A 115,343-nucleotide genomic window follows, 5' to 3' on the forward strand; every position below is an offset into this window, starting at 1 on the left:
AGGTCAGCTGTGGAAACAGCGACAGGGCCCATAAGGCCTCATTGCCTTGCTGGCCATGGGCGTGCAGCCTTGCGACCGAGGCGCCGACTGAGAGCCATTGACGGTTCGAACGGGCGTAGTGGTAGGGTACCCAATCGAGGCCAATGGCGCTGTTACTCTGGTGGCGGTCTCCAGGCTGGGGGCCATAGCCGCCGCTGAGCCACAGAGCGGGCACCGCAGTGGCCGACAACGGCAGCCAGAATATCAGTAGTAACAGTGTCAACGAACGTGCAGGGGCCATCTCGAATTGGTATCGGCAGTGACTGTGGTGAACATCGTACATTAAGCCGTTAAGGCTGTCGAAATTATTGATTTGGAACATTATGTTTCGGTATTCCCATGCAACTCGGGCTGGCTTTGGTTTACCCTGTGCGCAGTAGATGCAATCAAATCGGAGATAAGCATGAACAGATTGGGGAAATGGCTGGGGTTGATGGTGCTGCTGCTGAGCCCACTGCTGGCGGCCGAGGAGTTTGACCTGGCCTACTACCAGGCGCAGTTTGATTCCGGCAATCGCCAGCAGCAGATCCAGGCGGCGGGCAGCCTGGAGTGGGCCGGGCTCGGTGACGAGGTGTTGTTCGACAGCGTCGCTGAGCAACTGGAGCGAGTAACGTCCGAGTCAAACTCAAAGGCTAATCAAGAACATGGTGCCTGGCTACTCAAGGCGCTGGGCTTTTCCGGTAACGACAAATACCGGCCGCTGCTGGAGAAGTACAGTCAGAAGCCGTATCCGAAGAAGTTGCGTAAATACGCCAAGCAGGGGCTGACCTTGCTGACTCAGCATCAGAAGTGGAATCCCATTATCAATGATGTTTCCGGTTTTGATCCGACGCAACCGCTGAAGGTAAACCGGCTGGCTAACATGATGAAGAGTGATGAGCTGGAGTTGCAGCGCATCGCCGCCAAGCGGGTGCATTTTGAACACCTGTATCCGGATTACCTGCTGCAGACTCTGGCGCAGCAGTTGCAGCGTCGGGTACCGGAGATGGACGATGGTAAGCTGACCATCGACACTTACGCCTGGATGGCCAAGGCTCTGGCAGGTTCGGCAGAGAGTGCCTATCGGCCGGTGGTTGAAGAGATTGCGGCTTCGGCACCGAACAAGAAGTTGCGCAAGTACGCTAAGAAGTACCTCAACTACTATTGAGGTCAAACAGAGCCGCCCATTGGGCGGCTCTTTGTTGACGGGATCGTCGTGGCGATCCCCAGGCTCAATAGCCTTTCTTTTGTTGTCGGCTCGCCGATTGAACGCGCTGGTAGTACTTTCCTAACGCTTTGTCCTTAGCCCGCTTTTGCGCCAACGTCGCGCCATTGAGAGCCTGTTCGCGCATCAGTTTCTGATAGCTTTTCAGTCGCCGCAGCGGCAGTTCTCCGCCGGCAATGGCGGCCTGAACCGCGCATCCGGGTTCTTGCTGATGTTGGCAGTCGCTAAAGCGGCAGTCTCGAGCCAGAGAGTGCAGATCGGCAAAGGTGTCGTTAACCCCTTGCTCGCAATCGCTGATCTGCAGCTCTCGCATGCCCGGGGTATCCATCAGCAGGCCACCCTGGCTCATCAAGTGCAGCGAGCGACGGGTGGTGGTGTGCCGCCCCTTGCTGTCCTGTTCGCGAATGCTGCCAGTCTGTTGCCCCTGATGTTGCAACAAGCCATTGATGATGGTGGACTTACCAACCCCGGATGAACCCAGCAGTGCCACGCTTTGACCTTGACCGCACCAACTGCTCAATCGAGCCAGGTGGTCGGGTGCCAGCGCATTGATCGCCTCGACCATCAGCAGTGGATCCAGTTGCTGTACCTGAGCCAGGTGCAACTGAACCTCTGAACAGAGATCCGCCTTGGTGAGCACCACCACAGGTTGGACATTGGCGTCATTCGCCAGGGCCAGAAACCGTTCGATGCGATTCAGGTTAAAGTCGTGATTGAGCGAACACACCACAAACACCGTGTCGATGTTGGCGGCGATCAATTGCGTCTCAAGTTTGCTGCCGGGCGCTCGGCGCTGAAACCGGGATTGCCGGTTCAGCCGTCGCTGTATGCGGTGCTGGGGATCAATCAGCACCCAGTCGCCGACGGTGAGGGGGTCTCCCTGCGCCGATAGTGGTAAGGTCAGCTCACCCTGCTCTCCCAGTGCCGTAACCTGGCTGCGGTGGTGGCTGCTGATGCGCACCGGTGTCAGCCATTCCAGCTCTTCGAGAGTCAGTTGTTGTTGGAAATAGGGTCGCCATCCCAGTTGGGACAAAGACAGTGTTTGGTTCATGATAATGGTACCCCTGACGCCATGGCGTCATGATTTTAGAGAAATCGGGGGCGTGTGCCCCGGAACGTGTCCGGGCAAGGGAGTCTGTGGTTAGGAAACCGCTGCCCGGTTGGGGGTGATTACAATCATTAAAAGTTCCTCCGTTATGGGGTCGACCGTGACCCTGTGCGGCCCAGAATAGCAGAGGTGCCTGAACCTGGGCAAAACCCCGATGCACAATTGCGACGTTCAGCCACAAAAAAACCGGCCACATGGGCCGGTTTGTTAGGGGGTGACCGCTTACTTAGCCAGAGAGATGCCGCGGCGCTGCAGCAGAGCTTCTGTGCTGGGTTTCTCACCCTTAAAGCCGACGTAGGTTTTCATCAGGTCCTGGCTGTTGCCTTTGGACAGGATGGTGTCGCGGAAGTGCTGACCCTGCTCACGGGTCAGGCCACCGTGGTCGCGGATGTAGGCAAAGGCATCCGCTGCCAGGATTTCACTCCACATGTAGGCGTAGTAGCCTGCGGAATAGCCACCGGCAAAGATGTGGGCGAAATAGGTGGATTTGTAACGAGGTGGAATGGCCGCCACATCGACGCCGTGTTTTTTCAGCGCGGCGGCTTCAAACGCTTCCACATCGGCCACTTCGGCGTGCTCCACATCCAGCGCATGCCACTCCATGTCGACCAGGGCGGCAGACAAGTACTCCAGGGTGTCGTACCCCTGGTTGAACTTACCGGCGGCCAGCACTTTTTTCAGCAGCGGTGCAGGAATGGCTTCACCGGTCTGGTAGTGCTTGGCGTAGTTGGCAATCACTTCCGGATTGGCGGCCCAGTCTTCCTGGAAGGTGGACGGGAATTCAACGAAGTCGCGGGAGACGTTGGTGCCTGCCAGGCTCGGGTAGTAGACGTCGGAGAACAGGCCGTGAACGCCATGACCGAACTCATGGAACATGGTGGTGACTTCGTCCCAGTTCACCAGTTGTGGCTGACCTTCCGGTGCCTTGTTGATGTTCATGACGTTGATGATGGTGGGCTTGGTGCCGTTCATGTGCGACTGGCCGGTGAACACATTCATCCAGGCGCCACCACGCTTGCCTTCGCGTGCGAAGTAATCCGCATAGAACAGGCCGATACTGCTGCCGTCCTTATCGAAGATCTCGTACACCTTAACGTCCGGGTGATAAACCGGCAGATCCGGGCGCGGCTTCAGGCTGATGCCGAACAGGCGATCCATGGTGAAGAACACGCCGTCTTCCAGTACCCGGTTGAACTCGAAGTACTGAGACACTTCGGCCGGATCCAGGTTGAATTTTTGCTGGCGAACTTTCTCGGCGTAGTAGAGCCAGTCCCAGGGCTTCACTTCAAAGCCCGGGTGATCTTTACTGGCCATGGCTTGAATGTCGGCGGCTTCCTTGCTGGCGTTGGCTACCACTTTCGGTGCCATGGAGCCCAGCAGGTCCATCACTTCGGTGGGGGATTTGGCCATGTTGGTTTGCAACTGGTACTCGGCCCAGTTGTCGTAGCCAAACAGTTTGGCTTTCTCGGCCCGCAGTTTCACCATCTCCAGCAGCACTGGGCGGTTGTCGGTCTTGCCGCTGGTGGCACGGTACGCAGACGCACGCCACAACTGTTCACGCAGGTCGCGGTCGTTCAGTGTTGCCAACGCACTCTGACGGGTGGTGTTGGTCAGGGTCAACAGGTAACCGGATTTGCCGGCTTTGTCGGCGGCCAGCTTGGCGGCTTGAATGTCAGACTGAGCCATGCCGTCGAGACGGTTAACATCATCAACCAGAATGGCGGCGTCCTGGCTGGCGTTCAGCAGGTTCTGGCCGAAGGTGTTGGTCAGTTCCGACAGGCGTTTGTTGAGTGCTCGAACCTGAGTCTTCTGCTCATCGCTGAGCTTGGCGCCGGCCAGCACAAAGCCGTCGTAGCTGATCTCAACCAGGCGCATCTGCTCTGGGTTCAGATTCAGTTCATTTCGCTGGTTATAGACCGCTTCCACTCGCTTAAACAGCTTGCTGTTGAGGTAGACGTTGTCCTGGTGCTCGGACAGCTTGGGGCTCATTTCGGTCTGCAGTGCCTGGCGGGCATCGTTACCGGTGGAGCCGACCAGGTTGTAAAATACACTGGCGGTGCGATTCAGCAGATCGCCGCTGCGCTCCATGGCAACAATGGTGTTGTCGAACGTTGGCGCTTCCGGGTTATTGGCGATGGCATTAATTTCGGCCATGTGGCTGGCCATGCCGGCTTCAAAGGCGGGTTTGAAGTGGCTGTCGTCGATAACACTGAAATCCGGAGCCTGGTATTGCAGGGTGCTTTTGTGCTTCAGTGGGTTACTGTCGGCCAACTGGGCCACTGCCTGAGTCTGGGAAGTCACGTCTTGGTTGGTTTCCATGGAGGAGCAGGCGGCTAAAGAAAACAGGATCGCCGAAGCCACCAGAGTTTGTCGAAGCATGATTTCGTCCTTTTGAAATTTGCTGGTTGCAGCACCCGCCGGAAGAACCGCGGAGGCGGGTGGTTGATTCGTTATTATTGTGTTGGTTTTCTGTGTTACCCACAGAGGGTCAGCGGATACCATACCGGAAAGGGTTGCGAAACGGAAAGGCCATTGTTAGCGGATCTGTAATCAAGTGTAACTGGACGGGGCCGCGGTGTGGGTGATACCGCAACACTTACAGTCGCTGTCGATGTGGTAGGCTGACTTCAATCAGGAACTGCAGCGGAGGCTGGGAAGGATGAGGTGGTTATGGGTAAAGCTGCTTGCAACGGCATTGCTGTTTGCGGCGTTGTTTGCATGGGTTTACCTCAAGGTGGCCAGTGGCACTCAGTAGCACCGGGTGTCGAACAAAAAAAACCAGCCAATCGGCTGGTTTTTTCATCTTTGGCCGCGTGGCAACTTAGAAGTTGGCACTGCGAGGGGCGCGAGGGAAAGGAATCACGTCGCGAATGTTGGCCACGCCGGAGACGTAGCTCACCAGTCGTTCGAAGCCCAGGCCAAAGCCGGCGTGAGGCACGGTGCCGTAACGACGCAGGTCGCGGTACCAGTACATCTCGTCTTTAGGCAGGCCCATCTCTTCCATACGCTTGTCCAGAACGTCCAGGCGCTCTTCACGCTGAGAGCCACCGATGATCTCGCCAATTCCCGGAGCCAGAACGTCCATGGCGGCCACGGTTTTGCCGTCGTCGTTCATGCGCATGTAGAAGGCTTTGATGTCTTTCGGGTAGTTCTTCACAACCACTGGGGCCTTGAAGTGCTCTTCCGCCAGGTAGCGTTCGTGTTCGGAGGACATGTCGATGCCCCACTCCACGTCGAACTCGAACTTCTTACCACAGTCCTTGAGGATCTGAATGGCGTCGGTGTAATCCACCTGGGCGAAATCGGCCTTGACGAAGTCCTGCAGGCGGGTGATCACCTCTTTGTTTACCCGTTGCTCAAAGAACTTCAGATCGTCCATACGCTCTTCCAGTACCGCATTGAAGCAGTACTTCAGCATATCTTCGGCCAGCTTGGCGGCGTCTTCCAGGTCGGCGAAAGCCACTTCAGGCTCCACCATCCAGAACTCGGCCAGGTGACGACTGGTGTTGGAGTTTTCGGCACGGAAAGTCGGTCCGAAGGTGTACACCTTTGACAGGGCGCAGGCGTAGGTTTCGGCATTCAACTGGCCAGATACGGTCAGGAAGGTCTCTTTGCCGAAGAAATCCTTGTCGTAGTCCACGTCACCCTTGTCGGTGCGAGGCAGGTTGTTCATGTCCAGCGTCGACACCCGGAACATCTCACCGGCACCTTCACAGTCGGAGGCGGTCAGAATCGGGGTCGAGGCCCACAGGAATCCCTGCTCGTGGTAGAAGCGGTGAATGGCCTGAGACAGGCAGTTACGCACTCGCATTACCGCGCCAATCAGGTTGGTACGGGGGCGCAGGTGAGCCACTTCACGCAGGTACTCGATGGAGTGGCGTTTGGCCGCCATTGGGTAGGTGTCTGGATCTTCCACCAGGCCGATGACTTCAACGCCGGTAACCGCAATCTCAAACTGCTGGCCTTTTCCTGGGGACTCAACCACTTCACCGGTCATTTTTACGGAACAACCCGCAGTCAGGCGCAGCACATCTTCCTGGTAATTATTCAGGGTATTGGGCACCACGCCCTGAATGGGATCAAAACAGGAACCGTCGTAAACGGCCAGGAAGGAAATACCGGCTTTGGAATCACGGCGGGTGCGGATCCACCCCTGTACCGTGACTTCGCTACCGACGGCGTGAACGCCCTTTAAGACGTCAGCGATAGTTGCCACACTCATTCTCGGTTGTCTCTCCAGCGAGATAAAAAACTAGTCTAGGGTCGGCGCTCTGGCCGACGGACTTCGAACCGTTAATCTTACCTTGCTGACTTCGATTCTCAAGGGCTTAAGGGAGAATTCCCACTGCGGTTGCAAGAAAAGTGGTGCATTGGCCTCAGTTTGGCGCCCTGGGGTAGCCGAGGTGGCGGATAAGCTGCTCGATCACCGCGGCGGTGGCGCCCCAGATTCGATGATGCTGGTAGAACATAAAGTACACAGGATGGCTGCCATTATGGCGCTCAATGGTGACGGTGCGGCGGTTGTCCGGTTCAATCAGGTGGGCCAGGGGCACAAAGAAGCACTCACTGACTTCGTCCTGGCTCAGGCGGGGAATGAAATCCTGCTCGATAAAGGCGATCTGGGGCTGCATTCGAAACCGGGAGATGGTGTGAAACTCTGGCAGGGCGCCGACCTGGGTCAGGGCGTTGGGGCTCAGGCCGACCTCTTCCCAGGCTTCCCGAGTGGCGGTATGCCAGGGCGATCGATCCTCGGCGTCCATTTTGCCACCGGGAAAGCTGATTTGATTGGCGTGGTGACGCAGGTGGCTGGCGCGTTTGGTCAGCAGCAGTTGCAGGCCATCGTCGCTGTCGCACAGGGCCAGCAGAACCGAGGCGTCTTTGAAGCTGGGTGCCAGCGGATGACGGCGAAGCGGGTTCTCGCCTGCGACCATGGGCTGCAGGGCAAATTGGGACAGAAACTGCTGACGGTTCACGGGCAGGCTGCTCCTTGTGGCTGCTCAGTCTTCAACATAACAAAGGCGGACCCGCTTGGGAATCCGCCTTTGGTCGGTGGCCGCCGCTGGCATCAGTCCCCTTCGGGCTCAAGCACGGGCAGGATGCGGGCCAGTTTGTCGAAGCACTCCTGGTACTCGGCGTCGGCGCGGGAGTCGGCAACGATGCCGCCCCCGGCCCAGCAATACAGGCGTTGACCGGTGGCCACCAACGAGCGGATGGTGATGCTGGTGTCCATCTTGGCATGACAACTGAGGTAGCCGATGCTGCCGCAGTACAGGCTGCGGCGCCAGGGCTCCAGCTCCTCGATGATCTGCATGGCGCGAATCTTGGGGGCGCCGGTGATGGAGCCGCCGGGGAATGCCCCCCGCAGCAGGTCGCAGTGGCTGATGCCGTCTGCCAGCGTTGAGGTCACCGTACTGACCAGGTGGTGCACCGCCGGAAAACTCTCGATGGCAAACAGAGAGGGCACCTGCACCGACCCCGGTGCGCTGACCCGGCCCAGATCGTTGCGCAGCAGGTCGACAATCATCAGGTTTTCGGCCCGGTCTTTTTCGGAGTGGGCCAACGTCAGGGCGTTGTGATTGTCGATGAGCGGGTCATGGCTTCGAGGCTGAGTGCCTTTAATGGGCTTGGTCTGTACCTGATCCCCCTGAACCTGCAGAAACCGCTCCGGTGATACCGACAGCAGGGTTGCCTCCGGTAGACGGATAAAGGCGGAAAACGGTGCCTGGTTATGTTGTCTCAGGGTCAGATAGGCCTGCCATTCGCTGCCACTGTAGGGCGCCTGAAACCGCTGGGTCAGGTTGATTTGATAGCAGTCGCCACTGCTTAAATACGCTTGAACTCGCTCAAAGGCGGCCAGGTACTGCTGGCGACTGCTGTCATGGTGCCAGCGTTGCTGCAGCCGGAACGGGGCCGAAGGCTGCTGCTGGCACTGTTGCAGCCACAGGTAGCGTCGCTGCCAGTGCAATTCGTCGCCGATGACGATCAGTTCGACTCGCTGCAGCTGCTGATCCAACACCAGGGCCCAGTCGTACAGGCCGACGGCCATCTCCGGCAGGTTGATGTCGTCGTCGGCGGCCACCGGCAGGTGCTCAAACCGGCGGCCGAGGTCGTAACTGAAGTGGCCCAGTGCGCCGCCAATAAAGGGCAGGTCCTGGGCGTCGGTCAGTGAGGGCAGGTGTCGGCTCAGTGCGCGTTGGAGCAGTCGCAGCGGATCGTCATTACTGCGTTGGTGGCCGTCCGGGCTGTCGATGTCGGTGTGGGCGCCACGGGTGACCAGGGTGGCCAGCGGGTCGGCCACCAGAATGTCATAACGGGCATCGGGGTGGTGGCCCTCGCCATCGGAGCAGCAGGAGTCCAGTAACATAGCCCAGGGGCGATGTTGCAGGGGGGCGAACAGGGTCGGGGCGTCGCAGGCCCAATCCAGGGTGCGGCGGACAAACTGAGGCATGGTTATCGGCGGTGCAGGGTTAGTGTTTGACCGATGATACCAGTTCAGCCAGCGGGAGGCGACGATCGCGGGCGCCGAGGCTCAGCGTCGTTGCACCCAGTGGCGGACTTGCTGGGCGTCGAGAAAGGCTTCTGCATGCTCGCCCTGCAGCATTGCCAGGGTGGCCAACAAGCCGGCGTCGATGCAGCGTTCGGCCTGTACCGTCACGCTGGCCGCCGCGTCGCTGATTGGCCAGCCGGTGTTGGGATCGAGGATGTGGCTCAAGCGCTGGCCCTTATGGATCAGGAAGCGTTCGCTGTCGCCACTGGTGGCGATCGCACCCTGACTCAGGGACAGGCGGGTAAACGGCGCGCCAGCATGGGCCTGATGGCTGACCCCCACCTCCCAGGGCATGGCCGGATTGACGGTCGTGGCGAGATCGCCACCGAAATTGACCAGCACCTCAATGCCAGCGTAGGCCTGTTGAATAAGGGCAACGCAGCGATCGACGGCATACTCTTTGCCCAGGCCGCCAAAATCCAGTTGCATGCCAGAAGGCAGGGTAATGGAGTCGGTGTCAAACTGAACCTGGTGCCAGCCAATCAAAGGCAGCAGGCGGGCAATCTGCTGCGGCGAGGGGATGGTCTGGTCAGGGTTAAATCGCCACAGGCGTCCGAGGATACCGCTGCTAATATCAAACCGCCCCTGGCTGAGGTGATAGGCGGTGTCGGCCAGCGTCAACAGCGCGTGGGTTTCGGCGTCGATGGCGACGGCCTGGCCTTGACTGTGATTGATGCGGTGACACACGCCTTGTTGATTGTAGCGACTGAATTTGTGCTGTATCCGCAGGGCTTCCGACGCTGCCATTGCCAGCACCGCCCGGGCCCGTGAGGGGGCGGTGGTGCGAATCAGCAGTTCACAGCGACACGCCATGGCTTCGAAATGGCCTCTGAAGTGGCCAGCCTGAGGTTGCCAGTTCAGGCCCAGAGGGATCTTTTCGGCCGCCGACATCAGAAGTGGTAACTCGATTGCAGCATCAAGGTGTCCAGGCTTGGATACAGATCCTGCTGTTGCAGTTGGCCGGGTTTCGAGGTGCCGCCATCCACCGGGGCTTGATGGTACCAGGACAATCGCAGTGCCATTCGGTGGCCGTCGTCCAGCCGGTAGCCGTATTTTATCCCCAGGGTATAGGTATCCAGTTCACCGATGCGGTAGTCCGCACTGGCGTAGTGTGGCAACGCGGTAGCGGTGGTCAGGAACGGTTGGTAGAACTCGGCGGCGGTCTGGGTGTAATAACGCAGGTGGGGCTCCAGGCTGTGGCGGCCAAACTCAAACCGCAGTCGTCCGTCCAGCGTGTGGGAGTCGATGTCCCAGTCGTCGCTCATGTAGCGGTAGCTGATATCGGCAATGGGGCCGAAGTGGTACTTACTTTGCCAGAAAAACGCCACCTTACTGCGGCTGTCCGGGCGCCGTTCATACAGGTAGTGCTGAGCGGTGCCGTTGGCATCCACCACGCTCAGCAGTTTTAAGAAGTCATTCTGATAACCGTGGACCTCGGCGTAGCTGACGTTGGCCTGCATGACCCATCGCCGGCTGATCACCTGGGTGACGCCCACACGCAGATCCCAGGTGGTTTTGCGGTCGTCGCTGCCACTGCGGGTGGCATTGAAGGCGGCCTGGAACGCCTCTTCACTGGGGAAGTCTTTGCGAATCGCCATGGTCGATAAGCCGATTGGGGTCCCCCCCTCGGGCTCAATGGTGTCGAAAAAGGCGGATCCGGACAGGGATAGGGTGGTGTTTTTCTGATTGAAGTCGCGGCTAAGACCGCCGTTGAGGCCCAGCGACAGGTAGTCATACTCCTTGGAGATGTGCAGGCCACTGGTGTAGCCCATGGCCCGGTTCAGCGGGCTGGTCCATTGCAGGTTCAGTTGGGCCCGAGTGTCTTTGAAGCTGTCATCCAGCGGCAGTATGCCGGGCTGAATCTGATACTCTCCTTTGCCCGACGGCCGGGTGAAGGTCTGCAGCTGATTTTGCGGAACCGCGCCATTGGGGGAGGCGCCGGTCAGCACGTCCAGGGTGCCGGTGAGCCCCAGTACCTGATCCTCGGCATTGGTACGGGTGGCTTGCAATACCCCTTCGTAGGCATCGACCCGGTTGGCGCCTTCACTGTAGTAGAGGAAGGCGGCATCAAAGTTCCACTCCGGTTCCAGTCCGGCAACGCGGCCGTCGGCCTGCACCAGCGGCACGGTGGCGACGGCCAGGGCGGCGGTGATGTTGCTGAACGGCGTCAATTGCATCCGCAGCCCCCTCCGGCGCTGCTGCGACCCCCGCTGCTGGCTTCTTTGCTGAAATAGACGTGATCGTCAAAGGCCTTGTCCATGGCATCGGCCTCCAGCGCCATGGCTGGGTGAGCCAGCAGATCCCGCTCGTAGGGCTTCACCCCCAGGTTGGTGCATCCGCCCAGTAGCACTGGCAGCAGTAACATGAACAGGGTTGTGGTGGTCTTCATGACGGCCCCTTTTCCCGGTGTCTATGGCAGCAATCGCGTCAGCGTCTTGCGGGTCTGTTCGGCATCCTTGGGTCTGAACCCCACATGAGTCTCAATGATCTCACCCCGGTGGATCAGGTAACTGCTGGGCATGCCCCCCACCTGATAGGCTTCGGCCAGGGCGAAGTCCGGATCGTAGACGATGGCAAAATTGGCGGGAAACTCGGTCAGGAATCGATTGGCATCCTGTTTGTCGACATCCAGGTTGATGGCAACCACGGTCAGCCCTTTGTCGCCAAAATCCTGTACCAGTTGATTCATAAAGGGAAACGACCGTCGGCATGGGCCACACCAGCTGGCCCAGAAGTCCACATACACCGGGCCGCTTTGGCTCAGTGCCAGCATCGATCGAGTCTGGTCTCCGACCGGAATGTCAAAATCCTGTGCCGGTGCCGCCCAGGCTCCGACGCTGAACAGGCAGACACACACAAACAGCAACAAACTGCGCATACTCTTTCCTTGAAGGCAGATGAGTTCTTATTGATAGAGTCACACAGAAGGCCACCACGTGAAAGCAAAAGGTGAACAAACTGTGTGGCGCCGGCGGGCATGATTGTGGCGTGACACCCTGGCGAACTTTTGGCTACTATACTCAAGATTCAGGATGAAATCTGTTGAAGATCAGCCACAAGGAGATTGGCATGGGGAGAGTGCTGACGGTCGCATTGCTGCTGTTGCTGGCGGGGCCTGTGCGGGCCGCCGAATCCCTGTCTCTGGCCGAGTGGCAGCGTTGGCAGCAACAGCGACTGCCGGTGTTGCTGTATGACGCCCGCGAACCTCAGGCCTATGGTTCGGGACATCGACCGGGTGCCATCAGCTTTCCGGTCAGCAGCACCTATCGTGAGGTCGACGGGGTGTTGTTGGCGCAAACCATTTCGGTCATGACCGAACGGCTGCGCCAGGCCGGAGCGCGGGCGGATGTGGCCATCGTGGTTTATGATGACGGTCAACTGCTGGATGCGGCGCGTCTGGCCTGGGTACTGGAGCTCTATGGCCTGCCGCAGCTTTACCTACTGAATGCGCCGCTGCCCAAGACGGCGTTGTCCACCGAGGCGACTCAAGTGTCGCCGTCTCGCTATCTGCCCTCATTGAATCCCGACGTGCTGGCCAACGCCAGGATGACGCAACTGGCTGGCTTCAACCCGGACTTTACCGTCATCGACAACCGGCCGGAGCCAGACTATCTGGGACAACGCTCCGAAACCGACAAATTTGGTCACATTCCGGGGGCGGTGAACATCCCCATGACCGCCTTCTATGAGCCGGGCGATGACGGTCAGCCGAGGATAAAAAGTGCCGAGCAGTTGGCGCTGCTGTTTTCAAAGCTGAATAAAAACCAACGTTACATTACCTATTGCTACTCCGGCAAAGCCTCAACACTGGGGTATTTCCTGATGCGCCAGGCCGGGTTGGATGTGATGCACTATGATGGCTCCTGGCTGGACTGGTCGGCGCGCGACCTGCCGGTAGAGCGATGAGGCCTTATGTTTAACTCTCTGACGGTCAGGCTCAACGCGGCGATCTTCCTGAGTTTCGTGCTGCTGGCGCTGGCCAGCAGTGCCTGGACCTACCGGGTGGATCGGCAGACATTGGAAACTCAGTTTGTCGGCGTGGCCAGCAGTGTGGCGCCGACCATGATCGAAGTGGTCATGCTGGATCAGGCCGAGGCTGGCATTGAGTTTAATCGACGCTTGCGAAATTTCCCGCACCTGAACGGGGTGACCCTGTTCAGCCTGGATGGCGAGCGTCGCTACGAATACCGCCGTCAGCCGATGGCGGTGGCCTGTCCGCAGCAGCAGAATTGGTTGTCACCCTTGCTCAACGGGTGCATGTACATCAGTCAGCAACTGGAGTACGAGTCCTCGCCCTGGCTGAGTTACACCATGGAGGTGGATACCGAGGATCTGCAATGGCAGGTTGCCCGCCAGGTATCGATGACCTTGCTGTTCTCCTTGCTGGCGTTCGCGGCCATCTACCGAATTCTTAACCGCTGGCTCAGTCGGCCCATGGCGGAGCTGGTGAGTCAGTTGCCGGCCATGGGCAGTGGTGCGGTGCGTTTTCCTCGCACAGGCATGCAGAAAAGTGAACTGGCGGAGTTGGCTCGAGTGCTGGAACGGTCGGATCAGGCCCTGCACGACAAGCAGATTCAGGCGGAAGATCTGAATACCCGCCTCAGCCATTCACTGCAGGCGAAGAGTGACTTTCTGGCCAATGCCAGCCATGAGATTCGGACCCCGCTCAATGCGGTTATCGGTTTTGTCGAGTGTCTGGGGGCTCAGCGCAGTCGCTTAAATACTGAGGGGCAACAGCAACTGTTGCTGTTGCAGGGCGCGTCACAGAGCCTGTTGCACATCGTCAATGATGTGCTGGATTTCTCCCGCCTGGAGTCGGGAAAGTTGAGTCTGGACCCTCAGCCAACGGCGTTGGTGGATTTTCTGCAGCGGGTACATGCGCATTGCCAGGGTACGGCGCGATTGCACAAGGTGTTGCTGGGGCTGGATCTGGCCGACGACCTGCCGCCGTGCGTGGCTCTGGATGAAGGCCGAATGGAACAGATTCTTGGCAACTTGCTCAGTAATGCCATCAAGTTTTCCCCCTCTGGCCAGGTGCAGTTGTCGGCCGAGGTTATCAGCCAAAAGGATGCTTTGTGCACCCTGGCACTGGCGGTGACCGACACCGGCATCGGCATAGACAGTGATAAACTGCCGTACATCTTCGATGCCTATACCCAGGCGGACGGTTCGGTAACCCGGCGTTTCGGAGGCACCGGGCTGGGACTGGCCATCTGTAAGCGGCTTAGCCTGCTGATGGACGGCGAGTTGCAGGTGCAGTCTGAGGTGGGTAAAGGCAGCCGCTTTACCCTGACCCTGACGCTACCTCTGGTGCAGTCGGTACCTGGTGGTGGTGTTGAAACCGAAGATGCCGCCAACCCCCAGCCATTGAAGGGGCTGTCGATTTTGCTGGCGGAAGACAACCTGAGTAATCAGAAGCTGATGCAGATTATGTTGAAAAAACTGGGCTGTGAGCAGTTGCAGATTGCGGCTAATGGTCAACAGGCGGTGGATGCCAGCCAGCAGCACTCGTTCGACCTGATTCTGATGGACTGTCAGATGCCGGTGATGGACGGCTATCGCGCCACCCGACAGATTCGTCTGGGCCGGGGAGGCGACACCCTGATAGTGGCGCTGACGGCCAACGCCACCACCGAGGACAAGCAGCGCTGTCTGGACTGCGGCATGGATGGGTTTCTCACCAAGCCGGTCACTCTGGCGACACTGGCCAGCGGCATCGCCGAGGCACGGGCGGCCGCGGTATAACGGCAAGCCATCAGGTCATTGCCGTTGTCGGATGGCTTTTTGCCGTTTTGCTGTCGGACTGAGCACAGCACTGGCGCGTTACCGCTGCCTCGGGGTATGATTAATCGGATTTGATAACCACAATAAAAACACAGGCATAGTGAAATGGGGCTGGATGCCTCAGTGGAGTAGATTAATGGCCGTGATCAGCAAGCAGGATTTCATCAGCTCCGTGGCTGATGCTCTTCAGTACATCTCATACTACCATCCGAAAGATTTCGTCGACGCAATGAACGCTGCCTACGAGCGGGAAGCCAACCCGGCAGCCAAGGACGCCATTGCCCAGATTCTGATTAACTCCCGCATGTCCGCCCAGGGCCATCGGCCACTGTGTCAGGACACCGGCATCGTCACCTGCTTTGTCAAAATTGGCATGCAGGTGCAGTGGGACAGCGACCTGACCGTTCAACAAATGGTGGACCAAGGCGTGCGTCAGGCCTATACCAATGCCGACAACCCTCTGCGGGCCTCCATCGTCGCCGATCCGGCAGGCGCGCGCAAAAACACCCGCGATAACACCCCCTCTGTGGTGCACGTAGAGATGGTCGCCGGTGACACCGTCGAGGTGTTTGTGGCTGCCAAAGGCGGTGGCTCTGAGAACAAATCCAAGATGGTGATGTTGAATCCTTCCGATGACATTGCCGCCTGGGTCGAGAAGACTCTGCCCACCATGGGCGCGGGCTGGTGCCCTCCCGGGGTTCTGGGCATCGGCATCGGTGGTACCGCCGAGAAAGCCGGAGTGATGGCCAAAGAGTCGTTGATGGAGCACATCGACATTCACGAGCTGAAAGCTCGCGGTGCCGAGACCACCGAAGAGAAGTTGCGCCTGGAGATCTTCGAGCGAGCCAACAAGCTGGGTATTGGTGCCCAGGGGCTTGGGGGGCTGACCACGGTGTTGGATGTGAAGATCATGTCGGCACCGACCCATGCCGCCTCAAAACCTGTGGTGATGATTCCCAACTGCGCCGCCACCCGCCATGTCCACTTTACTCTGGATGGCAGCGGCCCGGCGGAATTGCCGGTACCGGATCTGGCCGACTGGCCGGAAGTGACCTGGGAGGTGGGTGAGAGTGTTAAACGGGTGAACCTGGACAGCATTACCCAGGAGGAGATGCTGCAATGGAAAGCGGGTGACACCCTGTTGCTGAATGGCAAAATCCTCACCGGCCGGGACGCGGCCCACAAACGGATCAAGGATCTGCTGGATTCCGGCCAGGGGCTGCCGGACGGGGTCGACTTCAAAGGCCGCTTTATCTACTACGTAGGCCCGGTGGATGCCGTGGGCGACGAAGTGGTGGGCCCGGCGGGTCCGACCACGGCCACCAGAATGGACAAGTTCACCGATCTGATGCTGGAACAGACCGGCCTGATGGGCATGATCGGCAAAGCCGAGCGTGGACCGGCCACCGTCGACAGCATCGCCAAGCACAAGGCAACTTACCTGATGGCCGTTGGCGGTGCCGCGTACCTGGTGGCGAAGGCCATTAAACAGTCGCGGGTAGTCGCCTTTGAAGAGCTGGGTATGGAGGCGATCTACGAGTTTGACGTGAAAGACATGCCGGTCACCGTCGCCGTGGATTCCAGTGGCAATAACGTCCATCAGACCGGGCCGGCCATCTGGCATGCCAAGATTGAAGAGATGGACACCAAATTGAGTCAATAATCCTGCCAGGCAGGGATAACAACAATGACGCCCACCCCAGTGGGCGTCTTTTTAGTCCGGCAATAGACCGGACTTCGCATCGAAGGGAAAAGCAAAAATGAAACACGGTATTGTGCTGAGCAGCGCGCTGGCGCTGTCGGCCTCTGTGGTGGCGGCGCCGACAACGGCCCCATTTGATATCCACCAACTCAACGGGCTGAGTAAGTTGCACTCCACCGTGGTGCTGCCGGATGGCAACACCGTGGTGTATGGCGTCAAGAAGAAGACCGCCGAGGGTGCCCGTTCCGATCTGTATTTGCAGACTCTGGATGGCGAACCGCGTCGCCTGACCAACAACAAATCCACCGAACACAACCTGGTGGTGTCCAAAGATGGAAAACGGCTGTTTTTCCTCAGTGGTCGCAGCGGCAGCAGCCAAATCTGGTCCATCGCTCTGGACGGCGGTGAAGCGGTGCAGCTGTCCAACCTGCCTCTGGACGTGGACGGCTTTAAGCTGTCTAACGACAACAGCCAGGTGGTGATGCAGATTCGGGTCAATGTGGAGTGCGACACCCTGGCCTGCAGTAAGGACAAACAGGATGCCCAAAAGAAGAACAAACAGAAGGGCCGCCACTACGATCAGCTGATGGTACGCCACTGGGATACCTGGGGCGACGGACTGCGCAATCATCTGTTTGTGGCCAAGATCGAGGGCGAGAGCCTGTCTACCCCGGTGGACGTGACCTCGGGCCTGGATACCGAAATGCCGCCTAAGCCTTTCTCCGGTATGGAGGAGGTCAGCTTTACTCCGGACGGGAAGCATGTGGTGTTCAGTGCCAAGGCCCCCAGCCGCGATCAGGCCTGGCAGACCAACTATGACCTGTGGCAGGTGCCGGTCACCGGCGGCGAGCCCGTCAATCTGACCGAGTCTAACCTGGCCTGGGACGCCAACCCGGTGTTTTCCGATGATGGCCGTTATCTGGCCTACCTGGCCATGAGCAAACCGGGCTTTGAAGCCGATCGATTCCGGGTGATGCTGAAAGATCTGCGCAGTGGCGAAACTCGAGAGGTGTCGCCGCTGTGGGATCGCAGCGCCTCCGGTATCGCGTTTGCCGAGGAGAGCCACACCCTGTACGTGACCGCCCAGAACCTGGGCCAGGTGGCCATCTATGCCATGGACGTGCGCTTTGGCGATAAGCGGCCACTGGTGGAGGAGGGCAGCAACGCCCTGGTGAAAGTGGTGGGGGGCAAACTGTTCTATACCCACAACAGCCTCAAGTCACCTAACGATCTGTATGTGGTGGGTCTCAATGGCAGTGAGCCGACGCGACTGACTCACTTGAATCAGGACCTGTTGAACCAGCAGGGACTGGGTGAATTCCAACAGTTTAACTTCAAAGGCTGGAACAACGAGACCGTCTACGGTTACTGGATCAAACCGGCGAACTTCGAAAAGGGTGGCAAATACCCGGTGGCCTTCCTGGTTCATGGCGGCCCCCAGGGTTCGTTTGGTAACCGCTGGCACAGCCGCTGGAATGCGCAGCTGTGGGCTGCCGCCGGTTTTGGTGTGGTGATGGTGGATTTCCACGGGTCGACCGGTTACGGCCAGGCGTTCACCGACTCCATCTCTCTGGATTGGGGCGGTAAGCCACTGGAAGATCTTCAGAAAGGCCTGGCTGCCGTAGGGCAGCAGCAACCCTGGCTGGACACCCAGAACGCCTGCGCCGCCGGCGGCTCTTACGGCGGTTACATGATGAACTGGATTGCCGGAAACTGGCCCGATGGCTTCAAATGCCTGGTGAACCATGCCGGCCTGTTCGACATGCGCAGCTTCTCGATGGTGACCGAAGAACTGTGGTTCCCCGAGCATGAGTTTGGCGGTAGCTATTGGGACGCCACCGACAACTACGAAAAGTTCAATCCGGTCAACCACATCAACAACTGGCGTACGCCGATGTTGGTGGTCCATGGTGCCAAAGACTACCGCGTACCCCTGGAGCAGGGACTGGCGGCCTTTACCGTATTGCAGCGTAAGAATATTCCGTCGGAGCTGCTGGTGTTTGAAAAGGAAAACCACTGGATTCTGAATCAGGACAACCTGGTGCAGTGGTACGACAATGTCCTCGGCTGGATGAAGCGCTTTACCATGGCGCCTCAGGACGGCAGCGCCAACTAGGCTCTGAAACCAAAGACTGTAAACAGCCCCTGCTCGTCAGGGGCTTTTTTGTGCCTGAAAGGCGGACGACGGTGGCTGAGTTGCGGCCTGAGGTTGGGGTTGAAACGGCAATTGTCATCAGGGCGTAGTTTAACTTTCAGGAAAATGTTGTCGAATCATCTTCGACCTTTGGCTAATTTTCAACCGTTTATCTATGGATGATAGTGGGTTGGACTACAAAAAAATCATGGAGATGATGATGAAACTGCTTAATCGCACGGCCCTGGCGGTCGCGGCATTGCTGACCCCCGTTGCGGCCACTCAGGCGGCCATATCCCTGCAATCCCTCAGTGACACCGAGTTTGCTTTTGGTGGCTATGTTAAGGCGGATCTGATGGTGAGCAACTACAGCGAGGGGGCGCCGGATGACAACAACATTTCGCGCCAGTTCTATGTACCCGGTGCCATTTATGGTGACAGTGCTCGGGGCACCAGTGTCACCGACTTCCATGCCAGGGAGACCCGTTTTAACTTTGCCGCCACTAACGACCTCGATGGTCATAAGCTGAAATTCTTCGTAGAGATGGACTTTCTGACCCATGCGGATGGCAATGAGCGGGTGTCCAATAGTTACTCACCCCGGCTCAGGCACGCGTTTGTCAGTGTCGACAACTGGTTAGTGGGACAGACCTGGACCACGTTCCAAGATGTGGGGGCTTTGCCCGAGGCGCTGGATTTTGTTGGGGCCGCTGAAGGCACCACCTTCGCCCGCCAGGGGCAGATTCGTTACACCAACGGCGGTTGGCAGTTTGCTCTGGAAAACCCCAGTAGCACCTTTAGCGATTACACCACCGGCGTTCGAAAGACCAGCAGCTCGGATCTGATCCCGGACCTGATTGCCCGCTACAACTTCAAAACCGGAAACAGCAAGTTCATGCTGGCGGCGCTGCTGAGGGAGTTGGAGTACGAAGAGGACAACATGGATGAAAGCACCTTTGGTTGGGCGCTGAGCGGCTCCGGGGTGATTCCGGTGGGTTCCGGCAAGGATACCATTAAATTCATGGCTAACTACGGCGAAGGGGCGGGCCGATACATGGCACTGAACTTCGTCAATGGCGCGGTACTGGGAAATGGCGAAGTAGAAGCGATCACCACCTATTCCGGTTTTGCCTCCTACCAGCATTGGTGGGATGAGAAGTGGCGTTCCAACATTACCGCCTCGGCATTGGAAGCGGATTACGATACCTCGCCCATGGTGGCGGTCAATGAAACCTCCTACAGCGGCAACATCAACCTGCTGTATTCGCCGGTGAAGCCGATCACGGTCGGCGTAGAGTACCTGTACGCGCTGAACGAACGCACCGACGGCAGCGACGCCGATCTGAGTCGGTTTATGTTCTCCCTGAAGTACGTGTTGTAACCCTTAGCGGTTCGGGTTTGGCCCTGCCATTGGCGGGGCTTTTTTTAGGTTCATCGCGCATTACCGGGAAAAGCGGCTCGTATCTTCAAGAAGAAGTAGTCGCTGTCCCGGTATCCGTAGGCCATGCGTTTGATGACCTTTATCTTGTTGTTCATCCCCTCCAGCTTGCAGGTATGCAGACGATAAGTGGCTGAGGCGACGATGCCCTTGAGGTAAGGTTTGAGCTTCCTGGCGAAGCGGATTAGCGGCTCTATACCGCTCTCGGTGACCTGCTGCCACCACAACTGCCACTGGTTCAGAGCAACATCGGGACTGTCGGCATACCACAACTCCTTCAGTTGCTCTCGCATCAGGTACACCACCATCAGCGACCGGTTCTCGGCTAGCAACTCCTCCAGATAGGCATGTTGCTTGCCGGTCATGTTCTCCCGATTCTTCAGCAACACCCAACGACCTCGCTTCACCCTTCTTCTGGCCGGTTTGTCCTGCTTCAGCTCGTTGGCTCGGTCTACCCGAACCCGGTCCACCACTTCCCGGCCATACTTGGCCACCACATGGAACAGGTCATAGACCACTTCGGCGTTTGGGCAGTGCATCGCTACCTCCAGGTCGAAGGCGGTATTCATATCCATGGCCACCGCCTCGATGTACTGGCAGTGCTCCCCCAACTGTAGGAAGAACGGCCGTATCGCTTCTCGACTACGGCCCTCGCCGACCCACAGCACCTGATGGGTATCGGCATCAGCGATGACCGTGGCGTAGCGGTGGCCCTTGAACAGGGCAAACTCGTCCATGACCAACCGCCGCACCTGGCTCCAGTCAGGCTCTATCACCTCTCGGGTCAGGCGACGCATATCCAGGCGCTTGAGGGTGTGCCAGTGCAAACCAGTCAGCTCGTTAACGTGCTTGATGGGCATCAGCTTAAGCAAGTGCTCGATGTAATGAATCAGCAGATTGGTCTGCCGCGCATGGGGTTCAAGCCAGGAGAGGCTCTCGGTAGTTACTCCACAACCAGAGCAGCGAAGTCGGCGTAGCGGCAGCGATAGCAGGGTGCGGTAGCCAAGAATGTCTCGCTCCTGGACAGTGCGCGAGGAAACATCATGGACCTGAGTGACTGTCTGGCCACAGTGACATCGACCGGGGTTCGTAGGGGTCAAATGGATGGTAAGAGTGTCGTGGTGGAGCTCAGTATGAGTGGGGGAAAACCCTTCCCACAATGAGACAGGCAAGGTAAGCTTCGGCATCGAGAACGGCTGGTTGGTTATTGGGTTTGTTTGGCGACTACACAATAACCTTTCCAGCCGTTCTCGTATCTAGTTCCCGCTAATCTGCGAAGAACCTTTTTTTATTCTCTGGCCATGGCAGTGAGTTTTTTTATCAGGAAGCGGAAAAAAATTTTAAAGATCCCTGAAATACAGGCGCTTTTGATTATTGAACTTAGAAAACACATCTCACGGAGATAACCCAATGCTTTCAGTACAAACTAACTTCCCATCCCTGGTTGCTCAAAACTCTGTGGGTCAGAGCAACAATGGCCTTAACACTGCCATGGAGCGTCTGTCCACCGGTTTCCGCATCAACTCTGCTGCCGACGATGCGGCTGGCCTGCAGATTGCTAACCGTCTGAACGCCAACGTGACCGGCATGAACACTGCCCAGCGTAACATCGGCGATGCCACCTCCATGCTGCAGACTGCCGACGGTGCCCTGGACGAAGTGAACGACATCGCCATGCGTATGAAAGAGCTGGCTACTCAGGCGTCCAACGGCGTGAACTCTGCCGACGACCTGAAAGCTCTGAACGCTGAATTCGGTGAGCTGAAAACTGAAATTGCTCGTATTCAGGATGACACTACTTACGCAGGTAACAAGCTGTTTGACACGCTGAAGACCGGTGTGAAATTCCAGATTGGCGCTGGTGCTGGTGAAGAGCTGGAAACCAAGCTGGACACTGGTACCGTTAAGGTTAAGGATGCAGTGACCAAAGATCTGGATACCCAGGCCAATGCGAAACTGGCAATGGCAGAAATCGATACTCTGATCAAGAACGTGGGTACTCACCGTTCCGACCTGGGTGCCGACATCAACCGTTTGGAGCATACCTCCAACAACCTGGCCAACGTTAGCCAGAACACTACTGCTGCTGCTGGTCGTATCATGGACGCAGACTTCGCTGCGGAAAGTGCGGCAATGACTAAGAACCAGCTGTTGGTTCAGTCTGGTACCAATATCCTGTCCCGCGCTAACCAGAACACTAACCTGGTGATGGGCCTGCTGGGTTAATTACCCTTGCATTAACAATCCCAACCAGAGCCGGGCTTATGCCCGGCTTTTTTGATCTGGAAACTAGGCTGGTGATTGGCAAAGAAATTGCATTCGTTTTGGATATACGTTTTTTTCTAATGAGTCGACGATGTCCACAGAACACGCGCCCCAGATTTTTGAACCCACCTTTGTTCGTAATTTCCGCTGCACCGGCGATCAGTGCCCCTCAAACTGTTGCCACTCCTGGACCATCACTCTGGATAAGAAGACCTTTAAAGGTACCCGAAAAGCCTCTGACAGTGTGATTAAAGTGCTTTCAAAAGAGAACTTTAAGCGTATGCCTTCGGAGAAGAGCAACGACATCAATTACGGCTATATCCAGCTGGATAATCGCGGTCTCTGTCCGATGCTGGATGACCAGGGCTGGTGCGAAGTGCATAAGCGACTGGGTGAGAGGGCTTTGTCGATCACCTGCCAGCAATACCCCCGAATGCCGCAGTATTTCGGCGATCGACTGGAACTGAGTCTGACGCTGTCCTGCCCCGCAGCGGCTGAAGAGATTTTGTTTAACCCCGAGGCCATGGTGCTGAGCCTGGTTGAAGGCAGTGAATCTCTGAAGTCCCATTATAAAAAGGGTGGCACTCCAGCGAGAATATTGCCTCATTGGGCCAATATGTTGAGGGATTTCAGCTTTCAGGTGTTGCTCAATCAACAATTGAGTCTGCCCGAGCGATTGTTTGTTCTGGGGATCACGTATCATCAGATTGATGCTCATCTTGAGAATCCGCTGAAGGTCGAGGCCATCTTACAGAGAAACCTAGGGCTTACGGAGAATGGCTCGATGAGGAAGTCGTTTTCCACACTGCCGGAACTGAAGGGGCATAAATGGAACATCTTTTCCTCTCAAATGATGAATTTCACTTCAGGGATTCGACGAGAGAAAGAGAACCTCAAGGGATTAACACCCTCAGAAAAACGTTTTATGCAGTTTCAGCTGCCGTTGATGCGCCAGATGGAAAAGGCGCTGGAGTTGGAGTCGGGGGCGTTGTTTGATTCCGAGCAGTCCTTGAAAGGGGATTCGGACGCTTTACGGGTTTCCGAAGCGTTCGATAATCTGCTTGAACAATCAAAGTCGGTAGTCGGCCCATTTTTAACCGAGCATCCACAGGTATTGCTCAATTTCCTGCTGTATCAGCTGTACCATTATCAGTTCCTTCTCGGAATTGAACGTTCACCGATTCAGTTCTTCCAGGTGATTATGGTGGACCTGCTGGTGATAGAGGCGTATCTGGCGGGCATCGCCGTTGAGTGTGGTGAGATTGATCAAGAGATCGTGGTGGGCTTGTTTTCCGCCTACGCCAAGAAACGGCAGCATAACGCCTCTTTTGTCGATAATCTGGATCAATGCCTGGAGCAGTCAGCGTCCGATAAACTGGCGGCGGTGTTTGGACTGCTGACTTGAGGCCTTAGGGTGTCCATTGCCCTGGTTGAAGGGGGAGTTGCCTGGGCCCAATTGAGTTGTGATACTCTTAGCGGGTATGGATAACCGGGGCAGGGAGATGACCCAGAGCAGACACGCTGCATACCCCAGGGAGGGGATGATCGACAGCGCCTTTATCATTGGTGCGCTCACCGCCGCCAGGCGCCAAGGCCTGGATGTCGACCGTTTACTTGCGGATTACGCACTGGATTGGCAGGCGCTTCAGCAGGGCCGAGGGTTGAACGCCCGTGACTATGCGGCGCTGCTGAGGCAGTTATGGCAGCGGCTGGATGATGAGTCCTCCGGCTATGCACGTAAGCCGATGCGCCTGGGCAGTTTTCGAATGATGTGTCATGCCAGCATTGGCTGTCGCAACCTGCGCCGGGCGCTGCTGCGGGTGATCGAGTACTTTCGGCTGATGTCCGATGAATACCAGTGGCAGTTACTGGAGCAGGGAGAAGAGGCTCGGTTTCAGTTACGAATGGTCAACGGGCAGGATGACAGTAACATCAGTTTTTTGCTGTTGAGCCTGTGCATTATCCTGCACCGTTGGTCTGCTTGGATGATTGACTCGCCACTGCTGCTCAGCCGGGTTCAGTTCTCTTTTTCCCGCCATAGCTTTGATACCGACTTGTCAGCCCTGTTACAGGCGCCGGTTCGTTTTGATGCACCGGTCACCGAACTGGTGATGCCGGTGCGTTACCTGCAGGCGCCGATTCAGCAAAGCCCAGACACCTTGTCACCGTTTTTGGCCAACAGCCCGGAACAACTGCTGACACATTACCGCAAAGACGACTCGCTCAGTGCCCGGGTACGCGACTTCATTGATGGCCAGCAGGAGTTGGAAGCTCTGAGCCAGGAGATGGTGGCCAGTCACTTTAATATCAGCGTAGCCACCCTTGGCCGGCGACTGAAGCGAGAAGGGCACCAGTTTCTGGAGTTGAAAGATAAGGTACGTCGGGGAAGGGCGGTCAAGTTACTGCTTGGATCCGAATTACCCATCAGCGACATCGCCGAGCAGTTGGGTTACTCCGAGCCCTCGGTCTTCTATCGAAATTTTAAAAAGTGGGTCGGTAAGACTCCGGCAGAGTTTCGAGATAATCGGGGATAGCGGGGCGATTTAATTTTGCGCAAAGCAGAGCGTTGTCAATAGGCAGACTCGTTTTGTCCTCGAAGAGCTTTAAGCCATTCATACCCTAAAGGCGGTCGATTTCGTTTCGCCGTTTGCATCCTCATCGACGGCTTTGTAGACTGACTTAAATTAGCAATGCATGTTTTAGCGGGTTGCTCGGCGATCAGTTTCAGGGATGAAGATGACAGCCGGCGGCAGTGGTCGCGGTGGCATGAACAACAAGGAATTGGCTTGAAACTACATCATGTGCTGGCCGTAGTGGCGGTGATGGCGCTGGGCATCTCGGCGATGCGGGCAACGACGGTGGTCAAACAAGGCAGCGTTGGCGGCTCTGCACAGGCGATGGAAGCCCTGGTCATGGCGGGGCGCGACCCCATCGATGTCAGCCTGGATAAACCCGAGTACAGCGGTGAACGGAAATGGCTGTATGCCATGTATCAGACGGCCCTGGCTCATAAACTGGTCGACCGGCAGGCCCAGGCACTGCAGCAACTGGTGAGTGCAGCGCTGCAGGAGGGCGATTTCAACATGGCATTGCTTGCCGCCGACCGAGGCATCAGTGATGCCCACAAAGTGCAGTTGTTGCAGCAGATCGTGGATCGCGGCATTCAGACTAAAGACGGCCTCTGCTACGCGGCTTTGGCGGTTACTCGCATGCCTTTGGCTGGGCCCAAAGAGCAGGCGATGGAGCAGGTGATCACTGCCTACATCAATGGCGTCGACTTTCATCGACATGCCGATAGCTCGGATTCCCGTTCGCTCTAGGTCGACAATCTTGGCGATTTAGCCTCACTTTAGTTTCTCAAGATATTGTAAAACCGTGATTTTATCTGTTGATTTGATAATCAATGCCGCCTATCTTCGACCCATGCCGTTGCAACACTGACAGTTTATACAAGGAGGTATGATGTCAGCTCGCCACACCCATTCGGTTCCTGGGTTGTTGCCATTTCCCCAGCGCAACGAAATGGCGCGCCTCGATGCGCAAATTTCATACATCCTGATGTGCGTCAGCCTGCTGATCAGTCCTCTCGGGTTGGTCAGCCCCTGGTTCTGGTCATTGTGTGCCCTGTTCTGGGTCTGCGGTGGTGTTTGGACCTTGATGAAAAAGCCCGAAGCCTACCAAACCGTTATCGAGGATCATTACACCAATGTCATTAACGTGTTTCAGGTCTCGGTGCTACTCATTGGCGGAGGGGCGCTATTGGTATGGGCCCTAGAGGCGTGGCACCTGCTGTTTTTCAGCTGGCTGTGGCTGATGTTCCGCTTGGGGGTCGGTGTGTTTAAATTGACCCTGTTTAAGCCGTATTACTCACCCGAGTCCTACTGAGTCGGTTTTATGCCCCTTAAAAGCGCCATTGGGCGCTTTTTTTATGTTTCGGCAGAGGCTGGGCAGTACGCGGTGATGGTGATAGGGTAATTGGTTTAGGGAGAGAGTTTATGTCATTGATGATTAGTGGAATTTATATCGCAGCCACCGCCGCCATTATGATGGTGCTGGCTTATCGAGTGGTGGCCATGCGCCGTGCCTGCGGCATAGGCGTCGGCTGCGGCGACAACCGCTCGCTGGAGATACGGATCCGCAGCCACGCCAACCTGTTGGAGTACGCGCCTCTGATGTTGTTGATGCTCATCGCGGCCGAGTCCAATGGTGCCAGTGGCTGGCTACTGCACGGCTGTGGCCTTATCTGGCTGGTAGCCCGGATACTTCATCCCTGGGGGTTGACCGGCGGCAATGGCGGCTATCATTTAGGCCGCTTTTGGGGCACGCTGCTCAGTTGGATTGTGATCCTGATATTGATTGTGGAGAATCTGCGCCTGGCGTTATTCTAACGGCAATGGTCACGCTGCACCGGGGCTGAGCTGTTGCCAATTGCTGAAGACGGTATCGTGCAATGCGCTGAGTTTGGCCTCACTTTGATGACCGTCGGCAATGAGCCAGAGTCGAGTGCCCAGCGCGTCGGCCACCTCCCAGTCATGATCGGTATCGCCGATGATTAACGTCCGTTCCGGAGCGATACCACTGACCTGCAGCAGTTCACGCCCGCGATCGATCTTGCTGGCGGCATGGTGGTTATCCAGACCGTAGAGGTAATCGAACAGCCCCTCCAGGCGATGATGGCTGATGCACTGTTCCAGGCTGTGTTGAGCACTGGCGGACAGCAGCGACTGGGTATGACTCCGACTGAGGGAGCGCAACAGAAAGCGGCTGCCTCTGTGCAGTTTCAGCTGGTCTCGACCGGCGCGGTATTGTTGCCCAAACTGCTGACACAGCTGATCAAAAGGCAGACGGTTAAAATCGAACCCTAACCCCTGGTAATAATCGATGACCGGGTGACAGAAGTCGTTTCGATACTGTTCCAGGCTGATACTGCCGAGGTTCTGGCTGGCCATCAGGCGGTTTACAATGTCGGTGGCCAGCGGCGCATCGTCCACCAGAGTGCCGTTCCAGTCCCAGATGACGTGCTGATAGGCCCCAAGCTGTTCAAGCAGTTGCTGCCGGCGAGTGACGTGATCGAATAACACCGGTTGAATGGCGGCCCAGGTCATGTCGCAGTCCTCGGGGCGGTGGGTTACCGGGTGAACCTCGGCAATCTCCGAGCCCTTGGGCAACGACGACAAGCTGCGAATCTCTGCGGTCAGCAGCAGCCCGAAACTCGACTCCGAGTTGCCGCTATTCACCCGGTAGATCTCCATCGGCGCCAGGGTGAAATCAGTGGCGCCGGTTTCTTCATACAACTCCCGCCGGGCGGCCTCGATGGGCGTTTCGCCCGCCTCGATTTTACCTCCGGGGATCTCCAGAGTCTGACGTTGGTGATGGCGCACCAACAGCCACTGTTGCTGGTAACGAGCCATGATGACAACGTATTTCAGGGCGCTAGAGAGTTGAGGGTGCCAGTTGTGAAAATCAACGCGGGTAGTCTGGGTCATAATCTGGAGCTGGAAAATGCGGGTAGGGCATTAGAGTACATTCATGCTCGGGCTGCAAGTGCCCGCGGCTTTCCTTATGAGCTTGTGCATGACCATACACTCCAGGCTGAATCCCCGGGGGCTGTGGTACAGGCTGGTGGTCTCGCCCTTAAATCCCAACCGACGATAAAACGGCGCGGCATTGAGGGTCGCTTCAAGGCTGATCTGAGCCAGTCCCGCGTCGACAGCCAGCTGCTGCAGGTGGGTGACCATTTTGCGGCCTGCGCCGGTTCCCATGGCCGAAGGACAGACAAAGATGGCATCGAGCTTACCGGAGTCAAGGTCGATGGTGCCAGAGGCGATGATCCGCTGAGACTGTTCAATCACCCAGAAATGATCGCGGACGTGATTCACAAACTCGGTGGTGAGTTCGCCTTCAGTCCAGCGTTTGAGCAGCGACTCCGGGTAGTGGCCGCGACAGCCGCTGAGAATGGCATCGATGCGCAACTGCCATAGGCGCGGCGAGTCGGCGTGGCAGGCTTTTCTTATTGTGCTCACTGTGATCGCCTCATTCTAAGTTATTGGTATGCTTCTTATATCACGATTATAGTTATAGGGAGCAAGCCGCCGCCTCTCTCTGAAGGGCGACCGTTTGTGTGAGTTTGATTCCCACTGCCATGGAAGCACTGATGCAAAACCAACAATCCGTTTTGATTCTCTATGCCCATCCGTCATCACACCGATCTGAGATCAATGCGCCGCTATTCCAGGCTGCCAATGGCCTTGATGGCGTCACCTTGGTGGATCTGTACCGGGACTACCCGGATTACCGCATCGATGTTGAACGAGAGCAGCAACGGCTGAAAGAGCACGATGTGGTGGTGTTTCTGTTCCCGCTGTTCTGGTACTCGACTCCGTCGATCCTCAAAGAGTGGCAGGACCTGGTACTGGAATATGGCTTTGCCTATGGCCAGGGCGGAGACGCGCTGCATGGTAAGCGATTGGTGTGTGTTGTCAGCGCCGGAGGCGCTCAGAGCGCTTATCAGGAACAGGGCTACAATCACTTTTCAATTCGGGAGTTGTTGCGGCCGCTGGAACAGACCGCGCGCCTGATTGGCATGCAATATCTGCCGCCGTTGGTGCTGTTCGGTGCCAGAACCGCGGTGGAGGAGTTGCGGGTTGGGCAGCACATCGAGCGCTGGAAGCGGCTGCTCACCAGCCTGGTCAGAGACGATACTGATTGGCGGCCATTGTTGGATCTGGAAACCTGTAACTCTTGCTTTGACGATGGGGAGCCGCGTTCATGACCGCCTATTTTTTGCAGGCATTTATCTACTTGCTGGCCGCCGTGATTGCGGTGCCCATCGCTAAGAAGTTGGGATTGGGGTCGGTACTGGGTTATCTGATTGCCGGGGTGGTGATCGGCCCCCTCTGGGGTTTAGTTGGCGAAGAGACCGCCACCATTCAGCATTTCGCCGAGTTTGGGGTGGTAATGATGCTGTTCGTGGTGGGGCTGGAGCTGGAACCGCGAATGCTGTGGGAGATGCGCCACCGGCTGCTGGGACTTGGCGGGCTGCAGGTGGCCCTCACGGCGGCGGCGATGACGGCGCTGGGGTTGTATTTTCAACTGGCCTGGCAGACGGCTGTGGCCATCGGCTTCATTTTCTCTCTCTCTTCCACCGCCATTGTGTTGCAGACCTTTAACGAGAAAGGCTTGGGACGAACCGACGGCGGCCGCTCGGCCTTTTCGGTGTTGCTGTTTCAGGATATTGCCGTCATTCCCATGCTGGCTTTCATCCCATTGCTGGCACTGCCGGAACTGCAGCAGGCGGCTCAAGGGCTGGCTCAGGCGGTTGAGCATCATGACCTGTCTCTGGTGGCCGGATTGCCCGGCTGGGCCTATGCGCTGGTGGTACTGGCGACCATCATTGGGCTGGTGGCTGCCGGGCACTACTTCAGTCGGCCGCTGTTTCGCTTTGTGGCCGACTCCGGTTTGCGCGAGATCTTTACCGCCACCGCTCTGCTGTTGGTGATTGGCATCGCGGCACTGATGGGACTGGTGGGGCTGTCGCCGGCTCTGGGGGCCTTCCTGGCCGGGGTGGTGTTGGCCAACAGTGAATTTCGCCATGAACTGGAGTCCAACATCGAACCGTTTAAGGGGTTGTTGCTGGGCCTGTTTTTCATCACTGTCGGTGCCGGCATCAACTTTTCGGTACTGGTGGAGCAGTTAGGCACCGTATTGGCACTGACGGCGGCGGTGATCCTGATAAAGCTGGTGGTGTTGTACCTGTTGGGGCTGGTGTTCCGGATTCGCGGCAGCGATCGCTGGCTGTTTGCCTTAAGCCTGGCTCAGGCCGGTGAGTTTGGTTTCGTGTTGTTGGGTTATACCCAGCAGCAGCACGTGATTGCGCCAGCCTTAGGGCAGATGCTGTCCCTGGTGGTGGCGCTGTCGATGTTCCTGACGCCTGGATTGTTTATCCTGTATGACAAGGTGATTTTGCCCAGATATCAGAAGCGCAGTAACGATCGCGAGGCGGATGAAATCGACGAGCCGGGGACGGTCATCATTGCTGGCATTGGTCGTTTTGGCCAGATCATCAACCGTATGTTTATCGCCCACGGCATCAAAACCGTGGTGCTGGATCATAACGCTGCTCAGGTGGAAATTCTTCGAAGCGTCAATGTGAAGAGCTACTTTGGCGACGCCACCCGGCCAGACTTGCTGCATACCGCCGGCATTGAACAAGCCTCGATGCTGGTGGTGGCTCTGGATGAAAAGGAGCGATCGGTTGAGTTGGTGGAGTACGTGAAGCGTCACTACCCTAAGGTGAAAGTGTTTGCCCGCGGTTATGACCGTGGCCATGTCTATGCACTGCGAAGTGTCGGCGTGGATTACGTCATCAAGGAGACCATGCAGTCGGCGCTGACTCTAGCCTCCGATGCGATGATTGCCCTGGGCGGGCACCCATTCCGGGTACGGCAGCGGCGGGCATTCTACGAACAGCTGGATCGTGAGCACGATAAGCTGTTGTACGAATCCTGGTTGCAGTCCAGCGACGAGGATCGCTTCGGTGTTCATTATCGTGAGCTGTTTATGCAACTGGAGGAGCTGTTGGTTGAAGCGATGCAGGAAGAGGGCAGTGAGCGCCACTCCCGAGCCGAGCGCAGTTGGACCCCACCGCCCAAGGGCTATGCCGACAAGCTCCAAGCGGCCGAGTCTGAGTTGGATTGAGCCGCAACGCGGCCGTCCGCCGTACTGGCGGATGGCCGGAACCAGACAACCTTTCGGTTCATTAAGCCGACATTAATGATTTCCCCGCCTGAGTTAAGTCTTGGTTCAGTAACAAAATGTAACATTGTCTGCCATCGATACAGAGGATGGTTCGAGATGGCGAAAATACCTTTGTATTCCGCATGTTAGATCATTGGTCATGATCATGGCCGATTGAACCTCTTCGCTTTTTTGTCTGTGTTGCTCAGTTTTCTTCGACTTGAGTCGGCGGGAAACGGCGTTGCGCCAGGGCACAGTACACACTCGGGAGTTTGGCACCACAATGAGTTTATTGAGTTCACCTTTTGTCGGAACCGGCGCCGATACCACCTTGCACGTCGTGGCGGCGGTGGTGTTGGTTGGCAGTATTGCGGCGGCCCTGTATGGGTTCTGGAAGCTGCACGAGTTACCTATCAGTAAGGCCCATAATCGCAAACATCATCAGACTGGGTTGATCACCATACTGACCTGGATAGGCTTTGTGTGGCATTGGGTGTGGGTCCTGGCGGTCATTCTGGCATTTGTCGACGGTGAAAGTGCCCTGCGTCGGGTGCGTGATATCTGGCGTGAATCTCCGCTAAAGGAGGGCGACCATGCTTGAGGGATTGGCGGTTTGGGCACTGTTTATCTACCTGCTGAGAATGATCGGCATGCCCTGGAATACCTACACCAAGAGCTTTGCCTACCTGGGCGGCAGCGGTTGGTTGTTGTTTGTCTGGGTGGGCTTGCTCAACTACACCCCGATGGACATGTCCGGTGGTTCAGTGGTGCAGGCACCCCATGTGCAGCTCCGCCCCGGCAACACTGCGATTAAAGGCAAGGTGAAAGCCTTGCATGTGGCCCCGAACGATTACGTTACTCAGGGGCAGCTGATCTACGAGTTGGATGATGAACCCTATCGAATTGCGGTCGAGCGCTCCGAGGCCAATCTGGCGTCCGAGCAAGTGGCGCTGAAGATGGCTGGCGAAGAGGTGGCCATCAGCCAGGCTCAACACCAGGAAGCGGTCAAAGACATAGAGATCATCGACAATGAACTCAAGGCTGCCGATGAAGATCTGAACTGGAAACAGGCGCAATTGACCCGCTTCATCGAGCAGAACCGGGTGGTACCTCAGTCGGTGACCGAGAGTTTGCTGGACGAGCAGCACAACAAAGTGGCCGCCGCACAGGCTCAGCAGGTGGCGTTGCAGGCGAAGCTGGCGAAAGCCAGAGTCAGTGCCGATAAAGCGTTGCTGGCGGTGGATCAGGCGCAGTTGTCGGTGGCCAGTGCCCAGGCGGATGTGGATGTAGCGATTCAGACCCTGGCTCAGGATCGCTGGAACCTGGAGTCCACCAAGGTGTATGCCCCGGATGACGGCTTTATGACCAACTTCATTTTGCGCCCCGGTCAGTACGTGGGGGCGGTGGCCCGCATCAACATGTTTACCGATGAAAAGTACGTGTTGATGAGGATCAATCATCAGGCGATGCGCAACATTAAGGTGGGGCAGACCGCGGAATTTGCTTCGGCCATCTACCCGGGCACCATCTTCAAGGCCGAAGTGACCGGCATCGTGAAGGCGACCGGTGAATCTCAGGGGAACCTCATCGGTCGTGAAGAGGCGGTGCGCCAGACCACTGGTGCCAATGTGCAGAACAAGCACCACTTTGTACGATTGAAGATTGAGGAGCCCGAGGGCTATACCGTGCCTGTGGGTTCGGTGGGGCTGGCCTGGATCAGTGGTGAAAAGCCCATCGCCTTTATGTCGTTTCTGGACGTCATTCGCGGCATCATCATTCGCATGAAGTCGCAAATCTACTACTTCTACTCACTGTAATGTCACGCGCCCCGCTCAGCGGGGCGCTGCGATCCTCAGGTGATCTGAGAGGGGCGTACGTCGGAGTGACGCGTCTTGATGAAGGCGTAGAAGAACAGCAGCATGAACAGGGCATCATTGAGGCCATAGATGCTGAAGAAAGTCCCGGCCAGCCAGTCTTGCTGATACAGGGCTGGCAGGTCATGGCTGTAGTTGATCATCCAGTGGCCCCAGGCCAGGGTATACAGCAGTTTTTCCAGCGCAAATACCGCCATGATCCAGGGCACTTGCCGATAACTGCCGGAAACCGCCAGATAGGCTGCGCCCCACAGCATGATGGACAGTAGGCCAAAGGAAGAAAACAGCATCGGGTCGGCCTGGGTTAGGGCGTCGTTGCTGAAGCCTTTTGAAAACAGCAGTACGCCACCGATGTTGATGATGCCGGCTGCAACCATGCCTTTTTGAATTACGCTGTGGCTCACGGCCTGTCTCCTCTGCTGGGGTATGCAGTTAACCTGCCTGATTTTTATCGCCTTAACAACCTCGGTCGGATCCCGTTCCCCGTGTCGTAACCTCGAGGGCACTGGTTGAATGTTCCAACTTCAATTAGGATTGATAAAAACCCGCTTGAGTGCAGGCCATGGAAGCTGAACTATTTGAGATACAGGGATTTCTATCCCAATACCCCCCTTTTGATGCCCTGCCCGAAGAGGTGGTGGCCCAGGTGGCCCGCCAGACCGAGATCGCTTACGTGCGCGAAAAGCAGGAAATTGTGCAGTTCGGTGATGCGATACACGATCTGTATATGGTGCGCAGCGGCGTGGTGGAGGTGTACCGTCGTAACGGTGAACTGTACAACCGCCTGGCCGAAGGGGCGCTGTTCGGTCAACTGGGGCTGATGACCAACAACAAGGTGCGTTTTCCGGCAACGGCGCTGGAAGACGGCTTACTGTACTGCATTCCCGAAGCCCTGTTTCACGAGCTGTATGAAGCCCACGACAGTTTCGCCGATTTTGTCGAGGTGGAGGACGCGGCGCGCCTGCGGCAGACCGTCTCCAATACGGTGGACGCCAATGACTTGACCACCTCTAAGGTCAAGACGCTGTTGACCGGCGATCCTGCCTGGATCTTCATGGGGGAGTCGGTGCAGACTGCCGCCGCCAAGATGGCCGATGAAAACGTGTCGTCGCTGCTGGTGTTTGATCCGGATACCGTGGCCGACGAGGATGAGAGTGGTGTGGTTGGGATCATCACCGAGCGAGACCTGTGCCACCGGGTCTTGGCCCAGGGGCTGCAAGCCAGTGTTCCGGTCTCAGAGGTGATGAGCAGTGACATCATCTCCCTGGACAGCAACGCCTACGTGTATGAGGCGATGTTGTACATGCTGCGCTACAACGTCCATCATCTGCCGGTGCTGAAAAACAACACTCCACTGGGGATCATCGACGTGACCGACATCGTTCGCTACGAGTCGCAAAACAGCTTGCTTCTGGTCAGCAGCATCTTTCAGCAGCAAAGTGTCGATGAGCTGGAGACCGTGTCTGAGCAGGTCAAGGACTGTTTCGTGCGCATGGTCAATGAGGACGCCAACTCCCACATGGTCGGCAGCGCCATGGCGGTGATCGGCCGCAGTTTTAAGCAGCGGATACTGGAGTTGGCTGAGGAACTGCTGGGCCCTCCGCCTGTGCCTTACTGTTTTCTGGCGCTGGGTTCCATGGCCCGGGACGAGCAGCTGATCGTCACCGATCAGGACAATGCCATCATCCTTGATGACGATTACGACGCGGACAAACACAGCGCCTACTTCGAGCAATTGGCCACCTTTGTCTGTGATGCTCTGGCTCGCTGTGGCTACGCTTACTGCACGGGTGACATTATGGCGACCAATCCCGACTGGCGTATGACCCAGAAGGAGTGGGAGGAGTGTTTTGCCGACTGGATTGACAACCCCAACCCCAAAGCGCTGCTTAACAGTTCCATCTTCTTCGACCTGGATGGCGTCTATGGCAAGGTGAAGTGGGCCGAACAACTTAACGGCTTCATTGTTCGCCGGGCGCGGAAAAACAATCGTTTTCTGGCGTGCCTGGCCCGCAACGCCCTGAATCGTACGCCGCCTCTGGGCTTCTTTAAGGGGTTCGTGATGGAGAAAGACGGCCGCCATAACAACTCCATTAACCTGAAGCGGCGGGGCACTGCGCCGTTGGCGGATTTGATTCGTGTGCATGCACTGGCAGTGGGGTCACGGTCGCAAAATTCGTTTGAGCGTCTGGACGACATCATCGACGCCGGCATTTTGCCGAAAGGTAAGGCGGAGGATCTACGAGACGCCATGGAGTACATCTCTATGGTACGTATCCGCCACCAGGCTCTGGATATTCAGGCCGAGACCGAGGCCGATAATAATATTGAGCCGGAAAACATGTCTGAGTTTGAACGAAGAAACTTGAAGGACGCGTTTCAGATTTTGAGTAATGCTCAGAACTTCCTCAAGTTCCGCTATCAAGCCAATACCTTCAAGTAAGGAGTCGTAATGATTCGACGTCTGTTTGGACGTGCCAGCGAGGCGACCCCGACACAGGATTGGGAGGCGCGCTTTGCCGAGCAGGCCAAGACCGCCCGTGATGGTCGTTTGCGTAACTATTTTCGAGCGGGACTGGTAGCGGCCGACACTCAGCTCTCCGAGGTGCCTTTTGTGGCGTTGGATTTCGAAACCACCGGGTTGGATGCGGAGAATGACAGCATCATCAGCATCGGCCTGGTGCCGTTTGATCTGCAGCGGATCTATTGTCGCCAGGCCTGTCATTGGCTGGTTAGCCCTCGCAGTCCGCTGCAGGAGGATTCGGTGGTGATTCATGGCATTACTCACTCCGACCTGTCTGATGCTCCGGATTTACGGCGTATTCTGCACCAGGTGCTGGATGCGTTGGCCGGAAAGGTGGTGGTGGTTCACTACCGCAATATCGAGCGCCAGTTCCTGGATAAGGCACTGATGACCCGACTGGGGGAGGGGATTGTCTTTCCTATGGTCGATACCCTGCAGATCGAGTGGGACTTGCAGCACAACAAGCGGCAGTGGAACTGGCGCCGGTTGTTAGGCAGAGAACAGAATGAATCGGTTCGCCTCGGCAGTTCCCGCAGCCGTTATGGCCTGCCGGTGTACCAGCCGCACCATGCGCTGACCGATGCCATTGCCACCGCCGAGCTGTTTCAGGCTCAGGTGGCACACCACTTTAGCCCCGATCTGGCCATTGGTCAGTTGTGGCGTTGAATAAAAAAAGGTTGGCCCAGGCCAACCTTTTTTATTGGTACGCTCAGTCAGCGATTAACGGCGTTCGGTGCGCATGCCCAGGATCAGGCTGACACACATCAACAGCAGCACCACGGTAAATGGCAATGCGGTGGAGATGGCCCCTGCCTGCAGCGCTTGAATGGATTCGGTGCCACCGACCCATAACAAGGCGGCGGCGATGGCGCCTTCCATTGCGGCCCAGAAGATGCGCTGCAGTACCGGCGCATCCACCTTACCACCGGCGGTGATGCTGTCGATCACCAGGGAGCCGGAATCGGAAGAGGTGATGAAGAACACCAGCACCAGGATAATGGCAATGACCGACAGCAGGGTGCTGAATGGCAGGGCTTCAAACATCTGGAACATCGCCAGAGGCACTTCGGTCAGTCCCTGACTGCCCAGAATACCCACATCGTTCATCACCTGATCGATGGCCATGCCGCCAAAGACGGACATCCACAACAGGGTGACCACGGTCGGAACAATCAGTACCGCAGTAATGAATTCACGCACGGTGCGGCCGCGGGACACCCGGGCGATAAACATGCCGACAAAAGGTGACCAGGAGATCCACCAGGCCCAGTAGAATACCGTCCAGCCGTGCATCCAGGCTTCGTCGGGGCGACCGTGAGGGTTACTCAGGGGAATCAGGTTCTCCAGATACGCCATCAGGGTGGTCGGCACGGTACCAAAGGTCACCGCGAATCCGATCAGGGCCACCGCAATCAATAGCACGAAGGCGATGATCATATTGATGTTACTGATCACTTTTACGCCGCCATCAATGCCACGGTATACCGATACCACGGCCAGTAGGGTAACCAGTACGATCACCGCGATCTGCAGGCCGATGCCGCCATCGGTGCCAAACACGTGGTTAATGCCGCTGGCGGCTTGCTGCGCCCCCAGCCCCAACGAGGTGGCCAGACCAAACAGGGTGGCTAATACCGCCAGGATATCGACGATGTGACCGGCCCAGCCCCAGGCTCGGTCGCCGAGGATGGGATAGAAAATGGACCGCATGGACAGTGGCAGGCCCTTGTTATAGGTAAAGAACGCCAGTGACAGCGCCACCACACCATAGATGGCCCAGGGGTGCAGGCCCCAGTGGAACATGGTGGCCCCTAAGGCCAGTCGTGCGGCTTCAGGCGTGTTGGCTTCGACGCCCAGCGGGGTTTCGTACCAGCCCGTCAGGTAGGCTACCGGTTCGGCCACGCTCCAGAACATCAGACCGATCCCCATGCCGGCGGCAAACAGCATGGCCAGCCAGGACAGGAAAGAGTAGTCGGCTTTAGCGTCGGTGCCTCCCAGACGGATTCGACCGAATGGAGACACGATCAGAGCCAAACAGAAAATCACAAATACATTGCCGGACCACAGGAACAGGCCGTCAAAGTTATTGATGATCTTCCATTTGATTCCGTCCAGCGCGGCCTTGGCGGTGGCGGCGTCACTGATGAAGGTCGCCAGCAGGAACAGGACAATCAGGCCAGCGCTGATGCCAAATACTGGGTTATGGACATCAAAGCCCCATTTTTGGACATTGTCCTGACCGACGGTGTAGTCGGTACTGTCGATGCTGTATTTATCGATGCCTTTGGTCATTCATCCTCACTTCTGGGCCTCAGCCCGGGTTGCTTCAGGAGCCTCTGGGTGCCTGACGATGGCTTAATTATGATTTGAATTCAAAGCAGTTGCTCAGCCAATTGGCCGAATTCATGTTGGGATTTCGGTTTCTGATAAGGCACGCAGGGCGACTCATCCTAACAGGAGGGTACTAAAACTCTAGTTAAATTAGATTGTTTGGGTGTTTATTGGGCGTGGCGTCGAAAAAATAGCCTCGAAAATATGTTCGTTTAGCGGGTGATGCCAAGGTAATTGATTAGAGAGCAAAGCATTGGAGCCGGAGCTAAGGCATGCAAATCTTGATAAATTAAGCGCTGAGAACTCAGAAGCCGGTGCCCACGGTAAAGTAAAATGCGTCATCAAACTCACTGAATGCCACATCGATACCGGTACGCAGGCCGTAGCGACGGGCAATCAAATAGCGAAACCCCACTCCATAGGCGAAGGCGTTGTCCTCACGGAACAGATCCTGTCCCTTGGCCGTGGCGGAGCCCAATCCCGCAAATGCCGAGGTCAGCCAGCGAGGCGTGACCTCCCACATCATCTGGGTTTCAATGGCGGCGGTGTAGTTGCCTTGATAGCGGTTGCGGGCAATGCCCCTAAGATCGATGTCCGGGTATGCTGGCGCGGGTAAACGAACCTCATCGGTGGTGACGGATTTATAGACGCCTTTGAAGCCCAGAGTCCAGCGTTTGTCTAGGGGCCAATAGTGAATGGCGCTTAGCGTCAAGGCATCGAAGTCATAATCGCCCCCCAGCGCTTGGCGAAACAGCAGGTACTCGGCGGTGTACTGATAACCGTCGGTGGGGAACAGAAAACTGTTCTTGGTATCCAGTTCAGCCAGTAGGCCGAGCGAGGAAACGGTGGGGGACAGGTTGATGAAATCTCCGACAACCTGGCCCGGTGCCACGTCGAGAGTGAAGTCGGCGGCAAACAGCTTTTGTGACAGCCCCAGCAGCAGTGCTGACTCACCCACGCGGAACTGCAGTTTTTGCACCAGTCCCGGTCCCTCCATCGCCAGTGTTACTCCTCGGTTCTTATCACTGTCCTTGGGACCGTAAAACGTCATATGCACATCACCATAACCGCCCATCAGGGTGTAGCGGATGGCATCTTGTTGCCAACTGCGGCGATGGCCAGCAAAAGTGATCCAGGTGTCGTTGTCGGTAGCCAGGCCGCCCACCACGGTCAGTGCCGGGGTGAGCAGTTGCGCGCCCCCCTTCACCGATGTCTCGGCCAGTTGTCGGCGCTGCTCTTTTTGTGCCTCAGACTCATGCAGAAATAATCCCGCCAGTCCGCCGCCGTAGCCCACCGCAGGCTCGGTGACCAGGATGGGCACCGGCAGAAAGCCATAGGCGTTGTTGGCCAGATACTCCCCCATGTCGAATTGGCCGTCCATGGGGTCGAAAAAGGAGATGGCCTGTGAGCCGGGTGAGCAGGCTAACAGGGCCAATAATAGGCAGCGTGCAGTCATAAGCATCCTTGCTGGTGAGCCGTTTCAGACAAGATAGGTGAACCGGAGCGGGATTAACACCACAGGCGGCGATTTTTGCATCACCACTCAGCGGCACAGCGGAGCATCGAGGACAGACTGTGGTCGTTCACGCTTGTTCATTCTCCAGATAAGCATAACGCCCAGCAGTGGCAGCAGGGTGGCGATATAGGGGATACCAGCGGCCCCTAATGGGCCATCCAGTACCGTTCCTCCGAGGAAGCCGCCAAAGGCATTGGCCAGGTTGAATGCTGAAATATTGGCTGTGGCGGCGAGCTCCTGGCCTTCACCGCCGTGATTCATGACCCTAAGTTGCATGGCCGGTACATTGGCAAAGGCGGCGATGCCGAACACAAAGGTCGATGCGATAAACAGCGGCTGGTTGCCAAGGGAGCGCCCTACCAGCAGCAGTGAGGCGATCATCGCCACCGACCACAGCAATGAAGCGCGCTGCAAATTGTTATCCGACGAGTGGCTGCCCAGGGTGTTGCCGATGATCAGGCCGAAACCGACGCTGACCAGAAGCCAGGTAACGGCCTGCTCACTAAAGCCAGTGGTATGGATTGCCACCGGGGCCAGGTAACCATACAAGGTCATAAAGCCAGACCATGCAAAGACGGTGATGACCAGGCTCGACAGCAACATCGGGTTTTTAAAGGCTTTCAACTGAGTTTGGATGGGCTTGGCGTCGGTATGGCCGTTGGATTTGATGGTCATCACAATGAAAATCAGGGCAATAAAGCCGAACGTAGAGACTGCGATAAAGGTCGTGTGCCAGCCGTACTGGAGGCCCAGCCAGGTACCCCCGGGCACCCCCAGTACATTGGCTAGCGTCAGTCCGGCAAACATCTGGCCAACGGCGCGGCCGGCCATGCTGTCTGCGACCAGGCCAGCGGCGACGACCGAACCGATACCGAAAAACGGCCCCTGGGCCAGGCCGGCGATCACTCGACTGACAAGCAGTAAAGGGTAACTGGGTGCCATGGCCGACAGCAGATTGCCGGCGATGAACAGCACCAGTAATCCGGCCAATACCGCCTTTTTGTTAAAACGAGCGAGGTAGAGCGTTAGCAAAGGACCACCGACGACGATGGCCAATGCATAGGCGGTGATGAGGTGACCCGCTTGTCCCTCACTGATCGAGAGCGATGTGGCGATCTGAGGCAGGATGCCGGCGATGACAAACTCGGCGGTGCCGATGGCAAAGGCGGCCAGTGTGAGGATCCAGACCTGAAACGGCATGGCTGATTTATTCATGGTGTTACCTGAGTGGAGTGGCAAGAATTCGATGGTTTGAGCGTCCTGTACTGGCAATCCAGAACACAGACGCTGTGGTGGGCGACGGCGCTCTGCAGAGGCCCAGGTCGCTCAGTATATTTGTTTGGTCTTGATTGATAATTGGGTAAGATATGAATCCAGTATTTGGTATTTGTGAATTATCGGCGAAATGGAAAAATTCTCAGACATGGCGCTGTTTGTCAGCATTGTTAAACACCAGGGGCTGGCGGCGGCAGGACGGGAGCTGGGGCTATCACCGGCATCGGTAACCGCCAGGTTGCAGGGGCTTGAAAAACACTATGGTGTCAAGCTGCTGAATCGAAGCACCCGGCACCTGTCTTTGACCGAGTCCGGCCGGTTGTATCACCAGGCTTGTGTCGAGATTCTGGACAATGTCCGGGAAACCGAAGCGCTGCTGCAAAATAGCCACACAGAGGTCAGCGGTGCGCTTAAAGTCGCCGCTCCTAAAGATGTTGGCAAGCAATACATCCTGCCGCTGATATCAGAATTTTGCCAACAGTATCCGGGGGTGGTGCCGTACCTGTATCTGAATGACCATCTGTCCAACATTGCCGAGTCCGGCATCGATGTGGTGATCCGCTACGGTGAATTGTCGGACAGCAACCTGATCTGTCGGCGCCTTGCTCCCAGTCGCCGTGTGCTGTGCGTCTCTCCCGAGTATTTGGCCAAAAGGGGCATACCTGAAACTCCCCAGGACCTTGCCCATCACGACTGCCTGGCGATGATGCGTAGCCAAGAGGAGCTCAAGACCTGGCATTTTCAGAATCAGGGCCAGCGCGATGCGGTTACCCTGATGCCGACACGTTTTTCTGATGACGGCGAGGTGATTCGTCGCTGGGCACTGGAGGGGGCGGGCATAGCGCTGAAATCCATCGTTGACGTGCAAGCCGACTTGAATGCCGGGCGACTGGTGACGGTGCTTGATGGCTACATGAAGAACTTCAGTGCGTCGACGTCGGTGTCCAGTGCCAACCTCAATGTGGTTTATATGGATCGCCGCTATCAGCCTAAACGGATGCGTCTGTTTCTGGACTTTCTGCTGCAGAGTTTTTCGTCCACATAGTTGCGTAGGGGCGGAGTGCTTAAAGCTGAATGAAAACAGTTAGCACGGTCGCTCATTGCGATCGCCAGGGCCCAGAGTCTTTGGGCGTAGTGCAGTAAAGTCACTGGGTACCCGCGTGCGCGGGCACGACGGGAAGGTGTTTTGAAGGTAGGTGGAACCGTGAGTACTGAGCGTTGTAACCGGCCTGGTCGTCAGAGTTTCGAAACACTTTTGGATTAATAGGAGCTTTTACCGGCAGTGAAGTTATTGGTAATCGTTCATTGCAAGGGGAGTATTAGTCAACTTGGATAGAAGTCCTGCAATTCGTTTTCTCATATCGCGTCTATCCACAATCATATCTATGGCACCATGAGCCATAAGAAACTCGCTTTGCTGAAAATCTTCGGGCAATTTTTCACGTACGGTTTGTTCAATAACGCGACGGCCTGCAAAACCAACTCTTGCTTTAGGTTCACCAATATTAATGTCACCAAGCATAGCTAAGCTTGCAGAAACGCCACCATAAGTTTGATCTGTTAGTACCGATATGTAGGGTAATCCAGCAATTGATAGTTGATTCAAAGCCGCACTAGTTTTGGCCATCTGCATTAAAGCCATCAGTGACTCTTGCATCCGAGCACCACCACAAGCAGAAAAGCAAACTAAACCGCAATTGCCATCAATCGCAGCGTTGACAGCGTGAATAAACCGCGTGCCGACAACAGAGCCCATTGAGCCAGCCATAAATGAAAACTCAAATGCGCAAGCTACAACAGGTAAGCCCATGAGTTCACCTTTCATTACAATTAATGCATCTTTCTCCCCTGAGTCTTTCTGGGCTAAAGCAATGCGGTCGATGTATCGTTTTTGATCTTTAAAGCCTAGTGTATCCCTCGATTCATATTGACTTGCAATCTCCATCTTTATACCCGAATCTAAGAAGCTATCAAGTCGACGACGTGCTTTCATTCTCATGTGGTGATTACATTTGGGACATACGTCCAAGCTGATTTCTAAAGTTTTGTAGTAGAGAACTTGGCTACACATAGAACATTTTTTCCATAAACCTTCTGGTATTTTAGACTTTCTATTTTTGACTGCGTTTCTTTTGTGTATTAGTCCTTCAAGCCAACTCATGAGTAACTCTTTAGTTATTTTATTTAAAGTAAGGTACGCATTGTATAAACTCAATCATGGTGATAAAGTACGAATTATGAGTTACTTAATCCAATGTAATGGGATAATGGGTTGTGCTTGATAGAGTTGATCAGCAATGGCTTAAAACTTTTCATTGTGTGTATGAAAATATGAGCTTTAAACGCGCGTCCGAGTTTCTTGGGTTGCCGACTTCTAATGTCAGTCGCCACATCAGTTTACTTGAGGAGCGACTTGATACGCGACTTCTTGACAGAACGACCCGAAGAATTGCTCCAACAAGTGCTGGAGAACACTTATATTTGCTCACACAGCCGTTGTTGAGTAAGTTGAACGATGCGCTCGAAGAGGTAACTTATCACTCTCAAGAGGTGGTTGGGCAGCTTAGGGTATTGATGCCAGACTCACCTGTATTAGCTGATGCAGTGGTCAGTTTTTGTGAGCAACACCCATCTATCTCACAGTGTTGTGATACGAGCGTCAGCCCTAAGGAAGATTTATTCGATGGGTTTGATGTTATCTTAAAATTCCATCGTGGCAGTCTTGAAGATACAAACTTGGTTGCGAGGGAAATTAAACGTTGGCCTAGTGTTGTTGTAGGCTCTCCTAAACTACTTGAACAGCACCCTAAACCGTTTCAGACTACCGATTTACAACATATTCCATGCATTAGCAGTTTGACAGCAGTAAATGGAAAGCCATGGATTTTTAGAAATAATAACGGTGAGCTTATTACTCAGAAGGTAAGATGTTCTTTTAAGGTGAATAGTGGGCACCTTGCCAAGACAGGTGCGATATCTGGTTTGGGTCTTGCGATATTACCTTTAGAAACTTGCCAGGATGATATCTGTTCAGGCGCTTTAAAGGTAATAGAAATGGAGTATAAACCCGATGACTTGATACTGTATGCTTTTTTTGCTTCGAGAAAACACATAGCAAATAAGATTCTGATGTTTATTGAACATATTAAGCATCATTCGCATTTTGGCGGTTGAATTAAACATACGATTAGTGCATATTGGGTAAACTCACACGAACGAATTAGGTTGGCTTGTTCGCGATAACTTGGAATGTGGCTTTTCTTTGTATGGCGGAGAGATAGGGATTGATTCCCTCACTGCGTTCGGCCGCCTGCGGCGTTACTCGCTGCGCTCGTTGGAACCCTGGCTAGGGGTCTGCACCCTATCTCACTTTCTTCGAATCCAGAACAGCAAAAAGCCCGCACTAGGCGGGCTTTTCGGTATATGGCGGAGAGATAGGGATTGATTCCCTCACTGCGTTCGGCCGCCTGCGGCGTTACTCGCTGCGCTCGTTGGAACCCTGACTAGGGTTCTGCACCCTATCTCACTTTCTTCGAATCCAGAACAGCAAAAAGCCCGCACTAGGCGGGCTTTTCGGTATATGGCGGAGAGATAGGGATTTGAACCCTAGAAGGGCTATAAACCCTTGCCGGTTTTCAAGACCGGTGCTTTCAACCACTCAGCCATCTCTCCAACGGCGCGAATCATAGAAAATCCTGTTGAGCCTGTAAAGGGGCAATGGGTTCGTTTGATTAACTCCTGAGCAGAATTGGGTGCCTCAGCTGGATATTCAGTCATTTCAATGTCGACTGGCTACACTTTAGCCGATATTCATCACAGAAAGGAGAGCAGTATGGGTTCCGCATTTGAGACTCACGGCGCCGTCAGTTGGCATGAGTTGACCACCAGTGACCCCGGTGACGCGGTTCGTTTCTACGGTCAGTTGTTTGGCTGGCAATTTAAGGCGATGGAGATGGGACAAGGCACTTATCATGTGATTGAGGTTGATGGGCAGGGAATAGGCGGCATCATGGCCGCCGCAGATGTACAGATGCCCACCGCCTGGACCGGATACGTGACGGTCAGCGATGTGGATGAGGTGGCGGCCAATGTGGCTAAGTTGGGGGGTGAGCTGGTGTATGGCCCTGAGGACATTCCCAACATTGGCCGTTTCTGTTGGCTCAAGGATCCGCAAGGGGCGATGATCGCCGCCATCAGTTATGTGCAACCGGAGTGATTTTGGCAATGCGCCGATGGTAGAGTGGCTTTTTTCGATGTGTTGAAGGTGTTCGATGAAACCGCTTTCCCTTTCCTCTGAAGAGCGCGCGCCGGTACTGGCCCAGTTGCAGGATTATCTGACTGACGAGTTGGATCTGGAGCTGGGACAGTTTGAAGCCGAGTTCTTACTGGATCTGATGATAAAGGCGCTTGGCGCAAGGTTTTATAACCAGGGCCTGGAGGATGCCAGAGTGGCCATTCTGGCGCGGATGGAGTTGGCGACCGAAGTCGTGTACGAAATGGAGCAGCCGCTGTCCTAAATGGCCGGTAGAAAGACAAAACCCGCACTGTGCGGGTTTTGTAATATTCCTTTCGGCACCAGAACTATTTGCGGCGTTTGCGCTTCTTGGCTTGCCTGAGTTCCTCTTTTTTCTCTTTTTCAATCGCTTCCTGCTCGGCCCGAATCAGTTCTTCCGCCTGTTCTTTTTCCACCATCTCCGGGGTTTCCAGGGTCAGGGGACCCAGAGAGCCGGCCCGCAGTTCGTGCAGCAGGATCTCCGAGACTTTATGCAGGTCGGCCACGCCGCCGCGGCGCATGCAGCCGCGTTTGGCTGCGATGGCATCGAGAACGGCAATGTCGTCATGGGGCAGTTCGTCCAGGTTGTAACGCTGGCACAGTTGCTCCGGGTAGGCTTTGCGCAGGTAGTCGGCGGCAAACAGGGCAACCTCTTCGTACTCGACCACGGTGTCCTTGATGGCACCGGTGGTGGCCAGGCGGAAGCCACACGCCGCCGGGCTGAGTTTTGGCCACAGAAACCCGGGGGTGTCGTGCAGCACGATGTGCTCCGGCAATCGAATGCGCTGCTGTGCCTTGGTCACCGCGGGCTCGTTACCGGTTTTGGCAATGGTACGTCCGGCCAATGTGTTGATCAGGGTGGATTTGCCCACATTGGGAATCCCCAGAATCAGGGTTCGGAGCGGGGTTTTCGGTACCGTGGTTTTGCACAGGTCTAACAGGCTGCGAACCTGAGCCTTGTTTTTCTGGGTCAGGGCGATGGTTTTTACGCCATTCTCCTGCTCCAGGTACGCCTGCCATTTCAGCGTCAGCTCAGGATCTGCCAGGTCACTTTTGTTGAGGATCTTAATGCAGGGAGTATCGCCTCGCAGTTTGGGAACCAAGGGGTTTTCACTGCTGAAGGGAATTCGAGCATCCAGCACTTCGATGATCAGGTCAATCTGTGGCATCAGTTCGGCGATCTCTTTTCTCGCCTTATGCATGTGGCCTGGGAACCAGTTAATTGCCATGGTAGAAATGCTCTTTGCTGTTTAGAAAGGGCGATATTTTACGTGATTCGCTAAGGCATTGCTTGCCTATTTGAGCGGGCTGAGGAAAATCGATGCGCAATATGGCGGCTTAGGTGCGCAAATTGGTCATTTGATTTTTGTTTAAAGTTCAGCACTATGTAAAGTTTAGGCAAAAAAAGGAGCAATGGATGCTCGATAGCACTCATATAGGACACCGCTTCGCCCCTTTTCGGGTGTCTCTGGAAGCGGGAAGACTGGCATTTTTCAGCCGCACCATCGGTGAAACCAACCCTCTGTATTTCGATCTGCAGGTGGCCCGCGAGGCGGGCTTGCCCGGCATCATGATGCCACCGACTTTCCTGTTTTCACTGGATCTGGAGTCGCCGCAGGCGTGGCCAGTGTTGACCCTGCTGGATATGGACATCGCTAAAGTGCTGCATGGTGGCCAGGAGTTTGACTACCAGAAGCCGGTATACAGTGGCGATAGTATCGAAGTGCATTCTCAAATTGAGAACATTGTTGCCCGCAAAGGGGGGCGACTGGAGTTGGTGGAGCTGCAAAACCATTATCTGGATCGGGCCGGAGAAACGGTGGCCCGAGCCAAGGTCACCCTGGTGTACTGCAATGAGTAAGGAGAGCGTCATGCCAGATTCCATCGCGGTGGGCACCGCGTTGCCAGAATTGACCCTGCCCGCCATCCGCCGAAGCACATTGGCGCTGTATGCTGGCGCCAGTGGCGATCACAACCCCATCCATATCGACAGTGATTTCGCTCAACAAGCGGGGCAGGCCGATGTTTTTGCCCACGGCATGCTGTCCATGGCCTACCTGGGCAGAATGCTGACCAATTGGCAGCCTCAGGCGCAGCTTCGACGCTTCAAAGCCCGGTTTACCGCCATGACCCACCTTTACGACGTCGTCAGTTGTCGCGGCGAGGTGGTGGCGTTGTCTCAGGTGGGAGAAGAGTGGCAAGCTCGCTGCAAGTTAGTGGTGGTGACTCAGTCTGGTACTCAGACCGTCATCGGTGAAGCCTGGGTAGGGGTGCCACGGGAGGCGATGGGTGACGGACTTTGATGCTCTGGTTCGGCAGCGTCGCTCGGTGAGGGGCGACGCCGGATCCGGAGTTGGGGATCTTGCTCGGCGTCGCCTTTGGTTACGAGGTTGCCGAGGCCCCGGCCAATGCTACCCGCACAGTGCGGGCCGCATTGGCCGAGTCGGTGCAGTTTATCGGCGCCGGCTGATTCAGAACACGTCTTGCCGATAGCGCCCCTGGGCTTTCAGTTGTGACAACTTGGTTTGTGCCTGGCGTTGGGACAAGCCCTGGCCCTGATACAGCTGGATCAGGGTGGCGTCGACCCCGCCGCTAAGCGCCAGGTGGCCACAGACGTAGATCACGGCGTGTTTCTCTTCAAGCCAGTGCAACAGGGTCTCTCCTTCGCTGAGGAGCCGGTCCTGAATGTAAACCTTGTTACCCTGATCCCGAGAGAATGCCAGATCCAGGCGGTCGAGTTCGCCACGGGTGAGGCTCTGCTCTATCTGCTCCTGGCATAAGAAATCACCGTTTTGATGACGATTGCCAAACAGCAGCCAGTTGTCTCCCTGGGGTCGCTGTTGCAGGAAACCGAGAAAGGGCGCAATGCCACAGCCGGTGGCCACCATGATCACCGGAGTGTCCTCGCGGGGCAGATGAAAGCCGGGATTGTCGCTAATACGCCCCTGAATCTGTTGGCCGACATCCAGTTGGCGACACAACTCATAGGACATGGCGCCATAGTGGGTTTCAGAGTCCTGCTGCCACTGACGCAGGGTGACGCACAGAGAGAGCGGTCCTTGTTCGGGCGCCGAAGCGATGGAGTAGGCTCGCTCCTGACTACAGCCGGGTGGACGCAGTTTAAGTAGATCGCCGCATTGATAGGAGACGGACGGCGGTACTGAGAACTGCAGTAGCCAGGTTTCTCGGGTATCGCCCAACTGCTTATCCAGCCGCTGTTTGCGGATGAGTGTCAATGGGTGTGTCTGAGCCGTCGGCATCGGTGCGCTGTGGCTCTCTCCCATCCACTTACCCCAACTCTCCGACGGGTCGCCATCGGCCAACTGCATGGGCTGTACCAGGTGGGCGCCGCACTGCTGAAGGGATTGGTTTATCGATTTGGCGGCTTGGCAAAACTGAGGGTAACGGCTGTCACCGAGCCCCAGCAAAGAGTAGGCAACCTCGCTGAGATTAACTCCCGACAGGGCTTTTAGAAAAGCCTGCCCCTGCACCGGCATGTCACCATCGCCACTGGTGGCCACCATCAGTCGTACCGACTGCCGTCCTTTGAGATCCTCGGGTGTCAGGTTGGCCAGCGAGGCCAGTTGCACATTGAGGCCGCTGGCAGTCATGGTTTCCGCAGTATGGCGAGCCAGCTCTGCAGTGGTACCGGTCTGACTGGCAAAGGCCACCAGGTGACTGGCGCCCTGGGCCGTTGGGCCCGGTCTGGCCATCCGCCAGCGACGCAGCCAGTTGTAGAAGCCGCTAATCAGCATTGTCAGTGCCGCCAGCGACAGCAGGGCGTACAGCAGTGAGGCGGGCCGGCCACCAAAGCTGCCATCATGCAGCACCCGTACCCAGCGGGTAGGTTGTTGACTGGGCTGTGATTCGCTGTCCGGATGCCATTGCCAACGCCTGCCCTGCGGGTCCTGCCAGGCCAGGGTGTAACCGTCGGCGGCGTCTCTAACCATGCGCATACTTGCTATCGGTTGCGTTTCCAGTCGGGCGAATGCTTCCGCCAGGCTAAGTTTATCCGGGTTGACCTGAGGCGACTCGCCTTTGGGGCCATGGCCCTGATACAGCATTAGCAGGCCGGTAATGACGACGACTAACATCAAGGGGGCGCTGTACCAGCCCAGGCTGTTGTGCCATCCCATGGCACTGTTGGACCATTTGGGGCGGCTCAAAAACAGTCCGCTGAGAGTGAGCGCTAACATCGCCCAGGTGCTGGCTTCCACTAACCAGCCAGCGTCGATAAGCAGGTGTTTGTGCAGCCCCTTGGCAAAGCCCAAAAGCTGGAACTGCCAGGGACGCTGTGTGGGTTCACCGGTGGTCAGATCCCGGAACTGGCGGCTTTTCTGACCCTGATAGCTGACCATGACGAGGTTATGGTCCGGCAAGGCGACGGCAAACCTCAGGGGGCCATCCTGTTGCAGGCGTTCCACAGTATTTTGCATCTGCTGTGGTGTGACCGGATATGTGGCAGGTGGCGTGAGCAGTGGCACCAACGCCAGTAACAGCCCGGAGAGAATCACCAGCAGTAGCGGCAGGGCCAGCAGTGCGGCGAGATATCGATGAAGCTTGGCCAGCATGGGGGCTCCTTTCTATGGCACAAAAGCAGGCCACCGTTTCCGGGGCCTGCTGAGTCGCTGGGGTAGGGTTAAAAGGCGAACTGGGCCGACAAGCGGAAGTTCCGACCATCGCCGATGGTGGCATCGGTGTTGGTGCCGCCGGCGATGTAGTTTTCATCAAACAGGTTTTCAACGTTGAGGCGCAGGTTCATCTCTACGTCTTTGACGGTCAGCTTGTACGAGGCCCCGGCATCGATGCGAACGTAGGCATCCTTGGTGATGCTGTTGTCGAGGGTGGCAAAGCGTTCGCCCTCGTAGAAGGCACCCAGATTAAAGGCCCATTGGTCATTCAGCTTGTATCGGGTCCAGGCCGACGCCGACCACTCGGGCGCATCCACTGGCGTGTTGCCTGATAGATCGACGCCGTCTTCTGTGGTGATGTTCTTGTACTGGGCATCCAGATACATCACCGAAGTCATTACAAACCACTGCTGTGACAGCTGCCCCTGCGCAGAGAATTCGGCGCCGCGATGTTGCTGCTTACCGCCTTGAGTGGTTCGAGTGTCGAACTCCGGATTGCCTTCCAGAGTTTCGGTGGTGGTGACATTGGTTTTGGTGATGTCAAACAGGGCGCCGTCCAGCAGCAGGCGTCCGTCAGCGAGCTCCCACTTGGTGCCCAGTTCCCATGACTCACCGGTTTCCGGATCCAGGTTCATGCCGTCGTTGGCGTCTCTGGGGTCGGACACTTCGCCCTGCGGTTGGAAGCTCTCCGAGTAGCTTAGGTAGATGGTACCGTTTTCTGCTGGGTGGTAGATGGCACTCACTTTAGGAACGAACGATTCGCTGTCGTTGCCGCTGCCCTCTTTGCGCTGAATGTCGTAACGGCCGCCTAACAACAATTGCCAGTTTTCATTGAGGGTAATCAGGTCTTGAAGATAGAAGCCGTAGTACTTGTATTCCGATTTAGATTTGGTGCTGTCATTGTTGTAGTCCAGATCCGGGCGTGGCGGCAATGATTGACCGGGAATGTAGGTTTCGGTGTCGCCCTTGTCTCGCAGTTGGCCATAGTAGTAGTCGAGCATATTGGCACCAATCAGCAGTTGATGCTCGGCTCCCAGTGCGGTTACGGTGCCGTTGAAATCGGCGTAATAGGTTTTGTACTGCCAGTCGTCGTAGCGATCGAAGGCGGTGTATTCATAGCGGCCGTCGTCATAGCCCTGGTCTCGAAGGCGCATGTACGAATCGTAGCTGGGAGAGGAGTCCAGTCGCTGGCGGGAGAACATCTGATGATTGAACCCCAGAGTGGCGGTCCAGTTCATACTCAGGTACAGATCCAAATCCAGGCCATAGTTTTCGACTTCGTTGTCGGTGAAGGCCCAGGGCATATCCCAGATGGTGCTGTCGTCACCGATAACACTGCCGTCGTCATCCAGCCAGGCGCCGCGGTCGATGCCGGTCTTGTCTTTAGTCAGGTCGTAATGAACCGACAGCATGCCCCAGTCCGATAGATCGTACTCCAGCGCTAATGCGCCGAGGAAGCGGTCGCGTTCCTGACTGCTGCCATCCTGATATTCGCGCCAGTATTCGGCGTCCTGTTTCACCAGTGTTGCCCGGTATCTCAGTGTTTGAGCTTCATTGAGAGCGCCGCCGGCATCGGCTTGAAACCGGGTGGATCCATACTCGTCCACATCGAAGCCAAATTCGTACATCGGCTCGACGGTGGGTTTCTTGGTGACCATGTTGATTAGGCCTCCGGGAGCCGATTGGCCGTAAAGCATGGAGGAAGGCCCCTTGAGCACTTCGATGCGCTCCAGCGTCTCTATGGGGTGCACATAGTGAGACCAGGCTTGCTGGCCATTTCGCAGATAACCGCTGCCTGAGTCCAGCTCGAAGCCTCGCAGGCTGAAGACCTCACGGTTCCACTTTTTAGAGCCGGCGGTCACACTGGCATCGTTGATCAGCACTTCGCCCAGGGTGGTGGCCAGTTGTTCGTCGACGATGATCTCTGGAATCACGGTAACCGACTGCGGAGTCTCAAGCAGCGACACATCAGCGCGCATGGCGCCCTTGGCCGTGTCGGCTTTGTAGTTATCGAAAGTCACCCCGGTAACCACCATGTTTTCATCCACCGGCTCTGCGCTCTCGGCCAGGGCAGGCAGGGTGCCCAAGGCTGAGGCAATGGCAAAAAAGAGTGGGGTTTTAGCAACGAACATTCCGATCTCCTGTCGGTCAACACATAGGCATGGGCGCCTGAAATCTGCAAAGGAATGTAAATGAGAATGATTTTTAAAGGTATTGGCCTCGCGAGCATTGAAGAGGAGTTGTGACTGGGATCACTGGAATGGGGGCTGATAACCATTCTCATTTACATGGTTGACACAATCGGCGAAATTTGGGTAGGGAAATTCGATTCAATGCACTGGTTTTTTGGAATAGTCTTAAGAGCGACTTAAGGCCCGACTTTAGGGTCGGGCCCAGGGCTCAGGCCATCAGGGTTTCAATCTCATCGATGGTGCGCGGGGCATTGGCGGACAGGACTTCGCATCCGGTTGCAGTGATCAGGATGTCATCCTCGATGCGGATGGCGATGCCACGCCATTTGGCCTCTACGCTTAAATCCTGACTGGAAAAATAGAGTCCGGGTTCGATGGTGAGCACCATGCCGGGCTCCAGTTGTCGCCACTGCCCCTGAGGGTCGCGATAGGGGCCGACATCATGCACGTCCAGGCCAAGCCAGTGGCCGGTTTTGTGCACCGTATAGGCTTTGTGGGTTTCCTGCGTCAGGGCATGTTCTTCTGAGCCGCTGAGTATGCCCAGTTCAATCAGGCCACGGGTGAGCACGGTCATGGCGGTGTCGTAGAGCGTGTTCCAGGTTGCCCCGGGGCGGGCCTGGGCAATGGCAGCGTCAATGGCGCTGAGCACCAGCTGGTATAAGGTGCGTTGGGCGTCACTAAAGTGGCCGGACACCGGGTAGGTTCGGGTGATGTCGGCGCTGTAATGGCCAAACTCTCCGCCGGCATCGATGAGCAGCAGGGAGCCGGCCTCCAGGCGATGATTATTATGATCGTAGTGCAGACACATGGCGCGTTCGCCTCCGGCTACGATGTTGGGATAAGGATCACTGACGCAGCCATGTCGAGCCAGCTCCAGATTAAACTGGGCCGACAATTCGGCTTCATTGATTCCCGGCCTCAAATGAGCGATCACCTGGCGATGGGCCGAGCAGCTGGCATTGATGGCAGTGCGCAGTTTCTGGATTTCATGGCCATCTTTGATGACCCGCATCGGGTGAAGTACACCGGCCAGTGGCCGTAGGCTGCGGCAGTGTTTGACCTCATCAAAGCGGGCGTTACGTCGCTGCTGGTTACACCATTTCCACAGCGAGTCACTGTATTGATCCAGTTCATCGCTGACGAGAATGTCGGTTCTCTCCTCCAGCAACTCAGGCAACCGCTGTGCCAGCTCATCTAGGCTGTAGGCGGCGTCGGCTCCGTACTGGTTGATGCAGCCTTCAATACCGGCTCGGGCACCGTAGCTGGTCTCCTGGTAGGGATCCTTGGGGCGGCTGAACAGAATGAAAGGCAATGGGTGCTCGGGTCGAAGCAGGGCTACGGCATCGGGCTCTTCGAAACCGGTCAGGTAGAAAAAATCCTTATCCTGCACAAAGCGATAGTTGATGTTCTTGGATCGTGGTCGCTCCGGGTAGGCCACCAAAACGATGGCGCCAGTGGGGCCAATGCTCGCCATTAACTGCTGACGTCGGTGCAGGTGAACCATGTTATGAGCCTCATTGATCATGGTGTTGTCTCCAATAGCTGGCTACCAATTTGGCGGCAGCCAGATCTTCTAAAGCATGGCCGACGGATTTGAACAGGGTGAGTTGGTGTTCATCGGTTCGGCCGGGGTGCGTTTTCCGGCATAGGTCGAACAGGTCGGCCACAATGTCGGAGTCTGAAATCAGTCCTTGCTGCAGGGGGATTACCAGCTCGCCGGTTTCCTTCAATGCCCCCTGGCGAGTATCGACAAAGAGTTGGCAGCGGCGCACGGCTTCGTCGTTAGCCTCTCTCATGTCCGGTCGGTAGGCGCCCACCAGGTCCAGATGTTGCCCTGGCCTTAACCAGTGCCCATCAATTAACGGGGTGCGGGCCAGGGTGGCCACCGAGATGACGTCGGCCTCCCGGCAGCCGGTTTCCAGATGGCGGATGGGCTGACAGTGAATCTGTGGCAGTGACTGCGCTAGGCATTGCGCTTTGTTGAAATCCCGGCCCCAGATCAGCACTCGTTCGATGGGACGTACGGCGCAGTGGGCCTGTATCAACTGCTTGGATAAGGTTCCGGTGCCAACCATTAATAGCGTGCGGGCCTGAGTGGGAGCCAGAAAGCTGGCGGCCAGCGCCGAGGCTGCGGCGGTGCGGCGGGCGGTCAGGGCTGGCGCATCCATCATCAGTTCCGGTCTGCCGCTGGCAAGATCCATCAGCAGATAGATCCCCTGAATGGCGGGGCTGTGATCCGGCGCGACGGTAACCAGTTTGACGCCGACCTTATCTCCAGCCTGCCAGGCCGGCATCAGCAGCAGGGTAGTTTCCCGGTGTCCGGGGTTGTCCATGTCGTGATGATGGCGCATGGGCGCGGTGATGGCTTGACAAAATGCCTGCTGCAGCGCCGGAATCAGGCTCGAATAGGGGAGGGCTCGGTTGACGGTGGTGGCTGAAAGAGTGTCCATAACTTATTTTGTATACAATATCCTTTTTTATAGGGTACTGCTACTGATGGGGTAAGTCACGGGAAAAAGCAAAATGAAAAAAAAGGAAGCACGGTGGCTTCCCTAAGGGCCGTTCAAGGTATGGTGGGCGTTTCCTTTGAACCATGGATTGAATTTAGTTCTGTACTCTTTCACTGTCATCTACCATCTGGTATAAAAATCATACAGATGAACTAGATCGTTTGAACTACTCAATGCAAACGGAATTGATCAGACTTATCTATCATGCTGTCGAAGAGCCACGCTTGTGGCAGGAAGTTCTACGACGTATCGCCCGCCATAGCGACTCGAGTCACTGTTTCCTGATGTCCAGACATACGCTGGACAGTCAGCCATTGGGCTTTTTTGAATACGGGTTTCAGGGTAATCATTTCGAAGATTATCAAAATCATTTCTATCAGGTGGATGTCTGGAGTCAGGCGTTGTTACCTCACAAGGACAACCGATTCCATCCCAGTCATCAGGTGTACGATGACCAGCAGTTTTTACAGTCAGAAATTTACTGCGACTTTGCGCGGCCTCGGGGCATTCGCCATTCCATCGGCTGCCTGATTCATCATGATAATCAATTGATCACTGAACTTGGCTTCATGCGTAGCCAGGGCCAGAGCCATTACAGTGATGCGCACATTCGTGCTTCCAACCATTATGTGCCTCATATAGAGCAGGCGATGAACATGGCCGAACGTCGGCAATCGTTGCTGACGCGGTGCGATCAGATGACCGCGGTGTTTGATTCACAGTCATCGCCGTCATTTTTGTGTTCGGCAAAAGGGGCGATTCACTATCAGAACTCCGGCGCTGGCGAATTTTTACAGCGTTCCGGGTTGTTCCGGGGACTGGAAGGGCAGTTGTGGTTTCGTAATACCGATCACCAGTTGACCTTCAACCGCCTGTTGCATGAAGCGGTAGCCTTTGTGGATGGTAAGCGGCAAACCACACCTAAGCGCAGTCTGTTGAGCTATAACGGCAAGGTTGTCTGGCTGACGGTTAAGCCCTGGACCTGGTCCAGCACTGGCGTGTGGGGGCTGCAAGAAAACTGTGGGGTGTTGGTCAGTTTCGAGCCCTGTGCCTCGAGTTCGAAGCCACAGCCTGACTGGATTGCGCAACTGTTTGGCTTGACTCTGGCCGAGGCTGAAATCTGCAGCGGCTTATGCGTGGGCAGGACCGTCGATATCATTGCCTCTGAGCGAGGTGTCTCAGTGACCACCGTGCGCCAGCAGATAAAAAGTTGCCTGCGAAAGACCGCTAGCGGCACTCAGGGTCAGATGATAGCCAAAATTTTATTGCAGCTGACACACTGAGTCAGGCGCCGTCTTTAGGTGTGGCAGAGAAGGACAGCTCTTTAGTGAGTGCAAGCAGAGCTTGAGCGGCAGGGGTCAATGGTAAAGACTGTCGCCAAATCAGTGCCAGATCCCAGCTGAGCGCCGGAGCCATCGGCCGGAACTCAAATTGGCTGGACGGCAGTCGGTGGCAGATGGGGGCCGGAAGCAGGGTGATGCCCATGTTGTTTTCCACCATAGTGGCGAGAAAGTCCCACTGGCCGCTACGAAAGGCCACGTTTAGATTGATGCCCGCTTTCTGGCTTAGGCTGGTAATCAATTGGGCCAGAGAGAAGTCCTCGTTATACAGCACAAACGGTTGATCTTGAAAATCCCGCCATTGCAGAGTGGTCTTTTGTGCCAGAGGGTGGCGTTTGGGCAGGCAGGCCCACAGAGGATATTGAGTCAAGGGTTGGCTGCAAAGCTGTTCAGCATGGGTTACCGGCAGCGCGGTGAAAGCGATGTCCAGACTGTCGGATAACAGCGCCTGTTCACAGCCAAAACCGCCATGTTCGGACATGGTCAGCTCAATGCCCGGATAACGTTGCCGGAATTGCGACAGCAGTTCGATCACCAGGCTGCTCATCATCGGGCAGATGCCCAGGCGCAACGTGCCGGACTTCAAGCAGTCGAGGCTGTTGAGATCTTCCTGTAATCGATGCCATTGACCAATGATGGCGGTGGCTGATTGTTGCAGGCGCTGGCCGGCCTGGGTCAGGCGAATGCCTTGATTGTTCCTCAATAACAGCGGTGTGCCGAGGCTTTCTTCCAGCCGTTGGATGAGTTTGCTGAGGGTTGGCTGGGTCAGATACAACTCCTGGGCCGCCCGAGTGTAATTACCGCATTTCACCAGGATCAGGAAACAGTGCAGTGCTTTGATGGATGTGTTCATGCCTAAATGGAATTCAATTTATGGTATTTATTCATTTTACTCATTTAGCCGCGGCAGGTAAATTCTCCTCCCGTATGAGAGCACGTTTGGAGAAGAGAGATGAGTTCGTATCAAGGTTTGTGGGTGAGTGCTTTATGGCGGACGGTGGCTCCTGTAGCCAAGGAGAACACTGAGACGTCGGAGTCGGCTTCCCCTCAGACTGCTCAAACGCAGGACTGATCATCCCTCCAGTAGTGTTTTTGCCCGCTGATTCAGCGGGCTTTTTTTTATCTTTTTAACGGCGACGGTTTCCCGTTCGGCCGCCTTGAGCGCGCTTCTTGACGCGGCGACGCTGGGCAGTGCGGCTGTTTTTGCGATGGTCTTCTACCGGCTTGCTGAAATCAGGCTCGAACCCAGGTAGCCATTGCTGCGGCAGTCGTTGATCCAGGACTGCCTCGATCTCTTCCAGCAGGTATTCTTCTCCCGGGCTCAGTAGGGAGATGGCCAGGCCTGTGGCGCCAGCTCGGCCACAGCGGCCGATGCGATGCACATAATCTTCGGCAATAAATGGCAGATCCACGTTGATGACGTAGGCTAATGACGTTATGTCGATGCCGCGGGCGGCGACATCGGTAGCAACCAATGCTCGCACAGTCCCTTGTTTAAATCCTTCTAATGCCCGGTCGCGCGCGCCTTGAGACTTATCGCCATGGATGGCGTCGGCGCTGATGCCGTCCTTAACCATCTCTTTAGCCAAAGCATCTGCACCTTGGCGGGTTTTGGTGAATAACAGCACCTGATGCCAGTTTTTACTGCCGATGAGGTAAGACACCAGTTCCCGTTTGCGGTCCGCGTCCACCACATAGACGTGTTGGTCAATGCTGACGGCGGCGCTATTGCGACTATCGACTTCGACATGAACCGGATCAGTAAGCCAACGATGGCTCATCTTGAAGATACTGTCATCAAAGGTGGCTGAGAACAGCAGAGTCTGTCGCTGTTTGGGAAGCTGAGCCAGAATCTGAGTGATCTCCTCTTTAAAGCCCAGATCCAGAATGCGGTCTGCTTCATCAAACACCAGGTGTTGTACCTGAGATAAGGACAATGCTTGCTTGGAGAGCAGGTCCAGTAACCGGCCAGGTGTGGCGACCAGCAGGTCGACGCCGCCCTGCAAGGCTTCCATCTGTGGACGCAAGCTAGTGCCGCCATAGACGGCAACGGCAGTTAGTGGAGTGTGGCGGGCGTAGTGACAGACATTGCGGTATACCTGTTGAGCCAGTTCTCGAGTGGGCACTAAGACTAAGGTGCGTAAGCTGACGCCTTGATGTGCCTGATTGAGCAGTTGGTGCAGCAAAGGGAGTGTAAAAGCTGCGGTCTTGCCGGTGCCGGTCTGGGCGCCGGCCATCAGGTCCTTGCCTGCCAGGATCTCTGGAATGGCTTGAGCCTGAATCGGAGTAGGGGCCTGATAATTAAGATCCGCCAAGGCTTTTAGCAACGCGGGATGGAGAGAAAGTGAAGAGAAAGTCATAGCCGTTCTTGGGAATGTAAAACTGCGGCGCAGTGTAGCAGAAAGCCTGGACAGCCGCCTCAGTGGCAGGTCAAATTCAGCTCGGTGAATGGGGTAACCGGCTGTCATTGCCTTGTGCTGGTATTCTAAATGACGATAATGAGCAAAGCATTAGTGATAAAGATAAAAACAGGACAATAAGCATGCGTAAAACGGTGTTCTTAGACCGGGATGGAGTGATCAATGTGGACCATGGCTATGTGCACCAGATCGATCAGTTCGAGTTTCTTCCCGGTGTTCTGGACGCATGCCGCCAATTGCATGATGCGGGATATGCTCTGGTGGTCGTGACCAATCAATCCGGTATTGCTCGGGGTTATTATGATGAAGCCCAGTTTGCGCATTTGACTCAATGGATGAAGGAGCAATTCAGTACCGCTGGTGCTCCATTAACTGCAGTCTACTATTGCCCTCATCACCCAGATAAAGGCAACGCGCCATATGTTCGTGATTGTGATTGCCGCAAACCGGAGCCGGGTATGTTGGCGGCGGCGGCAAAAGCCTATGAGCTGGATCTGGCTCGTTCTTTTATGATTGGCGACAAGAATAGTGATATGGCAGCTGGCCGCCGGGCGGAGGTCCGCGCCTGTGTTTTGGTTCGAAGCGGTAAACCGCTGGAGCGCATCGAGGGAGCCGATGTCGTGGTTGATGATCTTCGGCAAGCCGCTGAATGGGTTTTATCACAGCAATAAGCTGCTCCAATGTGGCATGAAAGACATCGAATTGAGCATCGCTGGTTAATAAATGCGCGCTTGGTGAGGTTTGATGATTTTGGGGTTGCGCTTTCCTTTTTGGCCCCTATAATGCGCTTCCTGTCGACGGGGCACAGCGGCTTACTTCGTTAAGCACTGAGCAACAATTCGACACTCGGAAAAGCCTTTGAAAATAACGCTTGACGAGGTTCGAGGAAAGCGTAAGATGCGCACCTCGCTTCGCTACTCCAACGAGCTGGCAAGCAACGCTCTTTAACAATTAGTCAGACAATCTGTGTGGGCACTCGCGCAGGATTGATATCTCATATATCAATGTTGCACTGAGTGACTATATACAAGTCAATTTGGTTCTGCTTTTTAAAGTGGAAACAAAAATCAGTAATTCATTGAGTCGATTCTTCGGAATCAAAAAACTTTTTAATTGAAGAGTTTGATCATGGCTCAGATTGAACGCTGGCGGCAGGCCTAACACATGCAAGTCGAGCGGAAACGACAACAAAGATTCTTCGGATGATTTGTTGGGCGTCGAGCGGCGGACGGGTGAGTAATGCTTAGGAATTTGCCCAGTCGAGGGGGATAACCATTGGAAACGATGGCTAATACCGCATACGCCCTACGGGGGAAAGAGGGGGATGCTTCGGCACCTTTCGCGATTGGATAAGCCTAAGTGAGATTAGCTAGTTGGTGGGGTAAAGGCTCACCAAGGCGACGATCTCTAGCTGGTTTGAGAGGATGATCAGCCACACTGGAACTGAGACACGGTCCAGACTCCTACGGGAGGCAGCAGTGGGGAATATTGCACAATGGGCGCAAGCCTGATGCAGCCATGCCGCGTGTATGAAGAAGGCCTTCGGGTTGTAAAGTACTTTCAGCGAGGAGGAAAGGTTAGTAGTTAATACCTGCTAGCTGTGACGTTACTCGCAGAAGAAGCACCGGCTAACTCCGTGCCAGCAGCCGCGGTAATACGGAGGGTGCGAGCGTTAATCGGAATTACTGGGCGTAAAGCGCATGCAGGCGGTTGATTAAGCGAGATGTGAAAGCCCCGGGCTTAACCTGGGAACTGCATTTCGAACTGGTCAACTAGAGTCTTGTAGAGGGAGGTAGAATTTCAGGTGTAGCGGTGAAATGCGTAGAGATCTGAAGGAATACCAGTGGCGAAGGCGGCCTCCTGGACAAAGACTGACGCTCAGATGCGAAAGCGTGGGGAGCAAACAGGATTAGATACCCTGGTAGTCCACGCCGTAAACGATGTCTATTAGGAGTCTGTGCCCTTGAGGCGTGGGTTCCAAAGCTAACGCATTAAATAGACCGCCTGGGGAGTACGGCCGCAAGGTTAAAACTCAAATGAATTGACGGGGGCCCGCACAAGCGGTGGAGCATGTGGTTTAATTCGATGCAACGCGAAGAACCTTACCATCTCTTGACATCCACGGAAGCTTGGGGAGACCCGAGTGTGCCTTCGGGAACCGTGAGACAGGTGCTGCATGGCTGTCGTCAGCTCGTGTTGTGAAATGTTGGGTTAAGTCCCGCAACGAGCGCAACCCTTGTCCTTAGTTGCCAGCACGTAATGGTGGGAACTCTAGGGAGACTGCCGGTGATAAACCGGAGGAAGGTGGGGACGACGTCAAGTCATCATGGCCCTTACGAGATGGGCTACACACGTGCTACAATGGTCGGTACAAAGGGTTGCCAGCTAGCGATAGTGAGCCAATCCCATAAAGCCGGTCGTAGTCCGGATTGGAGTCTGCAACTCGACTCCATGAAGTCGGAATCGCTAGTAATCGTAGATCAGAATGCTACGGTGAATACGTTCCCGGGCCTTGTACACACCGCCCGTCACACCATGGGAGTGGGCTGCAAAAGAAGTGGGTAGTTTAACCGTTCGCGGAGGACGCTCACCACTTTGTGGTTCATGACTGGGGTGAAGTCGTAACAAGGTAGCCCTAGGGGAACCTGGGGCTGGATCACCTCCTTACGAAATAGATACGGTTTTGCGTTGAGTGTTCACACAGATTGTCTGACGAAAGTAAGAGTTTCGAATGAACGCAGGATTTTGGGTTCTGAATTAGGCATGCGAAGCGCGACGAAGAGAGCATAGGTTTTCTATGTGACTGAGGAGCAATGAGCATAACGACATTCAGGAGCGAAAAGACTAGTTTAGATGGGTCTGTAGCTCAGTTGGTTAGAGCGCACCCCTGATAAGGGTGAGGTCGGTAGTTCAAATCTACTCAGACCCACCAAATTCGATTCAATGCGGCGTCGCAGTGTTCGTCGTTTGGGTTAACCAAACGTCCTCACATTGCTGCTTGTATTGAAACGAATTGGCATCTTTACATGGCGTTTAATCGAGAAAATACTGGGGGGCTATAGCTCAGCTGGGAGAGCGCCTGCTTTGCACGCAGGAGGTCAGCAGTTCGATCCTGCTTAGCTCCACCACCTCTTCTCGATAGAAACTTAGAATGGCAAGAGGCCAAAGCTAAATTGAAGAATTTATCTTTGGCTTTTTTTGAGCCTCGGCTCACTAAAACCATGCTCTTTAACAATTTGGACAAGCTGATAAATTTCTCGAGATATTTGCAATTTTTGCAAGTGCCTTGAATATCTGGCGATAAATTAACGTATTGGTTGTTTAATCGATTAATACAAACTCAAAATCCGGTATTGCGCCGAGATTTGGTTTCCAGTTGAGAAGAAGCTTGAGCGAGCAAGGGAGTTAACGTCCGTTAATGACCGCCGTGAGCGAAAGGTTCGACGAAAAATGGGAAGTAAAGATCAAGCAAGACCCATTGGGGTTGTATGGTTAAGTGACTAAGCGTACACGGTGGATGCCTAGGCAGTCAGAGGCGATGAAGGACGTAGTAACTTGCGATAAGCGATGATTAGGCAGTAACAGCCACTTGAGTCATCGATTTCCGAATGGGGAAACCCGGCCACGTAAGTGGTCACTGTGCACTGAATACATAGGTGTATGGAGCGAACCAGGGGAACTGAAACATCTAAGTACCCTGAGGAAAAGAAATCAATTGAGATTCCCTAAGTAGCGGCGAGCGAACGGGGATTAGCCCTTAAGCGTAGAGGGTGTTAGTGGAAGGCTCTGGAAAGTGCCGCGATACAGGGTGATAGCCCCGTACACGAAAACTAACTTTACGTGAAATCGAGTAGGACGGGACACGTGATATCTTGTCTGAACATGGGGGGACCATCCTCCAAGGCTAAATACTACTGACTGACCGATAGTGAACCAGTACCGTGAGGGAAAGGCGAAAAGAACCCCTGTGAGGGGAGTGAAATAGAACCTGAAACCGTGTACGTACAAGCAGTGGGAGCCGACTTGTTCGGTGACTGCGTACCTTTTGTATAATGGGTCAGCGACTTACATTTTGTAGCGAGGTTAACCGTATAGGGGAGCCGTAGGGAAACCGAGTCTTAACTGGGCGAATGAGTTGCAAGGTGTAGACCCGAAACCCGGTGATCTATCCATGAGCAGGTTGAAGGTTGGGTAACACCAACTGGAGGACCGAACCCACTAATGTTGCAAAATTAGGGGATGACTTGTGGATAGGGGTGAAAGGCCAATCAAACCGGGAGATAGCTGGTTCTCCTCGAAAGCTATTTAGGTAGCGCCTCGTATCTCACCATTGGGGGTAGAGCACTGTTAAGGCTAGGGGGTCATCCCGACTTACCAACCCTTTGCAAACTCCGAATACCAATGAGTGCAATTACGGGAGACACACGGCGGGTGCTAACGTCCGTCGTGGAGAGGGAAACAACCCAGACCGCCAGCTAAGGTCCCAAAGTTCTAGTTAAGTGGGAAACGATGTGGAAAGGCTCAGACAGCCAGGATGTTGGCTTAGAAGCAGCCATCATTTAAAGAAAGCGTAATAGCTCACTGGTCGAGTCGGTCTGCGCGGAAGATGTAACGGGGCTAAACTAGACACCGAAGCTGCGGATGCGCGCATCACTTAATGCTATTTCAGCTCATTGTCGCTTGCGACAATCAAGCTCTCAACAATGGTTGAGGGAGAGTAGAGAGTAGTATTAAGGATGCGCGCATGGTAGAGGAGCGTTCTGTAAGCGGTTGAAGGTGTGTCGAGAGGCATGCTGGACGTATCAGAAGTGCGAATGCTGACATGAGTAACGTTAAAGCGGGTGAAAAACCCGCTCGCCGGAAGACCAAGGGTTCCTGTCCAACGTTAATCGGGGCAGGGTGAGTCGACCCCTAAGGCGAGGCCGAAAGGCGTAGTCGATGGGAAACGGGTTAATATTCCCGTACTTCTTCTTACTGCGATGGAGTGACGGAGAAGGCTAGGCCAGCGCACTATCGGATGTGCGTTTAAGGTTGTAGGCTGTGTGTTTAGGCAAATCCGGACACACATTAGGCTGAGAGCTGATGACGAGGTACTACGGTACTGAAGTGGTTGATGCCATGCTTCCAGGAAAAACTTCTAAGCTTCAGGTAAGAAGGAATCGTACCCCAAACCAACACTGGTGGTCAGGTAGAGAATACCAAGGCGCTTGAGAGAACTCGGGTGAAGGAACTAGGCAAAATGGTACCGTAACTTCGGGAGAAGGTACGCCGCTGACGGTGATGGAACTTGCTTCCTAAGCTGTTGGCGGTCGCAGATACCAGGTGGCTGCAACTGTTTATCAAAAACACAGCACTGTGCAAACTCGTAAGAGGACGTATACGGTGTGACGCCTGCCCGGTGCCGGAAGGTTAATTGATGGGGTTACTCTTCGGAGGAAGCTCTTGATCGAAGCCCCGGTAAACGGCGGCCGTAACTATAACGGTCCTAAGGTAGCGAAATTCCTTGTCGGGTAAGTTCCGACCTGCACGAATGGCGTAATGATGGCCACGCTGTCTCCACCCGAGACTCAGTGAAATTGAAATTGCGGTGAAGATGCCGTATACCCGCGGCTAGACGGAAAGACCCCGTGAACCTTTACTACAGCTTGGCACTGAACATTGACCCTACATGTGTAGGATAGGTGGGAGGCTTTGAAACCATGTCGCTAGATGTGGTGGAGCCGACCTTGAAATACCACCCTTGTAGTGTTGATGTTCTAACTTAGGCCCCTGAATCGGGGTTGAGGACAGTGCCTGGTGGGTAGTTTGACTGGGGCGGTCTCCTCCCAAAGAGTAACGGAGGAGCACGAAGGTTGGCTAAGTATGGTCGGACATCATACGGTTAGTGCAATGGCATAAGCCAGCTTAACTGCGAGACAGACACGTCGAGCAGGTACGAAAGTAGGTCATAGTGATCCGGTGGTTCTGCATGGAAGGGCCATCGCTCAACGGATAAAAGGTACTCCGGGGATAACAGGCTGATACCGCCCAAGAGTTCATATCGACGGCGGTGTTTGGCACCTCGATGTCGGCTCATCACATCCTGGGGCTGAAGTCGGTCCCAAGGGTATGGCTGTTCGCCATTTAAAGTGGTACGCGAGCTGGGTTCAGAACGTCGTGAGACAGTTCGGTCCCTATCTGCCGTGGGCGTTTGAGAATTGAGAGGAGCTGCTCCTAGTACGAGAGGACCGGAGTGGACGAACCTCTGGTGTTCCGGTTGTCACGCCAGTGGCATTGCCGGGTAGCTAAGTTCGGAATCGATAACCGCTGAAAGCATCTAAGCGGGAAGCGAGCCTCAAGATGAGTTCTCACTGGGACTTTGAGTCCCCTGAAGGGCCGTGGAAGACTACCACGTTGATAGGCAAGGTGTGTAAGCGTTGTGAGGCGTTGAGCTAACTTGTACTAATGACCCGTGAGGCTTAACCATACAACACCCAATGGGTTTTGATATCCCAGATAGTTAAGCGCTTGCAAGAATGCAAACGAGAAAGTCAGCTTGTGCGAATTGATAACAGTTTTTGTCTGACGACAATAGCGCTGTGGCCCCACCTGATCCCATGCCGAACTCAGAAGTGAAACACAGTAGCGCCGATGGTAGTGTGGGAGTTCCCATGTGAGAGTAGGTCATCGTCAGACTCCCTTTTAGAGAATCGATACGTCGGTTGTCTACACAGATTGTGCGGAGTGGTAGTTCAGTTGGTTAGAATACCGGCCTGTCACGCCGGGGGTCGCGGGTTCGAGTCCCGTCCACTCCGCCAACACTTAAGAAACCCAGCTTAATAGCTGGGTTTTTTGCTATCTACCGCTCCCAAAAACTGCTGCGCAGTTTGGTCGCGTGCCGAGTGTCGGACCATCGAGTCCATCCACTCCGCCAACAAACGAAATAGCCCGTAGCTAACGCTACGGGCTTTTTTCGTTTCTGCGGTTTGAAAAAGTGACTTGTTCGGAGTGGACTACCCGAGTCGCTTGTTAGGGCGCTGAGGGTTAATTGTCCCTTCGGTAGCTTGAACCGTCCTTGGTGGATCCCTCCTGTCGCCATCCCTGGTTCCACCTCCCTCGGCTGCGATGCTGCGCATCGGCCCTCGCTCGCCCGCCAACATTTTGAAGAAGCCTGGGTTAACGCTCAGGCTTTTTTCGTTTCTGAACCTGGAAAAATACAGAGCGCTGCTCGGTTACTTTTTACCTTAACAATAACCACCGTCGCCCTTGCGAACGCGAGGGCCCAGTGATGTGATGGACGCCCCCCTACGATACGGCGTCAAATGCGCCAGAATTAAGTTGCGAAACATAATTCCCAGAGGAGCGTCCATCATGTCTATTAAAGCCATTGGAATCGATTTAGCCAAGAGTGTTTTTCAGGTATGTGTTCTGCAGGAGGATGGTTCAATCCTATGGAACCGCAAGGTCAAAAGGGAGAAGTTGCTTCATACCCTGCGCAACTTTCCTGCTAAAACGTTGGTGGCGATGGAGTCTTGTGCTCGCTCCCACTATTGGGGAAGGCGGCTTGAGCAGGCTGGCTATCAGGTGAAGCTCATCCCCGCGCAACACGTTAAGCCGATGGTGTCAGCGCAGAAGAATGATGCCAATGATGCGTTAGCTATTTGCGAAGCGGCGTTCCGGCCGAAGCTGCACTCGGTTCCCATAAAGACCGTCGAGCAGCAAGACATAAAGGCTTTGCGCTGCGTTCGGCAGAGGATGGTTGAATACCGAACCGCCCTTGCTTGTCAGATGCGCGGCTTAGCAGGGGAGTATGGTGTGAACTTCGGCACTGGGATAAAGGTGCTGAGGAAAGAGCTCCCTGACACGATAGAGGACGGTGATAACGACCTGAGTGTTGTCATGCGGGGGTTATTGCTACGGATGCAGAGTGAGCTCAGGGCTCTGGATGAGGAAATCAAAGCCCTAGAGCAGGATATTCATCAGTTGTGTAAACAGCAGCCTCGATATCAATTGCTGCAGGGCATCCCCGGATTCGGTCCTATAGTTGCGGCGGCTTTCGTCAGTGAAGTGGGGGATGGTCTTCAGTTCTCTAATGGCCGGCAATTGTCGGCTTGGTGCGGTCTGGTTCCCAAGCAGCGGAGTACCGGAGGCAAGACCCGGTTAGGCAGTATCACTAAGGCCGGGAATAAGCAGTTGAGGGTGTTGCTGATACACGGAGCGAGAGCGGTATTTGCTCATGTGTCGAACCGAAATGACAGACTGGGGCGATGGCTGAACAAGCTAATAGTGCGCCGAGGTAAGCGCAAAGCGATAGTGGCGTTAGCGAACAAGTTGGCGCGAATAGCCTGGAGCATGACGGTCAGCGGCAACAAGTTTGAACTGACCCATGCGTTTGCAGTAACCAAGTAGTTAAGCTCCCTGAAGTCAGGGAGGTGCATTGAGTACCGCGTAACCTGAGTTTGCAAACCTTGATGAACAAACGGTAATCCGGCCTGGCAAGAGCCTGAAATAAGACCGACAGTAAATGTCGTCCCAGCGTGTAGGCTGCCAGGTTCGGACCACATTATGGCGCTACCTCGAGAAGGTAAAACAGACGCCGGATATACGTCCGCAAACCGACCTCATCAAAGTCTTGCAGTTGCAGGGGCGTCCATATATGTCTTGGTTTTTAGTGCGGAGAATAAAAGCCACTGGGTACCCGCGTGCGCGGGCACGACGGAGGTTATTTGAAGGTGGGTTGTAGCGGTTAGCTCCGAACGTTGAGGCGGGCTCGGCAGCAAGTGTTCCACAACACCCAAAACGTGTCTCCCTTGCGAACGCGAGGGGCCAGTGTCTGTGGTTCTAAAACGTAAGCCGCTGGATTCTCGCCTGCGCAAGAATGACGAAAGGCACAGCCACTGGGTACCCGCGTGCGCGGGCACGACGGAGGGATGATTGAGGTTGGTGTGGTAACTAACTGCACCGAGCTCTGCCGATAGCCCTACCTTTTGGTCGGGGCTTTTTTCGTTTATGCGGTTTGAGAAAATGCAACGCGCCGATCCGTAGTCACCAATCTAACCCAATAGCACCATCGCTCATTGCGAACGCGAGGGGCCAGTGTCTTCGGTTGTGGTTTGAGGAACGAAAGCCACTGGGTACCCGCGTGCGCGGGCACGACGGAGGGATGGTTGGCGTTGCGGTGCCAACGAGCAGTATCGATCTCTGCCGATAGCCCTGACCTTTTGGTCGGGGCTTTTTTCGTTTATGCGGTTTGAAAAAATGCACCGCGCCGATCCGTAGTCACCAATCTAACCCAATAGCACCTTCGCTCATTGCGAACGCGAGGGGCCAGTGTCTTCGGTTGTGGTTTGAGGAACGAAAGCCACTGGGTACCCGCGTACGCGGGCACGACGGATGGAAGGTTTTAGAGCGAATAAAGAAAAGCCCAACCGGTGGGTTGGGCTTTGGGGTTTGCTTTGATTGCTCAAAGCGTGTCAGGAGCTGTTTATAAGGCCGGCGTTGCCATTCCTTGGCTTAGCCGAGTCCTGGTCCCAAAAGGCTTAGGAAACTGCTGTGATTTGGTTTAGCCACCGCAGCCATAAGGACTTCTGGAGTTGATGTAGCGAACGTCTTTCGCTTTGTCGTAGTCCATTGGGTTGAGAGACTTATGCTCTTTGATGAACTGATACAGCATGTCTGCATCAACAAAGCCGGTGTTTCGAGCCTGCTCCAGTTTCGGATACTTATTACCGCCTGCCGCGTTGTAGCTAGGGAGGGTAAACCGGTAGGTGTCTGACAAGCTAAAGGGCTTACCACCAACCGATGTGATATCCACATCTCTGGCAACGCAATCGACGGTCATCTTGATGCCACTGAAGTGGGCAAAGCCACCAGATCCTCGAGTCTTGATGGCGACTTTCGACAGGTACTTCTTCAGCTCGTCACCCTTCATCTCAGTTACGGTTACGCTGTTGGCAAACGGCTGAACTTTTAGGACATCACGATAACGAATCGGGCCTTTTTCGATGGTGGTGCGAATACCGCCCGAGTTCATGATACCGAAGTCTGCAGGTACAGGCAGTTGAGTCTGGGCGTGGGCAATCATGATTCCAAGGGGAGTGGCTTGATAACGCACGACCTTACGTTTGCCGATGAAATCTTCCTCTGCAACGCCAATCTTTTCCTTCAGTTTTTGCTGGCCCTTGTTCTGATAAGGGCGCAGCAGCTCGAGGGTTTCCGGATCCCTGGTAGTCAGCATCTGAAATGGATACATAGACCCGAACTTGGTGGCGGTATTTACCGGAACCAGCTGGTAGTTTGCCAGATGCAACTCACCACCATAGTATTCGAAGTCGGCGCGACCCACGTACTTGCCCCATTCATAGGCTTGCATGATCCAGGTGCCGTTTTGGCGATCCGGCTTACAGGGCTCATCGCGGCCGTAATCTTCTACGTACTCGCCGGTATCTCCCTCCATGCACACAGGCAACTGCGAGTGGCCGCCAATGATCGCCTCAACCTGACCAGGCTCAAGGCTACGAGCCAGAGCAACGTCACCCGGGGTATTGCTGCCATGATTGCCATTTTCGTAGTGGCCCATGTGGGTCAGGCCAAAGACCAGGTCTGGGTGGTGTTTCTGTTCGAGCTCCGTCAGAACGCCCTTCATTTCCTGTTGGGGAGAGGTGAACTTCAGACCCTGTACGTACTCCGGATTACCGATATCGGCGGTTTGCTCTGTGGTTAAACCGACCACCGCCAGTTTCAGGCCTTGTACGTCAAACAGTTTGTAGGGTTCGAAATAGAGTTGCCACTCACCGTCGACCTGGCGATAGATATTGGCCGCCAGCCAGGGAAAATTGGACCAGTCTCGCTGCTTATCGACGATGGTGGTCGGATTGTCGAACTCATGGTTACCGACTGCCATGGCGTCATAACCGAGGTGGTTCATGCCGATAAAGTCGGGCTCTGCGTCCTGGAGGTCGGACTCAGGAACGCCGGTGTTGATGTCGCCGCCGGAGAGCAGCAGCACCTCACCACCTTGCTCGGCAACCTCTTTACGAATCCCGTCGATGACGGTCTTACGCGCGGCCATCCCGTACTCACCTCTTTTGCTGTGCCAGAAGCGGCCGTGGTGGTCATTGGTATGCAGCAGGGTGAAGCGCTTGCAATCATCGCCAGCGGCCAAGCAGGCGGCCGATGCGGTCACCTTAGGAGCCTCTTCCACTTGTTCCTTACCACAGCCGGTTAATGCCAATGCAAGGGCCAGGGCTGAGCCGGTAAGAATCAGGGTAGAAGGATGGAGTGAACGATTCATGATAATCCTTCAGTATTCAGATACAGCGCTGCCGCTTGCCTTGATGGGACTCCCTTGGAAGAGAGCGTCATCTACCCAAAGGCAGACAGAGGGCAACGCCTGTTCAATGAAAAAAGCAGCACCCAGAGTGCTCTCGGTGCTGCTTTATATCGGCTTACCGGATTAAGCCCGGCGGCGACGCCACATCAGTGGCAGCAGCAGGGCGATGAATCCGCCGAAGCTACCTGCGCCATCTGGCTTAACCCAGCCAGCTTCTTCGGTATTCTCAACGTCGATGCTAACCGTGGTCTTAAAGCTGTCGTCATCGCTGCTTGCTGTCAGTTCAAACACCAGAGCCTGGCTGATGTTGACCTGCGGAGAGGTGACATCCAGCTTCAAGCCAGTGGCGGTGAACTTGGCTGCGTCACCGGAGACCTGTTTCCAGCTGTAGGTCAGGCCCTCTGGGGCATCGGTGATCACTGCGGTGATGGTGGTGCTGTCACCTTCGGTCAGCTTGATGTTGCCATCGAAGCTTACATCCAGAGTCAGAGGCACGTTGGTCACCGGCAGGTTAACTACTTTGCTGGCTTCCAGGGAGCCGTCGCTCACGGTCAGGGTGAACTTCAGTGCCGAATCCGCATCCACCATTGGCGCTGTCAGAGTCAGAACCGCCTCGGTGCCGACAACGGTCTTCTCTTCGCCGGAAATTTGTTCCCATTTGAAGGTCAGAGTTTTGTCTTCACCAGCGGTCAGTGCGGAGGCATCCAAAGTGAAGGCCGAGCCTTCGGTCACAGTTTCAGGAGCGGTGATCTCACCCTCTACTTCCAGAGTCGGGGTTGGGTCATCACCACAAGCGGCGCCATAAACCTCTTTGACCAATTCAGGACGGTCAATAAAGGGGTTACGGTTGCCCTGGTATTTGTAGACCTCGTTGTTACGATTCTTCTCAAAATCGTCAACTGGATCCAAAGTGTTCCAAGCGTACAGAGTACATAGGGTACCAATTCGAGGCTGCTTGTCCTCGTCTCCGGTAGTTACGTGGTCAACGACTACCAGATCATCCATTTGTGTAGTTGCAGTATCGGTGCCCTGATAGCGGGTATCCATATACAGGATCATGCGGGCCACATCGCCCTTCACTGAATCCCGAGGTTCCCAAACTCCTTTAGTGGTGTCCAGGCAGTTTCCAGGAGCGCCTTTACTTGATTGTTCTACACCGTTGTCACCACACTCCCCGAAGTCATAGTTGTTGCGGGTTGAGTTAACGTTGGGGTTGGCTGGACGCAGGTGGTGAGCATCGGTATAGCCCCACTGGTCTTCATCTGGGAAGCCGTGACTCTTGGCCCAGACGTGCTCCCGATTCCAACTGCCTGGGTTGCTGTTCTTAGCAACAGGCGTGTCGGAGTAGATGAGGCGAACCTTAGTGGCGTCGCCTGGATCCTGGTCTGCATGGGTCAGCACAGTCCAAACCTGGCTGTAACTAAGCTGAACGTGATCCTTCGCAATAATGGCGGAGAGGGCGTTTTTAAGCTCTTCAGGTGTATTGAAGTTACCAGTCAGTACATCGCTGTAGTAGATGTCGCCATTAAAAGTGCTGGGATCTTTGATCGCAGTGATGTCAGCACAGTTATTACAAGGTGCGTCTGGATCTGGGTCTACCGGAGTAGTACTGCATGCCTCTTCGCCAGCACAGCCCAGACCATCAGCGGTATTTACATCAAATACAACCCACTCATTATTGGTACCAGGGAAGTTATCAGTTGCATTTGAGTCGCCAGAAGTAACACTGGCTTTGCGGCGCAGTGTTTTATCTTGGGTGGAGAAATTCGCATTATTCGGATCTGTCCATGCGCCACCTTCTGGCGCATCGCCCAGTTTACCGAAGCTGTCAATAACCACTCCGTCTTTGGTCAGAGTGAGAGACTCATCACCATCGAAGTAGGTTGTCGCAGATGAAGAGCCAACTTTTTTCAATGCGTCATCTGCATCAGAGTTATAAAACACGATGCTGGCACCGGCATCTAAGGTTCCAGTCAAATCTTGAAATTTACCGTTAGTGTCGCTGCCGGACCAGAACATATTTAGCTTATATTCGGCCTCGCTAAAGTCGATGGCTGTGCCACCTACGTTAGAGATCTCAATGGCTCTGTTTCGCTCTTTGGCGCCGGTTCCTTCAATATACTCGGTAATCAGCAGTACGCCGGGGGTTGCGGTGGAAGTGCAAGCATCCTCGCCTGGGCAGCCCAGTCCGTCTAGAGTATCCTTTTCCTTAACTTCCCATTGCGAAAGGCCAGTGCCTGGGTAGGCATCGCTAGTGTCGGTATCACCTGTAGTAACGCTAGTCTTACGACGCAGGGTTTTGTCCTTAGTGGAGAAAGAGCCTTCTGTCCATGCGTCTTTGGAGGGTTTGCCCAGTTGACCAATACTGTCGATGACGGCGCCATCTTTCAGCAACACCACGGAGTCGTTGCCATTAAAGTTAATGACTTTATTGTCTGCTGTGCTATTGGCTTTAATGGCGGCAACAAGTGCTTTGGTTTCCGGAGTATCCTTGGTTGCGTATGGACCGCTTATCCCAGAATTAATAAATATAAGGCTTTTATTAGATTGCAGGGTTCCCGTGAGCGCTAGCTTCTGTACTTCACCGGCGACACCTTTACTATTCACACTGTGATGTGCGAGCTCATAATGACCGTCCAGCGTAATGGTGTCGGTGCCTAAGTTGGAAATTTCAATCGCTTTGTTGAAACCGCCACCTTCCACATACTCAGTAATCAGGAGTTCGGCGTTGGCGGCCGTGGACAGGGTGCCCAGAACCAAAGCAGTCGCCGCGGCCACTGCGTTTATTTTAATCGTCATAATGGTATCTCTTTAAAATCCAGGACTCGAAGCGCGCTGCCTTAAGGCAGGCGCTTCATTGTCGAGATGAACTTATTTGCGAATGCGACGACGCAGTGCCGCCAGGCCGAACAGGGACAGCATGCTGATAAAGCCGGTGCTGCCGCCGCTGCCATCACTCTTTTCTTCAACGATGTCCGCAACCAGAGAGTCGCGACCGGTGACATTCACCTCGAAGGACTGGCTGGAACCTTCGACGACTTTGCCATCGCGCTTCAGGGTCAGGGTGGCGTGATAATAAGCCGATGGGGCACCAAACACCTGGAAGTTGACCAGGCTCTGATTGTCTTCAGTCAGTACCACGCTGGGCAGCGTCATATGATTGAGATCCAGACGGGCTTCGTCATTGGTTGGGCTCAGTGAAATGGTGGCAACGTCGCCTTTCTGGGCACCGGCCGCGGCAGGAACCTGGTAAGGAACGCGAATCACTTTTTTCAGCTTAGGCAGGCGTACCGCATGGCCAGGATCGGCTTCACCGTGCTTGTAGCTCAGGGTGAGCAGCGCTGGATCATGGTCAGAAGAACGGAAGACGTCGTCCTGGTAGAACCTATGGGTTCCAGTACCTTCAACTTTCTTGTACTTGTTGCTGTAGCTGTACATGTCGCTTTCTGGGGCATTGATGTGCCAGTCAGCAGCGTCGATGACGCGATCTTCAAGAGAAGGGGTGATCAGGATGTGATCCAAAGAGCCCACTACATCGCTGTAGGAGTAACTCCAAGGCATTTCACCTTTCGCCTTAAGGATTTTGCCGACGATATCGACGTAGCCATAGGTTTTGGTGATGTTTGCTGGAGCGCCGGCTTCATTGAACTGAGGCTTGTAGCCAATGAAGGTATGGCTGGCGGAAACCAGTTTCTTGTTGCGCGGGTTCTCGGTCAGAACCAGCAGCGCATCTTCTTTACCATAGGCGTTCAGGTCACCAAGGATGATTTTATCGCCTGGGATACCTTCCATCTCTTCACCCAGGTGAACGGCGCCGGAGACACGGAACTCAGCACAGGAACCTTGAAGATCCGGGTTAGGCGCTGAGTACTTGTCCCAGACGGTTTCGTCGCCAAAATCAACGCCTTGCCAATCTTCCCAGCAGGTGGAGCCTTTGGACTTGAGGTGGTTCACGGCCAGAGTCAGGCGCTTACCGGTTTGGTTGATGACAAAGGTGACCACCAGTGCATTACGGTGGTAGTTCTCGCCGTCTTCCAGAATTTCACCTGCCTTGTTATACATGTCCAGACCCTGGGCATTGACAATGGCGGGGGCTTTCTGGCGCGGCATGTCAATCACGCGGGTGCGCTCGATGCTCATCTTAGCAGGACGGTACATGATGCCAGTGGCAATGGAGTCCTTACCGATGGCGTCCAGGTTATCCAGTCTCTGGTTGCCATTGTGGTCGAAGCCTACGAAGACGTAGCGGTTCTCGGTGGAGGTGTCGCTAATGGTGGAGCCCTGGGCTCTCTCATCGACGTACTTCACGTTAACCTGGTTGACCATTTCGGCAATCGCACTGTCGGTACCAAAGCCGTTGTTTTCCATTTCCATTAACGCCAGTACATCGGCATCCAGGGCCTGAACGGCTTTGACCAGTTTTTCTCTCTGTTTCAGGTACTCGGCTTCAGACTCGGCACCACGGCTTTGGCCGTAGAGGTTGGCATCACCGCCGAAAGGAGAGTTGAAGAAGTTCAGCAGGTTCTGTCCGGCCACGCGGATAGAGAAGTGATCTTTCTCTACAGCTTCGCTGATCTTTGGCTCGTATACCTCGTCGTATTTCTCGCTCTTATCCCGGTAGTCCTCGCGATCCATATTGTGGATAAAGTTGATGGGGTTTTCTTTATCGGTGGTCGGCTGAAGCTCATTAAGGACAGTTAGGCTGTAGTCGTATACCGGCTTATTAGTGGCGGTATCGTGCTCAGTTTCGTATTGACTGATCACCCCTTCAACGTTAAATACACTATCATCGATGCGGATGTAGTTAGCCTTAGCATCGCGGTTGAACTCGGGGTAGTAACTGAGTACCTGGCCGTCGTTGTACGCTGGGTTTTTAACGTCTTCCAGCACCAGTCGGTAATCGAGGTTTTGCTTGGCTGCAGCCTTGGACTCAGGGCTGCCAGCTTCGAACAGGTGGTTGGGCTGTACATTGATGCGTTTGTAGGCCAACACAATGTTGTTGCGTTTGTGATCGCCTTTGTGGTGGTTGAAGCTGTAGTTGCGGGTGACCCGCATGTCCTGCTTACCTTCCTCGAGCGGATTCAGGTCATCAGGCAGTTTAACCAGCATGCCTTCGTAACGCTCAAGGGTGTTGTCGAACGAACCATCATCGGATTCCATGACTTCTACGACGGTTGGCGTGGTTGAAGTGATGCTGCTGTTAGTCACATTCCACTTAAAGTCACCAGCCGCAGTCAAATGAGTTTGACCTTCGCTTTCCTTCACTTCACTGCCGATACAGATGGTTTGACCAACCTCAAGACTCCCAGCGGCGCTGGTGCTAACGAAGATGCCGTCAGATGTCTCAGGGTTACCGTCGGACTCCAGATCGCGAAGATAGAAGCCTTGATTGGGCAGAGAGACTTTAGCAGTAATGATGCCTTCTACGGCAACGTCTTGGCCCACCAAAGGAGAGGTATGCCCCGTGCCCTGAATAGTGCTGATGGCGGTCAGTTCACTCTTGTTAGCAGGACACGTGAAAATATCCATGATGTCTTCAGCGTCAGCGGCAGGCAGGTTAGGTTCACCGAGAGTATCGGTTTTCAATGGCATGATGCTTTGCCATTGGGTTTCATCGAAAGTCGCTGACTGTTTCGGGGTGGTACCGTCAGCAGCCAGTTTACGACGCAGAGTCGTATTGGTTGCCCACTTAACTTTGTTTTCTACAGCTCCAATACGATCGACAATTTTACCATCGACCTCAATGTAGAAACCGTCATCACCGTTGATATTCAGGTTATTGTGCTTTCCCGAAACGTATGGAGACACAACAATGTCTGCGTCTTTGGCAAAGGACTCTCTAAACTCTTTGGTAGTGCGGTTGTCTACAATCACCAAGGAGGCGTTGGGAGCAAGAGTTCGGCCTGCCAGCAATGGATTTCCATCGGCATCCAACATTTCGTTGTTGTAGTTATTGTTATAACTATTGGCGGAGTGCTGGACAATTTTGATGCCAGTTAAACTCAGGGGATCGGTACCGGTATTGGTGATCTCAAGCGTTCCAACTTTGGCATCAGTGGCCTGGGTCATTTCGGTGATCAGCAGATCTTCAACGCCGGCGTGGGCGCCAACGCTGATTACGCTGGCAACGGCCAGCGAGAGGATACTTTTATTCATAGCAAACTCTGTATGTAGTTAATTCAGACTCGGATTAGAAGTACATGCGCGCGTAGGCGTAGCCGGCTTCAGGGGCTTCGCCGAAGCGACCTTCCAGGGACAGAACGATGTCTTTGGCTGGACGGTAGTTGAAGCCCACACTGCCCCAGCGGCGGTCTTTTCCGTACTCTGCTGGCTGCTCGGTGTAGTCGTAATTCGGGCCGATCAGATCCCAGCCTTCATACTCTTCGTGGTTTGCTGAAGCGATGATCTCCCATTTTTCACTGAGATCGTATTTGGAGGTTAGGGTCAGACCGTAGTTGCGGAAGGTTTCATAACCCAGGTAAACATCGCCGGCTTTGCGGGTGGCCAGATCTTCATCTTCGAGGAAGCCGTTGAAGCCCAACGCCAGCTTAGGCATTACCTGCAGGCGTACGCCCAGGCCCACTTGCTGCTGCTCACCGTATTTGGAGACGCCGTCGGAGCCGCCGCGGGTTTCCAGGCCAACGACTACCGACAGGAAGTCGGACATCCAGCCAATGTAACCATTGACGATGTCACCCTGCAGGGCACCGCTCTTGTGCTCACCGTCGTAGGAGTAGGAGGCGCCCAGGATCAGGTGGTCGAAATCGGCCTGGTACTTAACGGTGTTTTCCTGATCGCCGGCTTCACCGGTTTCGACGGATTTGTTGAAGGTGAAGTCACCAAAGTGATCGTAATCGTCAAAGGCGGTATCGGTCAGACCCAGCTCAATCCACTGGTGGTCGGTAAAGGCGTAGCCGATGTACATTTTGTCGATGGCCAGTTCGAATTCACCATCGCCACCGAGCCAGTTACGGCGCTGGTAGTCCAGCTCCAGACGATAGCGGTATTTGCCACGCTGGCCTTCCATGCCCATGGTGGCGAAGCTGTCGTCGACGTAGCCTTTGGTATCGTAAAATTCATCGTGGTTGTAATCGGGGTTGGTATCGATATGACCGCCAACACCGACTTCACCATAGAGGCGAGCGTAATCCCCGGCATCATTAAGTTCAAAGGTTACAGCGCTGGCCGAACCCGCACTAAATAACGTGGCAAGGGCGATTGCAACGGTTGTTTTTTTTAACATTGCGTGTATTTCCGTTTAATAACATTCAACCAATAATGCGGCGGTTGAATTTGCATTTAAGATTGGATTTTCAGTAATACTTAATTCGCCAAGTGCTTATGAAGGGGGAGTGGCAAACGCCAGCGAAATCGCTTTCATCTTTGGAATGTTATTCATCAGTTAGACCCGTTTTTTATTGTAAATTGCCGTTCAACTTTAACTTATTACTGTTTGATATTTGTTACTATTTTGCACGATTGGTGATCGCGATCACATCGGTCAAATAACTATTCAACACAAGGTTCAAATACTGTGTATTTATGCACAAATAGTTGTTGATTCAGGAAAATAAATAACTTCATTTTGTAATTTTTTGGCGCATTGGTATTTAACTCTCGTTCAAACGGCATTCACATTTCCTGATCGTTTAAAAAGTAAGCGGCCGGTATGATGTTTGTGCGAATTGAGTTTGATAATCGCGCATTGAGTGCAATCGAATGATCAGAATTAAGTGCTTTATGAAGTTGCCACAGCATGATTTCGTAATCAGAAAATAACGGATGTCACAAATTACCCCGTGTTTCGGGTCTGTTCGGCTTACTGTCATTGGTTTCGGATTGAGGTAAAATGCCGGTCCACATGTTGAGGAGTGAATGATGTCAGAACTGTTGGGCTTGACCCACGAACAGCAGCAGCAAGCGGTAGAGCGAATTCAGGAGTTGACCTCGGAAGGGATGGCCATGGCTGAAGCCATTCAGATTGTGGTTAAAGAGCTGCAGCAGAGTAAAGGTCAGTCTTAACCGCGGATAGACGTTGATTGGTTGATGTACCGATGCGCGTGAGCGGACTGTGATACCGGTAACGCCGTCAGCCAGGGTCTCTATCTCAATCTGTCCTATCTATTTTACACTTCAGTTTAATTCAGTGGCCGAGTCCCTGTTTGGTGTTGGCTGATCAACAGTCGGCACCTGAAGTACCGTAACTAAGTTGGAGCAACCGATGGCAACACTCACCGTTCTTGGCAGCATTAATGTCGATTATGTTATGCAGGTGGCGGCCTTTCCCCGCCCCGGTCAGACCATTGAAGCGAAGCGTTATCAGATAGTCGGTGGCGGCAAGGGCGCAAACCAGGCGGTAGCGGCCGCCAAGCTGGGTGGAAAGGTGGCGATGATTGGCTGCGTTGGTGACGATGCCATCGGTGCTCAGTTGACCCAGGAGTTTGCGGCCACCGGGCTGGACGTGTCGGCGATTACAGCCGTTGCTGGTGAGGCAACCGGTTTGGCGATGATCTACGTGGACGACAAGGGAGAAAACAGCATTGGCATCTGGCCAGGTGCCAACGGTTGCCTGAGTCCACAGCTGGCCTCGGCTCACCGTGAGTTCATTGAGCAATCACAACTGCTGCTGATGCAGCTGGAAACCCCCATTGAAACCCTGATTGAAGCGGCAGCCATTGCCAAGGCCGCCAATACACAGGTGGTTCTCAATCCGGCGCCGGCAAAAGCGCTGCCTGACGCCCTGCTGGCTCACGTGGATATCATCACCCCCAATGAAACCGAAGCCGAACAACTGACCGGCATTGCCGTGGACACTCTGGACGATGCGGATCGAGCCGCTCAGGCGCTGCACCAGAGATTCGGCATTGATATGGTCCTGATTACCATGGGTAAGCGCGGTGTTTGGCTGAGTCAGGCCGGGCAGGGGCAATTGTTGGCCGGGTTTGAGGTCAAGGCGGTGGACACCACGGCGGCCGGTGATACCTTCAATGGTGGTTTTGTGACTGCTTTGCTGGAGGGGCAGTCGGTCATCGATGCGGTGGCCTTTGGTCAGGCCGCTGCGGCGATGTCGGTAACCCGGGTTGGGGCGCAAAGCTCCATTCCCAGCCGGGACGAAGCCCTGGCGCTGGTTAATACTCGCGCGTCACTCTGATGGGCTTGAGTCGGCGCCTGCCTCGGAATCTGGTTGGGCGTCGACCTGCTGCTGCTCCCTTTCCCCCTTAGGAATGTACTTGGGCTTTTTGTTGGTGCTGGTCTTGGCTGCGGCCCGCTTGGCCTTCTTTTTTAAAATTGAGTTTATCTTTTTCTTGCGGTTCATCGGGACGTCCTCGGCAAAATTGGGCGGCTAAGTGTATCCACTGGGTCGCTCAACGCAAGAAAAACTCGGCAACTTCGAGTGTCTGTCGGTCGCAAACGCTCACAGTGCAAACACCACTTTCTCACTCTTCAACGCTCTGACATTGGCCCAAAACAGCAGCGCCGATAGCGTCAGCGTGCTCAGCGTTGCCCAGGCGACCTGAGACAAAGGCAGAGGTTCGCCTTTGAGCATTTCGGTAAAGGCCAATTGCTGCCCCGAGATTGGTAACCACCGCAGGACATCGGTAAATAGATCAAACACCGGCGCCATGATCATGGCGGTGGGCAACATCAAAATGATGGTCAGATAGGTTTGTGCTTCTTTAAAGGATTTGGCAAAAAAAGACACATACAATTGCAGTGTCGCGGCAAATACGCCGATGGGCAGACACACCAAGACAATGATCAGCGCCGCGATAGGATCGAAATTGAGGCTGAATCCCAGCTCCTGCCAGGGAACGTGAGAAAACGCCAACACCGATACCACTAGGGTCAGCAGCAGACCGCCAATGGAAAACAGGGCGACGGCGCCGGCTTTGGCGGCGACGATCTCGGCAGTGGCGATGGGCTGGCATAAAAGCAGCGCCAATGAGTTGCGCTCCCGCTCACCGGCGCTGGTGTCGATGGCCACATTCATGCCGGAGAAAAACAGCGATAGCATAATCGCCAGTAACAAGCCGCCAAGAATAATGCCGGATTTGGACTGGTTGGTGGAGCGGTCTTTCAAGTTGAGCTGCAGTGGCTGTATCACCTTGGGGTTGATGCCTCGGGCCACGAGTCGAATGGCGGCCATCTCCGCGGAATAGGCTTCGATGACTCGGCGTATTTGGCCCAGCGGCTGCTGCAGATCCTTGTCTGAGCTGTCTGCCGTTAGCCACAACTGTGCCGGAAGGCCGTCTGTCATCTGTTTCGGGTAGGCCGAAGGAATGGTCAGAGTGATGTCGATGGCATCGTCGCCGTCAACGATGCCGGCGCTGGCCAGGAAACGGACAAGATCAGGGCCATGGCTGGCGCCCTCTATGTGGATGACCACTTGGGCTTTCTCAGACACATCATGAATTACCGACATGAAAATGGCGGCAAAAATCAATGGCGTGCTCAAGGAATAGGACATGGCAGCCAGGATGGAGCGGCGATCGCGAATGGCGTCCCTCAACTCTTTAACCAGTAATATCCAGATTCTGCGCATCATGCCGCAATGCCCTCGTCGGTGCCAATCAGTTGAATGAAGGCCTCCTCCAGGCTGGCTTGTCCGGTAAGCCGGCAGAGCTCATCAGGGCTTCCCTGAACAATCAGTCGGCCCCTGGCCATGACGATGACCTGGTCACACAGCGCCGCCACCTCTTGCATCACATGGCTGGAAAACAGCACGCAGTGCCCCTGCTGCTTCAGATCGTTCAGTGTTCGTCTAAGGATGCGGGTGCTCATAACATCCAGGCCGCGGGAGGGCTCATCCAGCACAATGTTGTCCGGTTGATGGACGATGGCCTGGGCCAGGGCGGTTTTCATCCGCTGGCCTTGAGAAAAGCCTTTGCAGGGGCGATCGGCGATGTCCTGCATCTGCATTTGAGAGATCACCGCATCCACGGCGGTGTGAGCCTGTTTGGAGCCCAGGCCATTGAGGGTGGCAAAGTAATGGATGTATTCTCGTGGCGTCAGTCGTTCATACAGGCCGAATGGATCGGGAAACAGCCCCAGGGCGCGCTTGGCCGCCATCGCCTGTTGTTGCACATCCAGGCCGTTTACCAGGGCCTGACCCTCGTCGGCCCGGAGCAAGCCGAATAGGGTCCGCAGCGCGGTGGTTTTGCCGGCGCCGTTAGGGCCAAGCAGCCCGGTTATCTGGCCATTTTCGGCCTTGAAACTCAGGCCGTCCAGCGCCTGAACCTGACCAATTTTTTTCTTTAACCCTTTGACTTCAATCATTTGTTGGCCTCGCGAGGGGACTCGACGGAGTTGGCATTAAGGTAGAAGGCACGGTGTGTATCCAGAGACAGACACTCGCTGTCCAGGTGGTGAGGTGAACCGGTTTCAATCAGTTGCTGAATCAGCCTGGGGGCACAGGTCTGAAACGCGACTCCGTGGGTGGCATGGGGGGCAATCAGGTGGCTGCTGTTTCTGAGCCCGGCCTGGGCCCGGGTGCCCCAGGAGGGCGGGGTGGCCGGATCCTTGTCGCCGGACAGCAGCAGAGTGGGAATATCACTGTCTATCGCCTGGCTGAATTCGGCTTCGGGTTCGGCGGTCCCCCAGACGGGGCAGGCGTGTTGAAACAGTGACACCATGCTGGCGGCAAATGCCGAGCTGTGGCTGAGCTGTTGTTTCTCCTGGGGGCTCATTCGAGGCCAGTCCTCCTGACAAATCACCGACAGGTGCATGCCCATGGCAATGCCAAAGTTCGGCTCCGTCTGTTGCATTCCGAGCAGCGGTTGGAAGTTATTCCGGGCAGCGGCGTGGATCACCAGAGGGATCAGGCTACGGCTGCTGGGGGCGTAGAGCGCCATTCGCAGTGCATTGAGGAATTTGTTGCGGGTAACCACAAAGGTGGCCGGTTGTGCGGACAGAGGATCGGTCACCGGTAGCGTGACCGGCTTGGTCTCCAGCCGCTGTTGCACCTTGATAAGGTCGGCATTCAGGTCGGGAAAGTTGCGGTGGCAATCGGGTGAGTTTTGGCACTCTTGCAGCACCTGATCCAGCGCCCGGTTAACCGCATAGCCGATGGTGAGCACCGATTGCTGCATCGGCACCACCCCATCCAGGGTGACGGTTTCCAGGGCATCTGGGTAGTGGCGCATGTACAGTTGGGCCATGCGGGTGCCGTAAGAGATGCCATACAGGTGCCAACGGGTAATTCCCAGCGCCTGTCGTACGCGCTCGAAATCCTCAAGGGCATGGCGGCTGTGGTACTGGCTCACATCGGCCTGCTGCTGCGACAGGCATTGGCGAATCAGCGCAGTCATATCCAGGTTACTGTCATCCAGTGCCAGTGGTGCCACCGAGGTGTCTTCATCACACAGTAGCGGGTTTGAGCGCCCGGTACCGCGCTGATCGATCAGGATCAGATCGCGATTTTGACGAATTCGGGCAAAGACACGCTCAAACTGGTGGGCATCGTCCAGGGCGGACTGTCCGGGACCGCCGGTAATCACCAACAGTGGAGCGGTGCCAGGAATCGATTTGATCGCCGCAATGCGGGCAAAGTGGAGCTGAATCTGGGTGGCCGCCGGGGCATGATAATCTTCCGGTACGCTTAATACACCGCACTCGACCTGCTCGGACAGGCCCTCCAGGTAGCAAGGACTCAGGGTAGAGGCCCTGGCGTACAGTGGCCACAATGAGCTCATTATCAGCAACAGGCCAAGTAAGATTTCCGTACTGGTGAGTGGGGCCCGAAGGGTGGCGCTCATGGTGCAGTCCTTTTGCATGCAGCTGTAAAGGGCCGCAGAGAGAGTCTATCCATCGCCAAGCTACTGGCGCCTGGGTAGGGAGTCAACCGGCTGCGGCAAATTGTCACAGTTTTCGGGAAAGCGCTTGGCGAATGGGACCGTTAGTCAGACACTGGGACCGGTGATGGCACAGTCAGGTTGTGCCTCATCCTCCTGCAACAAGGATATTCTCTGTGTTAGCCGGCCATCATCGATGCGCCGGCTTTTTTTGCAGCTTGCGTTGCAGTGTTCTTCGGTGCATTCCCAACGCTCGCGCGGTGGCGGAGACGTTACCGTCGTGGGCGCTGAGCGTCTGTTGTATGTGCTCCCATTCCAGTCGTTCTGGCGACATTGGGGCAAATTCGTCCGTTTCGGCGTTGTCCAAATGAGAGTCTGGCTCGTCGGTGAGTGCCTTAAGCAGGGTATGGGTATCGGCGGGTTTGGCCAGGTAATGATCCGCCCCCAGCTTAATGGCCTCAACCGCCGTGGCAATGCTGGCAAACCCGGTTAACAATACGATGCGGCCTTGAGGCAAGCTTTGTCTCAGCGGTGTGAGCAGTTCCAGGCCATTCTCTGATGCCAATTTCATATCCAGTAAAAGATGAGAGGGTTGCCATTGTCGGGCCTGTAACAGCGCCTCGGTTGCACAGTGGGCCACTCGAGTCTCGAATCCTTGCTTTTTCATTCGCCGCGACAACGCGTTGGCAAAGGCCTCGTCATCTTCAACAATCAGTAGTTTCATCGGCGCAGGGTTCCAGTTTCAGAGTGATGTCGGCGATGGCTCCGCCGTCCGGGTGGTTACTCAGCGCCAGGCGTCCGCCCAGGCGTTCAAAGCTGGCGCTGGAGAGCACTAGTGCCATGCCCATGCCCGACTCGCTGCTTTGCAGTGCGTCGCCAAGGCGATCCAGACGCTGCTCTTCGACGCCGGGGCCATGATCGCGAAGGCTCAGTCGCAGTTGCCCTGGCTCGGTCTGCGCACGCAACTCCAAAATCTGGTTGCCGGTCTTGGCGTTGGCCTGGGCGCTGTTTTGAATCAGGTTAAGCAGGGCGGGGAGCAACATGGCATCGGTTTGAATCTGTCCTTCCAGCTTGGTGGCCTGCAGCTGCAGTGTTTGCTCAGGGAAGTGCAGCAGCACGGCATCCTGCAACTGCTCAACCAATTCGTCGCAGGGGAGAATCTGGTGTTTGCCTTCTCGAATGGCGCTGGCGAGAGTGCGGAAATAGCTTAGGTGGCTGGCGGCTTGCTGAAGAGGGTGGGCCATCTCCTGCACTGCTTCCTCTTCCGGGTAGCTGTCTTTGAGTTCGTCGTACAGCAGTTGCAGGGTGCTCAGTGGCGTTGCCAGTTGATGGGTGACCTGAGCCGATGCGATCCCGAGCGCCAACAGTTGCTCTTGTCGCAGTTGCTCCTCTCGTTGCTGCGCCATCATGCGTTCGCGATCGGCGATCATCCTGGCCATGGCGCCGACAACCAGGGCAATGACCAATGCCGAGATAAAGAAGTTGGCGCCCATAAACACAAAGTGCTGTTTCATGTCCATCATGTGCATGGCGTGTTCCGGCATGGTCAGCAGCAGATAGCTGTATGCGGCCACGGCCAACAAGGTCACCAATCCCAGTAAACGGATGCCAAGGCTGACGCCGGCAAACACAATGGGTAGCAGCAACAGGGAGACGAAAGCGTTGGTTGCGCCGCCGCTGGCATTTAAAATCAGGGTCAGAAAGGCAAGGTCACTCAGTATCTGCCCTAACATGGCGGCGGTGCTGACCATGGTCTTGTGGCGATAGCGAATCAGGCTGACGATATGAAATACAATCATCAGGCTGATGATTGGGATCAGTTCGATGTAGCCAGTGGCCTGCTCGGTAAGCAGCCCGGCAATGGGCAGCAACAGGGCCAGAGCGGCTAGCGCAAAAGTACGAAACACCAGCAATCGCTGAATGGCAGAGGCGCGTTTGAGGTCCCACCAGTGAGGGTGCTGACTGCCTGGCATGATATGGTCCTGATATTAGGGCGATCTGTTCTTAGGCTGAAAGCTAACATGAAGGCCGACGCTCGCCAATGATCCGTCGACATAAGCGGATGACAAAATTATCTTTTTGTGGAAATCGCAGCCCTGGTGATCGGGTCTGATACTAGAAGCGGGGAATGATTTGAAGAGGGTGACGCAATGAGATGGTTAGGATGGTTGGTGAGTCATTGGGTGGTACTGGTGGTCGGGATTGCCATTGGTATCTACTGGTTGCCCATATTGACTAAACCGGTACCCGCAGACCTGGAGCAAGTGCATCAGGTTGCCGCCAAGGCCCAATTCAATGGCCGCTTTGATCGCAATCGCATCGACAGTGACCTGCTGCATTGGGGGGAGGGCTCGGTGTTTATCGCGGCGGATGCCATCGCGCTGCGCGGTGAATTGGCGCCAGGTCCGAATTATCAGCTGTACTTGTCTCCCCGTTTTGTAGAAACCGAAGCGGAGTTTTTGCGCCTGAAGGCTTCTATGGTCCACGTGGCTCCGGTTCCCGGTTTTGGTCATTTCACTGTGGCGGTACCTTCGACAATTGATGTGTCACAGTTCAGTACGGTTATTGTCTGGTGCGAAGCCTTTAATGAGTTCATCACCTCGGCCCGCTATCAGTGAGCTTGGGGCAGCAAGGAAAGTTAACTGAGGATTTTAGTCGGGAATTTTGTTATTCTGGTGACCGAGGACATTAAGATATCCGTTTATTTTCATATTGTTGCGACAATGTTGATTAAATGAGCGGTGCAAGCGGTGGGGTTCTGCTGAGCAAGGGAGGAGAGATGAGTTTCAGCAATCTGTTTGGTGCACATCCCTTAATGGGGTTTGCGGTGGTGATGTTTATCGTGACCTTTTTCGTTTCCAGAAAGAAGGTTCGCTCACCGTTGGCTTGTGCCATTGTTGGATTTTTCTCTGCCTTTATTCCGCCGTTTGCCATCGTGTTGCTGGTCTATTTTGCCCTGAAAACCGAATTGCCCGAGTATCGGGCCGACCAGCAAAGAGTGAGCTGATCCTTCAACCGAAACTGCACTCCTGTACGTATTAACTCCATCTACAACGACTATGCTGAAAGTAGAGGGCCGCTGGCGAGCGTCACGTCGGCGAGCTCTGGAGATTGAACGTTAGGTGGGCCGCTGGCCCGTAAGGAGTGAGTTATGCCTCAGACTGCGCCTGTTCCCAAGAGCGGACCTCGGGCTCCGACCCGCACACCGGCCTTTGCCCGGGTAATTCCCCATAATCAATTGTCTTATCGCGACCCTTTTCACTGGCTGCACCTGGCATTGAGGGACGTGGTGGCGGCGCCTGTCGTTAGCCTGTTCTATGGCATGGTTTTTACTCTGGCCACCTTCGCCATCTGGGTGGCGGTGTTTCTGCAGGGCAGCCATCTGGTGATTTTGCCGTCGTTGGTGGTGTTTATGTTGGTGGGGCCGTTCCTGGCAACTGGGCTGTATGATGTCAGTTGGCAGCTTGAGCGAGGTAAGACACCGAACCTGTTCCACTCGATGCGGGCGATTCGTCGTAATCGGGTATCGGAATGGGGCTTTGCCATTCTGCTGGCGGTGATGATGATCTTCTGGATGCGGGTGGCGGCGATGATCCACGCCCTGTATCCGCTCAACCAAGATGCTCATTTTGAGCAGTTTCTGCCCTTTCTGAGCCTTGGAACCCTGTTCGGCGCGCTATTTACCGTGACGGTATTTGCGCTGTCGGCGTTTTCGATTCCGGTAATGATGGAGCGCCGGGTGGACATGATGACGGCCATCAGCACCAGTGTCAGTGCCGTGTACCACAATGCCGGAGTGATGGCGGTGTGGGCAGCCATTATTGGCATCGGAGTGGCGGTGGGTTTTGCCACCGCAGGGCTTGGCATGTTGCTAATTATGCCGATTCTCGGTTACGCCACCTGGCACGGTTACATTCGAACCATCAAGACCAAGCGTCCAAGGCGGTTTGAGTAATTTCAGTGACCGTTGTTAAATCACTCCCCTAGACTTCGGCCCCTTTTCGTGGGGCCGTCTTTATCTTGTCTAATTACCGCAAACGCGGACGCTTCTGCGAACAACACTTTGGAACGGTGAGCGGGCGCTTGTCACAGGCTGTCACCGCACTGTCAGATATACCAGTGAATACCCCCACCTCGGATTCCTATTCTGGCGCTGCTTAATGCACAGCAAGGATAAGATGATGATTAAACGAAATTTGCTTATGACCGCAATGACTCTGAGTGTAATGCTCAGTGGTTGCGGCAGTGACGACAGTGCCTCCACTTCGACTCCACCGGTTCCTAAGCCACCGGTTGTCGACAAGCCAGAGTATGTTTGGGGGGCTCCAAGTGAAGACGAGAAGGCGCTCAACAAGACCGTTCAGTTCGCCATCGTTGGTGGTTTTACTCCATTGCAGGAAGGGGAAAGTGCTGAAAAGGTCCATGAGGGCTACTTCATCGAAAATGGCGATCTGCTGCCTACCAAGATGGTAGAGGATGCCGCTGCAAAGGGATATAAGGTGGACTGGATTCTACCACCTACGGCCGTCAATATGGCCGGGGTAAAGCTGGACACTGTGCGACCGGATCTGTTTCAGCCTGGCCGCGGCTCGGTGCTGGATATGTTGATCTGGGCGGCTGACCATTATGATCTGGACATTCAGTTTGAGAAGGACGACGTCCTTAATACCTACTGGGTGACCTCTATTGAGGGGGTCACCGGTGACGCGGAGCAAGTGGATCCTGAGCGTTTGGGTGAGACTCAGGGTGGTGGCTGGAAGTATCTCTATGCATCCAGTGCCTGGGAGTACAACAAGAAGGCCAATCCATTTGGTCCCTTCACTGATGGTACCACTGGCCACTACTTCAACGAGGAGGACAGCTATGTCCGTATCGACCATCAGGCGTTGAAAAACAACGTCAGCATCATTCTGATGCCGGCCCAGCCGGGGGAGATGGACATTCGTCGGCAAAAGTACCAGCGTGAGCAGGATCGTTTGGCCGCCTACGGGGGTAAGAACATCATTCCCGAGGTCATTATCGACTTCAAGCCGGCCAAGTACGCCGACACCGGTGAGGTGCTGGAGCCCAATAAGCGTGCGGTATTCAAGGATATCGAGATTACCGCTCATAACTTGCGTACCGACATCTACCAGCCGGGTGTGTTGACCGAGACTGACATTCTGCTGTCATTGGTGGATCAGCGTCCTGAAGTGAAGATCCAGTGGGATTACTGGCCGCGGATGAGCAGCGGTGCCAACGTTCAGGGTTACGTGGCCAGTGCCATCAGCTTCAATGGCAAGGATGATCTGGGGAATATCGTCAGTGATACCTACTTTAATAACGGCGCTTGTGGCTTTGTTCATCATACCGGCGAGTGGGAGAACTACATGGATGTGGGACTGGCCCATGGTCTGTACCATTCGGTGATGTGTAAGAACCGCCTGGATATGGGCCCCGAGTTTAGTCGTGAAGCTTGCATTGGTGAGGTTGATGGCCAGATTGGCTATCGGGCACGTCACTTTGGTGCGGGGGAGAAGTTTGAAAACCTCAACCCCAGGGGGCGTGGGTACATCAAATACGGCTATCCCTTCGGCGGCAACGACGTTCACCTGACCGGCGATGAGCTGATCGTCTATGCCCCAGAGTATGTGAACTACGCCGGGGCCGCGTTCGGTGAGTGGAGTAACAGTCAACCTTTCTCCGGTTGTGATGTGGACTCGCCCAAGATTGATCCCAGCCGCATTAAGGACATCAGCAAGGCTCGGGCGCCATTGACTGAAACGCACTTCGGTTGGAAGCAACCGGATTGCACCACCTGCCATAATTCGTCCAACAGTCATGTGGTCGAAGATATGGCACCTTGGGAGTGCGCCGAGTGTCACAGCAATAACGGTGCGCCTCAGAGCCACGGCGATCAGACTTGCGGCTTCTGTCACGCCAAAACGTTGGAACATCACGGTGATGCCTTCAGTGATAAACTGGATTATTACGGTGAAAACGCCAATTTTAAGGAGCCCGAGAGCTGCCTGACTTGTCACGTTGATCCAAGGTAGTGGGTAAGTTAATTTGGCTATGATTCGGGAGGCCTTATGTGGCCTCCTTTGTTCGAGGAGAAGATATGGCATTGCAGCAATGCGGCCTGGTGAGTAGCAGCATTCTTGAGGACTTCGTTAATCGATTGGAGCCTTGTGGTTTCAATCGTTTCTATTATGCCATTGTCACTGATGACGAGTACTCGATTCGGGATACTCTGGGATGTTGCTCCAACCTGAATGCCAGTAGGATGGTCAACCTGCGTCGAATGCGCTTTGCCGTGGCTTCGGATGCCTCAATACTGGAATACAGGGATGAGTATCTGCATCGCTATGCCCAGAGCGACGAGACTTTTGCTCGGTTAGGACCTGCACTGCGAAAGCGGCATAATCCCTTTATCTGGCCCGGTAATGTGCTGCCATCACGGCGCCTGAAGAGCTTTCAGCGGTTTCAGCAGCGGTTTGGCGTCGATGCGCGGGCCACCTATTATCACCCGTTACCGGAGCGCCCCGGTTGGTTGGGGGTTTGTCACCTTTTTTCTCCTCTGTCAGTGGATGAAGTTAATGATAAAGTGAATCAGGATTTCAGTGAATTCAAAAACTTGCTATCACACTATTGTGAAACTTTTACGGCGCTGTCCTTCGGTAGCATCAATCCCCTGGCGAACTTTGGAGTACTGTCATCCACTTGCATTCAAATTTTGTCACTGGTCGCCGATGGTTACTCCAGTGAGGAGATTGGCGAGCAGTTGTATATGAGTGAACGGGGAGTGAACTATCACCTGGATCGCGCCAGGCAGATATTGATGGCCCGTAATCGTACAAACTTAATTAGCAAGGCTTTTCGACAGGGTGTGATCTGATCAACGGGTATGGATGTCGCCTCAAGTTCAATGCCCGTTTTCGAGGTGCAGTCATACAGTGAGTACACAGGCCTTGTCGATGGAGAGGCAGTATTTTCCTATCAGTTGAATAACCAACGGTAGCCTCGAAGCCGATTATCGAGGGGCTGGTTCTTATTGATGTTGTTGATTGTTGCTCTTTTGTCGGGGACAGGTCACAGCGTCCTATTCCGCTATCATTTCTCCTAGTGAAACGTCACTAATCGGATTTCTATTCTTGCTCTGCATTTTGCATTGCAAGGATAAGATGATGAAAACAAGTAAATGGTTAATTTCAGCTGCCGCCATAAGCATGATGCTCAGTGGCTGCGGCAGTGATGATGATTCTGCTGCAGTTCCTGTGCCGCCGGAAGTGACTCCTCCCGAGATTGTCAAACCCGATTATGTGTTTGGTGGACCAACCGGAGATGAGCAAACCCTAAGCAAAGTCATTCAGTTTGCGATTGTGAAACGTCTGGTGCCTGTTGAAGCAGGCGATGGCGCGCAAGGGCAGCACGCGCCGGCTCAAGTTGGAGCGCAGTCCAAGACCAAAATCATTCCCGTTGATGGCCTGGTTCATACCAAGATGGATGAGCAGGCGGCGGATATGGGGATGAGGGTGGAGTACCTGTTGCCGCCCACGGCCATTAACATGTCTGGGGTGAACATCGATACTCTGCGCCCGGATCTGTTTCCTGAAGGACGGGGATCGGTCCTGGATCTGCTGCTGTGGGTTGGGGAAAAGTACGGTCTGGACATCGAGATAGAAAAAGATGAGGCACTGAACACCTACTTCGTCACTTCGATCGCTGGCATCGAAGGTGAGCCTGAGCGAGTAGACCAATCTCGCCTTGGGGCTACTGAAGGTCAGGGTTGGAAGTATCTGGTCGGGCCCAGCACCTGGGAGGCAAAAGTTGACCCGGTATTCGGTGGTGGTGATTGGAATGCCGATCACCTCTATTACAAAGAGGAAGAGATCTACTTCCGCATTGACCATCAGGCGCTTAAAAATGAGATGAGCATCGTGTTGATGCCCGCTCAACCTGGTGAAATGGAGGTGCGTAAGCGTAAGTACCGTAAGGAGATGGACAGGCTGGCGGCCAATGCCGGTAAGGTGATCGTGCCCGAGATCGTGATCGATTTTAAGCCGCCTTACTACAACAGCGCAGGTGAATTGGTGCAGCCGGGACAAAGAGCGGTGTTTAAGGACATCGAAGTAACGCCTCATAACCTGCGAACCGACCTGTATCAGCCTGGGGTGATCACCGAACTGGATGCCTGGCTGTCGCTGGTTGAACAGCGACCGGATCTTAAGATCAACTGGAGTTATTGGCCGCGATTGAGCACCAATGCCAACGTCCAGGGGTATGTAGCGACCTCCATCAGTTTTAACGGTAAGGATGATCTGGGTAACATCATCAATCAGACCTACAAAAATAATGGGGAGTGCGGCTTTGTTCACCATACCGGTGAATGGGAAAACTACGCCGACAGTGGGGCTCAAAACAGTTTGTATGAGTATGTGATGTGCGCCGGGCGCCTGGATATGCCAGAAGACTGGAACCGCGGCGCCTGTATGAGCAAAGTGCCAGGAATCAAGGGATTTCGGCCTCGAAACTATGGGGCGGGCGAGTTGTATGAGAATGATGGCCCCACCGGCTACATGAGTTTTGGCGTTCCTTTTGGTGCCAATGATCCTCACTTCACCGGTGACAACATGATCATCTACGGCCCAGAGTACATCAACTACCTGGGAGTGGCGTTTGGCGCTCTGAACACCAACAGCGGTGTGCCTTCAGGCTGTGATATGGACTCCCCCGAGATAGACATCGCCAATTTGAAAGACATTTCACAGGCGCGAGCACCGCTGGATGAGTCTCACTTTGGCTGGAAGTTGCCGGACTGCAGTACCTGTCATGATCCTTCCAACAGCCATGTGGTGGCGGAGATGGATCCTTATGAGTGTGCCGAGTGTCACGGTAACAATGGCGCGCCTACCAATCATGGTGAACGCTATACCTGTGGCTTTTGCCACTCCCAAACGTTAACCAAACACGGTAATGTGTACGGCAATAAAACCGATTACTACAGTAAGGACACCAGCTTCAAAGAGCCGGAAAGCTGTTTGACCTGTCACGTAGATCAGCAGTAAACCGGCATTGTGTGGTGAACAATTGGGGGAGCGAGCTCCCCCATCTTTTGGGAGATGAATCATGGCCAGTGAATTATCCACGTTAGTGAGTCAGCGCATCATTGATGATTTTACCAGCCAGCTTAATCATTGGGGTCTGGACCGGTTTTATTACACTCTGTTGCCCAGCCTGACCCCTAAGGGGCTCAGGTTGAACGATTGCGATCAGGCCTTGGATTGGAAGCGGGTGTTCAGCTTGAAACGGATGCGCAGCGCCGTAGCCTCAGACTCGGACATACTAAAGTACCGCGATGAGTTTATTCGGCGCTATGCGGTTCGCGATTTCTCTCTGGTCAGGGCAGATGGGAGCAGTCTTAAGCTGGGAGTTCCAGTTCTTTGGTCTGATGAGTGGGTTTCCAGTCGCCGCATTGCGGGATTTAAACAGCTGAAGCAACGGCACAACATTCAGACTCGCATGGTGTTCTTTACTGCTGTGGATAGCAGGCCGGATATTATCGGCTTGTGCATGTTATTTTCGTCCCTGCCTGAGGAGGACGTACTGGCGCGGATAAACAACCAAACTCAGGGGTTATCGGAGTTACTGACAGAGTACTCGGCCATTTTTAATGCTCTGACGTTTCGCAGTATTAACCCTTTGATAAACTTTGGGGTGCTGTCGCCAACCTGTGCCAAAATTCTGGCTTTGGTGGCCGATGGTTACTCCAGTGAAGAGATTGGTAGACAACTGCATATCACCGAGAGGGGGGTGAATTACCACCTCGACCGCGCCCGTCAGATCATGGTGGCCAGGAATCGCACTAATCTGGTCAGCAAGGCCTATCAACACGGTGTGTTGTAGCGCTGTCGCATGGTACTTGGGTTTTTGATCTGAGGCCGGACGGGGGTCACATCTTGCTTTGCCACTGTCAATTCTGCCAGTGTCCCCACCTACCAACTCCCTATTCTGACCTTGCCGTATTTACAGCAAGGATTAGATGATGATTAAGAATAAGTTAATGGTGGTAAGTTTGGCTTGTGGCCTGGCATTGACCGGGTGTGGCAGCGATGATGGTGGCTCTGCACCACTACCTCCGGAGGTGTTGCCGCCGGTGGTGGATAAGCCCGACTTCGTGTTTGGTGGCCCCAGTGAGGATGAGCAGAAACTGAACAAGGTGATTCAGATTGCCATTGTAAAAGGCTTTTCGCCGCTGGATGCCAAGATGAGTAAGGCTGAGGTCAAGAAGCGCGCTGCCAGCATCGACGTCGAGGGCGTCGTGCACTCAAAAATGGTTGATGATGCGGCCAAGATGGGGTTGAAAGTGGACTACCTGTTGCCGCCGACAGCCATCAACATGGCAGGGGTTAAGATAGATTCTCTGCGGCCGGACTTGTTTGCAGAGGGACGCGGGTCGGTGCTGGATCTGTTGCTGTGGGTATCCAAGAAATACGACTTGGATATTCAGGTCGAGAAAGATGAGGCCCTGAATACCCACTTTGTCACCTCTATTGAAGGGATTGAAGGTTTACCGGAAGCGGTGGATCAGCAGCACCTGGGAGAAACCCAGGGCCAGGGCTGGAAATACCTGGTAGGTCCGAGCGTGTGGGAAGAGAAGGTCGAAGGGGGCTATGACACCGCCGACATCTACTACAAGGAGGAAGAGATCTATTTCCGCATGGATCATCACCCGCTAAAGAACGAGATGAGCATCGTGCTGGTGCCGGCTCAGCCTGGCGAGATGGAGATTCGTAAGCGCAAGTACCGGCGAGAGATGCAGCGATTGGCGGACAACGGTGGCAAGGTGATCGTGCCGGAGATCGTGATTGATTTTAAACCGGCCAAATACTCGGCCACCGGAGAGATTCTGGTGCCCAATCAACGGGCGGTGTTTAAGAACATCGAGGTGAAACCGCATAACCTGCGTACCGATCTGTACCAGCCAGGAGTCATTACCGAGCTGGACGCCTGGCTGTCTTTGGTGGAACAGCGCCCGGACCTGAAAATTGACTACAGCTACTGGCCTAAGCTGAGCACCAACTCCAACGTTCAGGGTTACGTGGCCACCGCCATCAGTTTCAATGGCCGAGATGATCTGGGCAACATCGTTAATGAAACCTACACCAACAACGGCTCCTGCGGTTTCGTGCACACCACCGGTGAGTGGGAAAACTACATGGACTCCGGTGCTCAGCACGGGTTGTACCAATGGGTCATGTGTTCGGCTCGCACCGACATGGGCGGCGATGAATACCGCAATGCCTGCTATGGCAACATTCCCGGTGTGTTGGGGTACCGCGCGCATCAATACGGTGCCGGTGAACAGTATGAGAACCACAACCCTAAAGGCCGGGGCTACATGAAGTTCGGCTTGCCCTTTGGCGGCAACGATCCTCACCTGACCGGCGATGCCATGATCATCTATGGTCCTGAGTACATCAACTACATTGGCGCCGCGTTCGGAAATGGCTATGGCAATCAGCAAGCCACATCGGGTTGTGATGCCGAAGCGCCGGAGATCGATCCCAACCAGATTAAAGACATTACCAAGGCCAGAGCTCCGCTGACCGAGTCTCACTTCGGCTGGAAGCTGCCCGATTGCAGTACCTGTCACAATGCCGCCAACAGCCACGTGGTCGAGGAGATGGCCCCTTGGGAGTGCGCCGAGTGTCACGGCAATAACGGTGCGCCGGACAGCCATGGTGAGCTGCTGACCTGTGGATTCTGTCATGCGCAGACTCTGGAAAAACACGGCGATGCCTATTCCACCAAAGACGATTACTACGGCCAGAAGACCCGCTTCAAAGAGCCGGAAAGCTGTCTGACATGTCACATAGACAAGGGAGAGCACACTGAGTAAAAACGATTGAACAGAAGGGGCCGAAAGGCCCCTTTTACTGGGGAGAAGATGATGCCTGCACAAAAAATCAACCTGGCCAGTCGCCGGGTGATTGATGACTTTATCGAGCGGTTGGCGGCGTTTGAGCTGAGCCGCTTTTACTACACCATAGTGCCAGATGATGAGAGCACCATTGCTCATACCCTGGGGTGCTGCAGCACCTTTAATGCCAGTCGGGCGTTTAATCTGAAACGGATGCGCTATGCGGTGGCGTCCGATGATGCCATCTTGCTGTACCGGGATGAGTTTCTGCGCCGTTTTTCGCGAAGCGATCAGGGGTTTCAGCTGTCCGGTCCATCAACACGTAACCGCAGCAATCCGTTCCTGTGGCCGGATGATACGGAGTCCGGTCGAAGACGAAGCACCTACCTGCAACTCAAGCAATTGAAGCAGCGGTTTGGCATCGGCGCCCAGCTGACCTTTTATCACCCAGTGGCAGAACGTCCGGGCTGGCTGGGCATTTTTAACCTGTTTTCTGACAAAGGGCGTCAACAATTGCCGTTGGGGCAGGGGACGGGGCTGGCAGAATGTCGAGGTTTGTTGGAGCAGTACGCCGACACCTTCAATGCCCTGGCATTCAAAAGCATCAACCCGCTGGCCAACTTCGGAGTGCTGTCACCCACCTGCATTCAGATACTGTCATTGGTGGCTCAGGGGTATTCCAGCGAAGAGATTGGCGAGCAGTTGTACATGAGTGAGCGAGGGGTTAACTACCACCTGGATCGGGCCCGGCAGATCATGATGGCCAGAAATCGCGCCAACCTGGTCAGCAAAGCCTATCTGCATGGGGTGTTGTGACTGCTGCAATTATGAAAAAGGGGCCGGCGGCTCTCCTTGGTGTTTCCACCGTGGCGAGCTTTTTGTCTCCGAAGTGGTAAAACCGGTCACGGATGAGGATCTTGGTCACATCGGGTTTAGATACTGTTGCTGCTGCCAGTATCGACGCATGGGGACAGCTCTTATCCTTGCCGTGCTTATTGCAGACAGTAAGGATGAGATGATGAAACGCAATACAATTTGGGCGGCGCTGGCTTTCAGTGTAGTCCTGGGCGGATGTGGCAGTGATGACAGTGCTTCGACACCTACGCCACCGCAACCGAAGCCGCCAGTGGACAAGCCGGAGTACGTCTTTGGTGGCCCTAGCGAGGATGAGAAAAAACTCAATAAGGTGATTCAGTTGGCCATCGTAAAGGGATTTTCTCCCTTGGATCAGGCTCATACTCCGGTTTCGGTCAACGCTCAATACGTATCGAATATAGCCGTTGATGGCGTAATCCACTCTAAGATGGATGAACAGGCTGCCAAAAAGGGCTTAAAGATTGACTACTTACTCCCTCCTACCGCCATTAATATGGCAGGGGTGAAGATTGACTCCATCCGTCCTGATCTATTTGCCGAGGGTAAAGGTTCGGTGCTGGATCTGTTGATGTGGGTTGGTAAGAAGTACGATCTGGATATTCAGGTTGAAAAAGATGACGCCCTGAATACCTATTTCGTCACCTCGATCGAAGGGGTCCAGGGGTTGCCAGAAGCAGTGGACCCGGACCACATCGGCGAAACTCTGGGACAGGGCTGGAAGTACCTAGTGGGTCCTAGCTCTTGGGAGAAAAAGGAGGGGGGATGGGATACGGATTCTCTCTATTACAAGGAGGAGGAGATCTACTTCCGCATGGATCACCAGCCGCTCAAGAACGAGATGAGTATCGTGCTGGTACCGGCTCAACCCGGTGAGATGGAGATTCGTAAGCGCAAGTACCGGCGAGAGATGCAGCGATTGGCGGGGAATGGCGGCAAGGTGATTATCCCCGAGATTGTTATCGATTTTAAGCCGGCCAAGTACTCGGCTACTGGTGAGATACTGGAGCCTAATAAGCGCGCGGTGTTCAAGAACATTGAGGTCACCCCGCACAACCTGCGCACCGACCTCTATCAGCCCGGGGTGATCACCGAGCTGGACGCCTGGCTGTCACTGGTGGAGCAGCGCCCGGATCTGAAGATCGACTGGAGTTACTGGCCGCGGTTGAGCACCAATGCCAATGTACAGGGATATGTGGCTACCGCCATCAGCTTTAACGGTCGGGATGACCTGGGCAACATCGTCAACGAGACCTACACCAATAATGGTGCTTGTGGTTTTGTGCATCATACCGGCGAGTGGGAGAACTACATGGACTCCGGTGCTCAGCATGGCTTGTATCAGAAAGTGATGTGTTCTGCTCGCCTTGATATGGGTGGCGATGAGTTCCGGGCTGCTTGCATGAATAAAGTACCAGGTGTGCTGGGTTATCGGGCTCACCACTATGGTGCCGGTGAACAGTATGAAAACCACAACCCCAAGGGGCGTGGCTACATGAAGTTCGGCTTGCCCTTCGGCGGCAACGACCCCCACCTGACCGGCGATGCGATGATCATCTATGGTCCTGAGTACATCAACTACATAGGCGCTGCATTTAGCAATAAGTACGGTAATCAGCAGGCATCTTCTGGATGTGATGCTGATGCTCCGGAGATCGACCCCAGCCGCATCAAAGATGTCAGCAAAGCCCGCGCGCCTTTAACCGAGTCCCACTTCGGTTGGAAGCTGCCGGACTGCAGCACATGCCATAATGCCGCCAACAGCCATGTGGTCGAAGAGATGGCACCCTGGGAGTGTGCCGAGTGCCATGGCAATAACGGTGCTCCGGACAGCCACGGTGAGTTATTGACCTGTGGTTTCTGTCATGCCCAGACACTGGAGAAGCATGGCGATGCTTACTCAACAAAAGATGACTACTACAGTGAGAAAACCAAGTTTAAAGAGCCGGAAAGTTGTTTGACCTGTCACGTTGACAAGCCGAGCTCGATCGAATAAGAATGAAGTTCAGGGGAGGGTGTTCCCCTTCCCTTTTTTGTTACAGGAGGGGGTGGGTGTGCCGGCTCAGCATAGTGAATACGTCACCAGCCAGGTTATCAAGGCGTTCTTAAAGAAACTCAAGCCTCTGGGCTTTGAACGCTTCTACTACAGCATCCTGCCCGATGATCTACACAGTTTTTCCGAGAGTATCGGGCGCAATAGCAAGCTGTTTTTCGGCAATCCAAGTAGCCTAAAAAAGATGCGCTACACCATTGCTTCCGATGATGGAATTTTACAGTTCAGAGAAGAATATCTGTATCGATTCTCCAGGGGAGATTGCAGTTTTCTCTACTCGAGGCCTTCGGCAAGGCTGTATCGAGATTCTTTTCATTTTCCGGGTGGTGGATACGATGGGCGACGTCAAAAAATCGCTGAACAGCTGAGGGTCAAATACAGCTTTGGTAGTGCTGCAACCTATTACCATTCGGTAACGGGCCGGGAGGACTGGATGGGTATTTTCCACCTGTTTTCAGATCAGAGGCGTGCCGTAGTCCAACAAAATGTAATGAATAAACACGAAGAATTGGTCGATCTGCTGTTGGAATTTTCATCTCTATTTTGTTGCTTAGCTCATCAGGACATTAATCCCATCGCCAATTTTGGGCTGTTATCCCCCAACTGCATCAAGATCTTGACTATGGTGGCGGAGGGAGACTCGAGCGAAGAGATCGGCAAGAAGCTGTTCTTGACCGAGCGCGGTGTTAACTACCACCTCGATCGAGCGCGAGAGATCCTCGGTGCCAGGAACCGCACTAACCTGGTCAGTAAGGCTTACCAGACTGGGCTGCTGTAAAAAAGGGAGCCAGAGGCTCCCTATCTTGTTAGTCAAACGCCAACTTGGCCACTTGGTCAAAATGGCTGACAAAATGCACCTTGAGTCCCTCTTTAACGTGGTCAGGCAGCTCCTGATAGTCGCCGCTGCACTCTTCCGGCAGCAGTACCTCTTTGATCCCCTGACGCTTGGCCGCAATCAGCTTCTCTCGAATGCCACCTACGGCTAACACATAGCCGTTGAGGGTGATCTCGCCGGTCATGGCCAGGTGCTGTTTCGGTGCCTGACCCATGGCCAGAGACAATAGGGCGGTAGACATGGTAATGCCGGCACTGGGGCCGTCCTTGGGGGTCGCCCCCTCGGGTACGTGCAGATGCACGAAGCGTTTATCGAAATACCCCTCTTCCACGCCATATTGGCTCAGGTGACTGCTGACGAAACTAAAGGCGATTTCGGCGGACTCTTTCATCACGTCCCCCAACTGCCCGGTCAGTTTCAGTCCGCGGCTTTGCTGGTGAATGCTGTTGGCTTCCACCGGCAGGGTGGCACCGCCCATGGAGGTCCAAGCCAAACCGGTGACAATGCCGGTGCCGCACAAGGTCTGCTCCGCCTTGAACTTGGCAGGGCCCAGCAGTTCGGGAATCGCTTTTAGGCCCAAAGACAACTTTTGCTGCGGCTCTTGCAGCAGTTTGACCACCGACTTTCGAACCAGCTTGGCCAGGGCCTTATCCAGGCTGCGGACTCCCGCTTCGCGGCAGTAGTCGACCACCACTTTCTTCATGGCGGCATCGGTAATCTTCAGTTGGCTGCGTTTGACGCCAGCGCGTTTCAACTGTTTTGGCCACAGGTGGTGTTTGGCGATGGCTAACTTTTCTTCTGCCAGGTAGCCGGACAGGTGAATCACGTCCATTCGATCCAGCAGTGGCGCCGGAATGCTGTCCAGGGTGTTGGCGGTGCACACGAACAGCACCTTGGACAGGTCTAGGCGCAGGTCCAGGTAGTGATCGAGGAAGTTGACGTTCTGCTCCGGATCCAGAGTTTCCAGCAGTGCCGAGGCGGGATCACCCTGATAACTGCTGCCCATCTTGTCGATCTCATCCAGCATGATCACCGGGTTCATCACTTCCGCTTCTTTCAGCGCTTGCACTAACTTACCGGGCATAGCCCCGATGTAGGTACGCCGGTGGCCTTTGATCTCGGCCTCGTCGCGCATGCCGCCGACACTGAAACGATAGAAGGGGCGATCCAGGCATTCGGCGATCGAGCGGCCGATGGAGGTTTTTCCGACGCCAGGAGGGCCTACCAGCAGAATGATGGAGCCACTGATCTCACCTTTGAAGGCGCCCAGGGCCAGGAACTCGAGAATCCGGTCTTTGACGTCGTCCAGGCCGTCATGGTGCTTGTCGAGAATGGTACGCGCCTGGCTCAACTCCAGCTTGTCGGTACTGCTGATCCCCCAGGGCATCTGGGAGATCCAGTCCAGATAATTGCGACTGACGGCGTATTCCGGTGAGCCGGACTCCAGCACCGAGAACTTCTGCATCTCCTCTTTGAACTTCTTCTCGACCGCCTCTGGCAGGGTTTTGCCTTGCATGCGGGCCTGAAACTCTTCCAGGTCGGCGGTTTTGTCGTCTTTGGCTACCCCCAGCTCTTTCTGGATTACTTTAAGTTGCTCTCGCAAAAAGAATTCACGCTCGTGCTTGCTGATTTTGCGATTTACCTCTTCGGCAATTTCACTGTGCAGGCGAGCGGCATCCAGTTCTTTTTTCAGCAGCGCCAGGGTTTTTTCCATCCGTGGCAGCAGTGCCACCTGATCCACCACCTCTTGCAGCAGTGGCCCGGGGGCGGTGGTGATGGCGGCACCAAAGTCGGTCAGCGGCGAGGGTTCGTTGGGACCGAAGCGATTGAGGTAATCTTTCAGCTCTTCCGACAACAGCGGATTGATAGGCAGCAGTTCTTTAATGGCATTGATCAACGCCATGGCATAGGCTTTCACTTCCTTGCCTTCGCTATCCTGTTCCGTTTCCGGGTAGCTGACATTGGCCAGGTAAGGGTGGCTGGTACTTTCCCAACTGTCGATGTGCACCCGCTCAATGCCTTCGGCGATGAACTGAATGTCGCCATCATCCCCCTCTTTGACCTGGTGGACTCGCACCACGCAACCGGTTTGAGGCAGGGTCTGAGGATTGAATTTCCCCTCCGAGTGGTCAAAGTCTTCGCTGTAGAACAGGGCCAGCATCTTGTGCTCGGTTTCTCCCACCGCCTTCAGGGTATCGCTCCAGTCGCCACTTTTGATCAGCACCGGCATTACCTGAGCGGGGAAGAACGGCCGGTTTTGTACCGGCATCACATGCAGTTGGTCCGGCCGCTGCTCTCCGGCAACCACGATATCGGTAGGTTGGGGTTCGTCGGTGTCGATGACGTCAATATCCTCTTGGTGCATAGCCTGTTTCCAACTGCGTATTCGTATCCATCTTAGATGGGGATGGATTTTGGGATTTGCAACCGTGGTGAGCAGTTTTTCCTGTCACCCGCGATCGGCAGCTTCACTAAAGCCCTCAAACAGTTGCTGACGGATCCAGCGGTGGCTGTGGTCGTGTTGGTGTCGCTGATGCCACAGTGCCCGAATGATCAGCGGCGCCAGCGTGACCGGGCTGGGTCGACTGCAGAGGCCGTATTGGCGTTCGGCAATGGCAGCCAGAGAGCGGGGTAAAAAGGCGATCAGTGATGAGTCGACCAGCAGCGGCAGTTGGGTTTGCAGGTTGTGGGTGATGACGCCAACCCGGCGCCGGGCTTCGCCGCCGCTGGCTACGGAAACCGGATCGTCCCGCTCGGCTAACAATCCCATAGTGATGTGGGGGTAGGCCAGCAACGACTCCAGATGCCACTGCTTAAGGGCGGGGTGGTCGGCGGCCAGGACACAGTCGATAGGTTCCTGAGTCAGTCGCTGCTGCATAAAGCGGTCTCGAGCATCCAGCCCGGCACCGATAATGAGATCGGCCTGATCCTGATCCAGTTTATCGTTGGCCTCGGAGCCAAGGGTGTCCAGCTCGAACACAATATTCGGGGCCAATCTCTGGATCCGATTTAGCTGCGGAGCCAGGTAGGCCTGAACGATGAAGTCATGGCTGAGGATGCGGTATCGGCAGAGGATGCTGCTCGGGTCGAGCCGGGGAGGATCGAATAAGCGAACCAGCTCCGTCATCAACGGTTCCAGCTGCTGGCCAAGTTGCACCGCCCTTGGGGTGGGAGACAGGCCTTTGCTGGTGCGGACGAACAGCGGATCTTGTAGCGCATCGCGCAGTCGCGCCAGGGTGTGGCTCATGGCCGATTGCGTGACATGCATCCGTTTTGCGGCTCGGCCAACATGGCACTCCAACAGCAGGGCTTGCAGAGACTTCAGTAGGTTCAGGTCTATATTATTAATGTCGCTCATGCTGGTTATTAATAGTGATGATTACAAATAATAATGCGACTTGAATAGTCTGGTTGCAAGATTGGATATCGGAGTACCAGACAATGCAAAAACACAATGGGATAACAATGACGGGGAGGGGCAGCCTGTGATGATGATGGTGACGGTGATGTCGGTGGTGCTGGGCCTGTTCTTCGTGTTGGCCGGTTCAGTCAAGTTATTGGGATGGCAAAAACAGGTGTTCGAGATTCAGTTGGCCTATTTCCGCTCCTACGGCCTTAGTCGAAGTGCCATGGCGATGGTTGGGGCATTGGAACTCAGCGGTGCGGCCTTGCTAGGGCTGTATCCCGCGGCCGGCGCCTTGCTGCTGGCGCTGGTGAGTGCCGGTGCCCTGAGCTTCCATCTGCGATTCGATACTCTAAAAGAGGGGGCCGCTGCTCTGATGACCCTGGTGCTGTCTTTGTCTCTGTGGTCGCTGCTGTAATTCGCTAGGGCAGACGGACCTGTCAGGTCGGACAGATTTTGGCGATCATTTTTGCTGTTTCAGTGACCGTGGCTTGAGATTGGTCTTACCTCTTGCAGCGTTTTTGACTGAGATCACGTAAAGGCTCAGCTTATCTTCAACTCAACCCGACGGGTTGGTAGCCTAATTGGTTAGGAATGGAATTCAGCTTTTTCATTCTCGGACAGATACCTCTGAAGAAGTAGACCGGGGCAGCTGACGCCGGCTTAAGAAGAGCAAAAATGATAAAGATCTCCATTAACAATCAACTGGTTGAAGTTGAGGAATCCCTCTACCTGCTGGACGCATGCCGGCAGGCCGGATTCGAGGTTCCTTCGCTGTGTGGTGGCCCCAATGGCCAGGGGCAGGAAGCGTGCGGCTTGTGTGCCGTCGAGGTTGATGGGGAGGTGACCCTCAGTTGCCGTCATCCGGTAAAAGCTGGCATTGAGGTACAGACTCAGTCTGAGACTCTGACCCAGACCCGCCAGGCGGCGTTAAAACGAATTTTGTCTAATCATACCGCCGATTGCGAGGCACCCTGTAAGACCGCCTGTCCGGCGGATGTCGACATTCAGGGGTATCTGTACGACATCGCTCAGGGTGACCATACCAAGGCGGTGCAGACCATTAAAGACACGCTGCCGATGCCGCTGTCTATCGGTCGGGTGTGTCCGGCCTTCTGTGAATCGGCATGTCGGCGCACCCTGGTGGATGAGCCGTTGGCCATTCGGCAGTTGAAGCGACACGCCGCCGATCTGGACCTGAATGACCAGGCCCACTTGGCAGACATTGCGCCCGCCAAAGGCAAAAAGGTCGCCATTATTGGTGGCGGTCCTGCCGGCCTCTCGGCCGGTTATTTCCTGACTCACAATGGCTATCAAGCCACCGTCTTTGAAGCCATGCCGCAAGCCGGTGGTTGGCTGCGATATGGCATTCCCGAGTATCGACTGCCGAAAGCGACTCTGGATAAAGAGATTGAGTTGATGTGTCGTGCCGGCATGAACATCGAACTGAATCAAAGCCTCGGGCGTGATTTTACCCTGGAACAGTTGAGCCAGGAGTACGATGCGGTGTGTCTGGCCATTGGCGCCCAGAAGGCGGTGGCCATGGACTACACCGGCTCGGATCTGCAAGGCTGCATGCTGGGTGTGGATTACCTGAAGGATTTCACCCTGGGCAAAGACGTATCGGTAGGCAACAAAGTCGCCGTGATTGGCGGTGGTAATACCGCCATCGATTGCGCCCGAACCGCCCTGCGTCAGGGGGCGGAAGTCACCATCATCTATCGCCGCACCAAGGCCGACATGCCGGCGGAAGATTACGAAATTCATGAGGCCGAAGTGGAAGGAGTTAACTTCCAGTTCTTGTCTCTGCCGGTCGAGAACCTGGCCGACGATCAGGGCCGGGTATGCAAGGTTAAGGTCGAAACCCTGAAGTTGGGCGAACCCGATGCCTCCGGTCGTCGTCGTCCCGAGTCAACCGGCGAGTTTCAGTGGATGGAGTTTGATACCGTCATTGCCGCGGTGTCACAAAAACCGGATGCCGAACTGCTAGCCTCCGATGCCGCCAAGCTGGGTGGGGAAGCCTTGCCGTTGACCCGCTGGACCACCGCCGATGCGGATCCATCCACCATGCACGCCGGCATTGGCAACCTGTTTGCCATCGGTGATTTTCGCCTGGGGCCGGCAACGGCCGTTGAGGCGATTGGCGATGGCAAAAAGGCCGCCATTGCCATTGACCGCTTCTTGCAAAGTGGTCTGGTTCAGGCCCCGAAAGCCCAGTTTAACTCCCAGAAAGCCAAATCACTGAAAGAGGTGGAAGCGCGTTTTCTGGATCATTGGCCTAAGCAGGCCCGTCTGGCGATGCCTGAATTGACCAGTGCTCAGCGTCAGGGCAGTTTTGACGAAGTGGAGCTCGGGTTTGACGCCGAGGCGGCCATTGCCGAAGCGGCCCGTTGTCTGGAGTGTGGCTGTCAGGTCAATACCCAGTGCGGACTGAGAGATTACGCCACCGAATACCGCATCAGCGATGCCGATCTGGACTACAGCAAGGCCCAGCAGAAACGCATCGACAGCAGCGCGCCGTTTATTAACCTGGATCCTAACCGCTGCATCAGTTGTGGTCAGTGTGTGGTGGCCTGTAATGAACGCGGCGTTCACGGGGTACTGGGCTTTAAAGACGACCAGCCCAGTCAACGGGTGTGCTTCGATGGCGGCGAGTTGATGGCCAACTCCAACTGCTCCCAGTGTGGTGCCTGCATCCAGGCCTGCCCGGTGGGGGCGCTCACCGATGCCCGCGATCGCAGTCAGGGACGCCAGCAAACCCTGAAAACCGTAGATACCATCTGTACCTACTGTGGTGTGGGCTGTGGCATTCGTTTGCACGTGGATGAAGACAGCAACCGCATCATCAAGGTGACCGGGGTCGAGGAGTCGCCGGTCAACGAAGGCATGCTGTGCGTCAAAGGTCGTTTCGGTTTTGACTTCATTCAGTCCAAGGAACGATTGACTCAGCCTCTGATCCGCAAAGACGGTGAACTGGTGCCCACCACCTGGGCCAATGCCATCGGCTATGTGGCCGCCAGAATCGAAGAGGTTACCGATGCCAAGGGTGGCAACGCCATGGCCGGTTTTGCTTCTGCCAAGGCCACCAACGAAGATAACTTCCTGTTCCAAAAGTTGTTTAGAAGTGTGATTGGTACCAATAACATCGATCACTGTGCGCGTTTGTGTCACTCCACCACGGTATCCGGATTGCGTGCGGCCGTGGGCAGTGGTGCCATGACCAACGACATTCCGTCGATTAAGGAATCGGACCTGATCTTTGTTATCGGTTCCGACACCACCGCCGCTCACCCGGTTATCGCCTCTCACATTAAGCAGGCGGTTCGTCACCATGGCGCCCGTTTGATTGTGGCCGACCCTAAGCGGATTGGCCTGTCTGAGCATGCTCAACTGTACGCCTGCCATCGTCCCGGTACCGATGTGATGCTGTTGAACGGCATTGCTCGAGAGATTCTGGTGAATGGCTGGCAGGACGACGACTACGTCGCTCGCCGTACCGAAGGCTTTGAGGCATTCAAAGCCGAGGTGATGAAGCCTGATTATACCCCGGAGCAAGTGGAACTGGTCAGTGGGGTTCCGGCGTCGCAGGTGCGTGAGATCGCCAGATTGATGGGGACGGCCATCAAGACGGCGGTGTATTACGCCATGGGCATCACGCAGCACACCACAGGTCACGATAATGTGCGGGCCATTGCCAACCTGCAGTTGCTGTGTGGCAACATCGGGGTAGAAGGGGCGGGCATCAACCCGCTGCGGGGCCAATCCAACGTACAGGGCGCCTGCGACATGGGGGCGTTACCAAACTACCTGCCGGGGTATCAGAACATCGAAGAACCGGCCATTCGCGAACGTTTCGAAGCGCTGTGGCACACCGATTTGTCCCCGGTCAATGGCTTGGCGGTGACCGAGGTGATGGACGCCATTCTGGAGGATCAGGTTGACGGCCTGTACGTGATGGGAGAAAACCCGGTTCTGTCTGATCCGGATCAGAAGCACGTCATTAAAGCGCTGCAGGCACTGGATCTGCTGGTGGTGCAGGACATCTTCCTGACGGAAACCGCGCAGATGGCCGATGTGGTGTTGCCGGCCTTTGCGTTTGCAGAAAAGCAGGGCCATTTCACCAATACCGAACGTCGGGTACAGCGACTCAACGCGGCAGTCAATGCACCAGGGCAGGCTCGTAATGATTGGGAGATCATTCAGTTGCTGGCCCAGGCGCTGGGTGCAAACTGGCGCTATCGCAATGAAAAGGCGATCTGCAACGAGATCAACCTAGCGGTGCCGCAGTACGCCGGTATTCGCTGGGAGCGTGTGGGCACCAATGGCATTCAGTGGCCTTGTGTCGATGATCAGTGTGACGGCATGCCGGTGATGCACGTGGATAAATTTGCCATTGGTGAACGTGCCTATATGGAACCGATTCCATTTAAGTACGCCGCCGAGCTGCCGTGTGAAGAGTACCCGCTGGTGCTGACCACCGGTCGACTGCTGGAGCAGTTCCACACCGGCACCATGACCCGTAAGACCAAAGGCCTGAATGATTTGGCCGGCCCGACCGCCATGTTGTCGGTGGCCGATGCCGAGCGCTTGGGGATTGGCAATGGTGACCCGATTCGCCTGACCACGCGTCGCGGCGACATTGAACTCAATGCCTTTGTGACCAAGCGGATTCAAAAAGGGGTGGTGTTCACGGCGTTCCACTTCGAAGAAGCGCCGGCCAACCGGCTAACTAACCCGGCCCTGGATCCTCACGCTAAGATCCCCGAGTTCAAGGTGTGCGCCGTGAAGGTTGAAAAGCGGGTGACCAGTGAAGTGATTGCCTGATCCACATCGGTTGATTACCATTAAAAGCCCGCTCCTGGCGGGCTTTTTGATGCCAGGGTGTTGCGTGGGCCTGGTTTTAGACCGTAGAGATGAGGAGTGGCAATGAGAAAGGCCATACTGTGGCTGTGTGTGCTGTTAGGCTGGTCGACAATGGTATCCGCGGTGGTCTACCCCTTGCCCGAGCCGGGTCATCGGCTGGTGGGATTTTCCGTGACTCATGTGGTCAAGACCGGTGAGCACCTGGCGCCGATTGCCAAGCGATACGGTGTTGGCCTGTTGGCTCTGATGGAGCTCAACCCCGGAGTGGATCCGTTTTTACCTGAACCGGGGACCGAATTGGAGATCCCCTCCTACATGTTGCTGCCAGACGTGCCTCGTAAAGGGGTGGTGATTAACCTGGCTGAATTGCGGCTGTATTACTTTGATGATCACTTCGTCCATGTTTATCCCATAGGCATTGGCCGCATCGGCCACGACACCCCGCTGGGAGACACTGTCATCACCCATAAGCATCCCAACCCCAGTTGGACGCCTACCGCCAGTACCCGCGAGGAATACCTGGAGCAGGGCATCGAGTTGCCCAGAGTGGTGCCTCCGGGGCCGGATAATCCTCTGGGTCTGTTTGCGTTGCGGCTGGGGTTTGCCCAGGGACAGTATCTGATTCATGGCACCAACAAGGAGTTTGGGATCGGCCTGCGGGTCAGCGCCGGATGCATTCGGTTGTGGCCCAAGGACATCGAGGAGTTGTTTTCCATGGTGCCGGTTAAAACGCCGGTTCGGGTTATCAACCAACCTCTGAAGGTGGCTCGGGGACGGCAGGGGGAGATTTTGCTGGAGGTTCACGACCCGCTGAGCGTGGAGGCTCAGACCGACAAGCCGCTTAAGTTCAGTGATGACCAACTGAGGCTGATCCAACTGAATCATGTCAATCAGGAGTGGGTGACCCGAATGTTGAATGAGCGTTCTGGGGTGCCTAAAGTAGTGGGCTGGCCGTAAACCAGCCCACTCGGAGCTTACTTCTTGTAAGAAGTCGCAATGTTGTCAATGCGCTGGTTGGCTCGCATCGCTTCTGCTGCGGCGTCATCGGCGGCCGCTTTGGCGGCACTGATGTCGCGATCCTGACGTTGCTGATCAGCCTGAACGTCAGCCTGTAAGGAGTCCACCTTATTGGATAAAGCAGATACCTGCGCGGCCAGGTCGTCGTTGTTGGCACAGCCAGCAAGAAACAATGCCGAGGCAGCGGTTGCTACCAGTAATACCTTGGATTTCATATCCTCTCCTATAATATTCAGCACATCAGAGTGTGCCGGTGACAGTTTGGCACATTTTTCAGCATTTGCATGCAGCTGCGATCATTTATAACTCAAACAAGGCCGTTGTTATTCCTCGTTAATCGTTATTTTTGCGTCTGTGTAGTGTGAGGCTTTGGCCCGCGGCGTCACCTGGAGTCGGACGCGCTCAGTGGGCAATCTACACTTATTTGTGTGAGTCTGGGTTCGGGGAGGAGTATGCGTTTGATCCTGTTGCGGCACGCCAAGTCCTGCTGGAAGCAGGCCGGATTGGCGGATTGGCAGCGGCCATTAAGCCCTCGAGGTGTGAAAACCTTGCCGCAGATCGTTGCTCAACTGATGCGCTGGCGAGTGGTGCCGGATCGGATTTTGAGCAGCGATGCGGTGCGTACCCGGTTAACCACAAGTGCCATCAGTGAGGCTTTTGAGGATGTGCAGGTCAGTTTTAAGCCGTCATTGTACCTGGCCAGTGAAGCACAAATCCTGGCGATGATGGCGCGCAAGTTTTGTGCCGGACAGACGCAGATATGGGTGGGGCATAATCCAGGGATACAGCAGGTTGTCGAACACTTAGGTGGCGTCCAATTGGATAAGTTTGCCACGGGTTCGATGGCGATGATGAAGGTCAACAGCGATCTACGGCCCACCTCAGAACTGAAGTTGTGGAGCCCGAAAGGGGGAGAAAAACGTCTGGGTTAAGCGGCTCGCTTTTGCTTTTTGATGGCGCAGGCACACAAGCCTCCCGTCAATGCCGGGCAACGTTTGCAGGGGGTCTTCTTGTAAGGGCGACGGGCAAAGCTCATGGCGTCTTGAGTCAGCGGTCGAATCGCCACGACTTTAGGCTGCGGAGGCTGCTCACTCACCATCTCCTGCACCAGTTTGTCGGCCATCGCCTTTAGTTGCTTTTTGTCGAGTTCGATGACGCCGTTGGCGGCACTTTTCTTAACCTGTTTCAAGGAGTGCTTTAGGGCTTTTTTCAATGCTTTCGACTGGCGTTTCAGCTGCTTTTTTGTGCGCTTATCCATCATCGGTTCCTCATCGGTTTGCACCGATTCTAAATGATAACAATTCGCAGTCAATAGCTTTTCGAAAAGATGTGAACTGGAGAGGGATTGGGTTTGATCGCGTCTCCAGCCCTTGAAGGCAAAGCGTTTGGCGGAAATGGTTGTCCGGGTTTGAAAGGGGCTGATAAATCAAATAGTTTCGTCAGCCATTAGCGGAACCAGGTGCAGGCAGCCATTGAGAACGCCACTTTCACTGAGCTGAATGTTGGCAAACTGCTGCAGTTGCTCGGCGGTGCCTTCCAGGGCGATGGATTCCATTCGAAAGTGCTCATCCAGGCACACCAGCATGGTCGAGCGGACAATGCGATTGAACATATGTTGGTTGTCCATCAACCGTGTCACCAGCGTGCGTTTGCGCGTATCAAACACGTAGCTTAACGTGGCAATGCAGGGCGTGCCGGGATCCGTCTCCAGCAACTTGTCTTTGCGTTTTTCCCGAATCATATCCCGAAACAGCTCGCTGCGGTTGCGGTAGCCGCCGTCATCGGCCAGTTGGTCCAGTTCTGTCAGCAACTCAGTGTCCAGTGACACTGTAATTCGCTCTGTTCCCATGGTTTTTCTCCCCAAGTCTGCCGACATACTAATTTTAAATTCTTCACATTTTGTTGATTTTGATCATATCGTCAAGTTATGAACTTTATAAAGATCGTCATACTTTTTGGTGGGGCGATTTGATGCAACATAAATACCTGATAACGTTATTTTTATTTTTTACCTCCTTAGCCGCGCAGGGCGAAGTGTCTTGGCAAAACTGTGGCCAACCGATGGACCAGCATCGGCCTGCCGAGCGAATCATTGCGCTGAACCAGCATGCCACCGAAGCGTTGTTGACCCTGGGACTGGGGCCCAAGCTGATTGGGACCGCCTACCTGGATGAAGCGGTAAAGCCGGAACTGCAGCACGCCTATGAGGGCATTCCCGTGCTCAGTCGGGAGTACCCCAGTGCCGAGCAAGTGCTGTTGTCCGGGGCTGACTTGCTGGTGGCTGGGTTTGCCAGTGCCTACCGAGACATGGGCATTGGCCCCAGGCAGCGCTGGCAGCAAAGAGGCATGCAAACCTACCTGTTTGAATCGGTGTGTGCGCCGGAGGCGGTGGGCGTTGATTCTGTGTTTACCGATATGCGGCAGTTGGGTCGTCTCACTGGTACTGAAGATGTGGCCGAAGCCTGGATCGCCAGCCAGCGTCAGCGCCTGGCCGAGATTGCCACCCCACCGGCTCGGGCGCCGCGGATGCTGGTGTGGTTAAGAGAGTATGAACTGCCTTATGTGGCCGGCTGTTGCGGCATCGGCAATCTGCTCATTGAGGCCGCCGGCGGCGTTAATGTCGGTGCCGGTATCGGCCGTGCCTGGGGTCATCTCTCCTGGGAGGCGGTATTGGCCGCCCGGCCGGAGATCATCTTGATGGTGGACTCCAACTGGTCACCGCAACTCAAAAAACGCCAGTTTCTTCATCAATCTCCCTATCTGAGAAGTCTGTACGACTCTGGCCATCTGCACCTGGACACCCTGTCGTTCTCCGAGACGGTGGGGGGAGTGAGGATGATCGATGGCATCGATAAGGCTCACCGGGCCGTCATGGCGTGGCAGTCATGAGTACGGGTACTGGCGTGCATTGTCTGTGGTTGGTGCTGGGATTGTTGCTGGTGTCGCTGTGGGCCCTGACTCAAGGCGCAGTCTCCGTTCCTGTGGCACAGGCGTGGGAGGCAGTCTGGTCCGGCAGCGGCGATCCCTTGATTCGAGTCGTCATTGTCGAGATGCGTCTGCCGCGAGTGTTGCTGGCGGCATTGGTGGGGGCGGCGTTGTCGGTGGCTGGCGCGCTTACCCAGACGCTGGTTCGAAACCCGCTGGCGGATCCCTATCTGTTGGGGATTGCCAACGGTGCGGCCCTGGCGGCAGTCACCGGTCTGACCTTGGCCTGGTCATTGCCCACTCCGGTACTGGCGACGTTGGGGGCCCTGGCGGCGTTTGTCATGGTGATGTCGGTGGCCAGTTATGGCCGTTTATCCCTGTCCCCCTATGCGCTGATCCTGTGTGGAGTGGCCATCAGCGCCCTGGGGTCGTCGCTCACCACCCTGATGATGCTGCTGGGAGACGATCGTGCCCTGGGGCAGATCCTGCGCTGGTTAATGGGCTCCATGGCTGGCGCCGACCTAGAGCGATCGTTGCCGCTGCTGGTGGCCTTGCCGCTGGCGATGATCTGGCTGAGATGGCGAACGGTAAAACTCGACTTGATGTTGCTGGGGCAGGACAAAGCCCGTTCCTTGGGTCTGCATCCCCTGTTTGAGCGCCGGGCGGTGGCGGTGGTGATTCTGGTATTGACCGCGCTGTCGGTGGCGGCCGCCGGTGCGGTTAGCTTCGTGGGGCTGTTGGTGCCGCACCTGGCCCGCATGTGGGTGGGCGGCTTGCACCGACGTTGGTTGCCTGTGGTGGCGCTGCTCGGAGCGATGGTGACGGTTGGGGTCGACGGCTTGTGTCGTTTGCTGCTGGCGCCGGAAGAGTTGCCGTTGTCCGTCCCCATGGCGGTACTGACAGTGCCATTGATTTTACTACTGATTCGCAGGCAGGCCGATGCTGGAGCTTAATACCCTGGAGTTAAAGCGTGGTCACCGCCAACTGGTGACGGATCTGAGTCTGCAGCTGCCCTCGGGGCAGTGGCTGGGGCTGCTCGGGGCCAATGGCTGTGGCAAAACCTCGCTGCTGAAGAGCATTGCCGGCTTGTGGCCGCTGAGCCGTGGCCGAGTCTGTTTCGCCGGCGCCTCTCTGGCAGAGATGGCCCCGCTGGATCGGGCCGAGCAGGTGTCGATTCTGGTGCAGCACAATCAGCCCAGCGGCGGACTGACGGTCGAGCAGACCGTGGCGCTGGGCGCCAGTCCGGCCAGGGGATGCAACCGGGGCACCTTGGAGCAGGTGCTGCACGAGTGCGAACTGCTGGCCCTGCGACAACGGCCGCTGGACAGCCTCTCTGGCGGCCAGGTGCAGCGCACCATGATTGCTCAGGCGCTGCTGCAGGATACGCCGCTGCTGCTACTGGACGAGCCCGCTAACCACCTGGATGTGTATCACCTCTATACCACGCTGGCGCGCATTCGCCAGCGGCCAATGTCGGTGGTCGCCAGTTTTCACGACATGAACCTGGCGGCCCAGTGGTGCGACCGCTTGCTGCTGCTGGGAGAGGGCCGAGTGCTGGCCTACGGCACACCGGAGCAGGTGCTGACGCCGCCCCTGTTGCGACAGGCATTTCGTGTCGACACCGAGATTCATACCGGCACCGACGGACAACGTCAGGTGCGCATTCTGGGCGCAGCCCGATAACTAACCCCTGGAGAAAACATGTTAACCCCCCTGTTGTTGGCTGCCTCGTCGGTGGCCATGGAAGTGGACGAAGTGGTCACCGTAGAGTATCGGTCGTTAGAGGAAAACCTGGCCTGGGATCAGGCCGCACTGGGTGCGGAGTTGGTAGTCATCGATCGCGACCAGTTTGAGTCCATCGGTGAGGGCGACATCAATACCCTGCTGAATCAGTTTGTTCCCGGCCTGTTTGCGGTCGGGGCCAGAGGGCGTTACGACGCCGGTTATGCCTCGCTGCAGGGTTCGCGCAAGCAGGACATTTTGTGGTTGATTGACGGTAACCGCATCAATAACCGCCTCTATGGTGGCATCTACCTGGACAGCCTCAACCCCAACATCATCGAGCGCATCGAAGTGCTCAAGGGGGGCCAGGGGGTGGTGTTCGGCACCGAAGCCATTGCCGGGGTGATCAACATCGTAACCCGAAACTACCAGGGCGAAACCGAGGGCACTGTCTCCGTGGGTGGCGATACCCTGGAGACCGCCAGCGGCTCGCTGTTCTACACTACTGCCGTGGATGCCCTGGAGTGGTCGGTGTTTGGTTCGGCCACCACCAGTGAGGGCTACCAGTTGTGGCGGGATGAGGACATTCACTGGACCGCCGCAGATGACAAAAAACGCGGCTACACCGTCGCCAATGCCGGGACCAAGCTGCGATGGGTCATCAGCGATGCCAGCCAGTTGACGGTATTGGCCCAGTACAACCATGGCGACCTGGAGCGTTTGCGCACCTACGGCACCATCGACAGCAACAACGAGCGCCGGGAGCAGATCTACACCGCCGAGTATCAGTACCTGGCCAGCGATCAACTGCAACTGTTGCTCAAAGGCTATTACCACGGTTGGGACAGTTACTACACTCGCATCGACCAAAATGAAGCAGGCAAAGTGACTGTGGTGGACGACAACAGCTACTGGGGGTTTGAGGACTATGGCCTGAAGTTATCGGCCAAGCTGACCCAGGACAACGGTGACAGCTGGTTGATGGGCACCGAGTTTCAAAGTTACCGAGGCGAGGATGAGGTGATGGAGTTTGTCAGTGACACCGAGGTGGTACGGTCGCTGTTTGCCCAATACCGGCCGCGGTTTAAGGCCCTTGCCGACACGTCGATGGCTGTGGGGCTGCGCTACAGCGACATCGAGTCCGCCGGTGACAGCCTCAACTGGAGCCTGGGCGGCGAACATCGGGTCAATGCCCACTGGTTGCTGCGGGCATCGGCCGGCACCGGTTTTCGCCTGCCCAGCGCCGAAGAGCTGCACGCGGTGGAATGGGAAGGGGGGCGAGAAGGGAATCCGAATCTGAATCCGGAGCAGAGCCTGAACCTCAACCTGGGCCTGAGCTGGCAGCAGGATGCCTGGCTGCTGGAACCGACCCTGTTCTGGCGCCGGGTCGACGATCTTATCGGCGTTCTGGACAATAAGTACGACAACCTGGATAACCAAGTTGAGACCCAAGGGGCGGAGCTTAACCTGGCCTGGCAGGGCAGTGACCTGTGGCACTGGCAGGGGCATGTGACCTACGCCGACAGCCGAGAGAAAGGCAGCAGCGAGCAAATCGAAGAGGTGCCGAAGTGGTTGGCTTCGACCCGGCTGGAGCACACTCCCATCGACGCCCTTTCCCTGTACCTGTTTGTCTCCTACACCGGCGAATTTACCAGTAATTCCGCCGATGCCGGCGACTATTGGCTGCTGGAGTTGGGAGGCAGCTACCGCTGGGGCCAGCACCACACCCTGAGGTTGCGACTGGAGAATGCCTTAGATGAGGAGTACACCGTCGCCGTGTTTGATCCCGGCAAGTCGGTGCCGAATTCGGAGCAGGCGCCGAAACAGACGCTGGGGATCCCCAGAAACCTGCAACTGAATTATCAATATCAATTCTAGGAGAGTGTCATGAGTCAACGAATCTTGCTGCTGGGCGTCTACGGCATGGAGATGGTGGAGTGCGGCGGGGCGCTGGCCATCAACGCCGCCAATGGAGGCCACTCGTTTGCGTCCATCATGCTGGCCCGGCCGGAGATGCAGCGCGACCTGCACCAGGCGGCGGAGGTGCTCGGCGTCGAGCAGCTTTTCTTTAATGGCTTTGAGCGCGGTGGAGTCGATCTTCGGCGCGACTACAAACTGGCGCTGTGCCGGGTGATTAGGGAGACCCGCCCGGACATCATCATTACCCAGGACCCGCAGCACAGCTTTGAGGACCTTGATCCGGATCGGCGTCCGGCCATGGGGTTGATTCTGGAGGCCATTGCGCTGGCCGGACGGGACTATGGGTTGGAGGCGATGCCGGAACTGTCTCCACACCCGGTGGCCACCCTGTACTACATGTCGCCGTCTCGCCCCAATTGCAGCGTGTCGCTGGCGACCGTGTGGCAGAAAAAAGAGCAGGCGATGGACTGTCTGACCAGCCAGATGACGTTCTCCGGTCAGCATTTCAGCCAGCGTCTGTCCGAACAGGAACAGCAGGCTTTATGCCCAGGGTTTGCCGAGCTGCCATCCGATTACCACAAGGGCAGGGAGGTTCAACGAGCCATGGACAAGGCCTTGCACCTGCACACCGGCCTGGGCAGTCACAGCTGTTTTGCCTTGGCGGAACCCTATCGCCGCCAGGGGTTGTTTGAACTTAACGAACTGATGGCGTGAGGTTGAGCGGCGCCACTGAACGCGGTGGTGCCGCCTGTCGCATTTTGCGGTGACTCTGTGATCTTGATTGCTGCTAAGGTGCGATTCAAACAAATCTTTACTATGTTGCAACTTGGTGTTGAATGCCGTTTGAATCCACCTCGAGGCTCGTCTTTTCTCACCTTCTGTTAACAATTAATCAAAGGCATTTACTGAAATCGTTCTGTTTTCAATCAATAAAACCCCACCTATATCATGGTATTAGCCTGATCTGACCTGGCCTCTTCATGGTGCAAATTGAAATGGTAATGAGAGTTGTTACCATTCGCGCCAAATCAAGAAGAGGTTAGTGATGAAACAGTTTCGTTATTCAGTTTTGGCCGTTGCCTGTGCCTCGGCCCTGGCCGCCCCGGTAGCGATGGCACAAGAGGCCGCGACGGCCGAAGGTACAGAGACCATTACCGTGTATGGCCGTCAAAATCAGGTAGTGATGAACTCGGGTCTGGCCACCAAATCGGACATGTCGTTGATGGAAACCCCCGCCGCGGTGGTGGTGGTGGATCAGGAGCTGATTCAGGCTCAGGGGGCCGACAACCTTCAGGACCTGGTGCGTAACATCAGTGGCGTGACCCAGGCCGGTAACAACTATGGCATCGGCGACAACCTGGTGATTCGAGGCCTGGGGGCCAACTACACCTACGATGGCATGTACGGCGGTGCTGGGTTGGGCAACACTTTCAACCCGACTCGCTCTATGACCAACGTCGAGTCCATCGAGGTGCTCAAGGGCCCGGCAACCGGCTTGTACGGCATGGGCAGCGCCGGCGGCGTCATCAACCTGATTGAGAAGAAACCGGAGTTTGAGTCTGGCCACGAAGTAACCGTGGAAGCGGGGCAGTGGGACACCTATTCCCTGGCGCTGGACAGCACCGCCGGCATTACCGACAACCTGGCCTATCGGGTAGTGGCGAAAACCGCCCGCAGCGATGGCTATCGCGGCGTCGGAACCGACCGGGATGAAATCTACTCCTCGCTGAAATACCTGATCAGTGATAATCAGGATCTGATGTTGTCAGTGGCCTACATCAAAGACGCCATTGCCGTGGATTCTATCGGGCATCCGATCCGCATCTACAACGCCGAGTCCGTCGGCGGCAAGGGTGCCGGAGAGGTCAGCTGGGAAGATCTGATT

General features: G+C 55.3%; 90 protein-coding genes, 4 tRNA genes and 3 rRNA genes (2 of these 97 only partly in view). 56 read left to right on the forward strand and 41 right to left on the reverse strand.

Annotated elements, in window-relative coordinates; genetic code table 11:
- Nucleotides 1–262, reverse strand: partial view of an acyloxyacyl hydrolase gene (locus J8Z22_RS07920; protein ID WP_252009943.1) — the beginning only. It extends 266 nt beyond the left edge of the window; the window shows 262 of its 528 coding nt (coding positions 1–262); it begins with the start codon at nucleotides 260–262; the stop codon falls past the left edge of the window.
- Nucleotides 263–442: 180 nt separating this feature from the next.
- Here J8Z22_RS07920 and J8Z22_RS07925 point away from each other — a divergent pair, with 180 nt between their 5' ends.
- On the forward strand, nucleotides 443–1,186 hold the full coding sequence (locus J8Z22_RS07925) for a hypothetical protein (protein ID WP_028113513.1): 744 nt from the start codon (nucleotides 443–445) through the stop codon (nucleotides 1,184–1,186).
- 64 nt (nucleotides 1,187–1,250) lie between these two features.
- Here the strand turns inward: J8Z22_RS07925 and rsgA are convergent, their stop codons facing one another.
- The 9 genes from rsgA to J8Z22_RS07970 form a co-directional block, all read right to left on the reverse strand.
- Nucleotides 1,251–2,294 carry a ribosome small subunit-dependent GTPase A gene (gene rsgA, locus J8Z22_RS07930; protein ID WP_252009946.1) on the reverse strand — a complete coding sequence of 348 codons (1,044 nt, stop codon included), beginning with the start codon at nucleotides 2,292–2,294 and terminating at the stop codon, nucleotides 1,251–1,253.
- 279 nt (nucleotides 2,295–2,573) lie between these two features.
- Nucleotides 2,574–4,730, reverse strand: a complete 2,157-nt coding sequence (locus tag J8Z22_RS07935; protein WP_028113511.1) for a M3 family metallopeptidase — start codon at nucleotides 4,728–4,730, stop codon at nucleotides 2,574–2,576.
- Between the two features lie 442 nt (nucleotides 4,731–5,172).
- Nucleotides 5,173–6,573, reverse strand: coding sequence for an asparagine--tRNA ligase (gene asnS / locus J8Z22_RS07940; RefSeq protein ID WP_028113510.1), 1,401 nt, complete (start codon nucleotides 6,571–6,573; stop codon nucleotides 5,173–5,175).
- A 154-nt stretch (nucleotides 6,574–6,727) separates the two neighbouring features.
- Nucleotides 6,728–7,324, reverse strand: a complete 597-nt coding sequence (locus J8Z22_RS07945; RefSeq protein WP_028113509.1) for a CoA pyrophosphatase — start codon at nucleotides 7,322–7,324, stop codon at nucleotides 6,728–6,730.
- 92 nt (nucleotides 7,325–7,416) lie between these two features.
- Nucleotides 7,417–8,799 (reverse strand): aminodeoxychorismate synthase component I, encoded by a 1,383-nt coding sequence (gene pabB, locus J8Z22_RS07950; RefSeq protein WP_252009948.1) that lies wholly within the window; start codon nucleotides 8,797–8,799, stop codon nucleotides 7,417–7,419.
- Between the two features lie 81 nt (nucleotides 8,800–8,880).
- Nucleotides 8,881–9,789, reverse strand: a complete 909-nt coding sequence (locus J8Z22_RS07955) for an FAD:protein FMN transferase (protein ID WP_252009955.1) — start codon at nucleotides 9,787–9,789, stop codon at nucleotides 8,881–8,883.
- Entirely contained in the window at nucleotides 9,789–11,075 is a 1,287-nt protein-coding gene (locus tag J8Z22_RS07960) for a DUF3570 domain-containing protein (protein WP_252009957.1), read from the reverse strand. The genes J8Z22_RS07955 and J8Z22_RS07960 overlap by 1 nt, the downstream gene beginning before the upstream one ends.
- Nucleotides 11,066–11,287, reverse strand: coding sequence for a DUF4266 domain-containing protein (locus J8Z22_RS07965; RefSeq protein WP_028113505.1), 222 nt, complete (start codon nucleotides 11,285–11,287; stop codon nucleotides 11,066–11,068). The genes J8Z22_RS07960 and J8Z22_RS07965 overlap by 10 nt, the downstream gene beginning before the upstream one ends.
- A gap of 21 nt (nucleotides 11,288–11,308) precedes the next feature.
- Nucleotides 11,309–11,776 (reverse strand): TlpA disulfide reductase family protein, encoded by a 468-nt coding sequence (locus J8Z22_RS07970; protein ID WP_252009960.1) that lies wholly within the window; start codon nucleotides 11,774–11,776, stop codon nucleotides 11,309–11,311.
- Between the two features lie 164 nt (nucleotides 11,777–11,940).
- Here J8Z22_RS07970 and J8Z22_RS07975 point away from each other — a divergent pair, with 164 nt between their 5' ends.
- From J8Z22_RS07975 to J8Z22_RS07995, 5 genes are all read left to right on the forward strand, one after another.
- Nucleotides 11,941–12,804 carry a sulfurtransferase gene (locus J8Z22_RS07975; RefSeq protein ID WP_252009962.1) on the forward strand — a complete coding sequence of 288 codons (864 nt, stop codon included), beginning with the start codon at nucleotides 11,941–11,943 and terminating at the stop codon, nucleotides 12,802–12,804.
- A 6-nt stretch (nucleotides 12,805–12,810) separates the two neighbouring features.
- A complete protein-coding gene (locus tag J8Z22_RS07980; RefSeq protein WP_252009964.1) occupies nucleotides 12,811–14,643 on the forward strand; it encodes an ATP-binding protein in 1,833 nt (610 codons plus the stop codon).
- A 175-nt stretch (nucleotides 14,644–14,818) separates the two neighbouring features.
- Nucleotides 14,819–16,345, forward strand: a complete 1,527-nt coding sequence (locus J8Z22_RS07985) for a fumarate hydratase (protein WP_252009966.1) — start codon at nucleotides 14,819–14,821, stop codon at nucleotides 16,343–16,345.
- Between the two features lie 97 nt (nucleotides 16,346–16,442).
- Nucleotides 16,443–18,500: a S9 family peptidase gene (locus tag J8Z22_RS07990; RefSeq protein ID WP_252009968.1), complete on the forward strand. Its 2,058-nt coding sequence runs from the start codon at nucleotides 16,443–16,445 to the stop codon at nucleotides 18,498–18,500.
- Between the two features lie 238 nt (nucleotides 18,501–18,738).
- Complete coding sequence (locus J8Z22_RS07995) at nucleotides 18,739–19,899, forward strand: DcaP family trimeric outer membrane transporter (RefSeq protein WP_371878129.1); 1,161 nt, start codon at nucleotides 18,739–18,741, stop codon at nucleotides 19,897–19,899.
- A gap of 50 nt (nucleotides 19,900–19,949) precedes the next feature.
- On the opposite strand, the gene J8Z22_RS08000 is transcribed toward J8Z22_RS07995, so the two are convergent.
- Nucleotides 19,950–21,143: an ISL3 family transposase gene (locus tag J8Z22_RS08000; RefSeq protein WP_252009972.1), complete on the reverse strand. Its 1,194-nt coding sequence runs from the start codon at nucleotides 21,141–21,143 to the stop codon at nucleotides 19,950–19,952.
- Between the two features lie 223 nt (nucleotides 21,144–21,366).
- On the opposite strand from J8Z22_RS08000, the gene J8Z22_RS08005 reads away from it, so the two are divergent.
- From J8Z22_RS08005 to J8Z22_RS08030, 6 genes are all read left to right on the forward strand, one after another.
- The gene (locus tag J8Z22_RS08005) at nucleotides 21,367–22,182 is read left to right on the forward strand and encodes a flagellin (protein ID WP_252009974.1); all 816 of its coding nucleotides are present in this window, start codon (nucleotides 21,367–21,369) and stop codon (nucleotides 22,180–22,182) included.
- A 130-nt stretch (nucleotides 22,183–22,312) separates the two neighbouring features.
- Nucleotides 22,313–23,626, forward strand: coding sequence for a flagellin lysine-N-methylase (gene fliB / locus J8Z22_RS08010; RefSeq protein WP_252009976.1), 1,314 nt, complete (start codon nucleotides 22,313–22,315; stop codon nucleotides 23,624–23,626).
- 97 nt (nucleotides 23,627–23,723) lie between these two features.
- The gene (locus J8Z22_RS08015; RefSeq protein WP_252009978.1) at nucleotides 23,724–24,755 is read left to right on the forward strand and encodes an AraC family transcriptional regulator; all 1,032 of its coding nucleotides are present in this window, start codon (nucleotides 23,724–23,726) and stop codon (nucleotides 24,753–24,755) included.
- Between the two features lie 252 nt (nucleotides 24,756–25,007).
- Entirely contained in the window at nucleotides 25,008–25,541 is a 534-nt protein-coding gene (locus J8Z22_RS08020; RefSeq protein ID WP_028113498.1) for a hypothetical protein, read from the forward strand.
- A 139-nt stretch (nucleotides 25,542–25,680) separates the two neighbouring features.
- Nucleotides 25,681–26,106 (forward strand): hypothetical protein, encoded by a 426-nt coding sequence (locus J8Z22_RS08025; RefSeq protein WP_252009980.1) that lies wholly within the window; start codon nucleotides 25,681–25,683, stop codon nucleotides 26,104–26,106.
- A gap of 110 nt (nucleotides 26,107–26,216) precedes the next feature.
- Nucleotides 26,217–26,609 carry an MAPEG family protein gene (locus tag J8Z22_RS08030; protein ID WP_028113496.1) on the forward strand — a complete coding sequence of 131 codons (393 nt, stop codon included), beginning with the start codon at nucleotides 26,217–26,219 and terminating at the stop codon, nucleotides 26,607–26,609.
- A 9-nt stretch (nucleotides 26,610–26,618) separates the two neighbouring features.
- Here the strand turns inward: J8Z22_RS08030 and J8Z22_RS08035 are convergent, their stop codons facing one another.
- Together J8Z22_RS08035 and J8Z22_RS08045 are read right to left on the reverse strand one after the other, a co-directional pair.
- A complete protein-coding gene (locus tag J8Z22_RS08035; RefSeq protein ID WP_305881815.1) occupies nucleotides 26,619–27,707 on the reverse strand; it encodes an HAD hydrolase-like protein in 1,089 nt (362 codons plus the stop codon).
- A 30-nt stretch (nucleotides 27,708–27,737) separates the two neighbouring features.
- Nucleotides 27,738–28,244 carry a GNAT family N-acetyltransferase gene (locus J8Z22_RS08045; RefSeq protein WP_252009982.1) on the reverse strand — a complete coding sequence of 169 codons (507 nt, stop codon included), beginning with the start codon at nucleotides 28,242–28,244 and terminating at the stop codon, nucleotides 27,738–27,740.
- Between the two features lie 131 nt (nucleotides 28,245–28,375).
- On the opposite strand from J8Z22_RS08045, the gene J8Z22_RS08050 reads away from it, so the two are divergent.
- The 4 genes from J8Z22_RS08050 (at nucleotide 28,376) to J8Z22_RS08065 (ending at nucleotide 32,774) form a co-directional block, all read left to right on the forward strand.
- Nucleotides 28,376–28,993, forward strand: coding sequence for an NAD(P)H-dependent oxidoreductase (locus J8Z22_RS08050; protein ID WP_051252721.1), 618 nt, complete (start codon nucleotides 28,376–28,378; stop codon nucleotides 28,991–28,993).
- Nucleotides 28,990–30,918, forward strand: a complete 1,929-nt coding sequence (locus J8Z22_RS08055; RefSeq protein WP_252009983.1) for a monovalent cation:proton antiporter-2 (CPA2) family protein — start codon at nucleotides 28,990–28,992, stop codon at nucleotides 30,916–30,918. The genes J8Z22_RS08050 and J8Z22_RS08055 overlap by 4 nt, the downstream gene beginning before the upstream one ends.
- A gap of 322 nt (nucleotides 30,919–31,240) precedes the next feature.
- Nucleotides 31,241–31,558, forward strand: coding sequence for an MFS transporter (locus J8Z22_RS08060; protein WP_028113494.1), 318 nt, complete (start codon nucleotides 31,241–31,243; stop codon nucleotides 31,556–31,558).
- Nucleotides 31,551–32,774 (forward strand): HlyD family secretion protein, encoded by a 1,224-nt coding sequence (locus J8Z22_RS08065; protein WP_028113493.1) that lies wholly within the window; start codon nucleotides 31,551–31,553, stop codon nucleotides 32,772–32,774. The genes J8Z22_RS08060 and J8Z22_RS08065 overlap by 8 nt, the downstream gene beginning before the upstream one ends.
- 35 nt (nucleotides 32,775–32,809) lie before the next feature.
- Here the strand turns inward: J8Z22_RS08065 and J8Z22_RS08070 are convergent, their stop codons facing one another.
- Nucleotides 32,810–33,235, reverse strand: a complete 426-nt coding sequence (locus J8Z22_RS08070; RefSeq protein WP_028113492.1) for a hypothetical protein — start codon at nucleotides 33,233–33,235, stop codon at nucleotides 32,810–32,812.
- Nucleotides 33,236–33,393: 158 nt separating this feature from the next.
- Between J8Z22_RS08070 and J8Z22_RS08075 the strand changes: the two genes are divergently transcribed.
- Together J8Z22_RS08075 and J8Z22_RS08080 are read left to right on the forward strand one after the other, a co-directional pair.
- Entirely contained in the window at nucleotides 33,394–35,274 is a 1,881-nt protein-coding gene (locus tag J8Z22_RS08075; protein WP_028113491.1) for a DUF294 nucleotidyltransferase-like domain-containing protein, read from the forward strand.
- A gap of 9 nt (nucleotides 35,275–35,283) precedes the next feature.
- Nucleotides 35,284–36,021: a 3'-5' exonuclease gene (locus tag J8Z22_RS08080; protein WP_028113490.1), complete on the forward strand. Its 738-nt coding sequence runs from the start codon at nucleotides 35,284–35,286 to the stop codon at nucleotides 36,019–36,021.
- A gap of 54 nt (nucleotides 36,022–36,075) precedes the next feature.
- Here J8Z22_RS08080 and J8Z22_RS08085 read toward each other — a convergent pair whose 3' ends face one another.
- The 3 genes from J8Z22_RS08085 to J8Z22_RS08095 form a co-directional block, all read right to left on the reverse strand.
- Nucleotides 36,076–37,647, reverse strand: coding sequence for a BCCT family transporter (locus J8Z22_RS08085; RefSeq protein ID WP_252009985.1), 1,572 nt, complete (start codon nucleotides 37,645–37,647; stop codon nucleotides 36,076–36,078).
- Nucleotides 37,648–37,990: 343 nt separating this feature from the next.
- Nucleotides 37,991–39,142 carry a glyceraldehyde-3-phosphate dehydrogenase gene (locus J8Z22_RS08090; RefSeq protein WP_252009987.1) on the reverse strand — a complete coding sequence of 384 codons (1,152 nt, stop codon included), beginning with the start codon at nucleotides 39,140–39,142 and terminating at the stop codon, nucleotides 37,991–37,993.
- Nucleotides 39,143–39,229: 87 nt separating this feature from the next.
- On the reverse strand, nucleotides 39,230–40,417 hold the full coding sequence (locus tag J8Z22_RS08095) for an MFS transporter (RefSeq protein WP_252009989.1): 1,188 nt from the start codon (nucleotides 40,415–40,417) through the stop codon (nucleotides 39,230–39,232).
- 190 nt (nucleotides 40,418–40,607) lie between these two features.
- Here J8Z22_RS08095 and J8Z22_RS08100 point away from each other — a divergent pair, with 190 nt between their 5' ends.
- Nucleotides 40,608–41,522, forward strand: coding sequence for a LysR family transcriptional regulator (locus J8Z22_RS08100; RefSeq protein WP_252009991.1), 915 nt, complete (start codon nucleotides 40,608–40,610; stop codon nucleotides 41,520–41,522).
- 243 nt (nucleotides 41,523–41,765) lie between these two features.
- Here the strand turns inward: J8Z22_RS08100 and accD are convergent, their stop codons facing one another.
- Nucleotides 41,766–42,638, reverse strand: a complete 873-nt coding sequence (accD, locus tag J8Z22_RS08105; RefSeq protein WP_252009993.1) for an acetyl-CoA carboxylase, carboxyltransferase subunit beta — start codon at nucleotides 42,636–42,638, stop codon at nucleotides 41,766–41,768.
- A gap of 113 nt (nucleotides 42,639–42,751) precedes the next feature.
- Between accD and J8Z22_RS08110 the strand changes: the two genes are divergently transcribed.
- Entirely contained in the window at nucleotides 42,752–43,651 is a 900-nt protein-coding gene (locus J8Z22_RS08110) for a LysR family transcriptional regulator (protein WP_252009995.1), read from the forward strand.
- Nucleotides 43,652–44,058: 407 nt separating this feature from the next.
- Here the strand turns inward: J8Z22_RS08110 and J8Z22_RS08115 are convergent.
- Nucleotides 44,059–44,149 (reverse strand) — tRNA-Ser (locus J8Z22_RS08115).
- 160 nt (nucleotides 44,150–44,309) lie between these two features.
- Here J8Z22_RS08115 and J8Z22_RS08120 point away from each other — a divergent pair.
- A complete protein-coding gene (locus J8Z22_RS08120) occupies nucleotides 44,310–44,693 on the forward strand; it encodes a VOC family protein (RefSeq protein WP_028113485.1) in 384 nt (127 codons plus the stop codon).
- 55 nt (nucleotides 44,694–44,748) lie between these two features.
- Nucleotides 44,749–44,994, forward strand: coding sequence for a DUF2164 domain-containing protein (locus J8Z22_RS08125; protein WP_028113484.1), 246 nt, complete (start codon nucleotides 44,749–44,751; stop codon nucleotides 44,992–44,994).
- Nucleotides 44,995–45,058: 64 nt separating this feature from the next.
- On the opposite strand, the gene ylqF is transcribed toward J8Z22_RS08125, so the two are convergent.
- Nucleotides 45,059–45,979, reverse strand: coding sequence for a ribosome biogenesis GTPase YlqF (gene ylqF / locus J8Z22_RS08130; RefSeq protein ID WP_028113483.1), 921 nt, complete (start codon nucleotides 45,977–45,979; stop codon nucleotides 45,059–45,061).
- Nucleotides 45,980–46,167: 188 nt separating this feature from the next.
- On the opposite strand from ylqF, the gene J8Z22_RS08135 reads away from it, so the two are divergent.
- A complete protein-coding gene (locus J8Z22_RS08135) occupies nucleotides 46,168–46,611 on the forward strand; it encodes a MaoC family dehydratase N-terminal domain-containing protein (protein ID WP_028113482.1) in 444 nt (147 codons plus the stop codon).
- 10 nt (nucleotides 46,612–46,621) lie between these two features.
- On the forward strand, nucleotides 46,622–47,053 hold the full coding sequence (locus J8Z22_RS08140; protein ID WP_252009997.1) for a MaoC/PaaZ C-terminal domain-containing protein: 432 nt from the start codon (nucleotides 46,622–46,624) through the stop codon (nucleotides 47,051–47,053).
- 168 nt (nucleotides 47,054–47,221) lie between these two features.
- Here the strand turns inward: J8Z22_RS08140 and J8Z22_RS08145 are convergent, their stop codons facing one another.
- The 4 genes from J8Z22_RS08145 to J8Z22_RS08160 form a co-directional block, all read right to left on the reverse strand.
- Nucleotides 47,222–49,321, reverse strand: coding sequence for a PepSY domain-containing protein (locus J8Z22_RS08145; RefSeq protein WP_252010000.1), 2,100 nt, complete (start codon nucleotides 49,319–49,321; stop codon nucleotides 47,222–47,224).
- A gap of 68 nt (nucleotides 49,322–49,389) precedes the next feature.
- Nucleotides 49,390–51,513, reverse strand: a complete 2,124-nt coding sequence (locus tag J8Z22_RS08150) for a TonB-dependent siderophore receptor (RefSeq protein WP_252010002.1) — start codon at nucleotides 51,511–51,513, stop codon at nucleotides 49,390–49,392.
- Nucleotides 51,514–51,781: 268 nt separating this feature from the next.
- Nucleotides 51,782–53,098 (reverse strand): aminopeptidase P N-terminal domain-containing protein, encoded by a 1,317-nt coding sequence (locus J8Z22_RS08155; RefSeq protein WP_252010004.1) that lies wholly within the window; start codon nucleotides 53,096–53,098, stop codon nucleotides 51,782–51,784.
- Nucleotides 53,088–54,023 (reverse strand): ornithine cyclodeaminase family protein, encoded by a 936-nt coding sequence (locus J8Z22_RS08160; RefSeq protein WP_028113477.1) that lies wholly within the window; start codon nucleotides 54,021–54,023, stop codon nucleotides 53,088–53,090. The genes J8Z22_RS08155 and J8Z22_RS08160 overlap by 11 nt, the downstream gene beginning before the upstream one ends.
- Nucleotides 54,024–54,367: 344 nt before the next feature.
- Here J8Z22_RS08160 and J8Z22_RS08165 point away from each other — a divergent pair, with 344 nt between their 5' ends.
- Complete coding sequence (locus J8Z22_RS08165; protein WP_252010006.1) at nucleotides 54,368–55,366, forward strand: hypothetical protein; 999 nt, start codon at nucleotides 54,368–54,370, stop codon at nucleotides 55,364–55,366.
- 1 nt (nucleotide 55,367) lies between these two features.
- On the opposite strand, the gene J8Z22_RS08170 is transcribed toward J8Z22_RS08165, so the two are convergent.
- Together J8Z22_RS08170 and J8Z22_RS08175 are read right to left on the reverse strand one after the other, a co-directional pair.
- Nucleotides 55,368–56,276: a LysR family transcriptional regulator gene (locus J8Z22_RS08170; protein ID WP_252010008.1), complete on the reverse strand. Its 909-nt coding sequence runs from the start codon at nucleotides 56,274–56,276 to the stop codon at nucleotides 55,368–55,370.
- A 274-nt stretch (nucleotides 56,277–56,550) separates the two neighbouring features.
- Nucleotides 56,551–57,783 (reverse strand): DEAD/DEAH box helicase, encoded by a 1,233-nt coding sequence (locus J8Z22_RS08175; RefSeq protein ID WP_252010010.1) that lies wholly within the window; start codon nucleotides 57,781–57,783, stop codon nucleotides 56,551–56,553.
- A gap of 62 nt (nucleotides 57,784–57,845) precedes the next feature.
- Here J8Z22_RS08175 and gmhB point away from each other — a divergent pair, with 62 nt between their 5' ends.
- From gmhB to J8Z22_RS08215, 8 genes are all read left to right on the forward strand, one after another.
- The gene (gmhB, locus tag J8Z22_RS08180) at nucleotides 57,846–58,514 is read left to right on the forward strand and encodes a D-glycero-beta-D-manno-heptose 1,7-bisphosphate 7-phosphatase (protein ID WP_371878117.1); all 669 of its coding nucleotides are present in this window, start codon (nucleotides 57,846–57,848) and stop codon (nucleotides 58,512–58,514) included.
- A 439-nt stretch (nucleotides 58,515–58,953) separates the two neighbouring features.
- A 16S ribosomal RNA gene (locus J8Z22_RS08185) occupies nucleotides 58,954–60,510 on the forward strand.
- Between the two features lie 188 nt (nucleotides 60,511–60,698).
- A tRNA-Ile gene (locus J8Z22_RS08190) sits at nucleotides 60,699–60,775 on the forward strand.
- A gap of 120 nt (nucleotides 60,776–60,895) precedes the next feature.
- Nucleotides 60,896–60,971: transfer RNA gene (locus tag J8Z22_RS08195), tRNA-Ala, on the forward strand.
- Nucleotides 60,972–61,333: 362 nt separating this feature from the next.
- Nucleotides 61,334–64,309 (forward strand): 23S ribosomal RNA (locus tag J8Z22_RS08200).
- Between the two features lie 94 nt (nucleotides 64,310–64,403).
- Nucleotides 64,404–64,518: ribosomal RNA gene (gene rrf, locus J8Z22_RS08205) — 5S ribosomal RNA — on the forward strand.
- Together the 16S, 23S and 5S rRNA genes with 3 tRNA genes alongside form the textbook arrangement of a ribosomal RNA operon.
- A 45-nt stretch (nucleotides 64,519–64,563) precedes the next feature.
- Nucleotides 64,564–64,640, forward strand: a tRNA-Asp gene (locus J8Z22_RS08210).
- Between the two features lie 553 nt (nucleotides 64,641–65,193).
- Nucleotides 65,194–66,231 carry an IS110 family transposase gene (locus tag J8Z22_RS08215; protein ID WP_252007102.1) on the forward strand — a complete coding sequence of 346 codons (1,038 nt, stop codon included), beginning with the start codon at nucleotides 65,194–65,196 and terminating at the stop codon, nucleotides 66,229–66,231.
- 1,153 nt (nucleotides 66,232–67,384) lie between these two features.
- Here J8Z22_RS08215 and ushA read toward each other — a convergent pair.
- From ushA to J8Z22_RS08235, 4 genes are all read right to left on the reverse strand, one after another.
- Nucleotides 67,385–69,115: a bifunctional UDP-sugar hydrolase/5'-nucleotidase UshA gene (gene ushA, locus J8Z22_RS08220; protein WP_035416398.1), complete on the reverse strand. Its 1,731-nt coding sequence runs from the start codon at nucleotides 69,113–69,115 to the stop codon at nucleotides 67,385–67,387.
- Between the two features lie 162 nt (nucleotides 69,116–69,277).
- Nucleotides 69,278–71,953: an endonuclease gene (locus J8Z22_RS08225; RefSeq protein WP_252010011.1), complete on the reverse strand. Its 2,676-nt coding sequence runs from the start codon at nucleotides 71,951–71,953 to the stop codon at nucleotides 69,278–69,280.
- A 72-nt stretch (nucleotides 71,954–72,025) separates the two neighbouring features.
- Entirely contained in the window at nucleotides 72,026–75,310 is a 3,285-nt protein-coding gene (locus J8Z22_RS08230; RefSeq protein ID WP_252010013.1) for an ExeM/NucH family extracellular endonuclease, read from the reverse strand.
- A gap of 34 nt (nucleotides 75,311–75,344) precedes the next feature.
- Nucleotides 75,345–76,397: a hypothetical protein gene (locus tag J8Z22_RS08235; RefSeq protein ID WP_028114812.1), complete on the reverse strand. Its 1,053-nt coding sequence runs from the start codon at nucleotides 76,395–76,397 to the stop codon at nucleotides 75,345–75,347.
- A gap of 632 nt (nucleotides 76,398–77,029) precedes the next feature.
- Between J8Z22_RS08235 and J8Z22_RS08240 the strand changes: the two genes are divergently transcribed.
- Complete coding sequence (locus J8Z22_RS08240; protein ID WP_252010015.1) at nucleotides 77,030–77,176, forward strand: YoaH family protein; 147 nt, start codon at nucleotides 77,030–77,032, stop codon at nucleotides 77,174–77,176.
- Nucleotides 77,177–77,375: 199 nt separating this feature from the next.
- On the forward strand, nucleotides 77,376–78,305 hold the full coding sequence (rbsK, locus tag J8Z22_RS08245) for a ribokinase (protein ID WP_252010017.1): 930 nt from the start codon (nucleotides 77,376–77,378) through the stop codon (nucleotides 78,303–78,305).
- On the opposite strand, the gene J8Z22_RS08250 is transcribed toward rbsK, so the two are convergent.
- The 6 genes from J8Z22_RS08250 to J8Z22_RS08275 form a co-directional block, all read right to left on the reverse strand.
- Nucleotides 78,297–78,470, reverse strand: coding sequence for a DUF2986 domain-containing protein (locus tag J8Z22_RS08250; RefSeq protein ID WP_084144577.1), 174 nt, complete (start codon nucleotides 78,468–78,470; stop codon nucleotides 78,297–78,299). The genes rbsK and J8Z22_RS08250 overlap by 9 nt on opposite strands.
- Nucleotides 78,471–78,569: 99 nt before the next feature.
- A complete protein-coding gene (locus J8Z22_RS08255; RefSeq protein WP_252010019.1) occupies nucleotides 78,570–79,700 on the reverse strand; it encodes an ABC transporter permease in 1,131 nt (376 codons plus the stop codon).
- Nucleotides 79,697–80,431, reverse strand: coding sequence for an ATP-binding cassette domain-containing protein (locus J8Z22_RS08260; RefSeq protein ID WP_252010020.1), 735 nt, complete (start codon nucleotides 80,429–80,431; stop codon nucleotides 79,697–79,699). Before J8Z22_RS08260 ends, J8Z22_RS08255 begins: the two co-directional genes overlap by 4 nt.
- On the reverse strand, nucleotides 80,428–81,909 hold the full coding sequence (locus J8Z22_RS08265; RefSeq protein WP_252010022.1) for an alpha/beta hydrolase: 1,482 nt from the start codon (nucleotides 81,907–81,909) through the stop codon (nucleotides 80,428–80,430). The genes J8Z22_RS08260 and J8Z22_RS08265 overlap by 4 nt, the downstream gene beginning before the upstream one ends.
- Nucleotides 81,910–82,135: 226 nt before the next feature.
- A complete protein-coding gene (locus J8Z22_RS08270) occupies nucleotides 82,136–82,669 on the reverse strand; it encodes a response regulator transcription factor (protein ID WP_028114808.1) in 534 nt (177 codons plus the stop codon).
- Entirely contained in the window at nucleotides 82,650–83,918 is a 1,269-nt protein-coding gene (locus J8Z22_RS08275; RefSeq protein WP_252010024.1) for a sensor histidine kinase KdpD, read from the reverse strand. The genes J8Z22_RS08270 and J8Z22_RS08275 overlap by 20 nt, the downstream gene beginning before the upstream one ends.
- Before the next feature lie 177 nt (nucleotides 83,919–84,095).
- On the opposite strand from J8Z22_RS08275, the gene J8Z22_RS08280 reads away from it, so the two are divergent.
- The 11 genes from J8Z22_RS08280 to J8Z22_RS08330 all read left to right on the forward strand — a co-directional run bounded on the left by J8Z22_RS08280 (nucleotide 84,096) and on the right by J8Z22_RS08330 (nucleotide 97,551).
- Nucleotides 84,096–84,563 carry a DM13 domain-containing protein gene (locus J8Z22_RS08280; protein WP_252010026.1) on the forward strand — a complete coding sequence of 156 codons (468 nt, stop codon included), beginning with the start codon at nucleotides 84,096–84,098 and terminating at the stop codon, nucleotides 84,561–84,563.
- Nucleotides 84,564–84,724: 161 nt separating this feature from the next.
- Complete coding sequence (locus tag J8Z22_RS08285) at nucleotides 84,725–84,952, forward strand: hypothetical protein (RefSeq protein ID WP_252010028.1); 228 nt, start codon at nucleotides 84,725–84,727, stop codon at nucleotides 84,950–84,952.
- Nucleotides 84,953–85,096: 144 nt separating this feature from the next.
- Nucleotides 85,097–85,900: a DUF2189 domain-containing protein gene (locus tag J8Z22_RS08290; protein ID WP_252010029.1), complete on the forward strand. Its 804-nt coding sequence runs from the start codon at nucleotides 85,097–85,099 to the stop codon at nucleotides 85,898–85,900.
- Between the two features lie 247 nt (nucleotides 85,901–86,147).
- Nucleotides 86,148–87,980, forward strand: coding sequence for a cytochrome c3 family protein (locus tag J8Z22_RS08295; protein WP_156897139.1), 1,833 nt, complete (start codon nucleotides 86,148–86,150; stop codon nucleotides 87,978–87,980).
- A 65-nt stretch (nucleotides 87,981–88,045) separates the two neighbouring features.
- On the forward strand, nucleotides 88,046–88,822 hold the full coding sequence (locus tag J8Z22_RS08300; protein WP_028114802.1) for a helix-turn-helix transcriptional regulator: 777 nt from the start codon (nucleotides 88,046–88,048) through the stop codon (nucleotides 88,820–88,822).
- A 289-nt stretch (nucleotides 88,823–89,111) separates the two neighbouring features.
- Entirely contained in the window at nucleotides 89,112–90,992 is a 1,881-nt protein-coding gene (locus J8Z22_RS08305; RefSeq protein ID WP_252010031.1) for a cytochrome c3 family protein, read from the forward strand.
- Between the two features lie 61 nt (nucleotides 90,993–91,053).
- Nucleotides 91,054–91,830, forward strand: a complete 777-nt coding sequence (locus J8Z22_RS08310) for a LuxR C-terminal-related transcriptional regulator (RefSeq protein WP_252010033.1) — start codon at nucleotides 91,054–91,056, stop codon at nucleotides 91,828–91,830.
- 136 nt (nucleotides 91,831–91,966) lie between these two features.
- Nucleotides 91,967–93,826, forward strand: coding sequence for a cytochrome c3 family protein (locus J8Z22_RS08315; protein WP_156897138.1), 1,860 nt, complete (start codon nucleotides 91,967–91,969; stop codon nucleotides 93,824–93,826).
- 48 nt (nucleotides 93,827–93,874) lie between these two features.
- Nucleotides 93,875–94,663 carry a helix-turn-helix transcriptional regulator gene (locus tag J8Z22_RS08320; RefSeq protein WP_028114798.1) on the forward strand — a complete coding sequence of 263 codons (789 nt, stop codon included), beginning with the start codon at nucleotides 93,875–93,877 and terminating at the stop codon, nucleotides 94,661–94,663.
- Between the two features lie 202 nt (nucleotides 94,664–94,865).
- On the forward strand, nucleotides 94,866–96,716 hold the full coding sequence (locus tag J8Z22_RS08325) for a cytochrome c3 family protein (RefSeq protein ID WP_028114797.1): 1,851 nt from the start codon (nucleotides 94,866–94,868) through the stop codon (nucleotides 96,714–96,716).
- A 58-nt stretch (nucleotides 96,717–96,774) separates the two neighbouring features.
- Nucleotides 96,775–97,551 (forward strand): helix-turn-helix transcriptional regulator, encoded by a 777-nt coding sequence (locus tag J8Z22_RS08330; protein WP_156897137.1) that lies wholly within the window; start codon nucleotides 96,775–96,777, stop codon nucleotides 97,549–97,551.
- 28 nt (nucleotides 97,552–97,579) lie between these two features.
- Here the strand turns inward: J8Z22_RS08330 and lon are convergent, their stop codons facing one another.
- Together lon and J8Z22_RS08340 are read right to left on the reverse strand one after the other, a co-directional pair.
- Nucleotides 97,580–99,973, reverse strand: coding sequence for an endopeptidase La (lon, locus tag J8Z22_RS08335; protein WP_252010035.1), 2,394 nt, complete (start codon nucleotides 99,971–99,973; stop codon nucleotides 97,580–97,582).
- Nucleotides 99,974–100,057: 84 nt separating this feature from the next.
- Nucleotides 100,058–100,966: a LysR family transcriptional regulator gene (locus tag J8Z22_RS08340; protein ID WP_252010038.1), complete on the reverse strand. Its 909-nt coding sequence runs from the start codon at nucleotides 100,964–100,966 to the stop codon at nucleotides 100,058–100,060.
- 130 nt (nucleotides 100,967–101,096) lie between these two features.
- Here J8Z22_RS08340 and J8Z22_RS08345 point away from each other — a divergent pair, with 130 nt between their 5' ends.
- The 3 genes from J8Z22_RS08345 to J8Z22_RS08355 all read left to right on the forward strand — a co-directional run bounded on the left by J8Z22_RS08345 (nucleotide 101,097) and on the right by J8Z22_RS08355 (nucleotide 106,831).
- Nucleotides 101,097–101,429 (forward strand): DoxX family protein, encoded by a 333-nt coding sequence (locus J8Z22_RS08345; RefSeq protein WP_252010465.1) that lies wholly within the window; start codon nucleotides 101,097–101,099, stop codon nucleotides 101,427–101,429.
- 260 nt (nucleotides 101,430–101,689) lie between these two features.
- Nucleotides 101,690–105,835 (forward strand): formate dehydrogenase subunit alpha, encoded by a 4,146-nt coding sequence (gene fdhF, locus J8Z22_RS08350; protein WP_252010039.1) that lies wholly within the window; start codon nucleotides 101,690–101,692, stop codon nucleotides 105,833–105,835.
- 102 nt (nucleotides 105,836–105,937) lie between these two features.
- On the forward strand, nucleotides 105,938–106,831 hold the full coding sequence (locus tag J8Z22_RS08355) for a L,D-transpeptidase family protein (protein ID WP_035416390.1): 894 nt from the start codon (nucleotides 105,938–105,940) through the stop codon (nucleotides 106,829–106,831).
- A gap of 17 nt (nucleotides 106,832–106,848) precedes the next feature.
- On the opposite strand, the gene J8Z22_RS08360 is transcribed toward J8Z22_RS08355, so the two are convergent.
- The gene (locus J8Z22_RS08360; protein ID WP_028114790.1) at nucleotides 106,849–107,106 is read right to left on the reverse strand and encodes an Lpp/OprI family alanine-zipper lipoprotein; all 258 of its coding nucleotides are present in this window, start codon (nucleotides 107,104–107,106) and stop codon (nucleotides 106,849–106,851) included.
- 237 nt (nucleotides 107,107–107,343) lie between these two features.
- Between J8Z22_RS08360 and J8Z22_RS08365 the strand changes: the two genes are divergently transcribed.
- Nucleotides 107,344–107,823 carry a histidine phosphatase family protein gene (locus J8Z22_RS08365; protein ID WP_252010041.1) on the forward strand — a complete coding sequence of 160 codons (480 nt, stop codon included), beginning with the start codon at nucleotides 107,344–107,346 and terminating at the stop codon, nucleotides 107,821–107,823.
- On the opposite strand, the gene J8Z22_RS08370 is transcribed toward J8Z22_RS08365, so the two are convergent.
- Together J8Z22_RS08370 and nikR are read right to left on the reverse strand one after the other, a co-directional pair.
- Complete coding sequence (locus J8Z22_RS08370) at nucleotides 107,820–108,149, reverse strand: hypothetical protein (RefSeq protein ID WP_156897135.1); 330 nt, start codon at nucleotides 108,147–108,149, stop codon at nucleotides 107,820–107,822. The two genes, J8Z22_RS08365 and J8Z22_RS08370, sit on opposite strands and share 4 nt — an antisense overlap.
- A 168-nt stretch (nucleotides 108,150–108,317) precedes the next feature.
- A complete protein-coding gene (gene nikR, locus J8Z22_RS08375; RefSeq protein WP_169629329.1) occupies nucleotides 108,318–108,740 on the reverse strand; it encodes a nickel-responsive transcriptional regulator NikR in 423 nt (140 codons plus the stop codon).
- Between the two features lie 212 nt (nucleotides 108,741–108,952).
- On the opposite strand from nikR, the gene J8Z22_RS08380 reads away from it, so the two are divergent.
- The 6 genes from J8Z22_RS08380 to J8Z22_RS08405 form a co-directional block, all read left to right on the forward strand.
- Nucleotides 108,953–109,780: an ABC transporter substrate-binding protein gene (locus J8Z22_RS08380; protein WP_252010044.1), complete on the forward strand. Its 828-nt coding sequence runs from the start codon at nucleotides 108,953–108,955 to the stop codon at nucleotides 109,778–109,780.
- On the forward strand, nucleotides 109,777–110,769 hold the full coding sequence (locus J8Z22_RS08385; RefSeq protein WP_252010045.1) for an iron ABC transporter permease: 993 nt from the start codon (nucleotides 109,777–109,779) through the stop codon (nucleotides 110,767–110,769). Before J8Z22_RS08380 ends, J8Z22_RS08385 begins: the two co-directional genes overlap by 4 nt.
- Entirely contained in the window at nucleotides 110,756–111,499 is a 744-nt protein-coding gene (locus J8Z22_RS08390) for an ABC transporter ATP-binding protein (RefSeq protein ID WP_252010047.1), read from the forward strand. Before J8Z22_RS08385 ends, J8Z22_RS08390 begins: the two co-directional genes overlap by 14 nt.
- An 18-nt stretch (nucleotides 111,500–111,517) precedes the next feature.
- Nucleotides 111,518–113,416, forward strand: a complete 1,899-nt coding sequence (locus J8Z22_RS08395; protein WP_252010049.1) for a TonB-dependent siderophore receptor — start codon at nucleotides 111,518–111,520, stop codon at nucleotides 113,414–113,416.
- Between the two features lie 9 nt (nucleotides 113,417–113,425).
- Nucleotides 113,426–114,172 carry a PIG-L deacetylase family protein gene (locus J8Z22_RS08400; RefSeq protein WP_252010051.1) on the forward strand — a complete coding sequence of 249 codons (747 nt, stop codon included), beginning with the start codon at nucleotides 113,426–113,428 and terminating at the stop codon, nucleotides 114,170–114,172.
- Nucleotides 114,173–114,503: 331 nt separating this feature from the next.
- Nucleotides 114,504–115,343, forward strand: partial view of a TonB-dependent siderophore receptor gene (locus J8Z22_RS08405; protein ID WP_252010053.1) — the start only. The gene runs 1,590 nt beyond the window's last position; 840 of the gene's 2,430 nt are visible here — the first part of the coding sequence; its start codon is at nucleotides 114,504–114,506; its stop codon lies off the right edge, out of view.

Source organism: Ferrimonas sp. SCSIO 43195, from assembly GCF_023716685.1.
GTDB classification, from domain to species: domain Bacteria; phylum Pseudomonadota; class Gammaproteobacteria; order Enterobacterales; family Shewanellaceae; genus Ferrimonas; species Ferrimonas kyonanensis.

Excerpts from the sequence above, each read along its gene's own strand:
- J8Z22_RS08370 (WP_156897135.1), bottom strand. The coding sequence starts at position 108,149 with ATGGATAAGCGCACAAAAAAGCAGCTGAAACGCCAGTCGAAAGCATTG.
- J8Z22_RS08305 (WP_252010031.1), top strand. The coding sequence starts at position 89,112 with ATGAAAACAAGTAAATGGTTAATTTCAGCTGCCGCCATAAGCATGATG.
- ushA (WP_035416398.1), bottom strand. The coding sequence starts at position 69,115 with ATGAATCGTTCACTCCATCCTTCTACCCTGATTCTTACCGGCTCAGCC.
- pabB (WP_252009948.1), bottom strand. The coding sequence starts at position 8,799 with ATGCCTCAGTTTGTCCGCCGCACCCTGGATTGGGCCTGCGACGCCCCG.
- J8Z22_RS08275 (WP_252010024.1), bottom strand. The coding sequence starts at position 83,918 with ATGCCAGGCAGTCAGCACCCTCACTGGTGGGACCTCAAACGCGCCTCT.
- J8Z22_RS08280 (WP_252010026.1), top strand. The coding sequence starts at position 84,096 with ATGAGATGGTTAGGATGGTTGGTGAGTCATTGGGTGGTACTGGTGGTC.
- J8Z22_RS08255 (WP_252010019.1), bottom strand. The coding sequence starts at position 79,700 with ATGATGCGCAGAATCTGGATATTACTGGTTAAAGAGTTGAGGGACGCC.
- J8Z22_RS08390 (WP_252010047.1), top strand. The coding sequence starts at position 110,756 with ATGCTGGAGCTTAATACCCTGGAGTTAAAGCGTGGTCACCGCCAACTG.
- J8Z22_RS08215 (WP_252007102.1), top strand. The coding sequence starts at position 65,194 with ATGTCTATTAAAGCCATTGGAATCGATTTAGCCAAGAGTGTTTTTCAG.
- J8Z22_RS07980 (WP_252009964.1), top strand. The coding sequence starts at position 12,811 with ATGTTTAACTCTCTGACGGTCAGGCTCAACGCGGCGATCTTCCTGAGT.
- J8Z22_RS08310 (WP_252010033.1), top strand. The coding sequence starts at position 91,054 with ATGGCCAGTGAATTATCCACGTTAGTGAGTCAGCGCATCATTGATGAT.
- lon (WP_252010035.1), bottom strand. The coding sequence starts at position 99,973 with ATGCACCAAGAGGATATTGACGTCATCGACACCGACGAACCCCAACCT.
- J8Z22_RS08060 (WP_028113494.1), top strand. The coding sequence starts at position 31,241 with ATGAGTTTATTGAGTTCACCTTTTGTCGGAACCGGCGCCGATACCACC.
- J8Z22_RS08325 (WP_028114797.1), top strand. The coding sequence starts at position 94,866 with ATGAAACGCAATACAATTTGGGCGGCGCTGGCTTTCAGTGTAGTCCTG.
- J8Z22_RS08155 (WP_252010004.1), bottom strand. The coding sequence starts at position 53,098 with ATGATCAATGAGGCTCATAACATGGTTCACCTGCACCGACGTCAGCAG.
- J8Z22_RS08160 (WP_028113477.1), bottom strand. The coding sequence starts at position 54,023 with ATGGACACTCTTTCAGCCACCACCGTCAACCGAGCCCTCCCCTATTCG.
- accD (WP_252009993.1), bottom strand. The coding sequence starts at position 42,638 with ATGAGTTGGCTTGAAGGACTAATACACAAAAGAAACGCAGTCAAAAAT.
- J8Z22_RS08140 (WP_252009997.1), top strand. The coding sequence starts at position 46,622 with ATGCCAGATTCCATCGCGGTGGGCACCGCGTTGCCAGAATTGACCCTG.
- J8Z22_RS07970 (WP_252009960.1), bottom strand. The coding sequence starts at position 11,776 with ATGCGCAGTTTGTTGCTGTTTGTGTGTGTCTGCCTGTTCAGCGTCGGA.
- J8Z22_RS08385 (WP_252010045.1), top strand. The coding sequence starts at position 109,777 with ATGAGTACGGGTACTGGCGTGCATTGTCTGTGGTTGGTGCTGGGATTG.
- J8Z22_RS08380 (WP_252010044.1), top strand. The coding sequence starts at position 108,953 with ATGGACCAGCATCGGCCTGCCGAGCGAATCATTGCGCTGAACCAGCAT.
- J8Z22_RS08295 (WP_156897139.1), top strand. The coding sequence starts at position 86,148 with ATGACCGCAATGACTCTGAGTGTAATGCTCAGTGGTTGCGGCAGTGAC.
- J8Z22_RS08230 (WP_252010013.1), bottom strand. The coding sequence starts at position 75,310 with ATGAATAAAAGTATCCTCTCGCTGGCCGTTGCCAGCGTAATCAGCGTT.
- J8Z22_RS08265 (WP_252010022.1), bottom strand. The coding sequence starts at position 81,909 with ATGAGCGCCACCCTTCGGGCCCCACTCACCAGTACGGAAATCTTACTT.
- J8Z22_RS08240 (WP_252010015.1), top strand. The coding sequence starts at position 77,030 with ATGATGTCAGAACTGTTGGGCTTGACCCACGAACAGCAGCAGCAAGCG.
- J8Z22_RS07965 (WP_028113505.1), bottom strand. The coding sequence starts at position 11,287 with ATGAAGACCACCACAACCCTGTTCATGTTACTGCTGCCAGTGCTACTG.
- J8Z22_RS08005 (WP_252009974.1), top strand. The coding sequence starts at position 21,367 with ATGCTTTCAGTACAAACTAACTTCCCATCCCTGGTTGCTCAAAACTCT.
- J8Z22_RS08360 (WP_028114790.1), bottom strand. The coding sequence starts at position 107,106 with ATGAAATCCAAGGTATTACTGGTAGCAACCGCTGCCTCGGCATTGTTT.
- J8Z22_RS08165 (WP_252010006.1), top strand. The coding sequence starts at position 54,368 with ATGTCCAGACATACGCTGGACAGTCAGCCATTGGGCTTTTTTGAATAC.
- J8Z22_RS08075 (WP_028113491.1), top strand. The coding sequence starts at position 33,394 with ATGGAAGCTGAACTATTTGAGATACAGGGATTTCTATCCCAATACCCC.
- J8Z22_RS08365 (WP_252010041.1), top strand. The coding sequence starts at position 107,344 with ATGCGTTTGATCCTGTTGCGGCACGCCAAGTCCTGCTGGAAGCAGGCC.
- J8Z22_RS07995 (WP_371878129.1), top strand. The coding sequence starts at position 18,739 with ATGAAACTGCTTAATCGCACGGCCCTGGCGGTCGCGGCATTGCTGACC.
- J8Z22_RS07955 (WP_252009955.1), bottom strand. The coding sequence starts at position 9,789 with ATGTCGGCGGCCGAAAAGATCCCTCTGGGCCTGAACTGGCAACCTCAG.
- J8Z22_RS08270 (WP_028114808.1), bottom strand. The coding sequence starts at position 82,669 with ATGAAACTACTGATTGTTGAAGATGACGAGGCCTTTGCCAACGCGTTG.
- nikR (WP_169629329.1), bottom strand. The coding sequence starts at position 108,740 with ATGGGAACAGAGCGAATTACAGTGTCACTGGACACTGAGTTGCTGACA.
- J8Z22_RS08065 (WP_028113493.1), top strand. The coding sequence starts at position 31,551 with ATGCTTGAGGGATTGGCGGTTTGGGCACTGTTTATCTACCTGCTGAGA.
- J8Z22_RS08395 (WP_252010049.1), top strand. The coding sequence starts at position 111,518 with ATGTTAACCCCCCTGTTGTTGGCTGCCTCGTCGGTGGCCATGGAAGTG.
- J8Z22_RS08120 (WP_028113485.1), top strand. The coding sequence starts at position 44,310 with ATGGGTTCCGCATTTGAGACTCACGGCGCCGTCAGTTGGCATGAGTTG.
- J8Z22_RS08355 (WP_035416390.1), top strand. The coding sequence starts at position 105,938 with ATGAGAAAGGCCATACTGTGGCTGTGTGTGCTGTTAGGCTGGTCGACA.
- J8Z22_RS08150 (WP_252010002.1), bottom strand. The coding sequence starts at position 51,513 with ATGTTCGTTGCTAAAACCCCACTCTTTTTTGCCATTGCCTCAGCCTTG.
- J8Z22_RS07925 (WP_028113513.1), top strand. The coding sequence starts at position 443 with ATGAACAGATTGGGGAAATGGCTGGGGTTGATGGTGCTGCTGCTGAGC.
- J8Z22_RS08175 (WP_252010010.1), bottom strand. The coding sequence starts at position 57,783 with ATGACTTTCTCTTCACTTTCTCTCCATCCCGCGTTGCTAAAAGCCTTG.
- J8Z22_RS08320 (WP_028114798.1), top strand. The coding sequence starts at position 93,875 with ATGATGCCTGCACAAAAAATCAACCTGGCCAGTCGCCGGGTGATTGAT.
- J8Z22_RS08345 (WP_252010465.1), top strand. The coding sequence starts at position 101,097 with ATGATGATGGTGACGGTGATGTCGGTGGTGCTGGGCCTGTTCTTCGTG.
- J8Z22_RS08030 (WP_028113496.1), top strand. The coding sequence starts at position 26,217 with ATGTCATTGATGATTAGTGGAATTTATATCGCAGCCACCGCCGCCATT.
- J8Z22_RS08000 (WP_252009972.1), bottom strand. The coding sequence starts at position 21,143 with ATGCCGAAGCTTACCTTGCCTGTCTCATTGTGGGAAGGGTTTTCCCCC.
- J8Z22_RS08085 (WP_252009985.1), bottom strand. The coding sequence starts at position 37,647 with ATGACCAAAGGCATCGATAAATACAGCATCGACAGTACCGACTACACC.
- J8Z22_RS07960 (WP_252009957.1), bottom strand. The coding sequence starts at position 11,075 with ATGCAATTGACGCCGTTCAGCAACATCACCGCCGCCCTGGCCGTCGCC.
- J8Z22_RS08290 (WP_252010029.1), top strand. The coding sequence starts at position 85,097 with ATGCCTCAGACTGCGCCTGTTCCCAAGAGCGGACCTCGGGCTCCGACC.
- J8Z22_RS08100 (WP_252009991.1), top strand. The coding sequence starts at position 40,608 with ATGGAAAAATTCTCAGACATGGCGCTGTTTGTCAGCATTGTTAAACAC.
- J8Z22_RS08015 (WP_252009978.1), top strand. The coding sequence starts at position 23,724 with ATGACCCAGAGCAGACACGCTGCATACCCCAGGGAGGGGATGATCGAC.
- J8Z22_RS08170 (WP_252010008.1), bottom strand. The coding sequence starts at position 56,276 with ATGAACACATCCATCAAAGCACTGCACTGTTTCCTGATCCTGGTGAAA.
- J8Z22_RS08145 (WP_252010000.1), bottom strand. The coding sequence starts at position 49,321 with ATGCTGGCCAAGCTTCATCGATATCTCGCCGCACTGCTGGCCCTGCCG.
- J8Z22_RS08135 (WP_028113482.1), top strand. The coding sequence starts at position 46,168 with ATGCTCGATAGCACTCATATAGGACACCGCTTCGCCCCTTTTCGGGTG.
- J8Z22_RS08340 (WP_252010038.1), bottom strand. The coding sequence starts at position 100,966 with ATGAGCGACATTAATAATATAGACCTGAACCTACTGAAGTCTCTGCAA.
- fdhF (WP_252010039.1), top strand. The coding sequence starts at position 101,690 with ATGATAAAGATCTCCATTAACAATCAACTGGTTGAAGTTGAGGAATCC.
- J8Z22_RS08285 (WP_252010028.1), top strand. The coding sequence starts at position 84,725 with ATGAGTTTCAGCAATCTGTTTGGTGCACATCCCTTAATGGGGTTTGCG.
- J8Z22_RS07935 (WP_028113511.1), bottom strand. The coding sequence starts at position 4,730 with ATGCTTCGACAAACTCTGGTGGCTTCGGCGATCCTGTTTTCTTTAGCC.
- J8Z22_RS08225 (WP_252010011.1), bottom strand. The coding sequence starts at position 71,953 with ATGACGATTAAAATAAACGCAGTGGCCGCGGCGACTGCTTTGGTTCTG.
- J8Z22_RS08315 (WP_156897138.1), top strand. The coding sequence starts at position 91,967 with ATGATGATTAAGAATAAGTTAATGGTGGTAAGTTTGGCTTGTGGCCTG.
- J8Z22_RS08400 (WP_252010051.1), top strand. The coding sequence starts at position 113,426 with ATGAGTCAACGAATCTTGCTGCTGGGCGTCTACGGCATGGAGATGGTG.
- rsgA (WP_252009946.1), bottom strand. The coding sequence starts at position 2,294 with ATGAACCAAACACTGTCTTTGTCCCAACTGGGATGGCGACCCTATTTC.
- ylqF (WP_028113483.1), bottom strand. The coding sequence starts at position 45,979 with ATGGCAATTAACTGGTTCCCAGGCCACATGCATAAGGCGAGAAAAGAG.
- J8Z22_RS08235 (WP_028114812.1), bottom strand. The coding sequence starts at position 76,397 with ATGTTAAAAAAAACAACCGTTGCAATCGCCCTTGCCACGTTATTTAGT.
- J8Z22_RS08090 (WP_252009987.1), bottom strand. The coding sequence starts at position 39,142 with ATGACTGCACGCTGCCTATTATTGGCCCTGTTAGCCTGCTCACCCGGC.
- rbsK (WP_252010017.1), top strand. The coding sequence starts at position 77,376 with ATGGCAACACTCACCGTTCTTGGCAGCATTAATGTCGATTATGTTATG.
- J8Z22_RS08055 (WP_252009983.1), top strand. The coding sequence starts at position 28,990 with ATGACCGCCTATTTTTTGCAGGCATTTATCTACTTGCTGGCCGCCGTG.
- asnS (WP_028113510.1), bottom strand. The coding sequence starts at position 6,573 with ATGAGTGTGGCAACTATCGCTGACGTCTTAAAGGGCGTTCACGCCGTC.
- J8Z22_RS07990 (WP_252009968.1), top strand. The coding sequence starts at position 16,443 with ATGAAACACGGTATTGTGCTGAGCAGCGCGCTGGCGCTGTCGGCCTCT.
- J8Z22_RS08080 (WP_028113490.1), top strand. The coding sequence starts at position 35,284 with ATGATTCGACGTCTGTTTGGACGTGCCAGCGAGGCGACCCCGACACAG.
- fliB (WP_252009976.1), top strand. The coding sequence starts at position 22,313 with ATGTCCACAGAACACGCGCCCCAGATTTTTGAACCCACCTTTGTTCGT.
- J8Z22_RS08095 (WP_252009989.1), bottom strand. The coding sequence starts at position 40,417 with ATGAATAAATCAGCCATGCCGTTTCAGGTCTGGATCCTCACACTGGCC.
- J8Z22_RS08125 (WP_028113484.1), top strand. The coding sequence starts at position 44,749 with ATGAAACCGCTTTCCCTTTCCTCTGAAGAGCGCGCGCCGGTACTGGCC.
- J8Z22_RS08025 (WP_252009980.1), top strand. The coding sequence starts at position 25,681 with ATGATGTCAGCTCGCCACACCCATTCGGTTCCTGGGTTGTTGCCATTT.
- J8Z22_RS08300 (WP_028114802.1), top strand. The coding sequence starts at position 88,046 with ATGGCATTGCAGCAATGCGGCCTGGTGAGTAGCAGCATTCTTGAGGAC.
- J8Z22_RS08260 (WP_252010020.1), bottom strand. The coding sequence starts at position 80,431 with ATGATTGAAGTCAAAGGGTTAAAGAAAAAAATTGGTCAGGTTCAGGCG.
- J8Z22_RS08050 (WP_051252721.1), top strand. The coding sequence starts at position 28,376 with ATGCAAAACCAACAATCCGTTTTGATTCTCTATGCCCATCCGTCATCA.
- J8Z22_RS08035 (WP_305881815.1), bottom strand. The coding sequence starts at position 27,707 with ATGACCCAGACTACCCGCGTTGATTTTCACAACTGGCACCCTCAACTC.
- J8Z22_RS08250 (WP_084144577.1), bottom strand. The coding sequence starts at position 78,470 with ATGAACCGCAAGAAAAAGATAAACTCAATTTTAAAAAAGAAGGCCAAG.
- J8Z22_RS07985 (WP_252009966.1), top strand. The coding sequence starts at position 14,819 with ATGGCCGTGATCAGCAAGCAGGATTTCATCAGCTCCGTGGCTGATGCT.